This window comes from Microbacterium sp. LMI13-1-1.1 (assembly GCF_040815625.1).
Lineage (GTDB): Bacteria > Actinomycetota > Actinomycetes > Actinomycetales > Microbacteriaceae > Microbacterium > Microbacterium forte.
In genome coordinates this window covers 223,175-335,730 of record NZ_JBFPNL010000006.1, presented here as the reverse complement: position 1 = coordinate 335,730, position 112,556 = coordinate 223,175, and the positions used below count along the sequence as shown (strand labels likewise).

At 68.5% G+C, this 112,556-nt stretch carries 111 protein-coding genes, 5 tRNA genes and 1 other RNA gene (2 of these 117 running past the window's edge); 44 read left to right on the top strand and 73 right to left on the bottom strand.

Annotation, left to right across the window (positions count from 1 at the left end; genetic code table 11):
* On the top strand, positions 1-2,006 hold the 3' portion of the coding sequence (locus tag MRBLMI13_RS15025) for an MMPL family transporter (protein WP_367823466.1). The gene continues 181 nt to the left of window position 1, outside the view; the window shows 2,006 of its 2,187 coding nt (coding positions 182-2,187); its start codon lies beyond the left edge, outside the window; it ends in the stop codon at positions 2,004-2,006.
* 4 nt (positions 2,007-2,010) lie between these two features.
* Here MRBLMI13_RS15025 and MRBLMI13_RS15020 read toward each other — a convergent pair.
* From MRBLMI13_RS15020 to MRBLMI13_RS15005, 4 genes are all read right to left on the bottom strand, one after another.
* A tRNA-Arg gene (locus MRBLMI13_RS15020) sits at positions 2,011-2,084 on the bottom strand.
* Positions 2,085-2,125: 41 nt separating this feature from the next.
* Positions 2,126-2,623 carry an HNH endonuclease gene (locus tag MRBLMI13_RS15015; protein WP_042539885.1) on the bottom strand — a complete coding sequence of 166 codons (498 nt, stop codon included), beginning with the start codon at positions 2,621-2,623 and terminating at the stop codon, positions 2,126-2,128.
* Between the two features lie 328 nt (positions 2,624-2,951).
* On the bottom strand, positions 2,952-3,746 hold the full coding sequence (locus tag MRBLMI13_RS15010; RefSeq protein WP_367823468.1) for a M23 family metallopeptidase: 795 nt from the start codon (positions 3,744-3,746) through the stop codon (positions 2,952-2,954).
* A 290-nt stretch (positions 3,747-4,036) separates the two neighbouring features.
* Positions 4,037-4,738 (bottom strand): metal-dependent transcriptional regulator, encoded by a 702-nt coding sequence (locus MRBLMI13_RS15005; RefSeq protein ID WP_042539828.1) that lies wholly within the window; start codon positions 4,736-4,738, stop codon positions 4,037-4,039.
* Positions 4,739-4,837: 99 nt separating this feature from the next.
* On the opposite strand from MRBLMI13_RS15005, the gene serC reads away from it, so the two are divergent.
* Positions 4,838-5,950, top strand: coding sequence for a phosphoserine transaminase (gene serC, locus MRBLMI13_RS15000; RefSeq protein WP_042539826.1), 1,113 nt, complete (start codon positions 4,838-4,840; stop codon positions 5,948-5,950).
* A 70-nt stretch (positions 5,951-6,020) separates the two neighbouring features.
* Here the strand turns inward: serC and MRBLMI13_RS14995 are convergent, their stop codons facing one another.
* On the bottom strand, positions 6,021-6,704 hold the full coding sequence (locus tag MRBLMI13_RS14995) for a DUF3027 domain-containing protein (protein WP_367823470.1): 684 nt from the start codon (positions 6,702-6,704) through the stop codon (positions 6,021-6,023).
* Complete coding sequence (locus tag MRBLMI13_RS14990; protein WP_042539821.1) at positions 6,688-7,068, bottom strand: cold-shock protein; 381 nt, start codon at positions 7,066-7,068, stop codon at positions 6,688-6,690. The genes MRBLMI13_RS14995 and MRBLMI13_RS14990 overlap by 17 nt, the downstream gene beginning before the upstream one ends.
* 139 nt (positions 7,069-7,207) lie before the next feature.
* Between MRBLMI13_RS14990 and MRBLMI13_RS14985 the strand changes: the two genes are divergently transcribed.
* The 6 genes from MRBLMI13_RS14985 to MRBLMI13_RS14960 all read left to right on the top strand — a co-directional run bounded on the left by MRBLMI13_RS14985 (position 7,208) and on the right by MRBLMI13_RS14960 (position 13,869).
* Positions 7,208-7,483: a hypothetical protein gene (locus MRBLMI13_RS14985; protein ID WP_056373582.1), complete on the top strand. Its 276-nt coding sequence runs from the start codon at positions 7,208-7,210 to the stop codon at positions 7,481-7,483.
* Positions 7,484-7,493: 10 nt separating this feature from the next.
* Complete coding sequence (locus MRBLMI13_RS14980) at positions 7,494-9,203, top strand: helicase-associated domain-containing protein (protein WP_367823472.1); 1,710 nt, start codon at positions 7,494-7,496, stop codon at positions 9,201-9,203.
* Between the two features lie 11 nt (positions 9,204-9,214).
* Positions 9,215-10,855, top strand: a complete 1,641-nt coding sequence (locus MRBLMI13_RS14975) for a DNA repair helicase XPB (protein WP_056373586.1) — start codon at positions 9,215-9,217, stop codon at positions 10,853-10,855.
* 101 nt (positions 10,856-10,956) lie between these two features.
* Complete coding sequence (locus MRBLMI13_RS14970; protein ID WP_042539813.1) at positions 10,957-11,643, top strand: response regulator transcription factor; 687 nt, start codon at positions 10,957-10,959, stop codon at positions 11,641-11,643.
* 56 nt (positions 11,644-11,699) lie between these two features.
* A complete protein-coding gene (locus tag MRBLMI13_RS14965; protein ID WP_042539810.1) occupies positions 11,700-13,397 on the top strand; it encodes a sensor histidine kinase in 1,698 nt (565 codons plus the stop codon).
* 184 nt (positions 13,398-13,581) lie between these two features.
* Complete coding sequence (locus MRBLMI13_RS14960; protein WP_042539808.1) at positions 13,582-13,869, top strand: WXG100 family type VII secretion target; 288 nt, start codon at positions 13,582-13,584, stop codon at positions 13,867-13,869.
* Positions 13,870-13,942: 73 nt separating this feature from the next.
* On the opposite strand, the gene groL is transcribed toward MRBLMI13_RS14960, so the two are convergent.
* The 4 genes from groL to MRBLMI13_RS14940 form a co-directional block, all read right to left on the bottom strand.
* Positions 13,943-15,562 (bottom strand): chaperonin GroEL, encoded by a 1,620-nt coding sequence (gene groL / locus MRBLMI13_RS14955; RefSeq protein ID WP_042539806.1) that lies wholly within the window; start codon positions 15,560-15,562, stop codon positions 13,943-13,945.
* Positions 15,563-15,684: 122 nt separating this feature from the next.
* Complete coding sequence (locus MRBLMI13_RS14950) at positions 15,685-16,263, bottom strand: LytR C-terminal domain-containing protein (protein ID WP_367823476.1); 579 nt, start codon at positions 16,261-16,263, stop codon at positions 15,685-15,687.
* A 68-nt stretch (positions 16,264-16,331) separates the two neighbouring features.
* Positions 16,332-16,589, bottom strand: coding sequence for a DUF3263 domain-containing protein (locus MRBLMI13_RS14945; RefSeq protein WP_056373590.1), 258 nt, complete (start codon positions 16,587-16,589; stop codon positions 16,332-16,334).
* 9 nt (positions 16,590-16,598) lie between these two features.
* On the bottom strand, positions 16,599-17,594 hold the full coding sequence (locus MRBLMI13_RS14940) for a DUF2332 family protein (protein WP_367823478.1): 996 nt from the start codon (positions 17,592-17,594) through the stop codon (positions 16,599-16,601).
* A gap of 68 nt (positions 17,595-17,662) precedes the next feature.
* Between MRBLMI13_RS14940 and msrB the strand changes: the two genes are divergently transcribed.
* Both msrB and MRBLMI13_RS14930 read left to right on the top strand, forming a co-directional pair.
* Complete coding sequence (gene msrB / locus MRBLMI13_RS14935) at positions 17,663-18,067, top strand: peptide-methionine (R)-S-oxide reductase MsrB (RefSeq protein ID WP_042539800.1); 405 nt, start codon at positions 17,663-17,665, stop codon at positions 18,065-18,067.
* Positions 18,064-18,663 carry a nitroreductase family protein gene (locus MRBLMI13_RS14930; protein WP_367823480.1) on the top strand — a complete coding sequence of 200 codons (600 nt, stop codon included), beginning with the start codon at positions 18,064-18,066 and terminating at the stop codon, positions 18,661-18,663. The genes msrB and MRBLMI13_RS14930 overlap by 4 nt, the downstream gene beginning before the upstream one ends.
* A gap of 1 nt (position 18,664) precedes the next feature.
* On the opposite strand, the gene MRBLMI13_RS14925 is transcribed toward MRBLMI13_RS14930, so the two are convergent.
* Positions 18,665-19,606: a DMT family transporter gene (locus MRBLMI13_RS14925; protein WP_367823482.1), complete on the bottom strand. Its 942-nt coding sequence runs from the start codon at positions 19,604-19,606 to the stop codon at positions 18,665-18,667.
* Positions 19,607-19,681: 75 nt separating this feature from the next.
* Here MRBLMI13_RS14925 and MRBLMI13_RS14920 point away from each other — a divergent pair, with 75 nt between their 5' ends.
* The 6 genes from MRBLMI13_RS14920 (at position 19,682) to MRBLMI13_RS14895 (ending at position 24,543) form a co-directional block, all read left to right on the top strand.
* Positions 19,682-20,335, top strand: coding sequence for an SOS response-associated peptidase family protein (locus tag MRBLMI13_RS14920; RefSeq protein ID WP_042539796.1), 654 nt, complete (start codon positions 19,682-19,684; stop codon positions 20,333-20,335).
* 2 nt (positions 20,336-20,337) lie between these two features.
* Entirely contained in the window at positions 20,338-20,721 is a 384-nt protein-coding gene (locus tag MRBLMI13_RS14915; protein ID WP_367823484.1) for an MmcQ/YjbR family DNA-binding protein, read from the top strand.
* A 104-nt stretch (positions 20,722-20,825) separates the two neighbouring features.
* Complete coding sequence (locus MRBLMI13_RS14910) at positions 20,826-21,737, top strand: ABC transporter ATP-binding protein (protein WP_042539792.1); 912 nt, start codon at positions 20,826-20,828, stop codon at positions 21,735-21,737.
* Positions 21,734-22,543, top strand: a complete 810-nt coding sequence (locus tag MRBLMI13_RS14905; protein WP_367823486.1) for an ABC transporter permease subunit — start codon at positions 21,734-21,736, stop codon at positions 22,541-22,543. Before MRBLMI13_RS14910 ends, MRBLMI13_RS14905 begins: the two co-directional genes overlap by 4 nt.
* A gap of 42 nt (positions 22,544-22,585) precedes the next feature.
* Positions 22,586-23,851, top strand: coding sequence for a sensor histidine kinase (locus MRBLMI13_RS14900; RefSeq protein WP_367823488.1), 1,266 nt, complete (start codon positions 22,586-22,588; stop codon positions 23,849-23,851).
* Positions 23,848-24,543: a response regulator gene (locus MRBLMI13_RS14895; protein WP_367823490.1), complete on the top strand. Its 696-nt coding sequence runs from the start codon at positions 23,848-23,850 to the stop codon at positions 24,541-24,543. The genes MRBLMI13_RS14900 and MRBLMI13_RS14895 overlap by 4 nt, the downstream gene beginning before the upstream one ends.
* Positions 24,544-24,571: 28 nt before the next feature.
* On the opposite strand, the gene MRBLMI13_RS14890 is transcribed toward MRBLMI13_RS14895, so the two are convergent.
* On the bottom strand, positions 24,572-25,525 hold the full coding sequence (locus MRBLMI13_RS14890; RefSeq protein WP_367823492.1) for an aldo/keto reductase: 954 nt from the start codon (positions 25,523-25,525) through the stop codon (positions 24,572-24,574).
* A 283-nt stretch (positions 25,526-25,808) separates the two neighbouring features.
* On the opposite strand from MRBLMI13_RS14890, the gene MRBLMI13_RS14885 reads away from it, so the two are divergent.
* Positions 25,809-26,273, top strand: coding sequence for a hypothetical protein (locus tag MRBLMI13_RS14885; RefSeq protein ID WP_367823494.1), 465 nt, complete (start codon positions 25,809-25,811; stop codon positions 26,271-26,273).
* Positions 26,274-26,373: 100 nt separating this feature from the next.
* On the opposite strand, the gene MRBLMI13_RS14880 is transcribed toward MRBLMI13_RS14885, so the two are convergent.
* Both MRBLMI13_RS14880 and MRBLMI13_RS14875 read right to left on the bottom strand, forming a co-directional pair.
* Positions 26,374-26,449: transfer RNA gene (locus MRBLMI13_RS14880), tRNA-Thr, on the bottom strand.
* Positions 26,450-26,491: 42 nt separating this feature from the next.
* Positions 26,492-27,466: a DsbA family protein gene (locus MRBLMI13_RS14875; RefSeq protein WP_367823496.1), complete on the bottom strand. Its 975-nt coding sequence runs from the start codon at positions 27,464-27,466 to the stop codon at positions 26,492-26,494.
* Positions 27,467-27,695: 229 nt separating this feature from the next.
* Here MRBLMI13_RS14875 and MRBLMI13_RS14870 point away from each other — a divergent pair, with 229 nt between their 5' ends.
* On the top strand, positions 27,696-28,799 hold the full coding sequence (locus tag MRBLMI13_RS14870; RefSeq protein WP_042539779.1) for an ABC transporter ATP-binding protein: 1,104 nt from the start codon (positions 27,696-27,698) through the stop codon (positions 28,797-28,799).
* Positions 28,800-28,876: 77 nt separating this feature from the next.
* A complete protein-coding gene (locus tag MRBLMI13_RS14865) occupies positions 28,877-30,181 on the top strand; it encodes a DUF4032 domain-containing protein (protein ID WP_042539777.1) in 1,305 nt (434 codons plus the stop codon).
* A 10-nt stretch (positions 30,182-30,191) separates the two neighbouring features.
* Here the strand turns inward: MRBLMI13_RS14865 and MRBLMI13_RS14860 are convergent, their stop codons facing one another.
* The 6 genes from MRBLMI13_RS14860 to MRBLMI13_RS14835 all read right to left on the bottom strand — a co-directional run bounded on the left by MRBLMI13_RS14860 (position 30,192) and on the right by MRBLMI13_RS14835 (position 35,772).
* Complete coding sequence (locus MRBLMI13_RS14860; protein ID WP_367823499.1) at positions 30,192-30,833, bottom strand: NAD(P)-dependent oxidoreductase; 642 nt, start codon at positions 30,831-30,833, stop codon at positions 30,192-30,194.
* Between the two features lie 11 nt (positions 30,834-30,844).
* A complete protein-coding gene (gene rlmB, locus MRBLMI13_RS14855; protein WP_079113284.1) occupies positions 30,845-31,852 on the bottom strand; it encodes a 23S rRNA (guanosine(2251)-2'-O)-methyltransferase RlmB in 1,008 nt (335 codons plus the stop codon).
* Positions 31,845-33,251, bottom strand: coding sequence for a cysteine--tRNA ligase (gene cysS, locus MRBLMI13_RS14850; RefSeq protein WP_367823501.1), 1,407 nt, complete (start codon positions 33,249-33,251; stop codon positions 31,845-31,847). Before cysS ends, rlmB begins: the two co-directional genes overlap by 8 nt.
* Before the next feature lie 73 nt (positions 33,252-33,324).
* A complete protein-coding gene (locus MRBLMI13_RS14845; RefSeq protein WP_042539768.1) occupies positions 33,325-33,915 on the bottom strand; it encodes a short chain dehydrogenase in 591 nt (196 codons plus the stop codon).
* Positions 33,916-34,004: 89 nt separating this feature from the next.
* Positions 34,005-35,216 (bottom strand): 2-C-methyl-D-erythritol 4-phosphate cytidylyltransferase, encoded by a 1,212-nt coding sequence (gene ispD, locus MRBLMI13_RS14840; RefSeq protein ID WP_376708842.1) that lies wholly within the window; start codon positions 35,214-35,216, stop codon positions 34,005-34,007.
* A 73-nt stretch (positions 35,217-35,289) separates the two neighbouring features.
* Positions 35,290-35,772, bottom strand: coding sequence for a CarD family transcriptional regulator (locus MRBLMI13_RS14835; protein WP_042539766.1), 483 nt, complete (start codon positions 35,770-35,772; stop codon positions 35,290-35,292).
* A gap of 135 nt (positions 35,773-35,907) precedes the next feature.
* On the opposite strand from MRBLMI13_RS14835, the gene MRBLMI13_RS14830 reads away from it, so the two are divergent.
* Positions 35,908-36,441, top strand: a complete 534-nt coding sequence (locus tag MRBLMI13_RS14830; protein ID WP_056373619.1) for a hypothetical protein — start codon at positions 35,908-35,910, stop codon at positions 36,439-36,441.
* 80 nt (positions 36,442-36,521) lie between these two features.
* On the opposite strand, the gene MRBLMI13_RS14825 is transcribed toward MRBLMI13_RS14830, so the two are convergent.
* Together MRBLMI13_RS14825 and MRBLMI13_RS14820 are read right to left on the bottom strand one after the other, a co-directional pair.
* On the bottom strand, positions 36,522-37,205 hold the full coding sequence (locus MRBLMI13_RS14825; RefSeq protein ID WP_042539762.1) for a response regulator transcription factor: 684 nt from the start codon (positions 37,203-37,205) through the stop codon (positions 36,522-36,524).
* Positions 37,202-38,419 carry a sensor histidine kinase gene (locus MRBLMI13_RS14820; RefSeq protein WP_056373621.1) on the bottom strand — a complete coding sequence of 406 codons (1,218 nt, stop codon included), beginning with the start codon at positions 38,417-38,419 and terminating at the stop codon, positions 37,202-37,204. The genes MRBLMI13_RS14825 and MRBLMI13_RS14820 overlap by 4 nt, the downstream gene beginning before the upstream one ends.
* Positions 38,420-38,640: 221 nt before the next feature.
* Between MRBLMI13_RS14820 and phoU the strand changes: the two genes are divergently transcribed.
* Positions 38,641-39,339, top strand: coding sequence for a phosphate signaling complex protein PhoU (phoU, locus tag MRBLMI13_RS14815; protein WP_042539758.1), 699 nt, complete (start codon positions 38,641-38,643; stop codon positions 39,337-39,339).
* Positions 39,340-39,402: 63 nt separating this feature from the next.
* Here the strand turns inward: phoU and MRBLMI13_RS14810 are convergent, their stop codons facing one another.
* The gene (locus MRBLMI13_RS14810; RefSeq protein ID WP_042539756.1) at positions 39,403-40,152 is read right to left on the bottom strand and encodes a phosphoglyceromutase; all 750 of its coding nucleotides are present in this window, start codon (positions 40,150-40,152) and stop codon (positions 39,403-39,405) included.
* Between the two features lie 60 nt (positions 40,153-40,212).
* On the opposite strand from MRBLMI13_RS14810, the gene MRBLMI13_RS14805 reads away from it, so the two are divergent.
* A complete protein-coding gene (locus MRBLMI13_RS14805) occupies positions 40,213-41,037 on the top strand; it encodes a class I SAM-dependent methyltransferase (protein WP_367823506.1) in 825 nt (274 codons plus the stop codon).
* 38 nt (positions 41,038-41,075) lie between these two features.
* Here the strand turns inward: MRBLMI13_RS14805 and MRBLMI13_RS14800 are convergent, their stop codons facing one another.
* The 3 genes from MRBLMI13_RS14800 to MRBLMI13_RS14790 form a co-directional block, all read right to left on the bottom strand.
* Positions 41,076-42,197 (bottom strand): YgfZ/GcvT domain-containing protein, encoded by a 1,122-nt coding sequence (locus tag MRBLMI13_RS14800; protein ID WP_367823508.1) that lies wholly within the window; start codon positions 42,195-42,197, stop codon positions 41,076-41,078.
* A 1-nt stretch (position 42,198) separates the two neighbouring features.
* The gene (locus MRBLMI13_RS14795; RefSeq protein WP_079113289.1) at positions 42,199-42,801 is read right to left on the bottom strand and encodes an FABP family protein; all 603 of its coding nucleotides are present in this window, start codon (positions 42,799-42,801) and stop codon (positions 42,199-42,201) included.
* 164 nt (positions 42,802-42,965) lie between these two features.
* A complete protein-coding gene (locus MRBLMI13_RS14790) occupies positions 42,966-43,253 on the bottom strand; it encodes a hypothetical protein (RefSeq protein WP_042539747.1) in 288 nt (95 codons plus the stop codon).
* Between the two features lie 72 nt (positions 43,254-43,325).
* Between MRBLMI13_RS14790 and MRBLMI13_RS14785 the strand changes: the two genes are divergently transcribed.
* The 7 genes from MRBLMI13_RS14785 (at position 43,326) to pstB (ending at position 51,508) form a co-directional block, all read left to right on the top strand.
* Positions 43,326-44,009 carry a winged helix-turn-helix transcriptional regulator gene (locus MRBLMI13_RS14785; protein WP_042539745.1) on the top strand — a complete coding sequence of 228 codons (684 nt, stop codon included), beginning with the start codon at positions 43,326-43,328 and terminating at the stop codon, positions 44,007-44,009.
* 54 nt (positions 44,010-44,063) lie between these two features.
* Positions 44,064-46,229, top strand: a complete 2,166-nt coding sequence (locus tag MRBLMI13_RS14780; protein ID WP_367823511.1) for an RNA degradosome polyphosphate kinase — start codon at positions 44,064-44,066, stop codon at positions 46,227-46,229.
* The gene (locus MRBLMI13_RS14775) at positions 46,226-47,203 is read left to right on the top strand and encodes an NUDIX hydrolase (RefSeq protein ID WP_079113290.1); all 978 of its coding nucleotides are present in this window, start codon (positions 46,226-46,228) and stop codon (positions 47,201-47,203) included. Before MRBLMI13_RS14780 ends, MRBLMI13_RS14775 begins: the two co-directional genes overlap by 4 nt.
* 185 nt (positions 47,204-47,388) lie before the next feature.
* Entirely contained in the window at positions 47,389-48,492 is a 1,104-nt protein-coding gene (pstS, locus tag MRBLMI13_RS14770; RefSeq protein WP_042539739.1) for a phosphate ABC transporter substrate-binding protein PstS, read from the top strand.
* Positions 48,493-48,620: 128 nt separating this feature from the next.
* The gene (gene pstC / locus MRBLMI13_RS14765; RefSeq protein ID WP_042539737.1) at positions 48,621-49,589 is read left to right on the top strand and encodes a phosphate ABC transporter permease subunit PstC; all 969 of its coding nucleotides are present in this window, start codon (positions 48,621-48,623) and stop codon (positions 49,587-49,589) included.
* A gap of 1 nt (position 49,590) precedes the next feature.
* A complete protein-coding gene (gene pstA / locus MRBLMI13_RS14760) occupies positions 49,591-50,694 on the top strand; it encodes a phosphate ABC transporter permease PstA (protein ID WP_042539734.1) in 1,104 nt (367 codons plus the stop codon).
* Positions 50,695-50,728: 34 nt separating this feature from the next.
* Positions 50,729-51,508 carry a phosphate ABC transporter ATP-binding protein PstB gene (gene pstB, locus MRBLMI13_RS14755; protein WP_042539732.1) on the top strand — a complete coding sequence of 260 codons (780 nt, stop codon included), beginning with the start codon at positions 50,729-50,731 and terminating at the stop codon, positions 51,506-51,508.
* 76 nt (positions 51,509-51,584) lie between these two features.
* Here the strand turns inward: pstB and MRBLMI13_RS14750 are convergent, their stop codons facing one another.
* The 4 genes from MRBLMI13_RS14750 to sigK all read right to left on the bottom strand — a co-directional run bounded on the left by MRBLMI13_RS14750 (position 51,585) and on the right by sigK (position 54,724).
* On the bottom strand, positions 51,585-52,469 hold the full coding sequence (locus MRBLMI13_RS14750; protein ID WP_079113291.1) for an aminodeoxychorismate lyase: 885 nt from the start codon (positions 52,467-52,469) through the stop codon (positions 51,585-51,587).
* 191 nt (positions 52,470-52,660) lie between these two features.
* Positions 52,661-53,290 (bottom strand): hypothetical protein, encoded by a 630-nt coding sequence (locus MRBLMI13_RS14745; protein ID WP_042539728.1) that lies wholly within the window; start codon positions 53,288-53,290, stop codon positions 52,661-52,663.
* Positions 53,291-53,318: 28 nt separating this feature from the next.
* Positions 53,319-54,128 (bottom strand): anti-sigma factor domain-containing protein, encoded by an 810-nt coding sequence (locus MRBLMI13_RS14740; RefSeq protein WP_367823516.1) that lies wholly within the window; start codon positions 54,126-54,128, stop codon positions 53,319-53,321.
* Positions 54,125-54,724, bottom strand: coding sequence for an ECF RNA polymerase sigma factor SigK (gene sigK / locus MRBLMI13_RS14735; RefSeq protein WP_309690383.1), 600 nt, complete (start codon positions 54,722-54,724; stop codon positions 54,125-54,127). Before sigK ends, MRBLMI13_RS14740 begins: the two co-directional genes overlap by 4 nt.
* A 223-nt stretch (positions 54,725-54,947) precedes the next feature.
* Here sigK and MRBLMI13_RS14730 point away from each other — a divergent pair, with 223 nt between their 5' ends.
* From MRBLMI13_RS14730 to MRBLMI13_RS14720, 3 genes are all read left to right on the top strand, one after another.
* Positions 54,948-55,610, top strand: a complete 663-nt coding sequence (locus MRBLMI13_RS14730; protein ID WP_042539725.1) for a fasciclin domain-containing protein — start codon at positions 54,948-54,950, stop codon at positions 55,608-55,610.
* A 129-nt stretch (positions 55,611-55,739) separates the two neighbouring features.
* Positions 55,740-55,812: transfer RNA gene (locus MRBLMI13_RS14725), tRNA-Lys, on the top strand.
* 109 nt (positions 55,813-55,921) lie between these two features.
* Entirely contained in the window at positions 55,922-56,470 is a 549-nt protein-coding gene (locus MRBLMI13_RS14720; protein WP_042539723.1) for a type 1 glutamine amidotransferase domain-containing protein, read from the top strand.
* 23 nt (positions 56,471-56,493) lie between these two features.
* Here the strand turns inward: MRBLMI13_RS14720 and MRBLMI13_RS14715 are convergent, their stop codons facing one another.
* Positions 56,494-57,015, bottom strand: coding sequence for a CGNR zinc finger domain-containing protein (locus tag MRBLMI13_RS14715; RefSeq protein WP_042539721.1), 522 nt, complete (start codon positions 57,013-57,015; stop codon positions 56,494-56,496).
* Positions 57,016-57,040: 25 nt separating this feature from the next.
* Here MRBLMI13_RS14715 and MRBLMI13_RS14710 point away from each other — a divergent pair, with 25 nt between their 5' ends.
* Complete coding sequence (locus tag MRBLMI13_RS14710; protein WP_367823519.1) at positions 57,041-57,241, top strand: hypothetical protein; 201 nt, start codon at positions 57,041-57,043, stop codon at positions 57,239-57,241.
* 8 nt (positions 57,242-57,249) lie between these two features.
* On the opposite strand, the gene MRBLMI13_RS14705 is transcribed toward MRBLMI13_RS14710, so the two are convergent.
* The 13 genes from MRBLMI13_RS14705 to MRBLMI13_RS14645 all read right to left on the bottom strand — a co-directional run bounded on the left by MRBLMI13_RS14705 (position 57,250) and on the right by MRBLMI13_RS14645 (position 68,030).
* A complete protein-coding gene (locus tag MRBLMI13_RS14705; protein ID WP_367823521.1) occupies positions 57,250-57,462 on the bottom strand; it encodes a hypothetical protein in 213 nt (70 codons plus the stop codon).
* Positions 57,459-57,986 carry a DUF1697 domain-containing protein gene (locus MRBLMI13_RS14700; RefSeq protein ID WP_367823523.1) on the bottom strand — a complete coding sequence of 176 codons (528 nt, stop codon included), beginning with the start codon at positions 57,984-57,986 and terminating at the stop codon, positions 57,459-57,461. The genes MRBLMI13_RS14705 and MRBLMI13_RS14700 overlap by 4 nt, the downstream gene beginning before the upstream one ends.
* A complete protein-coding gene (locus MRBLMI13_RS14695; protein WP_367823525.1) occupies positions 57,983-58,564 on the bottom strand; it encodes an isochorismatase family protein in 582 nt (193 codons plus the stop codon). The genes MRBLMI13_RS14700 and MRBLMI13_RS14695 overlap by 4 nt, the downstream gene beginning before the upstream one ends.
* Before the next feature lie 85 nt (positions 58,565-58,649).
* Positions 58,650-58,725 (bottom strand) — tRNA-Thr (locus MRBLMI13_RS14690).
* A gap of 51 nt (positions 58,726-58,776) precedes the next feature.
* Positions 58,777-60,333, bottom strand: coding sequence for an alpha/beta hydrolase (locus MRBLMI13_RS14685; RefSeq protein WP_042539711.1), 1,557 nt, complete (start codon positions 60,331-60,333; stop codon positions 58,777-58,779).
* Positions 60,330-61,487, bottom strand: a complete 1,158-nt coding sequence (locus tag MRBLMI13_RS14680) for a DNA polymerase III subunit delta' (RefSeq protein WP_367823527.1) — start codon at positions 61,485-61,487, stop codon at positions 60,330-60,332. The genes MRBLMI13_RS14685 and MRBLMI13_RS14680 overlap by 4 nt, the downstream gene beginning before the upstream one ends.
* A 90-nt stretch (positions 61,488-61,577) precedes the next feature.
* Positions 61,578-62,207 carry a dTMP kinase gene (tmk, locus tag MRBLMI13_RS14675; protein ID WP_367823529.1) on the bottom strand — a complete coding sequence of 210 codons (630 nt, stop codon included), beginning with the start codon at positions 62,205-62,207 and terminating at the stop codon, positions 61,578-61,580.
* Positions 62,204-65,077, bottom strand: a complete 2,874-nt coding sequence (gene topA / locus MRBLMI13_RS14670; protein WP_367823531.1) for a type I DNA topoisomerase — start codon at positions 65,075-65,077, stop codon at positions 62,204-62,206. The genes tmk and topA overlap by 4 nt, the downstream gene beginning before the upstream one ends.
* A 97-nt stretch (positions 65,078-65,174) precedes the next feature.
* Complete coding sequence (locus tag MRBLMI13_RS14665; protein ID WP_056373669.1) at positions 65,175-65,504, bottom strand: hypothetical protein; 330 nt, start codon at positions 65,502-65,504, stop codon at positions 65,175-65,177.
* A gap of 28 nt (positions 65,505-65,532) precedes the next feature.
* Positions 65,533-65,877, bottom strand: a complete 345-nt coding sequence (locus MRBLMI13_RS14660) for a TadE family type IV pilus minor pilin (RefSeq protein ID WP_367823533.1) — start codon at positions 65,875-65,877, stop codon at positions 65,533-65,535.
* Positions 65,877-66,074: a DUF4244 domain-containing protein gene (locus tag MRBLMI13_RS14655; RefSeq protein ID WP_042539672.1), complete on the bottom strand. Its 198-nt coding sequence runs from the start codon at positions 66,072-66,074 to the stop codon at positions 65,877-65,879. The genes MRBLMI13_RS14660 and MRBLMI13_RS14655 overlap by 1 nt, the downstream gene beginning before the upstream one ends.
* 52 nt (positions 66,075-66,126) lie before the next feature.
* Positions 66,127-67,023 (bottom strand): type II secretion system F family protein, encoded by an 897-nt coding sequence (locus MRBLMI13_RS14650; protein WP_367825042.1) that lies wholly within the window; start codon positions 67,021-67,023, stop codon positions 66,127-66,129.
* Complete coding sequence (locus tag MRBLMI13_RS14645; protein ID WP_367823537.1) at positions 67,017-68,030, bottom strand: TadA family conjugal transfer-associated ATPase; 1,014 nt, start codon at positions 68,028-68,030, stop codon at positions 67,017-67,019. The genes MRBLMI13_RS14650 and MRBLMI13_RS14645 overlap by 7 nt, the downstream gene beginning before the upstream one ends.
* Positions 68,031-68,442: 412 nt before the next feature.
* Here MRBLMI13_RS14645 and acs point away from each other — a divergent pair, with 412 nt between their 5' ends.
* Positions 68,443-70,410: an acetate--CoA ligase gene (gene acs, locus MRBLMI13_RS14640; RefSeq protein ID WP_367823539.1), complete on the top strand. Its 1,968-nt coding sequence runs from the start codon at positions 68,443-68,445 to the stop codon at positions 70,408-70,410.
* Positions 70,411-70,466: 56 nt separating this feature from the next.
* Here the strand turns inward: acs and MRBLMI13_RS14635 are convergent, their stop codons facing one another.
* Both MRBLMI13_RS14635 and MRBLMI13_RS14630 read right to left on the bottom strand, forming a co-directional pair.
* On the bottom strand, positions 70,467-70,925 hold the full coding sequence (locus MRBLMI13_RS14635) for a RidA family protein (protein WP_042539666.1): 459 nt from the start codon (positions 70,923-70,925) through the stop codon (positions 70,467-70,469).
* Complete coding sequence (locus MRBLMI13_RS14630; RefSeq protein WP_042539664.1) at positions 70,922-71,146, bottom strand: hypothetical protein; 225 nt, start codon at positions 71,144-71,146, stop codon at positions 70,922-70,924. Before MRBLMI13_RS14630 ends, MRBLMI13_RS14635 begins: the two co-directional genes overlap by 4 nt.
* Positions 71,147-71,224: 78 nt before the next feature.
* On the opposite strand from MRBLMI13_RS14630, the gene MRBLMI13_RS14625 reads away from it, so the two are divergent.
* From MRBLMI13_RS14625 to MRBLMI13_RS14600, 6 genes are all read left to right on the top strand, one after another.
* Positions 71,225-73,813: a transglycosylase domain-containing protein gene (locus MRBLMI13_RS14625; protein WP_367823542.1), complete on the top strand. Its 2,589-nt coding sequence runs from the start codon at positions 71,225-71,227 to the stop codon at positions 73,811-73,813.
* Entirely contained in the window at positions 73,810-74,745 is a 936-nt protein-coding gene (locus tag MRBLMI13_RS14620; protein WP_367823544.1) for a metallophosphoesterase, read from the top strand. Before MRBLMI13_RS14625 ends, MRBLMI13_RS14620 begins: the two co-directional genes overlap by 4 nt.
* A gap of 53 nt (positions 74,746-74,798) precedes the next feature.
* Positions 74,799-74,875, top strand: a tRNA-Pro gene (locus tag MRBLMI13_RS14615).
* 66 nt (positions 74,876-74,941) lie between these two features.
* A complete protein-coding gene (locus MRBLMI13_RS14610) occupies positions 74,942-75,418 on the top strand; it encodes a VanZ family protein (RefSeq protein WP_367823546.1) in 477 nt (158 codons plus the stop codon).
* Positions 75,415-76,170: an HAD-IIB family hydrolase gene (locus MRBLMI13_RS14605; RefSeq protein WP_042539658.1), complete on the top strand. Its 756-nt coding sequence runs from the start codon at positions 75,415-75,417 to the stop codon at positions 76,168-76,170. Before MRBLMI13_RS14610 ends, MRBLMI13_RS14605 begins: the two co-directional genes overlap by 4 nt.
* Before the next feature lie 53 nt (positions 76,171-76,223).
* Positions 76,224-77,069, top strand: coding sequence for a DUF1295 domain-containing protein (locus MRBLMI13_RS14600; protein WP_367823548.1), 846 nt, complete (start codon positions 76,224-76,226; stop codon positions 77,067-77,069).
* 12 nt (positions 77,070-77,081) lie between these two features.
* On the opposite strand, the gene MRBLMI13_RS14595 is transcribed toward MRBLMI13_RS14600, so the two are convergent.
* The 17 genes from MRBLMI13_RS14595 to ffs all read right to left on the bottom strand — a co-directional run bounded on the left by MRBLMI13_RS14595 (position 77,082) and on the right by ffs (position 97,826).
* Positions 77,082-78,341, bottom strand: a complete 1,260-nt coding sequence (locus tag MRBLMI13_RS14595; protein WP_367823550.1) for an alpha-hydroxy acid oxidase — start codon at positions 78,339-78,341, stop codon at positions 77,082-77,084.
* Positions 78,342-78,351: 10 nt separating this feature from the next.
* A complete protein-coding gene (locus tag MRBLMI13_RS14590; protein ID WP_367823552.1) occupies positions 78,352-79,074 on the bottom strand; it encodes a FadR/GntR family transcriptional regulator in 723 nt (240 codons plus the stop codon).
* A gap of 257 nt (positions 79,075-79,331) precedes the next feature.
* Complete coding sequence (locus MRBLMI13_RS14585) at positions 79,332-79,985, bottom strand: thymidine kinase (protein WP_042539650.1); 654 nt, start codon at positions 79,983-79,985, stop codon at positions 79,332-79,334.
* Positions 79,986-79,992: 7 nt separating this feature from the next.
* Complete coding sequence (locus tag MRBLMI13_RS14580; RefSeq protein ID WP_309690419.1) at positions 79,993-81,465, bottom strand: malate:quinone oxidoreductase; 1,473 nt, start codon at positions 81,463-81,465, stop codon at positions 79,993-79,995.
* 83 nt (positions 81,466-81,548) lie between these two features.
* Positions 81,549-82,619: an aspartate-semialdehyde dehydrogenase gene (locus tag MRBLMI13_RS14575; protein ID WP_042539645.1), complete on the bottom strand. Its 1,071-nt coding sequence runs from the start codon at positions 82,617-82,619 to the stop codon at positions 81,549-81,551.
* A 268-nt stretch (positions 82,620-82,887) separates the two neighbouring features.
* Positions 82,888-84,171: an aspartate kinase gene (locus MRBLMI13_RS14570; RefSeq protein WP_367823555.1), complete on the bottom strand. Its 1,284-nt coding sequence runs from the start codon at positions 84,169-84,171 to the stop codon at positions 82,888-82,890.
* Positions 84,172-84,373: 202 nt separating this feature from the next.
* Complete coding sequence (locus tag MRBLMI13_RS14565) at positions 84,374-85,312, bottom strand: DMT family transporter (protein ID WP_367823557.1); 939 nt, start codon at positions 85,310-85,312, stop codon at positions 84,374-84,376.
* The gene (gene recR, locus MRBLMI13_RS14560; protein WP_056373698.1) at positions 85,309-85,902 is read right to left on the bottom strand and encodes a recombination mediator RecR; all 594 of its coding nucleotides are present in this window, start codon (positions 85,900-85,902) and stop codon (positions 85,309-85,311) included. The genes MRBLMI13_RS14565 and recR overlap by 4 nt, the downstream gene beginning before the upstream one ends.
* Positions 85,902-88,316, bottom strand: coding sequence for a DNA polymerase III subunit gamma and tau (locus MRBLMI13_RS14555; protein ID WP_367823560.1), 2,415 nt, complete (start codon positions 88,314-88,316; stop codon positions 85,902-85,904). Before MRBLMI13_RS14555 ends, recR begins: the two co-directional genes overlap by 1 nt.
* 104 nt (positions 88,317-88,420) lie before the next feature.
* Positions 88,421-89,500: a DUF2207 family protein gene (locus MRBLMI13_RS14550; RefSeq protein ID WP_367823562.1), complete on the bottom strand. Its 1,080-nt coding sequence runs from the start codon at positions 89,498-89,500 to the stop codon at positions 88,421-88,423.
* A gap of 2 nt (positions 89,501-89,502) precedes the next feature.
* Positions 89,503-92,007: a glycoside hydrolase family 65 protein gene (locus MRBLMI13_RS14545; RefSeq protein ID WP_367823564.1), complete on the bottom strand. Its 2,505-nt coding sequence runs from the start codon at positions 92,005-92,007 to the stop codon at positions 89,503-89,505.
* A complete protein-coding gene (locus MRBLMI13_RS14540; protein ID WP_309690433.1) occupies positions 92,004-92,810 on the bottom strand; it encodes an HAD family hydrolase in 807 nt (268 codons plus the stop codon). The genes MRBLMI13_RS14545 and MRBLMI13_RS14540 overlap by 4 nt, the downstream gene beginning before the upstream one ends.
* 105 nt (positions 92,811-92,915) lie before the next feature.
* Positions 92,916-94,136, bottom strand: a complete 1,221-nt coding sequence (locus tag MRBLMI13_RS14535) for an acetate/propionate family kinase (RefSeq protein ID WP_367823566.1) — start codon at positions 94,134-94,136, stop codon at positions 92,916-92,918.
* Positions 94,133-96,256 carry a phosphate acetyltransferase gene (gene pta, locus MRBLMI13_RS14530; protein ID WP_367823568.1) on the bottom strand — a complete coding sequence of 708 codons (2,124 nt, stop codon included), beginning with the start codon at positions 96,254-96,256 and terminating at the stop codon, positions 94,133-94,135. Before pta ends, MRBLMI13_RS14535 begins: the two co-directional genes overlap by 4 nt.
* A gap of 60 nt (positions 96,257-96,316) precedes the next feature.
* Positions 96,317-97,072 carry a hypothetical protein gene (locus MRBLMI13_RS14525; RefSeq protein WP_367823570.1) on the bottom strand — a complete coding sequence of 252 codons (756 nt, stop codon included), beginning with the start codon at positions 97,070-97,072 and terminating at the stop codon, positions 96,317-96,319.
* The gene (locus MRBLMI13_RS14520; protein WP_367823572.1) at positions 97,069-97,686 is read right to left on the bottom strand and encodes a rhomboid family intramembrane serine protease; all 618 of its coding nucleotides are present in this window, start codon (positions 97,684-97,686) and stop codon (positions 97,069-97,071) included. Before MRBLMI13_RS14520 ends, MRBLMI13_RS14525 begins: the two co-directional genes overlap by 4 nt.
* Before the next feature lie 43 nt (positions 97,687-97,729).
* An RNA gene (gene ffs, locus MRBLMI13_RS14515) (signal recognition particle sRNA small type) lies at positions 97,730-97,826 on the bottom strand.
* A 50-nt stretch (positions 97,827-97,876) separates the two neighbouring features.
* On the opposite strand from ffs, the gene MRBLMI13_RS14510 reads away from it, so the two are divergent.
* The 4 genes from MRBLMI13_RS14510 to MRBLMI13_RS14495 all read left to right on the top strand — a co-directional run bounded on the left by MRBLMI13_RS14510 (position 97,877) and on the right by MRBLMI13_RS14495 (position 105,360).
* The gene (locus tag MRBLMI13_RS14510; protein ID WP_367823574.1) at positions 97,877-100,780 is read left to right on the top strand and encodes a hypothetical protein; all 2,904 of its coding nucleotides are present in this window, start codon (positions 97,877-97,879) and stop codon (positions 100,778-100,780) included.
* A gap of 123 nt (positions 100,781-100,903) precedes the next feature.
* Positions 100,904-101,893 carry an AAA family ATPase gene (locus tag MRBLMI13_RS14505; protein WP_042539622.1) on the top strand — a complete coding sequence of 330 codons (990 nt, stop codon included), beginning with the start codon at positions 100,904-100,906 and terminating at the stop codon, positions 101,891-101,893.
* A 13-nt stretch (positions 101,894-101,906) separates the two neighbouring features.
* Entirely contained in the window at positions 101,907-103,118 is a 1,212-nt protein-coding gene (locus MRBLMI13_RS14500; RefSeq protein ID WP_367823576.1) for a DUF58 domain-containing protein, read from the top strand.
* Complete coding sequence (locus tag MRBLMI13_RS14495) at positions 103,105-105,360, top strand: transglutaminaseTgpA domain-containing protein (protein ID WP_367823578.1); 2,256 nt, start codon at positions 103,105-103,107, stop codon at positions 105,358-105,360. Before MRBLMI13_RS14500 ends, MRBLMI13_RS14495 begins: the two co-directional genes overlap by 14 nt.
* A gap of 40 nt (positions 105,361-105,400) precedes the next feature.
* On the opposite strand, the gene MRBLMI13_RS14490 is transcribed toward MRBLMI13_RS14495, so the two are convergent.
* The 10 genes from MRBLMI13_RS14490 to mpaC all read right to left on the bottom strand — a co-directional run.
* Positions 105,401-106,291, bottom strand: coding sequence for a rhodanese-related sulfurtransferase (locus MRBLMI13_RS14490; RefSeq protein ID WP_042539616.1), 891 nt, complete (start codon positions 106,289-106,291; stop codon positions 105,401-105,403).
* 57 nt (positions 106,292-106,348) lie between these two features.
* Positions 106,349-107,083 carry a hypothetical protein gene (locus tag MRBLMI13_RS14485; protein ID WP_367823580.1) on the bottom strand — a complete coding sequence of 245 codons (735 nt, stop codon included), beginning with the start codon at positions 107,081-107,083 and terminating at the stop codon, positions 106,349-106,351.
* Positions 107,080-107,808, bottom strand: a complete 729-nt coding sequence (locus MRBLMI13_RS14480; RefSeq protein WP_042539611.1) for a hypothetical protein — start codon at positions 107,806-107,808, stop codon at positions 107,080-107,082. The genes MRBLMI13_RS14485 and MRBLMI13_RS14480 overlap by 4 nt, the downstream gene beginning before the upstream one ends.
* Positions 107,805-108,521, bottom strand: coding sequence for an ATP-binding cassette domain-containing protein (locus MRBLMI13_RS14475; RefSeq protein ID WP_309690452.1), 717 nt, complete (start codon positions 108,519-108,521; stop codon positions 107,805-107,807). Before MRBLMI13_RS14475 ends, MRBLMI13_RS14480 begins: the two co-directional genes overlap by 4 nt.
* Before the next feature lie 2 nt (positions 108,522-108,523).
* Entirely contained in the window at positions 108,524-110,179 is a 1,656-nt protein-coding gene (mpaP, locus tag MRBLMI13_RS14470) for a daptide biosynthesis intramembrane metalloprotease (protein ID WP_367823583.1), read from the bottom strand.
* 28 nt (positions 110,180-110,207) lie between these two features.
* The gene (mpaM, locus tag MRBLMI13_RS14465; protein ID WP_367825040.1) at positions 110,208-111,035 is read right to left on the bottom strand and encodes a daptide-type RiPP biosynthesis methyltransferase; all 828 of its coding nucleotides are present in this window, start codon (positions 111,033-111,035) and stop codon (positions 110,208-110,210) included.
* Between the two features lie 66 nt (positions 111,036-111,101).
* On the bottom strand, positions 111,102-111,221 hold the full coding sequence (gene mpaA3 / locus MRBLMI13_RS14460) for an MpaA3 family daptide-type RiPP (protein WP_309690458.1): 120 nt from the start codon (positions 111,219-111,221) through the stop codon (positions 111,102-111,104).
* Between the two features lie 36 nt (positions 111,222-111,257).
* A complete protein-coding gene (gene mpaA2, locus MRBLMI13_RS14455) occupies positions 111,258-111,383 on the bottom strand; it encodes an MpaA2 family daptide-type RiPP (RefSeq protein WP_258184265.1) in 126 nt (41 codons plus the stop codon).
* Between the two features lie 40 nt (positions 111,384-111,423).
* Complete coding sequence (gene mpaA1 / locus MRBLMI13_RS14450) at positions 111,424-111,558, bottom strand: MpaA1 family daptide-type RiPP (protein ID WP_367823587.1); 135 nt, start codon at positions 111,556-111,558, stop codon at positions 111,424-111,426.
* A gap of 1 nt (position 111,559) precedes the next feature.
* Positions 111,560-112,556: the 3' portion of a daptide-type RiPP biosynthesis dehydogenase gene (gene mpaC / locus MRBLMI13_RS14445; RefSeq protein ID WP_367823589.1), read on the bottom strand. Its footprint extends 146 nt past the window's final position; only the last 997 of its 1,143 coding nucleotides appear in the window; the start codon falls outside the window, past its right edge; its stop codon occupies positions 111,560-111,562.

Sequence of the window (112,556 nt, the reverse complement as noted above, 5' to 3'; positions counted from 1 at the left end):
CCGAATCCGCTGATGCCACCCAGGTGCAGAAGCTGCTCGGCGAATTCAACGACAGCGACGCCATTCCTGCGATCGCCGTCTTCGTGTCCGATGACGAGCTCTCGGAGTCGGATCTGCAGACCATCTCGGATGCCGTCGCCGACGCCCCCTCGGTGGAGGGTGTGAGCGAGGATGTCTCCCCCGCTCTGACGTCCGAAGACGGCAAGGCGGTGCAGGCGTTCATCCCCATCGAGGGCGACGCGGAGCTCGCCGATGCGATCGACGCGCTCGGCGCTCAGCTGCGGGAAGCCGCTCCTGGCGGCGTCACCGTCTACATCACGGGTCCCGCGGGCTTCAGCGCAGACCTCGTCGCCGGGTTCGCCGGCATCGACGGACTGCTGTTGGGCGTCGCCCTTCTCGCGGTGCTCGTCATCCTGGTGCTGGTCTACCGCTCGTTCCTGCTGCCGATCGTCGTGCTCTCGACCAGCCTGTTCGCGCTCTGCGTGGCATTGCTCGTCGTCTGGTGGCTGGCCAAGTTCGAGGTGCTGCTGCTCAGCGGACAGACCCAGGGAATCCTGTTCATCCTGGTGATCGGAGCGGCGACCGACTACGCCCTGCTCTTCGTGGCGCGGTTCCGTGAAGAGCTCCGCGTCGTTCAGGACAAGGGAACAGCCGTGCTGGCTGCGTGGAAGGGCTCGTTCGAGCCGATCGTCGCCTCCGGCGGCACCGTGATCGCCGGCCTTCTGTGCCTGCTGCTCAGCGACCTCAAGTCCAACAGCACTCTCGGGCCGGTGGCCGCGATCGGCATCGTGTTCGCGATGCTCGCAGCACTCACTCTGCTTCCTGCACTGCTGCTGCTGTTCGGCCGCGCGGTGTTCTGGCCCCGGCGTCCGAAGTTCGAGCCCGAGGTCGTCGCCGAAGAGCACGGCATGCGCAAGACCGGGCTGTGGGCGCGCCTGGCCGGCATGATCACCAAGAGCCCCCGCGCGATCTGGATCGTCACGACTCTCGTGCTGCTCGCCGGCGCCTCCGGCGTGCTGCAGCTCAACGCCGTCGGCGTGCCGGCATCCGACCTCGTGCTCGGCGCCTCGGAGGCCCGCGACGGACAGGTGGCCCTCGGCGAGCACTTCCCCGGCGGCTCCGGCAGCCCGGTCTACGTGGTCGTCGCAGAGGACAGGCTGCAGGATGCCGCCGACGTGCTGCTCGCCGACGAGGGCATCGACGGCGTCTCGGTGACGGCGGCCGATTCGCCGAGCGGTGCGGCGACGGTCACCGAAGACGGACTCGTCGCGTTCGGTCCTCCAGGTGCCCCCGTGCCCGAGCCGACGGTGGTGGATGGCGAGGTGCTGCTGCAGGGCACCTTGACCGACGCGGCGGACTCCGATGCTGCTGCTGCCACGGTGCGCGAGCTCCGCGTCGAGTTGCACGAGCTCGACGCGCTCGTGGGCGGTGTGACGGCGACGGCGATCGACACGAACGACGCGTCGATCCATGACCGCAACCTGATCATCCCCGTGGTCCTCGTCGTCATCATGCTCATCCTCATGCTGCTGCTGCGCTCGATCCTCGCCCCGGTGCTGCTGATCATCACCACCGTGCTGTCGTTCGGCACAGCCATGGGCGTCTCGGCGCTGATGTTCAACGGCGTCTTCGGCTTCCCCGGCGCCGACCCTGCCGTGCCGCTGTACGGGTTCGTGTTCTTGGTCGCACTGGGGATCGACTACAACATCTTCCTGATGACCAGAGTGCGCGAGGAGTCTCTCGAGCACGGCACTCGCGAGGGAGTCCTCCGCGGGCTCTCGATCACGGGAGGCGTGATCACCTCCGCCGGTCTCGTGCTCGCTGCGACCTTCGCCGCACTCTCGGTGATCCCGATCCTGTTCCTGGCACAGCTCGCGTTCATCGTGGCGTTCGGCGTGCTGCTCGACACGTTCGTGGTGCGCTCGCTGCTCGTGCCGGCGCTCGCCTACGACCTGGGTCGAGTGATCTGGTGGCCGTCGAAACTGTGGCGGAGCGGTCGCGACTGAGGAGTGCCCTCGACTGGATTCGAACCAGCGACCTGCCCTTTAGGAGAGGGCTGCTCTATCCTGCTGAGCTACGGGGGCGAGGATTCCATTCTAGAGGAACCCTCGCCCCCGCCTCCCGCTCACGCCGCGAGGGCGAGGTACGGCTCCCACCTCGGGTCGCTCCGCTCGGTGCCACGCACCGTCCACGCGGTGCCGTGAGGAGGACGCGGCGCGAAGCGCAGCTCCCAGCGCATCTCCTGCGGAGTGCGGTCGCTCTTGGTGTTGTTGCAGCGCAGGCAGCAGGCGACGAGGTTCTCCCATGAGTCGGCTCCGCCCCGCGAGCGCGGCATGACGTGGTCGATGGTCGACGCAGCCTTGCCGCAGTAGCCGCAGCGGTGATTGTCGCGGCGTAGGACGCCCCGCCTCGTCACCGGCACCCGTCTGCTGGCGGGAATGCGCACGTAACGCGAGAGGACGATGACGGCGGGGCGGTCGTAGACGCCATGGCTGCCCCAGACGGGGTCGTCTTCCACGCGTTCGATCACGGTGGCCTTGTCATTCATGACCAGGACCAGGGCTCTCTTGAACGACACGATCGCGAGCGGTTCGTATCCTGCGTTCAGTACAAGTGTGCGCATCGTCATCCTCTCGATCCGCCGGGACGGCTTCCCGGCACTCTCGACTCACACGAAGCCGCACGGAGCGGAGGCGTTCGCAGGGATGAAAAAAGGCGCTGTCTACAGACAGCGCCTCATTCGCACGGCAACGCCGTGGTGTCCCTGCGGACGATGCAGAAGGACGTGACGACCGAGGTCATCCATGGTTCGGATGCTCGATATTCGCTCCATCAGCTTCTCCCGCCTGTGCGACAACGGGTTCAGGCTAACCCATCAGGAGAGCACGAGGGCGAAACTGCGGGTGAACTCCCGGAGGCGTGTCCGCGAGCAGGAGAGGTGAGTGGCTCGATCAGCCCGCGTTGGCGGCGAGCCAGGCGATGGGCTCCATGAGCCCACCGTTGACCCAGACCTCGAAGTGCAGGTGGTTGGCCGTCGAACGCCCGGTGCTGCCGACGAAGCCGATCAGCTGACCGGCGGCGACGGTCTGACCGGCCTGGACCTGGCGCGAGCCGTAGATCATGTGGCCGTACGTGGTCTGCACGCGCTGGCCGCCCACGACGCTGTCGAGCATGACGGCGACGCCGTATCCGCCGATGCTCTCCGCCGAGGCGCGCACGACGCCGGCAGCGGCGGCGTAGATCGGCGTTCCGGCCGGAGCCAGCATGTCTGCACCCTGGTGCGCACCGCCGACTGTGCGGCTGACGTGGTACGAACCCTGCGGAAGCGGATAGCGGACCTCGCCGGAACCCGGCGAGACCAGCGCGTAGTTGCCGATGTCGAAGCTCGACGAGGACGAGGCGGTGACGGCCTTGGCGGCGGCCGCAGCACGGGCCGCGGCGGCTTCCTCCGCCTTCTTCTTCTCGATCTCACCCGGAGTCGTGGCGGTGAACGTGCCGCGACTGAGTGGTGCCGCCGTGGCGTCGGAGGCGACGACCAGGGACTGGGCGTCGACGGCAGCCATCTGCTGCACCGTCGTCGCCGCCTCGGCGGGCTTCGTGGCAGCGTAAGCGGGAAGAGCGACAGCAGCGACGAGAGCACCGACGGCCCCGAAGATGGCGATCGAACGCAAGGGCTTGACGACCTTGCGGGCGTCGACGCGGCTGCGGGAGCTGCGAGCGACTGCTCGATCTTCAGTTGTCTTCATGGGCGATTCGATGTCTTTGGCCAAAACTTGATCCTCCAGCGCCTGCGCGCTCGGGTAGCGCTGGCTCGTCGGCACTCTGCTCTCGTGGCACGAATGTAGCTCGGGTACGTTGTGCGGTCTGACCGGGAGGTCGACGAGCCTGGAAGGCGAGTCCTCTCGGGTGTCATCAGCGGGCTTCTTCGACGACCTGTCCGAGGTTACCGGAAGATAACGATTCTGTCACCCCACGAACCTGGCAATCCTCGGAGAGGCGGAATCACGCGGATCTGAGGGCCGATCGGCCTCGTGGATCAGGCAGGTTCGCCGACCAGGAAGATGTGGGAGGCGAGCTCGACGGGGAGCTCAAGACCGTCTTCCTGGCCCTCCATCTGGATGAGGACGTATCCCTCGTTGAAGCGATAGTCCCCCTTCGCGCCGGGCACGACGCCCGCGTCGCGGAGCTGCTCGAGCAGCTCAGGATCGACCTGGGCGGGCTCGGCGAGACGACGCACGGTGCCGTCGATCGGAGCGCCCGCGGCGTTGAGCTTCTGCACCAGTCCGATGACACCCTCGTCGAAGGTGCGTGCCGGGGTGTCGCCCAGCTGGTCGAGCCCGGGGATCGGGTTGCCGTACGGCGATTCGGTCGGGTGACCCAGCAGCTCGACGAGTCGACGCTCGACCTGCTCGCTCATGACGTGCTCCCAGCGGCAGGCCTCTTCATGCACGTACGCCCAGTCGAGACCGATGACGTCCGAGAGCAGACGCTCGGCCAGGCGGTGCTTGCGCATGACATTGACGGCCTTGCGACGGCCAGCGTCGGTCAGTTCGAGGGTGCGGTCCTCGGAGACGACGACGAGACCGTCGCGCTCCATGCGCCCCACCGTCTGGGAGACCGTCGGACCCGAGTGTCCGAGACGCTCGGAGATTCGCGCACGCAGCGGCACGATGTTCTCCTCCTCGAGTTCGAGGATGGTGCGGAGATACATCTCCGTGGTGTCGATCAAGTCCGTCATGTGGCCCTCCGGGTCTTCTTAGGCAAGCCTACATTCCCACGCGGACATCAGGGCGTCATGCGGTGAGGGCACTCGGACCTCACGCCGTAGAATCGACGCATGGCGATCGAGATTCCCCGTGACCTCCTGCCCGCTGACGGCCGCTTCGGCTGCGGTCCCTCGAAGGTGCGCACTGCGCAGCTCGACGCGCTGCTCGCCGCGGCGCCCACCCTGCTGGGCACCTCGCACCGCCAGGCGCCGGTCAAGAACCTGGTCGGCAGCGTCCGTGAGCAGCTGGCGGCTCTGTTCCGGCTCCCCGAGGGATACGAGATCATCGTCGGCAACGGCGGTTCGACGGCGTTCTGGGATGCTGCGGCCTTCGGCCTGATCGAACGACGCAGCCAGAACCTCGTGTTCGGCGAGTTCGGCGGCAAGTTCGCCGCCGCCGCCGCCGCTCCGTGGCTCGAGGCGCCCGATGTGCGCAAGTCCGAGCCCGGTTCGCGCACGGCCGCAGAGGTAGTCGAGGGCATCGACGTCTACGCCTGGCCGCACAACGAGACGTCCACCGGTGTCGCGGCCCCCATCGAGCGCGTGATCGCCGACGGCGCTCTGACCGTCATCGACGCGACCAGCGCTGCCGGCGGCATCGACTTCGACGCCGCCCAGGCGGATGTCTACTACTTCGCGCCGCAGAAGAACCTCGGCTCCGACGGGGGCCTCTGGTTCGCCGCGGTGTCGCCTGCCGCGGTCGACCGGATCGAGCGCATCGCCGCCTCCGACCGGTACATCCCGGAGTTCCTCAGCCTGAAGAACGCCGTCGACAACTCGCGACTCAACCAGACGCTGAACACGCCGGCGCTGACCACCCTGCACCTGCTCGACAGCCAGCTCGGCTGGATCCTCTCGAACGGCGGCCTGTCGTGGGCCGGCGCCCGCACGGCGGAGTCCTCGGCGGTCCTCTACGACTGGGCCTCGGCATCTTCCGTGGCGACCCCGTTCGTCACGGATGCGGCACACCGCTCACCCGTCGTCGTGACCATCGACTTCGCCGACACCGTCGACGCCGCAGCCGTAGCCAAGACCCTGAGGGCCAACGGCATCGTCGACACCGAGCCCTACCGCAAGCTCGGCCGCAACCAGCTGCGGGTCGCGACCTTCGTGTCGATCGAACCCGACGACGTCCGACAGCTCACTCGCTCTCTCGACTACGTGCTCGAGCAGCAGGGCGCCTGACGCCAGGGAGTCGACGAGAAAAGGGGCCGCGTTCACACGCGGCCCCTTTCACGTTCGACTCAGCGGACGGTCATTCCTCGTCGTCGGAGTCGTCGTCGTCGGAGTCTTCGTCGTCGTCATCGTCGTCGGAGTCCTCGTCGTCGTCGTCATCGTCGTCGGAGTCCTCGTCATCGTCGTCCGAGTCATCGTCGTCCGAGTCATCGTCTTCGTCCGCAGCAGCCGAGTCGTCGAGTTCGTCGACGTCGACTCCGTCGAGGTCTCCCGCATGCAGCACACGCGGCTCGGCGGCGAGCTCGTCTTCGTCGATGTCGTCGTCCTCGTCGATGTCGTCGTCCTCGTCGATGTCATCGAGATCGTCGTCGGATTCGTCGTCGTCGACCGAGCTCGCGTCCTCGCCTTCCGCAGCGGCCGCGGCCGCCTGCGCCGCGAGCTCCACCTGGTGGGCGCGGTAATCGGCGAGACGCTCGGCCCACGGCACCCATTCGGGTGCGAGAAGCGCTCCGTCGCCCGGCAGCAGCTCGAGCTCGAGCACCGTGGGCTCCTCATCATCGACGCGCGCGACCGTGACGGTCCAGAACCAGCCCGGATACCCGGGAAGTCGGTTCTCGAAGCGCAGCGACACAGAGCCGCCCTCTTCGGGGATGTAATCGGCTGCGGGTCCGACGGTCGACGGCGGAGTGATCTCGTGCAGTGCGGCGAGCGCGAGATCATGAGCGTCGATCAGACGCTGGTCCACCTCAGGCTTCGAGGTCATCGGCTACCTTGCGCAGAACTGCCGCGATCTTGCGGCCTTGGGCCGACGAGGGGTACCGGCCGCGTCGCAGATCGCCGCCCATCCCGTCGAGGAGCTTGACGAGGTCCTCGACGATGATCGCCATGTCGTCTGCCGGCTTGCGCTTCGCCTTCGCGAGGCTCGGCGGGGCTTCGAGCACCCGCACGGACAGCGCCTGGAGGCCGCGCTTGCCATCGGCGACACCGAACTCCACCCGTGAGCCCGCCTTGACCGCCGCACCCGTGGGCATGGCTGAAGCGTGCAGGAAGACGTCTTGGCCGTCATCGCTGGCGATGAAGCCGAAACCCTTGTCTTCGTCGTAGAACCTGACCTTGCCGGTGGGCATGGGAGAAACCTCGCTGAGTCGGTGTGGAGCTGGATCGGACGCACGCGTGCGACCACCTCCAGCCTACCGGTCGCGGGGCGGGGAATCCGTAGGTCACGATGCGGAACCGTGAGACCCTGCAACGACTAGGCTGAGACGGATGAGCACCAAGAGTCCCGAACCTGAGGTTCCCGTTCGCCGCATCGATCGCATCCTGGCGTTCACGGCACTCGGACTCGCCGCGGCATCCATCATCTGCTTCTTCGCGATCATCATCGGCACCGCCGTCGGCATGGAGCAGCAGGACTTCGGCACCGGTGCCTGGCCGTTCATCGCCGCGATCCCCTACTGGGGGCTTCCGGCAGCGTTCGTCATGATCATCGTGCTCCTCATCATGAGCTTCATCCGCAAGGGGCGCGCGGCATCGCGGCCCTGAGGAATCCGTCATGAGCAGGCACGCCCGACCGCTGGCCGAATGGCTCTCCGAGGCGAGCGATGAGCAGCTCACCACTCTGTTCTCGGTCCGACGCGTGCGCGCGGATGCCGGCTGGCAGGATTTCTTCGATGCCGCCGAGGCGCTCCTCGATCCCACGTCGATCGCGCGGATCCTGCCCCTCCTCACGCACGGCGAGGCCGTTTCTCTTCTCGCGGCCGCGGCCACCTCTGTCACAGAGCACTCCCCTCAGCGGGCGACGCTCGAGAGTCTCGCACTGCTGCGCCCCGACGGCACACCCTTCCCGCCGGTCGCCGCCGCCATCGCCGACCGACCGGAGCCGGCTCCGCTCAGCCTCTCGGCGCCGACGCCCGCGACCGATGCCGAGAGCGCCCATGCGGCCGAGCGGGCGTTCACGACGGTCTCCGCCCTCGCCGATCTGCTGCTGCTCGCGCGAGAGAAGCCCTTCGCACTTCTCGCCGGCGGCAACGTCAGCGCCGGAGAGAAGCGGCAGCTCAGCGAAGCGGGCGTCGCCGCTGAATCGATCGACGGGCTGATCGAGATCGCGATCGACTCGGGGCTCGTCGCACCCGATGCTCGCCGGCTGCGCACCACGCCGCGGACCGAGGAATGGCTGCGATCGCCCGTGGCCGATCGGTGGAGCGCACTCGTGGAGGGCTTCCGCGATGCTCTCCCCCGAGGGGTGCGGGCGTCGGACGGCGGCTGGTCGTCCACGACGGCCTGGGCGCAGGCGCACCCGTGGGACCCCGCGTGGGCCGACCGCAGTGACGCGCTGCTCGAGCGCGCTCGTCTGCTCGGGCTCATCACCGACGGCGGCAGTGAACCCGCATGGGCGGCTTCGATCCGCCGAGGCGAGAACGTCGACGCCGCTGCGCTCGTCGCGCTGCTTCCGAACGAGGTCGATCGCATCTTCCTCCAGAACGACCTGAGCGCGATCTCGCCCGGCCCTCTCGCTCCCGGGCTCGACGTGCGGCTGCGCACGATCGCCGCGCGAGAGTCCGCAGCCCAGGCCTCCACCTACCGCTTCACCCCCGAGTCGATCGCGCACGCGCTCGTCGCCGGCGAGACCGAGCAGTCGATCCTCGAGTTCCTCGAATCTCTCTCGCTCACCGGCATCCCTCAGCCGCTCCGCTACCTCGTCACCCAGACCGCGCAACGACACGGCCTGGTTCGCGTGTCGATCGACCCCGAGACCGGTCGGACGCGCATCGAGAGCAGCGACCAGCACCTGATCGAGGCGATGGCCGTCGACCAGGGGCTGCGACCGCTCGCCCTGACGAAGCACGTCGCCTCTCTGACGACGCGCGTCGGGCGCGACACCGTCTATTGGGCATTGACTGACGCTCGGTACCCGGCGACGCTCGTCGACGACGACGGACGCGCGATCGCCCGCGAGCGGAATCCGATCACCGAGGCGACGCCCGACCCCGCGCCCGACTATTCTGCGCTCATCGCCGCGATGCGCTCGCATCAGGGGCCGGACGCGGACGCCGCCTGGCTCGACCGCGAGCTCGAGGCCGCTGTCCGAGCGAAGGCCGTGCTGCGAGTGAGCGTCGGAATGCCCGACGGCTCGACGAGAGAACTGATCCTCGAAGCCACCGGGCTCGGCGGAGGACGCCTCCGCGGCCGAGATCGCGCGGCAGATGTCGAACGCACGCTGCCGGTGTCGAGCATCCGCGCCGCCGTCGTGATCGCGCAGTAAACTGGACAGCTATGTCTGATGGACCCCTGATCGTCCAGAGCGATCGCACAGTGCTGCTCGAAGTCGCCCACTCCGACGCTGAGAGCGCCCGCCACGAGCTGGCGATCTTCGCCGAGCTCGAGCGCGCGCCAGAGCACATCCACACCTACCGCATCACGCGGCTCGGACTGTGGAACGCGCGCGCCGCCGGGCACACCGCCGAAGACATGCTCGAGACGCTCGACCGCTGGTCCCGCTTCCCCGTGCCGCCGTCGGTCGCCGTCGACCTCCGCGAGACCGTGAACCGGTATGGCCGCCTCGTGATCGAGCGTGACGACGAAGGCACCCTGATCCTGCGCTCGACCGACCCGGCCGTGCTCGCCCAGGTCGCGAACAACAAGCGCATCCAGCCGCTGCTGATCGGGCACCCGGCTCCGGACACCTTCGTGGTCGACGCGTGGGCGCGCGGGCAGATCAAACAGGAGCTGCTGAAGATCGGCTGGCCGGCCGAGGACCTCGCCGGGTACACACCCGGCACACCGCACGAGATCGAGCTCGCCGAGGACGGCTGGCAGATCCGCCCCTACCAGCAGGATGCCGTCGACGCGTTCGCGAAGGACGGCTCGGGCGTCGTGGTGCTGCCGTGTGGCGCGGGCAAGACCATCGTCGGTGCCGCGGCCATGGCGGCGACCAAGACGACGACCCTGATCCTCGTGACGAACACCGTCTCGGCACGGCAGTGGCGCGACGAGCTGCTCAAGCGCACGAGCCTCACACCCGAGGAGATCGGCGAGTACTCCGGCCAGGCCAAGGAGGTCAAGCCGGTCACCATCGCGACCTACCAGATCCTCACGGCGAAGCGGAAAGGCGAGTACGCCCACCTCGCCCTGCTGGATGCCCTCGACTGGGGTCTCATCGTCTACGACGAGGTGCACCTGCTCCCCGCGCCCGTGTTCAAGCTGACCGCCGATCTCCAGGCTCGGCGCCGGATCGGCCTCACCGCCACGCTCGTCCGCGAGGACGGTCGTGAGGGCGACGTGTTCAGCCTGATCGGCCCCAAGCGCTTCGATGCTCCGTGGAAGCAGATCGAGGCCCAGGGGTTCATCTCCCCCGCCGTCTGCTACGAGGTGCGCGTCGACCTGCCGCCGGACGACCGGCTCGAGTACGCCGCCGCGACAGACGACGAACGCTACCGTCTCGCCGCTTCCGCACCGGCGAAGATCGCGGCCGTAAGAGAGCTCATCGAGAAGCACAAGGACGAGCGGATCCTCGTGATCGGTCAGTACCTCGACCAGCTCGACTCGCTCTCGCAGTCGCTGAACGCACCGCAGATCACCGGCGCCACGCCGATCGACGAGCGCGAGGAGCTCTACCGCGCCTTCCGCGAAGGTGAGATCTCACTGCTCGTGGTGTCGAAGGTCGCGAACTTCTCGATCGACCTCCCCGAGGCATCCGTCGCCATCCAGGTGTCGGGTTCGTTCGGCTCGCGACAGGAGGAGGCCCAGCGCCTGGGCAGGCTCCTGCGTCCCAAGCAGTCCGGCCGCACGGCGAGCTTCTACACGCTGGTCGCCCGCGACACGATCGACCAGGACTACGCCCAGAACCGCCAGCGGTTCCTCGCCGAACAGGGCTACAGCTACACCATCATGGACGCCGACGCCCTCGCCGCCTGACCGCCTGCGGTCCCTCCCTGCAGCATCGCTACGCGGAGGGCGAAAGCGCCGCTCCGACGGATAATCAGCATCCGCATGGCCGAAGTCACCATAATGGGGACATGACTGATGCGCGCATCCTGGTCGTCGACGACGAACCCAACATCCGCGACCTGCTCTCGACAGGTCTCAGCTTCGCCGGGTTCCAGGTGAAGACGGTGGCCAACGGCGCCGCCACCATCTCGGCGGTGCTCGAGGAAGAGCCGGACCTCATCATCCTCGACGTCATGCTCCCGGACATGAACGGGTTCAGCGTGACCAAGCGCCTTCGCGGCGCCGGTTTCACCGCTCCGATCCTGTTCCTCACCGCGAAGGACGGCACCGACGACAAGATCGAGGGGCTCAACGCCGGCGGCGACGACTACGTCACCAAGCCGTTCAGCCTCGACGAGATCGTCGCCCGCGCCCAGGCGATCCTGCGCCGCACCATGCAGGCCGACGAGGAGTCGATCATCCGTGCCGGCGAGCTGTCGATGGACCAGGACACCCACGACGTGCATGTCGGCAAGGAATCGATCGAGCTGAGCCCCACCGAGTTCAAGCTGCTGCGCTACCTGATGCTGAACCCCAACCGCGTCCTGTCGAAGGCGCAGATCCTCGACCACGTCTGGGAGTACGACTTCAACGGGGATGCCGGCATCGTGGAGAGCTACATCTCCTACCTCCGTCGCAAGATCGATCCGCACACCGAGGAGTCGGTGATCCAGACGAAGCGCGGCTTCGGATACATGCTCAAGGTCGGCAAGTAGTCCGGCTCACCGCCGCACGCTGACGCCGCACAGCATCCGTCTCCAGGGAGGTCCGCATGGCGCACAAGCCTGACGCGATCACCAAGTGGTGGCGGTCGATCAGCCTGCGCGCCAAGGTGACGGGCGTCACGGTCGCCGTGCTCGCGTTGGGCCTGCTCGCGGCGGGCCTCGGCACCGTGCCGATCCTGCGCAACTCGCTGGTCAGCAACATCGACGCTCAGCTCCCTGCTCTGGTGTCTGCCGATCTCGCGAACCGGTACTTCGAGGTGACGGTCGAAGACGGCAAGACCGTCTACACCCCCACGGACTCGCCCCGTGACTTCTTCGTCGCGATCTACGACGCTGAGGGCGTGCTGCAGACGACCACAGGCAACTCCGACAACGGGGCACCGCTCTTCCCCTCGTCGTACTCCCCCCTCGACGTGCAGGCCAACGAGGACACCCGGTTCACGATCGAGGGCACCAAGGGATCGAGCTTCCGGGCGGCTGTGGCACGGGTGCCAGGAGAGGGCGACGGATCGCTGCGGATCCAGATCGTCGCGATGCCGCTCGAGTACGCGGATCGCATCATCAGCCAGTACTTCGGCATCTACATCACCGTCGCGTTCGTCACCATCTTCCTGGCCGCGCTGCTGACCCGAGGGCTTGTGACGCTGACGTTCCGACGGCTCGGTCAGGTCGAGTCCACGGCCATGTCGATCGCCGCGGGCGACTTCACACAGCGCCTCACCGATCTCGAGCCGACGACCGAGGTCGGCCGCCTGAACAGCGCGATCAACACGATGCTCGATCGAGTCGACGGATCGCTCGCGCAGCGGGACCGCACCGTGCAGCACATGCGTCGCTTCATCGGCGACGCCAGCCACGAGCTGCGCACGCCTCTGGTGAGCGTGCGCGGGTATGCGGAGCTCTACCGGATGGGTGCGATCAAGGGCGAGGAGGACACCGCCCGTGCCATGGAGCGCATCGAGAAGGAGGCGATCCGCATGGGCGTGCTCGTCGAGGATCTGCTTGCGCTCGCGCGTCTCGACGAAGAGCGCGAACCCGAGATCGAGGCACTCGACCTCCGTCCCATCGCCCGCGACGCCGCCCTCGATCTGCGTGCTGCGGCTCCGGCACGCACCGTGACCGTCGTAGACCGCACGGTCGAGGCCCCGCTGATCGACCTCACGACTCGGTCGACGCCTGTCGTCCCCGCCGCACCCGAGACTCCCGCTCCGCGTGGGCTCTCCCGCGGCACGCTCGCCCGTCTGCGGCGTCGCTCGCGAAGCTCCGCGGCGAACGTGCCGGCGATCGACTTCACCGAAGCCGCGGACATCCCCGTGCGCACCCCGCCGATCGTGCTCGGCGAGGAGAACAAGGTGCGCCAGGTGGTCACGAACCTGCTCGGCAACGCGCGTCGCTTCTCGCCTGAGGAGAGTCCGATCGAGATCGTCGTCGACGCGGACCGCGTGCGGGGCACGGCGAGCATCGCGATCGTCGACCACGGCGAGGGAATCCCTCCCCAGATCCGCGAGCAGATCTTTGAGCGCTTCTGGCGCGCCGACACCTCACGAGCACGCGAGACCGGTGGGTCCGGGCTCGGGCTCGCGATCGTGTCATCCATCGTGAAAGCGCTGCACGGAAGCGTCGCGGTGTCCGAGACGCCGGGTGGCGGAGCGACCTTCACCGTCACGCTGCCGCTCGCCCCCTCACGCGCGACGCCCGCCCACCTTCTCGAAGACACTCAGCCCCTCGAGCGACTGGATCTCTGACCGCACCTCGCTTCTCGCGCGGGTGCTCCTGCTCGGCGCTCCTGCTCGGCGCTCCTGCTCGGCTTGCCTGCACGGCGCGGCGCCCATGAGGGTTCTCCACAGCGGGCGTCGGGAGGTGCGCGCGCACCCGCATCCGGGGATCTCCTCTCCCCTATCGTCGGAGCACCAATCGAGAGGAGTTCCCATGTCCGTCATCACCGTCGACACCGAAGCCGTAGGTGCCGCCCAAGGCGCGGCGCTGGCCACGATGGAGCGTCTGCAGACGGAGTCCGCGACGCTCATGTCGCAGCTCACACAGCTGCAGGCGACGTGGGTCGGCACCGCGTCGGCCGCGTTCCAGTCATGTGCCGAGGAGTGGCGTGGAGCGCAGCTGCACGTCGAGCAGGTGCTCGAATCGATCGGGCATTCGCTGGGCAGCGCGGCGACGCAGTATGCAGACGCCGATCAGTACTCGGCGAGCCTGTTCCGCTGATTCACGGTTCGAACACCCGCGAACGCAGAAACGCCCCGACCGAGGTCGGGGCGTTTCTGTCAGTGCTGATGGATCAGAAGTCCATGCCACCCGACGGGTCACCCATCGGAGCAGCAGCCTTCTCAGGCTTGTCAGCGACGACGACCTCGGTGGTGAGGAAGAGAGCCGCGATCGACGCTGCGTTCTGCAGAGCCGAGCGGGTCACCTTCGCCGGGTCGATGATGCCGGCGGCGAACATGTCGACGTACTCGCCCGTTGCCGCGTTGAGGCCCTGGCCCGAGGGGAGCTCGGAGACCTTGTTCGCGACGACGCCAGGCTCGAGGCCCGCGTTGAGGGCGATCTGCTTCAGCGGAGCCTCGATCGCGACGCGAACGATGTTCGCACCGGTCGCCTCGTCGCCCGTGAGCGAGAGAGCGTCGAGAGCCTTGGTGCCCGACTGGATCAGCGCGACGCCACCACCGGGGACGATGCCCTCTTCGACGGCTGCCTTCGCGTTGCGAACGGCGTCCTCGATGCGGTGCTTGCGCTCCTTGAGCTCGACCTCGGTTGCCGCGCCCGCCTTGATGACGGCGACGCCACCTGCAAGCTTGGCGAGGCGCTCCTGCAGCTTCTCGCGGTCGTAGTCGCTGTCCGTGTTCTCGATCTCGCGACGGATCTGCGTGACGCGACCCTCGATCTGGTCTGCCTCACCGGCACCCTCGACGATCGTGGTCTCGTCCTTGGTGACGATGACCTTGCGAGCACGACCCAGCAGGTCGAGCGTGGCGTTCTCGAGCTTCAGGCCGACCTCTTCGGTGATGACCTGACCACCGGTGAGGATCGCGATGTCCTGCAGCTGCGCCTTGCGACGGTCGCCGAAGCCGGGAGCCTTGACGGCGACCGACTTGAAGATGCCCTTGAGCTTGTTGAGCACGAGAGTCGCGAGAGCCTCGCCCTCGACGTCCTCGGCGATGATGACGAGCTCCTTGCCGTCCTGGATCACCTTGTCGACGATGGGCAGAAGGTCCTTGATGTTCGAGATCTTCTGGTTCGCGATGAGGATGTAGGCGTCTTCGAAGACAGCCTCCTGGCGCTCCGGGTCCGTCACGAAGTACGGGTTCAGGTAGCCCTTGTCGAAGCGCATGCCCTCGGTGAGCTCGAGCTCGGTGCCGAAGGTCTGCGACTCCTCGACGGTGACGACGCCCTCCTTGCCGACCTTGTCGATCGCCTCGGCGATGAGCTCGCCGATGGCGGGGTCAGCAGCGGAGATCGACGCGGTGGCGGCGATCTGCTCCTTGGAGTCGATCTCCTTCGCGCTGGCGAGGAGCTCCTCGGTGATGGCCGCGACGGCCTTCTCGATGCCGCGCTTCAGCGAGATCGGGTCTGCGCCGGCTGCGACGTTGCGCAGGCCCTCGCGGACCAGAGCCTGAGCAAGCACCGTGGCGGTGGTGGTTCCGTCGCCGGCGACGTCGTCGGTCTTCTTGGCGACCTCCTTGACGAGCTCAGCGCCGATCTTCTCGTACGGGTCGTCGAGCTCGATCTCCTTGGCGATGGAGACACCGTCGTTCGTGATCGTGGGGGCGCCCCACTTCTTCTCCAGCACGACGTTACGACCGCGCGGGCCGAGGGTCACCTTGACAGCGTCGGCGAGGATGTTGAGGCCGCGCTCGAGGCCGCGTCGGGCCTCCTCATCGAAAGCAATGATCTTTGCCATGAGTTTTTTCGTCCCTCCTGGACGTAGACGTTGGGTTTAGCACTCAGAGTGAGAGAGTGCTAACGCCATTCTGGCACTCGACCCCATCGAGTGCAAGCTGCGCGGACGGACCGCGCGGCGGTCTACGGGGCAGGAGTGTCTGCGGGCGTCTCCGGCGCGGTCGTCGCACGATCGAGTCCGATGACGACCGTGAGCTGCTTCGCACCCGTGTCGTTCAGGTCGGAGTAGAAGTCGCTCTGCTCGACCGCGGCACCGCCGATCAGGTTCGCGAGGCCGAGGGCGGCGAGCTCATCCTCTTCGGCGACGTAGTAGACGGTCGTCGTCGAGAAGTCCTGGCTCGCGCTGTCGCTCGCGAACACGACGTCGGCGGCCCAGCCGTTGTTGATGAGCAGGTCGCGCATCTGCTCGTCCAGACCCTCGTCGGGTGAGGCGTTGAGGATCATCACCGAATAGGTGACGTCGACGACACCGGTCTCGACGGGCGTCGGGCTCGACGTGGGGACGGCCTCCGGGAAGAGGGTGATGCGCCCCATCACCACGAGCGAGCCGAAGATGCCGCCGATGATGAGCACCAGAGCAGCCACGAACGACCACAGGAGCACCACCCAGCCGTTCATCCCCGGGGCTTCGGCGCGGTGCGCTCCGACGCGTCCGGACGATCGGGGGACGTCGTCGAATCGATCTCGGCTGAGCTTTGACACTCCTCGATGCTAATGGCACCGGCCCGTGAATCCGCTTCCGACGACGCCGATGCGTGGCGCGAGCCTCGTCAGCCCACGAAGCCCGGAGTGCGTGCGGCGCGCTGGAACGACCTGGCGTCACGGATGCGGCGCAGCCGTCGCACGAGCATCGGGTCGTACTCCAGGGCTGCCTCCGACTCGATCAGACGGCCGAGGAGCTGGTAGTAGCGGGCTGCGCTCATGCCCAGTTGGGCACGGATGACCTCTTCCTTCGCGCCGCCGTGCCGCGGCCAGGCGGTCTCGAGCGCGAGGATCGCGCGATCCCGCTCGCTCAGATCTCCCAGCATGTGACCAGATTAGGTCGCGGAAGCGGCGATTCCGGTGCGCCACTCCCACCATCTGCCGAGCGGATCGGCCGCCGCGCGCACGTCGCCGTCGAGCGCCACGACGAACCCGGTCCACTCTGCGGCGACCACGGCCGGCTGCCAGACGTCGCCCAGCACTGCCGGAGGATCGATCGTCACCCAGCGGGCATCGAGACCTCTGATGCGCTCGACGAGTGCTGTGCGTGCCTCTCGCGGAATGTGCACGAGCACGCCCGGCGTCGTGATCACGAGAGTGGCACCCGGGGGCGCCTCGGCTGCGAGCGCGTCGATCCTCTCGAGCGCGTCGCCGGCGATGAGGCGGGGCGGATCGGCTGCGGCGATGTCGAGCGCCGCTCTCACCCGCTGTTCCCGCCCTTCCTCCCCCGGCCAGACGAGCCCCTGCAGCCAGCGACGGTCTCGGTCGTCTCGGGCGTCGAGAGGCGCGAGGTCGATGCCGGCGCGCCAGACGACGTCCGGCATCCTCATGGCGGGGAGGCGCCCGTCGACTCTGCTCTGCAGCACGACCGGGCTCGGCCCGTCGTGCGGGTCGAGTGCCGCGCGCACCTGACCGTCGGAGCCGACGAAGCGGTACGAGTAGCGATCGGGGTACAGGCACAGGCCCGCGGAGGCGCCGACCTCGAGCAGGGCGATCGGTCCATCGATCTCGGACAGCACAGGAAGCAGCGGTGCGAGTCGGAGCGGCTCGTTGGTCTGCAGACGCCGGCCACTGCATTCGCTCACGATCTCGTCGGCACGGGAGAGCACGAACGCGCGCCACGCGTCGTAGCGGACGAGGCCGACGCCCAGCATCCGCGTCACGGCGAACACGAGCGGGGGCTGCCTGCGGTTCTCAGCGATCCGAGCGAGCACCCGCTGCACCTCGGGGTCACCGGCCACGCCGGAAGCCCAGTCGACATAGAGATCGCTGCGCCCCGGCGCCTCCTCATCGGCGAAGCGGCGATAGCGCAGCCGCACGGCATCCGTCATCCATCCATTGTCTCGTGACGCCGAGCCCCTCTGAACGCGAGAGAATGGAGCAGACCCCAGGAGGACCTATGTCGTACAGCGTGGACAAGACCGAAGAAGAGTGGCGCGAAGAGCTCGGCGAGGAGCAGTATGCGGTGCTTCGCGAAGCCGCCACCGAGCGCGCCTGGACGGGCGAGCTGCTCGACGAGGGCCGCGCCGGCCTCTACACCTGCGGCGCGTGCAACGCCGAGCTGTTCAAGAGCGGCACCAAGTTCGACTCCGGATGCGGGTGGCCGAGCTTCTACGAGTCGATCCGCCCCGACGCGGTGCAGCTCATCGAGGACACGACCCTGGGCATGGTGCGCACCGAGGTGCGCTGCGCGAACTGCGGATCCCACCTCGGGCATGTCTTCCCCGACGGCTTCGGCACGCCCACCGGCGACCGCTACTGCATGAACTCCATCGCCCTGAACTTCACACCTGAAGAGTCGTGAGCGCCCTCGAGGCCGTTCGCGCACGGCAGTCCTCCTCGAAGGTCACCGACGAGGCGCCGTCGCGGGAAGAACTGCTGAAGCTCGTCGCAGCCGCCGGACGCGTCGCCGACCACTCTTCGCTGCGCCCGTGGCGCCTGATCGAGCTGCGCGGATCCGACCGAGAGCTGCTGGGGGCCGCGATCGCCAAGGCCGAGGGCGACAAGTCCCCCTCCACGAAGCCGCTGCGCGCTCCGCTGCTGATCGCGGTCGTCGCCAGCTACCGCAAGAGCGAGAAGGTCCCGCGCTGGGAGCAGGAGGCCGTCGCCTCGGGTGTGGCCCACATGCTCAGTCTGCTGCTCGACGAGGCCGGCTTCGGCGTGCTGTGGCGCACGGGTCACTACACGCGATCGAAGGCCGTCGCGAAGGCCCATGGCCTCGGCAAGGACGAGGAGCTGCTCGGATGGCTGTACGTCGGCGGCAAGCCCTCGGGCCGCAGGCCCGGTCGCCGCAAGCCCGTCGATGCGCGGGGCCTCGTGACGCGGATGCCCAAGCCCAAGCCCCAGCCGACGCCCGAGCCGAAAGCCAAGAAGAAGGCGAAGAAGCAGAAGAAGCAGTAGGTCAGTTCCGTCTGCTGCGAGGCAGCGCGACGGCGACGGATGCCACGGCGACGACCACCATCCCGATGATCTGCCAGGGCGCGGGGCCCGCCGCGGCCGGCCAGATCAGGTCGATGATCACCGAGGTCGCGAGCTGGCCCAGCACCGATCCGAGTCCCATCAGCAGCACCCCTGTCTGCGCGACGATGAAAGCGCCGAGCAGGATGTACGCGGCGCCGAGGAATCCACCGAGGTACAGCCACGGCTCGGTCGGCGGCGCGTCTGGTGCGCCCCGCACCGCGATGCTGATGCCGGCGGCGACCAGCAGCGCGATGGTGCCGGCGATGAAGCTCATGAACGTCGCCGCGAGGGGCGAGCGCACGCGCTGCGACAGACGGCCGTTGGTCGCAGCCTGCCAGGCGATGCCGACGCCTGCCGCGAACGGCAGGAGGAGCATCCAGAGCGGGGCCGTGGCCAGGACGTCGCCGCTCAGCGAGATGCCGACCGCGGCGAGCGCGAGCGCTCCGCCCAGCACGCGCCCTGGCGTGATCGCGACGACCCCGGCGGGACCGAACCCGATGCGGTCGAGCACGAGCCCGTGCAGGGTCTGTCCCGCGACGACTCCGACCGTGAACAGCGAGACGCCGAGCACCCCGGCCGTGATGCCCTGAGTGGAGACGGTGAGTGCACCGCAGGCACCGCCGAGCAGCATCCAGAACGGGATCGTCCGATCGCGGATGCCGCCGAGCAGACGTCCGACGCCTCGACGCGCGGAGGGAATGCAGACGATCACCACCGCAAGGGCCGCGAGTCCTACGGAGAAGGAGATGAGGCCGGCCACGATGCCGTTGTCGACCTCGACGCCCAGCACGCCGTTGATGCGCGCCTGGATGGCCGTCATGACGCCGATCGCCACTGCTCCGCCGAGCGCGAGGGGCGGAGACAGTCGACGGGCCTGGGTCACCTGTCGACCCTAACCGAGAGTTGATCGCCATCTCGCCGTGCGCACGATGTCGGCGGCCGGGCGTACCCTGACGGCATGTGCGCGAGTTACGGACTTGACCCCCGGTTCACCGACACCGAGCTCCTGGCCGCCGCCGACGAGGCGGTGCTCGAGGGGCTGCGTGGCTGGGCTGAGCAGAACGCGCGTGAGACCGTGCGCCCCACAGGCAAGAATCTGCGCAACCTCAACCCGATCGTGGTGCAGCCCGAGGCCGAGCCCGTGCTCGAACCCGCCTGGTGGGGGTTCCTGATCGGCGGGGAACCCTCGAAGTTCCCGTCGATCAACACCCGATCCGAGCGCCTGCAGGAGCGCCCCGGCGGATTGAAGACCCGTGCTCTCGTGCCGGCGACGAGCTGGTACGAGATGAAGAAGCCCGAGCGCGTCTGGCACGAGTTCGTCGTCGACGACGGTGCGCTCTTCGGAATGGCCGCCGTCACCCAGCGGGGGCGCACCGCCGATGGCGAGTCCTTCACCTGCTACTCGATCGTGATGCGCCCGGCTCCCCCTCACCTCGCCGGCATCCACGATCGGATGCCGCTGCTGATCCCCGCGGCGTTGAGCGACGACTGGCTGACCGCCGAGCCCACGAAGGAGATCATCGACGAGGCCCTGCTCGCCGCGGCCGCGATCGACGAGCGCGTTCAGGCCGCGCCCCGCGCCGACGACAAGGGCGCCGATCGGCTGTTCTGAGCATGGACTCGACCCAGTTGGGCGCCGCCGCCGCTGCGCGCGCCGAAGAGCTTCCCGGTGCGGAGCGCGACAACCCGTTCGGCCCCGAGTGGGACGTGTACAAGGTGCGAGGGCGTGTCTTCCTGCTGATCCCTCTCGACGGCACCGGGCGCGTGACGCTCAAGTCCCACCCCGAGGACTCCGTCGCGTTGCGAGAGACGTTCGCCGACATCGTGCCCGGCTACCACATGAACAAGAAGCACTGGATCACGCTGATGCCAGGGGCATCGCTCGACGAGGAGCTGGTGACCGAACTCGTCACCGAGTCGTACCGACTGGTGGTCGAGAAGCTCCCCCGAGCGCAGCGGCCGATCGACCCTGACCTGTTCGGGCGCCCTGCCGACTGAGGCGCCCGGACCACGGCATCCGCCGAGAGGATGACTCCGAGTATCCGTGGAACGGTACCCAGGGAGGACGCGGGGGCGATGGCGTGGTCGATAGCGTCGTAGACATGATCACAGCAGAAGGCCTCACGAAGAGATTCGGAGACAAGACAGCCGTCCAGGACGTGTCGTTCACGGTGCAGCCGGGCACGGTCACGGGGTTTCTCGGGCCCAACGGCGCGGGCAAGTCCACGACGATGCGCATGATCGTCGGCCTCGACCGGCCGACCTCGGGCATCGCCACCGTCGGCGGACGGGAATACCGCAAGCTCCGCGCCCCGCTCACCGAGGTGGGAGTGCTGCTCGATGCCAAGGCCGTGCACACCGGCCGCACCGCGCGCAATCACCTGCGTGCGATGGCGGCGACCCACGGCATCCCGGCATCCCGCGTCGACGAGGTCATCGACCTCGCGGGCATCGGCCCCGTGGCCCGCAAGCGCGCGGGCAAGTTCTCGCTCGGCATGGGGCAGCGGCTCGGAATCGCCTCCGCCCTGCTCGGCGACCCGCACACTCTGATCCTCGACGAGCCGGTCAACGGCCTCGACCCCGAGGGCGTGCGGTGGGTGCGCCAGTTCGTGCGTCACGCGGCGTCCGAGGGACGCACCGTGCTGCTCTCGAGCCACCTGATGAGCGAGATGGCGCAGACCGCCGATCACGTGATCGTGATGGGCCGGGGAAAGGTGCTCGCCGACGCCCCGCTCGAGGAGCTCGTGCGGGCCTGGACGACAAACACCGTGCGTGTTCGCACGCCTCGAGCCGCCGACCTGGCTGCCGCAGTGGGCGGCCCGTCCGTCGAGATCGTGAGCTCCGCCCCCGATCTGATCGACATCGTCGGCCTCCCCGCGTCGCGCATCGGCGACCTCGCCGCAGAGCGCGGCATCCCCCTGCACGAACTCACCCCGACCACCGGATCGCTCGAAGACGCCTACCTCGCCCTCACCGGCGACTCGGTCGAGTACCGGACGAAGGAGATCTCATGACCGTCCAGGCTCCTCCCCTCCGCCGTCAGCATGTCGACACCGATCGCCGGCTCACGTTCATCCGCGCCGTGCGCGGCGAGTGGATCAAGCTGGCCACGCTCCGTTCGACCTGGTGGTCGATCGGCATCGCGGCGATCCTCACGATCGGCATCGCCGTGCTCATCGCGCAGGCGATCGACGTGCCGGGCTTCGAGCCCATCCAGGCCGTCGTCATGCCGATCCAGTTCACGATGCTGCTCGCCGGCATCCTCGGCGCGATCTCCGTGACGGGCGAGTACTCGACCGGGATGATCCGTTCGACGCTCGCGGCCAACCCGAAGCGCGGATCCGTGCTGGGCGCCAAGGCGGTCGTGGTCGGCCTGTTCATGTTCGTGTCGTCGCTGGTCATCTTCCTGGCGGCGGCCGTGGCGGTCTCCGCGGTCGTCGCCTCGCGGGATCAGGGCATCGACTGGGGCGACCCCGCAGCATCGTTCCTGCCCATCGTGGTCTCGTCGCTCGCCATGGCGGTGTTCGCCCTGATCGGGGTGGCGTTCGGGTTCATCCTGCGCTCGGGTGCCGGAGCGATCGCCGCGACGGTCGGCCTGCTGTTCGTGCTGCCGATCGTCGCGAGCTTCTTCGCCGTCGCCGGCGAGGCCTGGGCCTGGGTCATGGACGCCGCGGCCTACCTCCCGGTGGCCGCAGCCCAGAGCGCGATCCTCCCCGAGGGCGCTGCACTCGAGGCTCCAGTCGCCTACCTCACGCTGGCAGCCTGGGTCGCCGCGGGCATGCTCGGCGCCTGGGCCGTGCTCCGCACGCGCGATGCGTGACCGCGAGATCGCGAGATCGATGAACCCGCGTAGAGTCGCCCGGTGACCCGCACGCGCAGCCGCAGCACCTCAGTCCGCGAGGACGAGGGGCTGCGGCTGCCGCGTCCCCCGGGCATTCTGCGCCGTTTCTGGGCGCGGCATCCGGTGTTCGCCGACGTCCTGATCACCCTCGTGTGCCTGTTGCTCTCGCTCGTGCCGGCCGGCGTCATCACCCGCGACCTTCCGATGCCCCTCGCCATCGGCATCGCGATCCTGGTGCCCGCGTCCGTCGTCGCAGCCTGCGCCACGCTCCTGTGGCGGCGTCGAGGGCCGCTCGTGCCGTTCGTCGCGTCCTTCGCACTCGAGGCCGGATTCCTCTTCGCGCTGCAGCCGATCGGCTCCCCGCTGCTGCTCGTCACCTGTTACTCGCTCGCGGTGTACCGATCGTCGCGGGCCGCATGGACGGGGTTCGGCATCGCCCTCGGGTCGCTCGCCGCGCTCGGCGGACTGCTCACGCTCACCGGCGTCATCATTCTGCAGGTCGCCGCGAACGCCGTCGTGATGTCGCTCGTCCTCGGGCTGATCGGCACACTGATCGGTGTGAACGTGGGTGGGCGCAAGCGCTACCTCGCTGCCGTGATCGACCGCTCCCGTCAGCTGCTCGTCGAACGCGATCAGCAGGCGCAGCTGGCCGCGGCAGGCGAGCGCGCCCGCATCGCCCGTGAGATGCACGACATCGTCTCCCACTCGCTCACCGTGATCGTCGCGCTGTCCGAGGGAGCGGCTGCCACCCCGGATCGAGCGCAGGCACGATCGGCGGCATCCTCGGCCGCGGAGACGGCTCGCAGCGCACTCACCGAGATGCGTGCGATGCTCGGCGTGCTCCGGGCCGACGATTCGCCGCTGCCCCTCGCTCCACTCGAGCCGACGCCCCCGCAGGAGACGGTCGCTGCGGCACAGCGAGCCGGCTTCCCGGTGTCGCTCTCGGTCACCGGGGCCGCCCCGCTCTCCCCCGCTCTGGCTCACGCGGTCGGGCGCATCGTGCAAGAGGGCGTGACTAACGCCATGAGGCATGCACCCGCGGCGACGTCGATCGAGGTCCGACTCGTGCACGCCGCGGATGCGGTGACCATCGAGATCGTGAACGACGGCGTCACCGGCCTTGTCGGCGCATCGGGGTTCGGCCTGCGCGGTCTCGCCGAGCGCGCAGCGCACTCGGGAGGAACCATCGCCTCCGATCCCGTCGACGGCGGGCTGTGGATGCTGCGCGCCGAGCTCCCCACGACGCCGCCTGACCCGACAGACCGCGACCCGGAGGAAAGACCATGACCGAGCCGATCAGGCTGCTGCTCGTCGACGACCAGGCCCTCATCCGCGTCGGATTCCGGATGGTGCTCGACGCCGAGGCCGACATGGTCGTGGTCGGCGAGGCCGCGGACGGGCACGACGCGATCGCCCAGGCGGCCGAGCTGCGCCCCGACCTGGTGCTCATGGACATCCGGATGCCCGGGCTCGACGGGATCGCCGCGACCGCGGCCATCGTCCGCGAGCACCCGCAGACCCGTGTCCTGGTGCTGACGACGTTCGATCTCGACGAGTACGCCTTCGGGGCGATCCGCGCCGGAGCGAGCGGATTCCTGCTGAAGGACGCACAGCGGCACGAGATGATCGCGGCGATCCGCGCCATTCACAGGGGTGATGCCGCGCTCTCGCCTCGGATCACACGGATGCTGTTGGAGCATGTGACGCCGACGCTCGGTGCGATGCCCGCACCACAGGCCCGTGCGATCGACGATGTCACGGCGGACCTCACCGACCGTGAGCGCGACGTCTTCGTCGAGATCGCGCGCGGTCTCACGAACGCAGAGATCGCCCAGGCGCTGTTCGTCAGCGAATCCACCGTCAAGACCCACGTGGGCAGGATCCTCTCGAAGCTCGGATCCCGCGACCGCATCCACCTGGTGATTCTGGCGCACCGGCTCGGTCTCGTCGACGACGACGCTCTGCCCTCCGGCCCCTAGGTCGGGGTGGAGGGCAGAGCGAGCGGTCTCAGGCCTTCGCCGGGGTCCACTCCGAGACGCGGTTCAGAGCGTCGACCTCGTCAGGGGTCAGCTCGAGACGCGCGCCGGCGAGGAGATCGGGAACCTGCTCGACCGTCCGGGCGCTCGCGATGGGGGCGGCGACCGTCGGCTGGGCACGCAGCCAGGCCAGCGAGGTCGCAGCGATCGAGGCTCCGTGCGCGTCACCGATCTCCTCGAGGGTGTCGATGATCCGCAGTCCCGCCTCGGTCGCGTACTTCGCCGCGCCGGAGGCACGCGGAGACGTCTGCCCTTCGACGTCGACCGAGCGGTACTTGCCGGTGAGGAAGCCGCTCGCCAGCGAGTAGTAGGGCACGAGGCTGAGGCCGAACTCCTGGGCCACCGGGATGATCGTCTCCTCGACGTCGTTCCGGTGCACGAGGTTGTAGTGCGGCTGCACGGCGACCGGCAGCGCGACTCCTGTGCGGCGGGCGATCTCGACCCACTCGCGGATGCGCTCTGCCGTGTAGTTCGACACCGCGACGTGGCGCACGAGACCGTCCGAGACGAGCTCGCCGAAGGCCGCGACCGTCTCCTCCAGCGGAACGGTCTCATCGTCGAAGTGCGCGTAGTAGAGGTCGATCGTGTCGACACCCAGGCGAGCGAGCGATGCCTCGGCGGCCCTGCGGACGTTCGACGCCGAGAGGCCCTTGAAGTCCGGGTGCTGGCTCACCTTGGTCGCGACGACGACGCCCTTCGGCTGGCGGGACGCGAGCCACTCGCCGATGATCGTCTCGCTCTCGCCGCCCGAGTTGCCGGGCACCCAGGCGCTGTAGCCGTCTGCCGTGTCGATGAAGTCGCCACCCCCGTCGACGAACGCGTCGAGCACCGCGAACGATGCCTCGCGATCGGCCGTCCAGCCGAATACGTTGCCGCCGAGCGAGAGCGGGAAGACGTCAAGATCACTGTTTCCGATACGAGTCATACTCGGGACAACCCGTCACCCCCGCGCACTATTTCGTGTGTGACGTCGCGTGTCACTCGCCCGCGGAGCACTCCTTCGCCGGCTCCGCCTCGCAGCGCGTCCTCGGCGCGCACCCGCCGCTCGCCGATGAGGCGCGGTAACTTGGTGACATCACGCGGGGTCAGCTCGCTGCAACCTGCGGATGCTGCGCATGCCGCGCAGCTGGACGCCTGCGATGGGAAAGGAACCGCCGGTGACTCGTTCTGATCCGCCGCCTTCCGGACTCTTCCGAAGGCGACGGGGTGTGCGATGGCTGATCGCGCTCACTGCGACCGCCGTGGTCGTCATCGGGGCCCTCGTCGCCGTGATCGTCATAGGCCAGAGGCCGTGGCTCACCACCGACGTGACGATCTCCCTGAGCTATGTCGGCGACGACGGGCGAACCTACTCCTGCACATACGACTACAGCACGTCGGAACGCATGCGGATGCCTGCCGACATCGCCGAGAGCATGAACGAACGTGACTGGTCCGACACCGGTCAGCTCATCTACGACTGGGCGAAGGACCACCCGGCGGAGCACTGGACGACAGAGGATGAACTGCCCGCCGACGACCCCGAATCGACGCGAGCGGACGCGTCGTGGAGCCTGGCCATGGACCGGTACGTCGAGTTCCCTCCATGGTTGATCGACACGGACGACGGTGGCGAGTACGAGCTGTGGTCGAGAGCACGACCGGGGAGCGATTGCGAAGACGGCCTGCGGTGAGCCTCTCGCCGCGAGGCGGAGGCATGGGCAAAGCTCCTCGCCCAGACACGAAGAAGGCCCGCGTCCCCGGTGCTGTCAAGGGTACGCGGGCCTTCGCGTCTGGTGCCGACTACAGGACTCGAACCTGCAACCCCCGTATTACAAGTACGGTGCGCTACCAATTGCGCCAAGTCGGCGGACGCCTCCCAGCTTAGCGATGGGCGGCGGGGGCCGACGAACTACGACGCGGGAGTCTCCGAGGGAGCGGGCTCCGTGGTCTCGGTGGGCGTCGGGGCCGGCGTCGGGGTCTCCGTGGCGTAGTAGGCGTCGCTGGCTACGGTGAGCACGAACTGCGAGAACTCGCTCGGGTCGTCGAGCGCGCCCACATAGGCCTCGCCGTTCACGACGATCATGGGAGCGGCCGTGAGCACGAGATCGTCCGAGCCGACGAGCGGGCCCTCGAGAGCGCGCGAGGTGGCTTCCTTCGCCCACGTGACGTAGTCCTGGTCCTCGATGCACGATCGGACGCTCTTCACGTTGTCCGAGCCGACTGCACCGGCGATGTCGGCCAGCTGCGCATCCGAGAAGCCGTCGGTGTTCACCTCTGGCTGATCGTCGAGCAGGTCGTGGTTGAACGCGTAGAACTGCGCGGGCGAGTGCGTGGCGACGCAGGCCGCGGCTGCCGCGGAACGCAGCGAGTACTTGGTGCCGTTCGAGCTCGCGGTGAGCAGGGCGACCGGGTGGTAGGTGACGGTGGCCGCCCCCTCGGAGATCCAGTTGACGAGCTGACGCGCGTTCGCGCGCTCGAACTCGCCGGCATCCGGCGACAGGTAGTCGACGTAGATGTGGATGTCCACCGTGCTCGACGTGGTGGGCTCGGGGGTCGGCGTGGCCTCGCCACCCGTTTCCGTCTCTTCCGGGCTCGGGGGTGCGACCGTCGAATCCGACATCGCGGACGCACTGATGTCCGAGACGAGGATGCCGTCGTCGTCCATGCCGCCCGGCGTGAGCTGGGGCTTCGACACCTGCGCCGAGACGGCGAGGGTGATGGCGGTGCCGATGGCGCCCACGGCGACGATGGCGATCGCGCCGAGGATGATCCGTCGCATCACGCGCGCCCTCGACTGCTGGGCGTGCACCTTCTGGGCCTTCTCCCGCACGGCCTCACGCGTGTTGCGAGGGCTGGGGACGTTCGGCGTCTCGTCGCTCGACATCGTTCCTCTAGACAGTCTCAGGGGGGCAGGGTGGCCCCGGACGCCACTCGGGCGGCGAACGCCGCGAAAGGCGGCCGAGATCGATGTTAACCAGCCAGGCTGAGAAATACCCAGATGGACGAGCTTCTGCCATACTGATTCCGACCCGATGAGGGGTCACGGTGGATCGCTCCGCCGCTCTATCACTACGGATCGTCCGGCACGTACCTGCCGGTGAAGGAGAAACACAATGGCATCTGTGACTTTCGACGAGGCCACCCGCCTCTACCCCGGCGGAACCCGCCCGGCTGTCGACAAGCTCAACCTCGAGGTCGCCGACGGCGAGTTCCTCGTCCTCGTCGGCCCGTCCGGCTGCGGAAAGTCCACATCGCTTCGCATGCTCGCCGGCCTCGAAGAGGTCAACGCAGGGCGCATCCTGATCGGTGACCGCGACGTCACCGACGTGCCGCCGAAGGACCGCGACATCGCGATGGTGTTCCAGAACTACGCGCTGTACCCGCACATGACCGTCGCCGAGAACATGGGCTTCGCGCTCAAGATCGCCGGCGTCGGCAAGGAAGAGCGTGCGACCCGCGTTCTGGAGGCCGCGAAGCTGCTCGACCTCGAGGAGTACCTGACCCGCAAGCCGAAGGCCCTCTCGGGTGGTCAGCGTCAGCGTGTCGCCATGGGCCGTGCGATCGTCCGTCAGCCCCAGGTCTTCCTCATGGACGAGCCGCTGTCGAACCTCGACGCCAAGCTCCGCGTCCAGACCCGCACGCAGATCGCGTCGCTGCAGCGTCGTCTCGGCGTCACCACGGTCTACGTCACGCACGACCAGACCGAGGCGCTCACCATGGGCGACCGCATCGCCGTGCTCAAGGACGGCCTGCTCCAGCAGGTCGGAACGCCGCGCGACCTGTACGAGAAGCCCGAGAACGTGTTCGTCGCCGGCTTCATCGGCTCGCCTGCCATGAACCTGTTCAGCGCAGACCTGGCTGAGGGCGGCGTGCGCTTCGGCACCGAGGTCGTCCCGCTCGACCGCGACACGGTCGGCCGCGCCAACGGCTCGCAGGTCACGGTCGGTGTGCGCCCCGAGGACATCACCGTCGGCCCGGCCGACGGCAAGGGCCTGTCGGTCGTCGTCGACCTCGTCGAGGAGCTCGGCGCAGACGGCTACCTCTACGGTCACACCGAGATCAACGGCAAGCGCGCCGACCTGGTCGCTCGTGTCGACGGCCGCAGCCACCCCAACGCCGGCGAGACCGTCACCCTCGCGGCGAACGCGGGCCACGTGCACGCGTTCGACATCGAGTCGGGTGTGCGCCTGAACGACAAGCCGATCGTCTCCGCCTGATCGGATCCACGGACGCGGCGCGGGCTGACTTCGGTCGCCCGCGCCGCTTCTTCTTTTCCCCCACCGACTGGAGAGACATGCAGGATGCGCTGCGGATCACCGCGAGCTCGATCGATCCGGGGCTGCTCGCGCTGCCCTGGTCGACACCGCTCGCCAAGTGGCCGTCCGAGTTGATCGTGTCGCTCCCGAAGGGACTCTCGCGGCATCTCGTGCGGTTCGCCGATCTGTCGGGCAAGGTCGTCGCCGTCAAGGAGACGACCGATGAGATGGCGAGGCGCGAGTACGAGATGCTCGGCAACCTCGCCAGGCTCGACGTGCCCTGCGTCGACCGCGTCGCAGTGATCGCCGGGCGCTCGGATGCCGACGGCGAGCCGCTCGCTGCCGCCCTCGTCACATCGCACCTGCGGTTCTCCATGCCCTACCGTGCCCTCTTCACCCGCGTGCTGCGCCCCGACACCGCCACGCGTCTCGTCGACGCCCTGGCCGTGCTGCTCGTGCGCCTCCACAACGTCGGCTTCTACTGGGGCGACGTGTCGCTGTCGAACACGCTCTTTCGGCGCGACGCCGGTGCGTACGCGGCCTACCTCGTCGATGCCGAGACCGGCGAGCTGCACGAGGAGGGACTGACCGACGGCCAGCGCGCCTACGATCTCGATCTCGCCCGCACCAACATCGCCGGCGAGATCATGGACCTCGCCGCCGGCGGGCGCCTGGAGCACGGCGTCGATGCGGTCGCGATCGCCGACGGCATCGTCTCGTCATATCGATCGCTGTGGGCCGAGTTGACCGCGCAGGAGTCTTTCGCCTCTGCCGAGACCTGGCGCATCACCGAACGTGTCGAGCGTCTCAACGCCCTCGGGTTCGACATCGATGAGATGTCGATGTCGACGACCTCCGACGGCACCGTCGTCGAGATCCAGCCCAAGGTCGTGGACGCGGGACACCACCAGCGTCGCCTGATCCGTCTGACCGGCCTCGACGTCGAAGAGAACCAGGCTCGACGCCTGCTCAACGACCTCGATGAGTTCCGCGCGCGCTCGACCAAGCAGTGGGCCGACGAGGAGATGTACGCGCACGAGTGGCTGACCCGCGTCTTCGAACCGGTCGTCCGTGCGATCCCCTGGGAGCTGCGGGCCAAGCTCGAACCCGCCGAGGTGTTCCACCAGGTCCTCGAGCACCGGTGGTACCTGTCACAGGCCCAGGGACGCTCCGTTCCGCTCGCCGAGGTGCTGACGAGCTACATCAACGAGGTGCTGCGGCACCGCCGCGACGAGGCGACCATCATGGGCCCGCCCACCGAGACGATGAGCCTGCCCGTCGTCACCGGCACGAATCCGGTCGCCGATGACGACGACGAGGTCGACTGGCGCGACCTGGTCTGACCGTGCAGCCTCAGTAACCGACCGTGAAGCGCTCGCGGTGGTGGTTGCCCTGCTCGATCTCGTCGACCACGGCGACGGCGAAGTCGCCACCGGAGATGAACGACTTGCCGTCGGCGTCGCGCACGATGACGTCGCCGCCATCGCGGTAGTGACCGGTGCGCTCGCCCTCCGCCCAGGGTCCGAAGACCTCGGCGGGGTGGATGAAGAACCAGTCGAGCGAGTCGTCGGTCTGCTCCAGCAGCGCGAGCGAGTCGATGCCGACCTGCGCCTCGTGCTTGTACTCCTCCGGGAAGCCCTGGTCGAAGAGTCGGGGCCCTCCGGGGGCGATCAGGCTTCCGCCCGCGCCGCCGACCACGCCGACGCGCGTCTCGGTGCCGCTCAGCTTCTCGACGAGGCCGCCGAGCGCATCGAGCACCGAGTTCTCCATGTCGCCGCGAGGAGACAATGCCGACACGACGGCGTCAGCACCGTCGAAGACGTCGCCCAGGCTCGCGAGGTCGAGCACGGACCCCTGGACGTTCTGCGCACCCTCGACCGGGTTCGACGGTGCGGAGCGAGAGACCGAGACGACCTCGTGCCCGCGGCTGACCGCTTCCGAGACGATGTGGCGGCCGGCATAGCCGGTTCCCCCGAGCACGACGATGCGAGCCATGAGCTTCTCCCCTACTTCTTCGCGTTGCGGATGGTCGACACCTGGTACAGCGCGACCGAGGTCGCGATACCGGCGTTGAGCGACTCGGTCACAGCAGAGATCGGGATCGACACGATCTGGTCGCAGGTCTCGGCGACGAGGCGCGACAGGCCCTTGCCCTCGGAACCGGTGACGATCACGACAGGACGGTCTGCGAGCTGCAGCTCGGGCAGCATCACGTCGCCGTCGCCGTCGAGGCCGAGCACGAACACACCCTGCTTCTTGAACTCCTTGAGCTGCGTCGTGAGGTTCGTCGCGAGAGCGACCGGCACACGCGCTGCCGCGCCGGCGCTGGTCTTCCAGGCCGCGGAGTTCACACCGGCCGAGCGACGCTGCGGCAGGATGATGCCGTGGCCGCCGAAAGCACCGGTCGAGCGGATGATCGCGCCGAGGTTGCGCGGGTCGGTGATGCCGTCGAGGGCGACGAACAGCGGAACCTCGCCCTTGTCGATCACTGCCTCGAGCAGATCCTGCGGGTGGGCGTACTCGTAGGGCGGAACCTTGACGGCGACGCCCTGGTGCACCCCGTCGTACCCGGCCATGCGGTCGAGCTCCTGGCGCGTGACCTCGAGCACCGGGATGCCGCGGTTGGTGGCGAGCGACAGCATCTCCTTCACGCGGTCGTCCATCTCGACGCGCTGCGCGATGTAGAACGCCGACGCGGGGATCTTCGCACGCAGAGCCTCGAGCACCGAGTTGCGGCCGGTGACGACCTCGACCTCGGTGGTGTTGTCCTTCGCGCGCGCCGAGCGGTTGGGGTTGCCGCCGGCGGTCTGACGCTGCCCCGGCTTTCCCTTTCCGCCGGACGCCGCATAGCGCTCGGCCGCGGCCTTGCGCTTGCCGGCAGGGTGCCATGCGCGGTCCTCGGCCTTGGGGGTCGGTCCGCGGCCCTCGAGCGCCTTGCGCCCGAGTCCGCCTGTGCCCTTGCTCGGGCCCTTCTTCTTGCCCTTGCCCGCTGAGGGGTTGCCTGGCTTAGCCATCGATACTCCAATGAGTTCCGGCCGGAGAGTCCTCCAGCGTGATTCCTGCGGCGGCGATCGCATCACGAATGCGATCGGCCGCCGCCCAGTCCTTGTCAGCGCGCGCCTGCGCACGCTGCGTGATCATCGTCTGCACGAGCGCGTCGAGAGCGGACGCCTGCGCGTCGCCGCGTCCCGACGCCTCACCGACACGATCGAATCCGAGCACGTCGAGCATCGCGGTGACCTCGTGCCTCGCCGAGGCCGCACCGTCGATGTCGCCCGCGTCGAGCGCCGCGTTGCCTGCGCGCACCGTGTCGTGCAGCACCCCGAGCGCCTGGGGAATGCCGAGGTCGTCATCCATCGCGGTCGCGAAGGCGTCGGGCATCGGGGTGGGCTCCGCCAAGCCGATCGTCTGAGGGAGCATGCGCTCCGCGCGTTCGACGAACGTGCGGATCCGCCCCAGCGCCGCCTCGGCCTCGGCCCACGACGACTCCGAGAGGTCGAGGCTCGACCGGTAGTGCGCGGCGGCGAGCGCGTAGCGCACGACCTGCGGGTCGCGCTCGGCGAGCACGTCGCGAGCGAGCGTGAAGTTGCCGAGGGACTTCGACATCTTCTGCCCGCCCACCGTCACGAGGCCGTTGTGCACCCAGTACCTCGCGAACCGGTCTCCGGCAGCGGTCGACTGCGCGAGCTCGTTCTCGTGGTGCGGGAAGCGCAGATCGAGTCCGCCGCCGTGGATGTCGAACTCGGGGCCGAGGTAGCGCTTCGACATCGCCGAGCACTCGATGTGCCAGCCGGGGCGGCCCGCGCCCCAGGGAGACTGCCACGTGGCATCCGCCTGCTCATCGGCCTTCGCGCCCTTCCAGAGCGCGAAGTCCTGAGGGGTGCGCTTGCCTCGGGGGTCGGCGTCCTCCGCTGCCTCCATGGCGTCGATCGACTGATTCGTCAGTGATCCGTATTCCGACCACGAGCGCACGTCGAAATAGACATCTCCCGAGCCGTCCGGCGCAGGGTACGCATGACCGCGCTCGATGAGGGTCGCGATGATCTCCTGCATCTGGGGCACGGAGGCGGTCGCGCGGGGCTCGTAGGTCGGCGGAAGGATGCCGACTCCGGCATACGCCGCGGTGAACTCCTGCTCCATCCGGTACGCCAGCGCCCACCAGGGCTCGGTGTCGGTCGCGTTCGCGAGCACCTTGTCGTCGATGTCCGTGACGTTGCGCACGAACGTGACCCGGCCGTAGCGGTGCGTCAGCCAGCGTCGCAGCAGATCGAAGCTCAGAGCTGCGCGGACGTGCCCGATGTGGGGGCCTGACTGCACAGTGGGTCCGCAGACATACATCGTGACGTTCTCGGGATCGAGCGGCACGAAGTCGCGCAGCTGCTGTGCGCGGGTGTCGTAGAGGCGGAGAGTCACCGCACAAGCTTACCGGGCCGCCGATCCCGTTGACTGGGTGTGACCCCGGGCCCTCGAACCGCCTCGCCGACCCTCAGTCGACCGGGAACACCTGCCCGGTCTGCACTCCGAGCACGCTCTTCGCGTACGCCTGTCCGACGCGGTGCGACGACACGGGCACGAAGCCGGGGAACGACGAGTGATACGACGGCGCATCCTCGAGCACCGACGGGCTCACGGCGTTGATGCGGATGCCGCGGGGCAGTTCGGTGGCCGCCGCGAGCACGAAGGACTCGACGGCCCCGTTCGCGAACGACGCGGCGGCGCCCGCAGCGATGGGCTCACGCGCGAGGATGCCGGAGGTCAGGGTGAACGACCCGCGGTCGCGCACGAACGACGTGCCGATGCGCACGACGTCGAGCTGCGACAGCACCTTGCCGCGGAAAGCGGATTCGTAGTCTCCACGGGTCAACCCGTCGAGGGGCCGGAACGGCACCTCCCCCACCGCGACGATCACGGCATCGACCTGGCCGACTGTCGCGAACAGGCGTTCGACGGAAGCCGGATCCGTGACGTCCACCGAGGGCTCACTGCTGCGCGACGCGGCGATGATCTCATGACCGTCCAGTGCGTGGACGGCGGTTCGTCCGACCTGACCGCCGGCTCCGATGACGAGAATCCTCATGACGCCTCCTTCTCCGCATGCGACTGCCGCACGACGATGTCCGACAACGACGGCGGATGCCGACGCATTCCCCGATGCCGTCCGCAGCGTCAGGTCGGGTGGACCATGGCGACCGCCGTCACCGCGATGCCCTCACCGCGCCCGGGGAACCCCAAGCCGTCGGTGGTGGTGGCCGTGACTGAGACCGGCGCGCCGCCGAGTGCCGCCGAGAGCACCCGCTCAGCCTCGGCACGGCGGCCGCTGAAGCGCGGTCGATTGCCCTGGAACTGCACCGACACGTTGCCGATCGCATAGCCCGCTTCGTGGAGGAGCTCGCGGGTGCGGGCGAGGAAGACCTCTGCGTGAGCACCGGCGTACTCGGGGTGCGCGGTGCCGAAGTGCTCGCCGATGTCGCCGAGCCCCGCGGCGCCCAGCAGGGCGTCGACCATCGCGTGGGCCACGGCGTCGCCGTCGGAGTGACCCGAGAGCGCTCGCTCACCCGGCCACTCGATGCCGGCCAGCCACAGGTTGCCGTCTCCGCCGAACGCGTGCACATCCGTGCCGAGCCCGACCCGGGGTCCGGTCCATGTGGAGTCCGGTGCGGAGTCCGGCACGGACGTCGGCGTCTGCACGTCCGCCAGCAGATGACGGGCGCGCTCGAGGTCGGCCGGCGTGGTGATCTTGAATCCGCGAGGCGACCCGGCGATCTGTCGCACGAGATGCCCGGCCGCCGCGAACAGCGCCGCATCGTCGGTGTACTCGATGCCCGACGCGGCCGCCGCTTCGTATGCGGCCTCGAGCAGAGCCCGCGGGAACCCCTGAGGAGTCTGTGCCGCGGCGAGCTCGGAGCGATCGACCGGCGCGATGACGGCATCCCCCTCGACCCGCTTCAGCGTGTCGACGACCGGGAGCGTCGGGATCACCCCGCTCTCGCCGTCGATGGCCGCCGCCACCGCATCGATGATCTCGGGGGGCGTCAGAGCGCGCGCCGCGTCATGGACGAGCACTCGCGTGACATCGCCCCACAGCGCTCCGAGTCCGGCGGAGACGGACTCCTGCCGCGTAGCCCCGCCCGTCACGACCCTGCCGAGATCGATGCGGTCGCCCGCGGCTGCGCGGACCTCGGTCTCGGCGTCGCCCTCGAACCCGGCAGGCGCGACGACGATGACCTGGGCGGGGGCGGCGGCGAAGACGCCGTCGAGCGCGTGGCGGAGGATCGAATGCGTGTCGATGCCGACGAACGCCTTGGGCGCCCCGGCATCCAGTCGGGTGCCGGAGCCGGCGGCGACGACGATGATCGCGGTGTCAGGAACGGGAAGCATGCTCACCAGGTTCACGTTACCGGCGCGCACGAAAAAAGGCGGATGCCGAAGCACCCGCCTTCTCTCAGTCCACTCAGGACGCGAGGACCTCGTCGAGCAGTGCGCTCGCCTTGTCCTCGTCGGTCTTCTCAGCGAGCGCGAGCTCGGAGATGAGGATCTGACGCGCCTTGGCCAGCATCCGCTTCTCACCCGCAGACAGCCCGCGGTCCTGGTCACGACGCCACAGGTCGCGCACGACCTCGCTCACCTTGATGACATCGCCGGAGGCGAGCTTCTCGAGGTTCGCCTTGTAACGACGCGACCAGTTGGTCGGCTCTTCGGTGAACGGCGCGCGAAGCACCTCGAACACAGCGTCGAGGCCCTCTCGGCCGATGACATCGCGGACCCCGACGAGATCGACGTTCTCAGCGGGCACCTCGATGATGAGGTCCCCCTGGGTGACGTTGAGCTTCAGGTATTTCTTCGCCTCACCCTTGATGATGCGCTCCTTGACCTCGATGATGGTCGCAGCGCCATGGTGCGGATAGACGACAGTTTCGCCAACCTCAAAAAGCATAAAAACTTGTCCTTTCGGCAACCTCAAGGATACCACAGGGGGAATGCGCTAAGGTTCGCGCCTCCACGTCCTCAGGGGGCACCCCGCATGCGCATAGAATGGATGCGGATATCCCGTCGGACCTCAGGAGGACCCGTGAAATCGCGCCTTGTTGCGTCTGCCGCCATCAGCGCCCTCGTTCTTCTCGGCGCGACCGGCTGCACGTTCATTACGCCGCAGTCGACGGAGGTCCAGTACTCGGCCTCGGACGGCGTCAACGTCTCGGACTCGGACGGCCCGATCGACGTGCGCAACGCGTTCATCGTCGCGAACGAAGACGGCTCCGTCGGCAACTTCGTCGCCGCCGTCGTGAACCCGACCACCGAGAAGGCCACGCTCACGATGACGATCGACGGGCTCGACCCGTTCACCGTGTCGGTGCCCGCAGGCAAGACCGTCAGTTTCGGCGCCGACGAGGAGCCGCTGCGCATCGAAGACCTCGACACGATGCCCGGTGCGACGATCGAGATCCACTTCCAGTCGGGTGACGGCGCCGGCACCAAGACCGAGGTCCCGGTTCTCGACGGCGCGCTGCCGTACTACGCCGACCTGGTGCCCAGCGCCACGAAGTCGACCCCCACGCCTGAGCCGGTCCCGTCCGACACGGCCGCCCCCGCTCCCTCGGAGTGATCCGGCGCACACGCTGAAGAAGAGGCCGTCACCCCCGGGGTGACGGCCTCTTCTGTACGGCGCTGGGGCTCAGCCCTCGCTCAGCCCTCGAAGCGGTAGCCGAGGCCCCGGACGGTGACGAGCATGACCGGCTCGCCCGGGTTCTCCTCGATCCGCGAGCGGATGCGCTTGATGTGCACGTCGAGGGTCTTGGTGTCGCCGAAGTAGTCGCTGCCCCACACCCGGTCGATCAGCTGGCCGCGCGTGAGCACGCGACCCGAGTTGCGCATGAGCACCTCGAGAAGCTCGAACTCCTTCAGCGGCATGTTGATCTGCTGACCGGCGACCGTCACCGTGTGGCGGTCGATGTCGAGTGAGACGCGGCCGCCGTCGAGCACGCGCTCGTCGAGCTCGCTGTCGGCCTGGACCACGCGGCGCAGCACAGCACGCATCCGAGCCAGCAGCTCACGCGACGAGTACGGCTTGGTGACGTAGTCGTCGGCGCCGAGCTCGAGCCCGACGACGATGTCCACCTCCGAGTCCTTGGCCGTGACCATGATGATCGGCACGGCAGAGGTCGAGCGGATCTGCCGGCACACCTCGGTGCCCGGCATGCCGGGCAGCATCAGGTCGAGGAGCACCACATCGGCGCCGCGCTCGCGGAACGCGGTCAGCGCCCCCGGGCCGTCCTCGGCGATCTCGACCTCGTACCCCTCTCGGCGCAGCAGATAGGCGAGCGGGTCGGCGAGGTCGGGCTCGTCTTCGACGAGAAGGATGCGGGTCATGCGTTCTCTCCGTTTCGGACGCGAGCTGCGGCCTTCGCCGCCTTGCGCTCGCGCTTCTTCTTGTTCTTCTTGTCCCTGTCGATGCTCGGGGGAGCATCGATCGTGGGAAGCCTGATGGTGAAGGTCGAGCCTCGTCCGGGGCGCGACCAGAGGCGCACCTCGCCACCGTGGCGCTGTGTGGCGTGCTTGACGATCGAGAGTCCGAGTCCGGTTCCGCCGGTGCGGCGCGACCTCGCCTCGTCTGCACGGTAGAAGCGCTCGAAGATCCGCTCTCGATCCGCCTCCGCGATGCCGATGCCCTGGTCGGACACCGCGATCTCGACGACACCGTCGTCGGCCTTCACTCCGATGCCGACGCGGGACCCCCTCGGGGAGTAGACGATCGCGTTGGCGATGAGGTTGCCGAACGCCTCGATCAGGATCTGCGAGTCACCGCGCACCCAGACTCCCCGGTCGCCGCCGCGAGCGAGCTCGACCCCGGCCGAGTCGGCCTGCACGACATGCGCCTCGAGGGCGGTCGCCAGCACCTCGTCGATCGAGACGGGGCGCACGTCCGACAGCGCGTCATCGGTCTGGAGCCTCGACAGACTCATGATGCGGCCGGTCAGCTGACCGAGACGAGCGGCCTCGGCCGAGATCCGGGTGGCGAAATGGCGCACCTGCGCAGGATCGTCCGCCGCGGACTCGATGGCCTCGGCCAGCAGGGTCACCGCACCGACCGGGGTCTTGAGCTCGTGGCTGGTGTTGGCGACGAAATCGCGGCGCATCTGATCCAGGCGCTCCTGCTCGGTGACATCGCGGATGATCAGCAGGGTCATGCGGGGGCTGATCACACTCGCGCGTGCCGAGACGAGTCGGGGATCGAGGCTGAGCCCGCCCCGTGTGATGCGCAGGGATTCGGTCGCCGAGCCGCCGTCGTTGCGGCCGCCGCGCACGAGCTGACGCAGCTCGGGATTCTCCAGCGGTGCTCCCACCTCTATGCCGAATCGCGTGGCTGCTTTGGAGACGGCGAGCACGAGCCCCGAGGAATCGACCACGCAGGCTGCGTCGTCCATGCTGCCCAGCACCGCGGTGACGCCCGCCGGAACGGCGAGTGACGTCTCGTCGGCGACCCGTGCCCTGGCGCGGTACGCCCAGGCGATGAGAAGCGATAGGCCGATGCCGATCACGAGGCCGACGGCCAACGCGAGCAGCGCGATCTGCGGCAAGGTCATAACCACAGCGTAGAGTGCGTTCACCGCCGGATCGGCGGGTTCTCCTGTGCTGGCAACAACGCGAGAAGTACTATTCACGTGCTGGGCACCGTTCGTTAACCTTCGAAGCAGACAATCGCTTTCGGGCCTGTGCGGGAGCGCGGACCTCTCCTCCCGCGCGGACGACCCAGCCGTCTCGCGCTGTCACCACAGTCGAGACCCGAATGAAAGGTTGCGCCCACATGCGCGAAGTCTTCCACCAGTCCCTCGAGGACCTGCAGTCCCGTCTCGTGGAGATCGCCGACCTCGTCACGGTCTCGATCGACAAGGCGACGCGTGCGTTCGCCACCAGCGACGTCGAGCTCGCCGAAGAGGTCATCGCCGACGACGCGAAGATCGACGAGCTGGCGGTCAAGCTCGACGAGCAGGCCATCGAGATCCTCGCCCGTCAGCAGCCCGTCGCCCGCGACCTGCGCATCGTGGTGATCGCGCTGCGTGTCAGCGCCTCGCTCGAGCGCATGGGTGACATGTCAGAGCACATCGCCCAGCTCGCTCGCCTCCGCTTCCCGGAGCGCGCGATCCCGAAGGGCCTCAAGGGCACCTTCACCAAGATGGGCGAGCTCGACGTCGAGATCTCGCGCACTCTCTCGGAGCTGCTGCGCACCCAGGACCTGCGCCTGGCCGACACCATCCGCAACACCGACGATGACATCGACGAGCTGCACGCCAGCGTGTTCGAGAAGGTGCTCAGCGACAACTGGAAGGGCGAGGCGACCGCGACGGTCGACGCCACGCTCGCCAGCCGCTACCACGAGCGCTTCGCCGACCACGCCGTCGCCGTCGCCAAGAAGGTCGTGTACCTCGCGACCGGTGACTGGCGCGTCGAAGAGGAGGACATCCCCCTGGCAGCCGAGCAGCAGCGCGAGTTCGGTCACGCCTGAGGCGTCACGACAGAGAAGAAGGGGGCGGATGCTGACAGCATCCGCCCCCTTCGTCGTCCGGTGCTACTTCTTGCCCTGCGCAGCCACGGCGGCGGCGCCTGCGGCAGCGGCCTCGGGGTCGAGGTAACGACCGGGGCCGGTCGGGACGTTGTTCTCGTCGAGCTCGTAGACCAGCGGAATGCCGGTGGGGATGTTGAGTTCGGCGATGTCGTCGTCGCTGATGCCCTCGAGGTGCTTCACCAGGCCGCGCAGCGAGTTGCCGTGGGCGGTGACGAGAACCGTCTTGCCGGCCTCGAGGTCGGGGACGATCGCGTCGTTCCAGTACGGCAGCAGGCGGTCGATCACGAGCTTCAGCGACTCGGTGCGGGGCACCTCGCCGTCGATGTCGGCGTATCGCACATCGCCGACCTGGCTGAACTCGCTCTCATCGTCGAGCAGGGGCGGCGGCACGTCGAACGAGCGACGCCAGAGCTGGAACTGTTCAGGGCCGAACTCCTCGAGGGTCTGCGCCTTGTCCTTGCCCTGCAGGGCGCCGTAGTGACGCTCGTTGAGGCGCCACGAGCGCGTCACGGGAATCCACAGGCGGTCGGCTGCGTCGAGCGCGATGTTCGCGGTCTGGATCGCACGGCTGAGCAGAGAGGTGTGCAGCACGTCGGGCAGGATGCCGGCCTCGGCAAGCAGCTCGCCACCGCGCTGAGCCTCCTTCTTTCCCTGCTCGTTGAGGCGGACGTCCACCCAGCCGGTGAACAGGTTCAGTTCGTTCCACTCGCTCCGGCCGTGACGGAGCAGGATCAGGGTGCGCTTCGAAGTCATGACGTCAGTTTATCGGCGCAGCTCGACGCGTCCACGCCCGTGCCCTGCGAGGATTGACGTATGGCGTCATCTCCTCTCGGTCGGCCGACCCGCGGCACAACCGGGACGAACCGGCTGCGCCGCAACGATCGATGGATCGCGGCGAGCCCCGCGTTCCGCCGAGCCGAAGACCCGCTGGTGATCGACCTCGGCTACGGAGCCAGCGGCGTGACGGCGTTCGAGCTCGCGACCCGTCTGCAGCGCGTCCGCTCGGATGCCGAGGTGCGTGGCCTCGAGATCGATCCGGAGCGAGTGGCCACTGCGAACCGCCAGCTCGCCGAGGTGCAGGCTGCGCGCACGCCCTTCTCCCCCGACCTCCGAGTCTCGTTCGCCCGTGGAGGGTTCGAGGTGCCGCTGCCGGCCGGACGCCGACCCGCGGTCATCCGGGCCATGAACGTGCTGCGGCAGTACGACGAGGGCGACGTCGCGAGCGCCTGGCGCACCATGTCGACTCGGCTGTCTCGTGACGGGCTTCTCGTCGAGGGCACCTGCGATGAGATCGGGCGCGTGTCGAGCTGGATCGACGTGGGCCCGACGGGGGTGCCGCTGCGATTCACGATCTCGCTCCGACTCGCCGACCTCGAACATCCGAGCATCGTCGCAGAGCGCCTGCCGAAGGCTCTCATCCACCGCAACGTGCCTGGCGAGCGGATCCACTCCCTGCTCGTCGACCTCGACCGCGAATGGGACCGTGCAGCACCGCTGTCGACTTTCGGCGCGACGCAGCGGTTCCTGGCCGCGGTCGCGGCGCTCCGGGATCAGGGGTGGCCGGTGCTGGGCGGCAAGACCAGGTGGCGACTGGGCGAGCTCACGCTCCCCTGGGATGCGGTGGCTCCGCTCCCCTGACTGGTGCTCCCCTGACGGGTGGGCCCTGCACGCCTCGCTCAGCCCGCCTGACGGGGATCCGGGGCGGTGGGGCGACGGGACAGCCGGGTGAGGCGCGGGATGTCGGCCATGGCACCCGCATCCGCCGGCACGATGACCTGCTGGGTCGCGGCGATGTCGACGCCCTCGGCTCGGACGACGAGATCGCCCACCGGTGTGCGACGAGACAGGATCGCGAGCGCGATCGGGCCGTCTTCATGGTGTCTGGCGACGGAGGTGATGTGCCCCACCTCGTCGTCGCCGGCGAAGACCGCATCGCCGACTGCCGGCAGCACCGCCTCGCTGCCGTCGAGGTGCAGCGCCGCGAGCCTGCGAGGCGGGTGTCCGAGGTTGTGCACCTTGGCCACCGTCTCCTGGCCGCGGTAGCACCCCTTGTTCAGGTGCACCGCGGTGCGGATCCAGTCCGATTCGTGGGGCAGCGAGCGCTCGTCGACCTCGGCCGACCACCGCGGACGCCAGGCGGCGACGCGCAGTGCCTCGGCGGCGAGGAGCCCTGCCACCTCTTCGGACGACAGGGTCGCGGCGAGCGCGTCGGCGGCGTCGGTCGTCGCGATCGCCACCCTCCACGCGAGCTCTGCGCCCGGATGATCGATGACCTCGGCGTACTGATGACCACCCGCGCTCACGCGCTGCCAGGGGTCGGCCCAGATCAGCGGAGCGCCGGACGGAGCGGATGCGGCAGCAGTCGCCCGCTCAGCCGCCGCGCCACCGTCGACGAAGCCGAGCAACGCCAGATCGGGGCGCACAGCCACGGTCGCCTGGGTGCGGAACTTCATGCGCGTCAGCCAGGTCGCGAGCGCCTCCGCGTCGTCGGTGTCGGCGATCAGCCAGGTCGACGAGCCGTCGTCGACGACCCCTGCCGCGTGCTCGACGCGCCCCTGAGGGTCGAGCACCAGCAGTTCCGTGCTCTCGCCGGCAGCGAGTCGGCCCACGGACTGAGAGGTGATCGAGTCCAGCCACCCCAGCCGTTCGGGACCGGCGACTTCGATGACCGTCCGGTCGCCGAGCGGAACCAGGGCCGCTCCGTCTGCGAGACGACGCTGCTCGCGGAAGGCGTCGCCGAAGTGCGCGATCCCGTGCTCGGCGATCACAGCTCCCGGGAAGTCGGTGAATCCGGTCATGTCAGACCTTCGCGAGTCGAGCGGAAGCGTGAGACCGCATCGGCGTGCCGAGAGCCGCGATGTCCCAGGCCCAGAGAAGGTGGTTGTCGACCAGGCCGTACATCCGCGTGGCTGCGCCGTACTCCTTGGCCCCGGCTCCGCGCACGATGGCGTCGGAGGCGATGTCGATACGCGGACCGTTGATCTCGCCGAGGTAGAGCTCGAGCGTCCCGTCGGCGTGGGCGATCGAGACCTCGATCGGGAAGCCGCCTGAGGGAGCGCGCAGTTCCTCCACGTCGTCGACGCTGCGCACGACCTGCTCGGCGCGCGGCGGCAGCAGTGCGGGGCCGGCGTCGGAGTCGGAGGCCGGCCGGGAGAGACGCCAGTAGCCGCTCTCGGCGACGAGCGGGATCGAGACGGCACCGTCTTCGCCCGCCAGGATCGCCGTCGCGGAGTAGTTCAGGAAGGGGCCGCCGTCATGGCTGAAGCTCACCCGGTGGGTGAACTCGCCCTGCAGACGGTCGTCGCCGACCGGATAGTCGATGACCCCGGTGCCCTCCCAGACGCCGATCAGCCACGAGAGCGGCGCGAGGTCGGCCGGGAGATCGGTGGGCAGCTCGAGCACGATGCTCAGCGCTGGCCGCGGAAGAGGTTCCGCAGCACGACGACCGAGACGAAGGCGATCGCGAGGCTCGCCAGGCCCAGAAGACCGATGAAGAAGAGTTCGAGCGCCATGAGGTCCATGGCCTCCACTTTACCCTCCAGCAGGCCGGGTGTCTCGTCCGCTGATCAGGTGACGAGAGCGGCGAGACCGAAGCCGACCGAGATCACGCCCATCAGCAGCAGTGCGCCGATGGTGCTGGCGCCCACGCGGAAGATGAAGCCCTGGGTGCGCCCGTACTGCAGCTGCACGGCGAAGGAGAGGAGCACGATCGCGCCGAAGACCACGAGCAGCCACGGCACTCGCCACTCCTCGGCGACGAAGATGCCCACGCCGATCGAGGCGACGAAGGCGACCGCCCAGACGATGAGCACGCCGACGAAAGCATTACGCGGTGCGAGCGCTGGATCCGTCATGACTCCATTGTGACCCATCGGCGCCCGGTATCATTGCGGCACGGCGTACCCCGCCGTCCGGAAGGAGTGCGTGTGGCCCAGGTCCTGGTGTTGACCAATGCTCCGGTCTCGGAGCAGGTCCTGCCCGCACTCGAGCTCCTCAGCCATCGAGTGCGCCAGATCCCGGCCGAGCCCGCCCAACTCGTGAGCGCCCCCGAATACGACATCGTGATCGTCGACGGGCGTCTCGACCTCGTCGGCGCGAAGTCGCTCTGCCGCCTGCTGCGAGCCACCGGTCAGGATGCGCCGCTGCTGCTCGTCGTGACGGAGGGCGGGATGAGCGCGCTGTCCGGGGACTGGGGCATCGACGACGTGCTCCTCGCCACCGCCGGCCCGGCCGAGACCGATGCCCGCGTGCGGCTCGCCCTCGCCCGCCGGGACGAGGTCGCAGAGCCGACGCGCGTGCAGGCCTCCGGCGTCACGATCGACGAGCAGTCGTATTCGGCGAAGCTCAGAGGGCGCCCGCTGGACCTCACGTACAAGGAGTTCCAGCTCCTGCACTTCCTCGCCACGCACCCGTCGCGGGTGTTCACGCGCGAGCAGCTGCTCAGCGAGGTGTGGGGCTACGACTACTTCGGCGGCACCAGAACCGTCGATGTGCACGTGCGACGCCTGCGGGCGAAGCTGGGCGACCAGGAGCAGATCATCGGCACGGTCCGCAACGTCGGCTACCGATTCAACGTCTACGACGAGGAGACGGTCGCCGCATCGCGGTGACGCACGCACCGTCAGTTCACACGCGCGTCACCTCACGGTGCTTAGATGTACCCCATGATCGATCCCGCACTCGCCGACGCAGGTCTCGGTGACGCTGAAGATGACGACTTCGATGCCGTCGAGTCCCCCGACTCGCTTCTCCCCGACCACCGCTACCACGATCGCGAGCTGAGCTGGCTCGCTTTCAACCAGCGCGTGCTCGAACTCGCGGAGGATCCGTCGCTCCCCGAACTCGAGCGTGCGAACTTCCTCGCCATCTTCGCGAGCAACCTCGACGAGTTCTTCATGGTGCGCGTCGCCGGACTCAAGCGCCGCATCCTGACCGGTCTGGCGGTGCCCACCAACATCGGCCGCTCCCCCGCCGACGCCCTCGCCGACATCGCCCGTGAGGCGCACGCGCTGCAGCTGCGTCACGCCGACGCCTGGAAGTCGCTCGTGCGTCCGGCGCTGGCCGAGTCCGGCATCGAGATCACCGAGTGGGCCGAGCTCACCGACGAGGAGCGAGCCAAGCTCTCCGAGTACTTCGGTGCCCAGGTGTTCCCCGTCCTGATGCCGCTCGCGGTCGACCCGGCGCACCCGTTCCCGTACATCTCCGGGCTGTCGCTGAACCTCGCCATCCGCATCCGCAACGCCCGCACCGGGCGTCAGGAATTCGCGCGCCTCAAGGTGCCGCCCATGCTTCCCCGATTCGTCGAGGTTCCGGGCTCCGGCGAGATCAAGCGTTTCCTCACGCTCGAAGAGCTCATCGCGAACCACCTCGGCGATCTCTTCCCGGGCATGGAGGTCCTCGACCACCACGCCTTCCGCCTCACCCGCAACGAGGATGTGGAGATCGAGGAGGACGAGAGCGAGAACCTCATCCAGGCGCTCGAGGCCGAGCTGCTCCGCCGCCGCTTCGGTCCGCCGATCCGCCTCGAGATCACCGACGACATGGACGAGGTCACGATGGACCTCCTGGTGCGCGAGCTCGAGATCACCGACCAGGAGATCTACCGACTCCCCGGACCGCTCGACCTCCGAGGTCTCTTCGACCTGTCGCGCATCGATCGCCCGGATCTCCGCTACCCGCCGCATCTTCCGACCACGGCAGTCGCCTTCCAGCCGACCGGGAGCAACACCCGAGCCGACATCTTCAAGGCGATCCGCAAGTCGGACGTGCTCGTGCACCACCCGTACGAGTCGTTCACCACGAGCGTCGTCTCGTTCCTCGAGCAGGCGGCGCGCGACCCGCACGTGCTCGCGATCAAGCAGACTCTCTACCGCACCTCGGGCGACAGCCCGATCGTCGAGGCGCTGATCGACGCCGCCGAAGCGGGAAAGCAGGTGCTGGCGCTGGTCGAGGTCAAGGCCCGCTTCGACGAGGCGAACAACATCGTCTGGGCGCGCAAGCTCGAGAAGGCGGGCGTCCACGTCGTCTACGGCCTCGTCGGACTCAAGACCCACTGCAAGCTCGCGCTCGTCATCCGTGAGGAAGACGGGGTGCTGCGTCACTACTCGCACATCGGCACGGGCAACTACAACCCGAAGACCAGCCGCATCTATGAGGACTTCGGGCTGTTCACCACCGACGCTCAGGTCGGCAAGGACCTCACTCGCCTGTTCAACGAGCTCAGCGGATACGCGATCGAGAAGAAGTTCAAGCGCTTGCTCGTCGCGCCGCTGCACCTGCGCAAGGGCCTCGTGCGCCAGATCGACCACGAGCGCCGCAATGCCGAGAACGGCAAGCCGGCGAGCATCCGCATCAAGGTGAACTCGATGGTCGACGAAGAGGTCATCGACGCCCTGTACCGCGCGAGCGCCGCCGGCGTGAAGGTCGACGTGTGGGTGCGAGGCATCTGCAGTCTGCGCACCGACCTCGAGGGGATCAGCGACAACATCACCGTCCGCAGCATCCTCGGTCGTTACCTCGAGCACTCGCGCATCTTCGCGTTCCACAACGACGGCGACGCGCAGGTGCACATCGGCAGCGCCGACATGATGCACCGCAACCTCGACCGCCGCGTCGAGGCGCTGGTGCGCGTCACCGACCCCGGTCACATGAAGGACCTGCTCGACTTCTTCGACCTCGCCATGGACCCAGGAACCACCTCGTGGCACCTCGGCGCCGACGGCGTCTGGACCCGGCACGCCACGGATGCCGCAGGCAAGCCCCTCATCGACCTGCAGGACAAGACCATGGGGTTGGTCCAGCGACGCCGTCGCGCACGGGCGGTTCGATGAACGACGATTCGAGCACCAGGGCAGCACGGTCGAAGTGGACGGACAAGGCCGTGTACGCGGCCGGCGCGGTCGTCTGGCGACTCATCGACGGCAAGCTGCGGATCCTTCTGATCCATCGCACCAAGTACCGCGACGTCACGCTTCCCAAGGGCAAGGTCGACCCCGGTGAGATGCTCGCCGAGACGGCTGTGCGGGAGGTGCACGAAGAGACCGGCATCCGAGTCTCGCTCGGAGTCCCCGTCGGCGTGAGCCGCTACCATCTGCCCTCCAGCAAGCAGAAGGTCGTGCACTACTGGGCGGCCGAGGCCACGTCCGACGCGATCCGCGCCTCGACGTTCGTGCCGAATCGCGAGATCGCCGCGCTCGAATGGGTCAGCGTCAAGAAGGCGCGCGACCGGCTGAGCTACCCGGTCGACATCGAGATCCTCGACTTCTTCGCTCAGCTCGTCGATGACGGCGTGCTGCGCACGTTCCCGATCATCGCCCTGCGCCACGCGAAGGCGCTCTCGCGCGGCGACTGGGACGGCCCGGATGCCGAACGTCCTCTGACCGATCGAGGCCTGCATCAGGCGAAGTCGATCGTCGGCCCGCTGCGGGCCTTCGGCGTGCGCAAGATCATCACGAGTGATGCCGTGCGCTGCATGCAGACCGTGACCCCGCTCGCGAAGGCCCTCGATCGGAAGACCGTCACCACGCCGAAGATCAGTCAGGACGCGTGGGAGGACGGCGAAGACGATCTGCGTTCGATCGTCGGTCGCCGCGTGCGATCGGGCAAGCCGGCAGTGCTGTGCAGCCATGGCCCTGTGCTCCCGGGAATCCTGACCGAGATCGCCCTGGCCACCGGAACGGTCCGCGGCTCCTATGTCAGCAGCGCGGCCGACCTCGAACCGGCCGCCTTCTCGGTCGCGCACCTCTCGGCCTCCAACCCGGGGTCGGGGATCATCGCGATCGAGACGCACATCCCCAAGGTCTAGCGCGCTGCGAAAGACGAGACGAAAGGCCGCATCCGTCAACGGATGCGGCCTTTCGCATGCCCCAGAGAGACGCGCGCCGTTCACCTGCCGTTCACCTGCGCGGGAGAGTCTCGTTAACCGCCGCACATAGCGTCACTGTGTGCCCTGCACCGGGCCCCACCACATCAAAGATCGAAGGATCCACAGTGAAGATCTCCCGAATCGCACGTATCGGCGCCGTCGGCGCCGTGGCCGCTCTCGCCCTCGCCGGCTGTGCCGCGAACGAAGGCGGAACCGGCGGAACCACCGACGCGCCGAGCGAATCCACTCTCTCCGGCACCATCGAGGCCACCGGAGCCTCCTCACAGGAGGCCGCCCAGCAGTCCTGGGTCGCCGCATTCCAGACCGCCAACCCTGACACCACGGTGAACTACACCGCGACGGGTTCGGGCACCGGCCGCGAGAACTTCATCGCCGGTTCGTCGAACTTCATCGGCTCGGACCGCGCGTTCAACGCCGACGAGCTCGCCGCGGGCGGCTTCGGCTCGTGCGCATCCGACGAGATCGTCGAGATCCCCGTCTACATCTCCCCCGTCGCCGTCGCGTTCAACCTCGAGGGCGTCGACGAGCTGAACCTCGACGGCGAGACCATCGCCAAGATCTTCGCGGGCACCATCACGAAGTGGAACGACGACGCGATCGCCTCGCAGAACGAGGGCGTCGAACTGCCCGACCAGGCCATCGTGACCGTGCACCGCTCCGACCCCTCGGGCACGCAGGAGACGTTCACCAAGTACCTCAGCGCCGTCGCCCCCGACGTGTGGACCTACGAGCCCAGCGACGAGTGGCCGCTGCAGACCGGCGAGGCCGGCGACGGCACCTCGGGCGTCGTCGACGCGATCACCAACGGCTCCGGCTACATCGGCTTCGCCGACGCGTCGCGCACCTCCGAGCTCGGACAGGTCGCCGTCGAGGTCGAGGGCGAGTACGTCCCCTACTCGGCAGACGCCGCAGCCGCGCTCGTCGAGGCGTCGCCGCTCGAGGAGGGCCGCTCGGACCACGACCTCGCGTTCGCCGTCGACCCGGCCGCCGCACCCGCCGGCTCGTACCCGATCGCACTCGTGTCCTACCTCATCGGCTGCGTCGAGTACGACGACGCCGAGACCGCCGGCCTCGTGAAGGCGTACTTCCAGTACGTCGCATCGGCCGAGGGTCAGGATGCCGCAGCAGAGGCCGCGGGCAGCGCGCCGATCTCGGACAGCCTGCGCGACCAGATCAGCACCGCGATCGACGCGATCGTCACGGAGTGACCGAAGGCTCAGCCCACCGCTGAGCCCCGGTCCGACGCCCCCGGGTGTCGGTCGAGAGGACTCGACCGACACCCGGGGGCACCCGCATGAAAACCCCCGAAAGTCCCTCAGAGCCTGGAGTCGCTCCGATGTCCACAACCACAACGGGTCCCGATACCACCCGTTCAGCCGGGACACCCCCCAAGCTGCGTCGACGGGGAGACCTCGTCTTCTCGGGCACCGCGCTGGCCGCGGGAATCATCATCCTCGTCACGCTCGCCGCCGTGGCCCTGTTCCTCATCGTGCAGTCGATCCCCGCGCTCTCGGGAGACACGAGCGGCAACCACATCCTCGAGGGTCAGTCGTTCCTGTCCTGGGTCTGGCCGTTCGTCTTCGGAACACTGTGGTCGAGCTTCATCGCCCTCGTGATCGCCGCTCCCATCGCGATCGGCATCGCGCTGTTCATCTCGCACTACGCTCCGCGGCGCCTCGCCGGGTTCCTCGGCTACATCATCGACCTGCTCGCGGCGGTCCCGTCGGTCGTCTTCGGCCTCTGGGGAGCCCTCACCTTCGCCCCGATGCTCGTGCCCTTCTACAAGTGGCTCAACGAGAACCTCGGCTGGATCCCGATCTTCAGCGGCACGCCCTCGGGCACGGGAAAGACGATCCTCACCGCATCCCTCGTGCTCGCCGTCATGATCCTGCCGATCATGACCGCGATCTGCCGCGAGGTGTTCCTGCAGACGCCGAAGCTCCATGAGGAGGCGGCGCTCGCGCTCGGGGCCACCCGCTGGGAGATGGTCCGCATGGCCGTCCTGCCCTTCGCACGCAGCGGAATGGTGTCGGGCGCCATGCTCGGCCTCGGACGCGCGCTCGGCGAGACCATGGCAGTGACCCTCGTGCTCTCGCCTCTCGGCATCGTCACGTTCAACCTGATCAACCCGGAGAACCCGACGACGATCCCCGCGATCATCGCGCTGCGGTTCCCCGAGGCCCACGACGAGGGCGTCAACACGCTCATCGCGGCGGGTCTGATCCTCTTCATCGTCACCTTCGCGGTCAACTTCGTGGCCCGCTGGATCGTCTCGCGCCGTGCTGAGTTCTCGGGAGCCAACTGACATGACCGCCACCCTCACGCCCTCGCCGTCATCCGTCGCCGCTCCGGTGCACAGCACGTCGGCAGGTCATCTTCCCCGGTGGGCGCCCTGGGCGCTGCTGCTGGCCGCCTTCGTGGTGTCGGCCACGATCTTCGCCTTCGTCAACGCGGGCAACGACCCCGCCGACTTCAACATCGCACTCACCCTCGTCGTCGGCCTCATCTTCTACATGGTTCTGATCTTCGTGATCTCCACCGTGGTCGAGAGCCGTCGCCACGCGATCGACCGCCTCATGACGGCGCTGGTGTCCGGCGCCTTCGTCGTCGCGCTGCTCCCGCTCATCTCGCTGCTGTACACCGTGGTCGTCAACGGCCTCATGCGGTTCGACGGCGAGTTCTTCAGCTTCTCGATGCGCAACATCGTCGGCGAAGGCGGCGGCGCGGTGCACGCCATCTGGGGCACGCTCCTCATCACCCTGGGCGCCACGATCATCTCGGTGCCGATCGGTCTGATGACCTCGATCTACCTCGTCGAGTACGGAGAGGGACGCAAGCTCGCCCGCGGCATCACGTTCCTCGTCGACGTCATGACGGGCATCCCGTCGATCGTCGCCGGTCTGTTCATCTACTCCGTGTTCTCGCTGATCGTCGGCCCCGGCACCCGCATGGGCATCATGGGCTCGCTCGCCCTCTCGGTGCTGATGATCCCCGTGGTCGTGCGCGGTTCCGAGGAACTCCTGCGGATCGTCCCGAACGAGCTCCGAGAGGCCGCCTACGCGCTCGGTGTGCCGAAGTGGCTGACGATCATCAAGGTCGTCCTTCCGACCGCCATCGCCGGAATCCTGACCAGCATCATGCTCGCCATCTCACGCGTGATCGGCGAGACCGCACCGCTGCTGCTCACGGTCGGCATCGTGCAGGGCATGAACCTGAACATGTTCAGCGGGCAGATGGCGACGCTACCCGTGTTCTCGTACATGCAGGCCAAGTACCCCGGCATCCCCGTCGATGCCTACCTCGACAGGGCCTGGGCCGCCGCCCTCACCCTGATCGTCATCGTGATGGTGCTGAACCTGCTGGCCAGGATCATCGCCAAGGTGTTCGCCCCCAAGATCAACGGCCGCTGAGCCGTCTTTCCCGACTGAAGAAGAAGGATCACACGTGTCCAAGAGCATCGAAGTCAACGACCTCAACGTCTACTACAGCGACTTCCTCGCCGTCGAAGGCGTCAGCATCGAGATCAAGCCCAACACCGTCACGGCGTTCATCGGCCCGTCCGGCTGCGGCAAGTCCACGTTCCTGCGCACCCTCAACCGCATGCACGAGGTCATCCCCGGCGCGCGTGTCGAGGGAGAAGTGCTGATCGACGGCAAGAACCTCTACGGCGCCGGCGTCGACCCCGTGCTGGTGCGCCGTCAGGTCGGCATGGTCTTCCAGCGTCCCAACCCGTTCCCCACCATGTCGATCAAGGAGAACGTGCTCGCGGGGGTCAAGCTCAACAACACGCGCATGGCGAAGAGCGATCAGGATGCTCTCGTCGAGAAGTCCCTGCGTGGCGCGAACCTCTGGAACGAGGTCAAAGACCGCCTCGACCGCCCCGGTTCGGGTCTCTCGGGCGGCCAGCAGCAGCGTCTGTGCATCGCGCGTGCCATCGCCGTCTCCCCCGACGTGATCCTGATGGACGAGCCCTGCTCGGCGCTCGACCCGATCTCGACCTTCGCGATCGAGGAGCTCATCGCCGAGATCAAGTCGGAGTACACCGTCGTCATCGTGACGCACAACATGCAGCAGGCGAGCCGCGTGTCCGACCGGACCGCCTTCTTCAACATCGCCGGCACCGGCAAGCCCGGCAAGCTCATCGAGTACGACGACACCCGCACGATGTTCACCACCCCGTCGGTGCAGGCGACCGAGGACTACGTCTCGGGACGCTTCGGATAAGCATCCGGTCTCAGACCGAGAGAGGGCCCGGCGCTTCGGCGTCGGGCCCTCTCTCGTTCCTGCGACCGGGCGCTCCTCAGTCTCGGGGCGAGAGGAGGTACTCGTTGAGCTCGGCCGTGAGCGCGCGATCGACGGGCAACTCGACTCCGTCTACGGCGGTGATCGGGGCGGCGAGGCGGACGCTGGAGACGAGCCAGGCGGCGTCAGCACGCGACAGATCGGATGCCGGCACCTGCGCATACTCGGCGACGAATCCGCGCGCGGTGAGGTGCTCGTAGACGCTGAGCTGCGTCGTACCGTGCAGGATGCCGCCGTTGGGCGCCGGCGTCACGAAACGCTCGCCGAAGCGCAGGATCAGCGACGCGGTCGGTGCCTCGAGCACGAAGCCGTCACGCGAGAGGAAGATCGCGTCGTCAGCTCCACGTCGGTGCGCTTCGCGAAGCGCCGCCATGTTCACCGCATACGAGAGGGTCTTGGCCCCGAGCAGCAGCCACGGTGCCTTCTCAGCCACGTCGAGGTCGTACCCGCGGTCGAGGGTGACCACGCGGATCCCCTGCTCGCGCACCGCCGAGAAGTCGGATGCCGGTGCGGCCGTGACCCAGGCGGTCGGTGTGGGGCCGTGCTCGACGCCACGGCTGAGGATGAGTTTGATGACGTACTCGCCCTGTTCGCAGTGGGCGGCCGCTCGCTCGATGGCCTGGTGCCACTGCGCCTGATTGGGGAGCGGCAGGTCGCACAGCTGCGCCGAGTGCGCGAGCCTCTCGAGGTGCGGCACGACCTCCTGCGCATGCCCGTCGATCACGCCGATCGACTCGAACACTCCGTCGCCGCGCTGCGTGCTCAGCTCCCCCACGCTCAGCGCCGGTGCGGCCGCATCGACGAGGGTGAACGTGTCTGCGAAGTCGGAGCGGGCGACGTCGGCCGCCGCAGGATCGATCATCAGAGCAAAGCGCCGTGTCATGATCCGAGCCTAGAGCCCCGGGAATAGCTTCAGCGCGAACTTGTTACACTGGAGTGGCCGGGCCGCATAACCCCGGGCTCCAATTTTTGCCGCTGCGAGCGGCCTTCCGCCGAGAGGCGTTTTTGCGGCCCGGTCTTTTCATGCCCGGGCACGGACCCGGATCCGGACGAGAACCCGGCCGCCGCGTCGATTCAGGCCAATGCGCCCGAGCGCCACAGCACGGCAGCGGCAGACAGGTCCTGCGCATAGCTGCTCAGGCGCAGGGCGCGGGTGGTGAGCTCGCTCGCGCGCGACGGTTCGGTCGGCTCGTAGTCGTCCGCCGCGTGGGTCGCGCCAGAGGCCTGGACCCGGCAGAACGCCGCGGCCCGATCGAGGGCGACCGCGAAGTCCCCGCGGAACGCCCCGCGGAGGATCGTGTCGATCAGGGCGACGAGCTCGTCGGGGTTCGCCGGCACCGGTGCTCCGGCGATCACGGCATCCACGGATGCGAGCTCCACTCTGCCCCGCTCGTACAGCAGGGCCGCGGTGTGCGGATCGCCGTGGATGGCCAGCTGCAGGAGGTACAGCCGCCACAGCGCGCCCGGCAGAGTGCGAGACGGAGCCTTCGACCAGAGCTCGGCGATCTCGTCGATGCCGTGCTCGTCGGTGAAGGCGACGAGCCGGTCGGCGCTCACGCCGCTCTCATCGGCGCGCACGCGGGTCAGCAGAGCGGATGCGGTCGCATGCGCGACGCGCGTCTCCTCGGCGGGATCGTGACTGCCCACGATGTTGTCGAAGGCACTGGTGGGCCGGCGCACCGGACGGGAGAACTGCTCAGGCATCAGTCCAGGGTACGCGCGATCCGAGACATCAGGCCGTCGGGATCACGACGACGGGATCGGATGTCGGCAGGCCCGAGGGCGAGCCTCCGTCCTGCTCCACCGTGACGGCGATCACATCACCCGCGTGCATCTCGCCCGCGAGCACCGCTGTCGCTTCGCCGTCGTCGGCCGCGAACACGCCTGCCGACACCGGAGTGTCACCGCGCACATACCAGAGCTCGTAGGTCTTGCCCTCGGCGAGCGACGGGATGCCGTCGGTCACGAGCACGGACTTGCCGAGCGACGCCGACCAGTGCGCGGTCGCAGTGCCGCCGCTCTCGAGCGACACGCTGGCCTGCTGAGCGTCACCGGCCGCCTGGATGTCCTCGAGTGCGACGACACTCGCCGGTCGGTTGATGTAGGTGTTGATCGCGACGGCGCCTGCCCCCACACCGACGAGCAGCGCGAGGCATGCCGCGAGCGCGAAGAGGAAGCGGAGGCGGTGTGCCGGAGCCTTCGGGGCGTCGTCGCCATCGCGTGCGGCGGTCGCTGAGTCCGCCACGGGCGCGGCATCTGCCGTCTCGCCGGGCATCGAGTCGGGCGCCGAGTCCGAGAGAACGACATCGCCGCTCTGCGGCGTGACGGCGATACGTGCGAGCAGAGCGGCACGAATGTCGGGCGAAGGAACGGCCTGTGCCACTCCGTCGGCGAGGAAGCCGGCACTGTCGGCATCGGCATCCACGATGCTCTGCCATTCCGGGTGCGCTGCGAGTGCGGCGTGATACCGCTGCTGGTCATCGGGCGACAGCGCGTCGAGCGCTGCTCCTGCCGCGAGTTCTGCGAAGTCCTTCTCGTTCATGCCGTCACCCCCATAGCTGTCCTCAGTCGCGAGAGCCCATCTCGCATCCGTGTCTTGATCGTCCCCAGCGGCGCCCCGACGAGAGCTGCCACTTCGTTCTGACTGTAACCGCCGTAATAGGCCAGGACGAGAGCTTCGCGCTGCACCTCGGGAAGGCCTGAGAGCGCGTGAACCACTTTCTCGCTCTCGATGCCCAGCTCCACCGTCTCCGCCACACTGTCGTGCGCGACCCCGATGTCTCTGAACCCGGCTCGTACGTCTCGGTCCGCGCTGGACTGGGACGCCCGAACCCGGTCGACCGCACGACGGTGCGCGATCGTCATCACCCAGGTTCTTCCCTGACCCTTGTTCGGAGCGAACTTCGTAGCGGATTGCCAGATCTCCAAGAAGACCTCTTGGAGCACCTCTTCGCTCTGCGAGCGATTCACGAGGACCCTGAGGATGAGGCCGAAGACGCGTGACGACAGAGTGTCGTAGAGCTCCGCGAATGCGCGCTGATCACCGTCGCCGATGCGAAGGAGCAGGTCAGCGACAGCATCCCGAGCCGTACCGTCTTCGGGTACGTCCATTCCATCGATGACCATCTCTAACAGCATGCCGCATTCACCCCGCTTTCCCGTGCAGCCGCCACCTGAAAGTGACGGAAACGAGTCCTCTTAAGTGCTCCTCGTCGAAACCTGTTCGCTGCAGACCCTCGAAACGGATTGGATTCGGCGGCTCGGAAAAAACATTGACGTTTCTCCCATCCGATCCCGGTGGGGCTCCGAACGACTGTCAACGCCACGGAGAGGCCGTGGCAGTGTTCTGAAGGAGCTTGAGATGTTCAGCACCAAGAAGAAGGTCACCGCAGCCATCACCCTCGGCCTTGCGAGCGCATTCCTGCTCTCCGCATGTTCCATGGGCGGCACCACCGAAGAGCCGGCAGAGTCGACGGCCCCCGAGTCGTCCGAGACGATGGCTCCCGAGACCGAGACGATGGACCCGGCCGCGAACCTGGTCGGCCCCGGCTGCGCCGCATACGCAGAGGCTGTTCCGGACGGCGCAGGATCCGTCGAGGGCATGTCGCTCGACCCGGTCGCCACCGCAGCATCCAACAACCCGCTGCTCACCACGCTCGTGGCCGCAGTCAGCGGACAGCTGAACCCCGACGTCAACCTCGTCGACACGCTGAACGGCGACGAGTTCACCGTCTTCGCACCCGTCGATGACGCTTTCGCGAAGATCGACCCGGCCACCATCGAGGCACTCAAGACCGACAGCGCCACGCTGAGCTCGATCCTGACCTACCACGTGGTCCCCGGCCAGGTCGCACCTGACGAGATCGCCGGCATGCACACCACCGTCCAGGGTGCTGACCTCGAGGTCACCGGCAGCGGCGACGACCTGATGGTCAACGACGCCACCGTCATCTGCGGTGGAGTCCAGACCGCCAACGCGACCGTGTACCTCATCGACACGGTCCTGATGCCCCCGGCCGAGTAAGGCCCGGGAACGCCGAGGCGGACACTCGGTAAGCCGTCCCACCTCTCGGGGGAGGTCGGTGGGATGGAGAAGGAGCCGCTGACGACACGTCGTCAGCGGCTCCTTCTTTGCGCCCTAGACTGGAGGGGCGGGCCTCTAGCTCAGTTGGCAGAGCATCGGACTTTTAATCCGCGGGTCGTGGGTTCGAGCCCCACGGGGCCCACCGTTTATCACCACCGGCCGGATCCGGCCACCCCCTTCACTCCGTCGGCACCCTGCGAGAGAGTCGTGGCGTCCCCATCCGGGACATTCACCCCACGAAAGGACGCATCATGGCGACTCTCACCGACAGCCGAGTGGCATTCCTCGCGACAGACGGATTCGAGGACAGCGAGCTGACCAGTCCGTGGGAAGCGGTGCAGGGCGAAGGCGCGAGCGCCACGCTCATCGCACCGGACGGACAGCAGATCACCGGCAAGAACGGTCACGTGCAGCACGTCGACCTCACGTCCGAGACGGCGAAGGCCGACGAGTTCGACGCGCTCGTGCTCCCGGGCGGCGTCGTGAACGCCGACCACCTGCGGCTCGACAAGGCATCGATCGACCTCGCCCGCTCGTTCTTCGAGCAGCACAAGCCGGTCGCGGTCATCTGCCACGGCGCGTGGATCCTGATCGAAGCCGGCGTGGTCGACGGACGCACGCTGACCAGCTACCCGAGCCTCGCGACCGACCTCCGCAACGCCGGAGCCACCTGGGTCGACGAGGAAGTGGTGGTCGACGAAGGTCTCGTGTCCAGCCGCACTCCCGACGACCTCCCTGCTTTCAACGCGAAGCTGATCGAAGAGGTCGCCGAGGGGAAGCACGCAGGCCAGACCGCGTGATCTGAATTCCCGGCGGTCCGGTGTCAGGCGCCAGCGCGCGCCCTGTGACGCCGGACCGCCGCTCTGTTCGCACAGCGCACCGAGCAGAATCGCTGCCGCCCGTTGCGGGTCACGTCGACGACCACGTTCGTGCAGGGTGAGGCCTCGCAGCGACCCAGTCGGTCCATGCCGCGGGTGACGAGGTGCAGCGACGTGCCGACCGCGAAGACGGCCCGGAGCACATACGGCAGAGATCGCACGTCGTCGCGGTAGTGCAGGTGCCAGCCTTCGCCGTCGTGGTTCGTCAGGCGCGGGTATGCCGCAGCTTCCGCCATCTGCGCGTTGAGGATCTCCGCGCGAGAGTCCGGGTCCGCCGCGTCGACGATCCGCAGCCAGTCGTCGACCACCTCACGGACCCGTTCATGGTCGTCGGCGGCGGGAGGGAACGTCATCGTCATCCCCATCTCGAGGGTGCGCTCCTCGATTCCCGCTCGATCGACGGGGAAGTCATCGGCGAGGGACGCGGCCAGGAGAACCGCATATTCGCCGTAAGGGTTGAGATGCATAAGGCCATTACATCACGCTGGATCCATGACCACCTTGCACACTCTGCCGATCCCTCGTCAGACCACCACCGCACACGAGCACGCCTGGGTCGCCAGCTCGCGGCATCCGACCAGCGAAGGCGTCGTCGTGTACGTCCGCTGCGCCGACTGCGGCACGCATCGCGTCGACCTGCAGGCGCACCCGCTGACGCCTCCCTCGGCGATCAGCCGCGAGACCTCGGACTGAACCACTGATCAGACAGCGACGATCTCGCCGTTCCGCGGCACCCAGTCCTGCTCTCCTTCGCGGAGAAAGGCGAGCGGGATCCCCCGGCCGTCCTGCTCGATCGCGTGCGAGTTGCCGAACAGCTCTGTGCCGTGGCTGGGGACGCGCGACGCCGGGCTGTTCTGCACGATCCACCGCCCCGTGAAGGGCAGGGCCAACGTGAACGGCTCCCTCTCGCTCATGCGGTCAGCTCGGCGAGCTTCCGGACCGTGCGGAGGTTGCGCGCCGTGCCTGCGACGCCGAGCGCACGATCGAGGACGGCCTTGGTGAGCCTCGTGCTGTGCACACCGCCCTCGGCGTAGTCGATCCACAGATCGTCGCCGACCAGCGCGATCCGCTCCCCCGGCACGAGCCGCTCCTGCAGTGCCTCGACGGCCCCGGGCGCGGCCGGCGCCTCGAGGAACATCGCATGCAGCAGCTTCTCCGACGCTCCGCCGAACGGGTGCGCATCCAGGGCGTGCACGAGGTCGTCGTGAGTCCTCAGGATGACCGGGGTGTCGACGTCGAACTCGTCGGCGATCAGCTCCCGGACCCGAGCCCTCACCGACGTCGGATCATCCGGATGCTCGCACACGATGTTCCCACTCGCGATGTAGGTCGAGACCTCACCCAGCACCGGAGCGAGCACCTCGCGCAGCTGTGCCATCGGCACTCGATTGCGGCCTGAGACGTTGACCGCTCGCAGCAGCAGGACGCTGCGTGTCACGCAGAGTCGCTCTCGACGAGCACGGCACCCGCATGGGCGAGTTCTGCGAGAGCCGCCGCACTCGGCCCCGGTGCGACACCCGCGATCAGGTCGGTGAGGATGCGCACTCGGACGCCGTGCGCCACCGCGTCGAGCGCAGAGGCCCGCACGCAATGGTCCGTGGCGATGCCGACGACGTCGGCCTCGAGGACACCCGCGGCGGTGAGGATCGAGCCGACGGTGTCTCCCGTTTCGGTCGCGCCCTCGAACATCGAGTAGGCGGGGCGACCCTGCCCTTTGTGCACATGGTGCGTGACGGCATCGGTCACCAGCAGCGGGTCGTAGTCGGCGCCGGGCGTGCCTGCGACGCAGTGCACGGGCCACGTGTCGACGTAGTCCGGCGCCTCTCCGAAGTGGCCGCCGTTGTCGCCTTCGGCGTCGTGCCAGTCGCGCGAGGCGATGATGACGTCGTACTCCGTCGCGTGTGCGGCGAGGAACGCTGAGACAGCGGATGCCACGGCATCGCCGCCGTCGACGGCCAAAGCGCCGCCCTCGGTGAAGTCGTTCTGCACATCGACGATCAGAAGCGCTCTGCTCATGGTCTGAGCGTACGCCGCCCTCGCGGGTCTCCCCAAGGCAGGAAACCAAAAGGCCCCGAGATGTTGTTCACATCACGGGGCCCGCTGGAGCCGCTTGTCAGAATCGAACTGACGACCTTTTCATTACGAGTGAAATGCTCTGCCGACTGAGCTAAAGCGGCGCGATCATCGATATTACCCGTTCCGGAGCCGCACCGCGAATCGAGCCGCGATCACTCGCAGCGGACGTCGCTCTCGGGCACGACATCGTCGAGGAGGAACGCCTCGACGGCGCTGTCGACGCACGTGTTGCCCTTGTTGTATCCGGTGTGGCCTTCGCCCACGCGGGTGATCAGCACGCCCTCGTCGAGCTGCTCGGCGAGCGACTCGGACCACTCGTACGGGGTCGCCGGATCGTTGGTCGTGCCGACCACGAGGATCGGGCCCGCACCCTCGGCGTTGATCTCGCCTCGCGTCCCGGTCGGCGGGTAGGGCCACACCGAGCAGGAGTCGGGACCGTTCCAGTACGGAGCGATGGTCGGTGCGCCGTCGGCGATCCTCTTCTCGGTCGCCGCCTCGGCCGCCGGGTCGTCCTCGACGGGATAGTCCATGCAGTTGTATGCCCGGAAGGCTTCGCTCGAGTTGTCGAGATAGGTGCCGTTCTCACGTCCGTTGTAGAAGTCGGCGAGGAAGAACGCCGTCGTCGGATCGCCCTGCAGGGCCTCGTCGAGCGCCTGCGTGAGGTACTGCCAGCTGTCCGCCGAATACAGGGCGGCGATGATCGCGGTCATCAGCGAGTCCGCGCCGAGCATGCGCCCGTCGCCGTTCTCGAGCGGGGACGCGTCGACGCTCGCGAGCAGTGCGCCGAGATCGGCCATGGCCTCGTCGACCGTGCCGTTGAACGGGCACTCGCCCGAGTCGAGGCAGTTCTGCATGTACGCGCGGAGGGCCGATTCGAATCCGAGCGCCTGGGTGGCACCGACATCGAGCCCCGAGACGGCCGGGTCGATCGCACCGTCGAGCACGAGTCGGCCCGCTTTCTCGGGGTACAGGTCGGCGTAGGTCGCACCGAGGAAAGTGCCGTAGGAGTAGCCGAGGTAGTTCAGCTGCTTGTCGCCGAGCACCGCGCGGATCAGATCCATGTCGCGTGCGGCGTTGATCGTGGTGACGTAGGGCAGGATGCCGCCGCTGTTCGCCTCGCACGCGTCGGCGAACTCCTTGTGGGCCTCGAGCAGCTCGGCTTCCCACTCCGCACTCCCCCGCTTGCCTGCGGGGATCGTGTAGAGGTAGTCGTCCATGCCTGCAGCGTCGAAGCACGTCACTGCGGTCGATTCTCCGACGCCGCGGGGGTCGAATCCGATCACGTCGTAGTTCTCGATGAGATCGGCACCGACCGCGAAGTCGAGACTGTCGCGGATGAGCTCGACGCCGCTGGCGCCAGGACCACCGGGGTTCGTCAGCAGTGAGCCCTGAGCCGTTCCCGTCGCCTGGTGGCGCACGACGGAGAGGGTGATCTCGCCCTCGCCCGGGTTCTCCCAGTCGAGCGGAGCGGTCACCTCGGTGCAGTCGAACCCCGTGCCGCACTCGCTCCAGGTGAGCGTCTGGCCGTAGAACGGCAGCAGGTCTTCTGCCACGCCTTCGGTGTCTGGCGCGTTCGTGGTGGACGGCTTCGGCTCGGCCTGCTCGGGGATCATCGAGTACAGGCACCCGGAGAGGGCGACCGAGGCCGCGGCGAGGCCGGCGATCACGGCGACGGCACGTCGGATGCGGGAAGTCGGTCGATTGTTCACGGTGTCCTCCCGCTCGTGACAGTCACGAGCAAGCTCTCGAGGGCGAGCAGCGGTGCGACGTTGCGCTCCAGCGACTGGCGTGTGTCGGCAAGGTGGTCGAGTACGACAAGAGTACGGGTCTCCGGCCAGGCCGCAGCCAGCGCGACCAGGTCTTCGCGAAGCTCGCGATTGATCAGCTCGTCGTCTCGGCCGAACTGCAGCATGACGACATCACGGAAGAGAGACTGCAGATCGGTGAGGACTCTGTCGATCCCGTCACGCAGACTTCGGGTCGCACGCTTCTTCTGGTCGTCCTCCAGCGCGGAGATCTGCGTGCGCAGGGCCGGCGGAACGGCCTGCCCCTCGGCGATCCCGACCATACGCAGCAGGGATGCGCGCTCGGCCGCGTCGCGCTCGGCCGTGAGCGCCTTGGCGTCGTCAGTGGCCGCCTGGATGATGCGGCCGGCGACCTCGACGGCGTCGCTGACACCGCGAACCCCCAGCACAGACCGCAGGGTCTCGTCACGGCGGCGGCGGGCAGCCTCATCGGTGGCGAGTCGCTGGGCCATGCCGATGTGCCGTTGTGCATGACGCGCGGCCTGCTCGGCGATGCCCTCATCGACCCCTGTGCGCAGCGTGATCAGACGTGCCACGTCTGCGACATCGGGCTCGCGCAGTCGCAGCGAGCGCACGCGCGAACGGATGGTCGGCAGCAGGTCGGCTTCGCTCGGGGCGCAGAGTATCCAGACCGTCTGCTCTGGCGGCTCTTCGAGAGCCTTCAGCAGCACGTTGGAGGTGCGCTCGACCATGCGGTCGGCGTCTTCGACCACGATCACGCGATAGCGGCCGGCCGACGGGGCGAAGTACGAGCGCTCGACGAGCGCACGAGCCTCCGCGATCGTGATGATGACCTTGTCGGTGCGCAATGCCGTCACATCCGGATGCGTTCCCGCGAGAACCTGACGCATCGACGCCTCGTCATCGGGGTGGTCCGCCACGAGCGCTGCGGCGAAGGCGTGCGCGAGCGTGGAGCGCCCCGACCCGGGCGGACCCGTGATGAGCCAGGCGTGCGACAGCGCGGAGGGATCGGATGCGGCGTTGCGAAGCGTGTCGACCGCGGCATCCTGTCCCCACACATCGGCCCACGGGAAAGGTGCGGCGACAGTCTGGGGCATGCCCTCAGCCTAATCGGGAGCACCGACGTGCGCGGCAACCGTCCCCGTCTGCGAGGGGCGCACAGGCGGACGGCGTGCTGTGCGGAAGGCTCAGCCGATCAGCTTGGCGACCCGCTCGCGGATCTGCTCGGCGATGACCTCGGGCGTCGCTGCGGCGTCGAGAACCAGGAAACGATCCGGCTCGGCCTGCGCCAGAGCGAGGTACGCGTCGCGGACTCGCGCGTGGAACTCGTTCTTCTCGGCTTCGAGTCTGTCGAAGGGCTTGTCAGCCGAGTCGAGTCGCACACGCGCCGATTCGGGATCGAGGTCGAGCAGCACGGTGAGGTCGGGCAGCGCGCCCTCGGCGGCCCACAGCGACAGGCCGCGGATCTCGTCGCTGTCGAGCACTCGCCCTGCGCCCTGGTAGGCGACGGATGAGTCGAGATAGCGATCCTGCAGCACGACCTCACCGCGGGCGAGAGCAGGCCGGACGACCGTCGCGACGTGATGCGCGCGGTCGGCGGCGTAGAGAAGAGCCTCAGCACGCGGCGCGATGTCCCCACGATGGTGGAGCACGATGTCTCGGATCAGCTGGCCGACCTCCGAACCGCCGGGCTCGCGGGTGCGCACGACGGTTCGCCCTTCATCCGTCATCCACTGGGCGAGGAGGTTCGACTGCGTGGTCTTCCCCGATCCGTCTCCGCCCTCGAGGGTGATCCAGATTCCGGGACCTGATGTCACGAACCGGCCTTCTTCGCGGCGTTCGCGGCACGCGTCGTCGCGGCCTTCTTGGCTGCTGCAGACCGTGCGGCGGCCTTCTCGGCATCCGTCCCGGTCGACTTGGCCGGCGCCTTCTTCGCCGCGGGCTTCTTCGCGGCAGGCTTCTTGGCCGCAGGCTTCTTGGCCGCAGGCTTCTTCGCGGCCGGCTTCTTGGCTGGCGCCTTCTTCGCGGCTGCGCCGCGCTTCGGGGCCGGCCCCTTGGCGCGCTTGTCGGCGAGCATCTGCACGGCGATCTCGAAGGTGATGTCTTCGACCTTCTGGCCGCGAGGGATCGTCACGTTCGTCTCTCCGTCTGTGACGTAGGCACCGAAGCGACCGTCGCGGATGCGGATCGGCTTGTTGCTGACGGGGTCGGCCTCGAACTCGGCGAGCGCGCTGGACGCACGTCGGGACCCTGCGCCGTATTTCGGCTGCGCGTAGATCTCGAGCGCCTTCTCGAGCGTCACGTCGAAGATCTCCGACTCGCTCTCGAGCGATCGGGAGTCCGTGCCCTTCTTCAGGTACGGACCGAATCGGCCGTTCTGTGCGGTGATCTCCTCGCCGCTCTCGGGGTCGGCGCCGACGACCCGCGGCAGGCTGAGCAGCTGCAGGGCAGTGTCGAGGTCGATCGTGTCGACTGACATCGAGCGGAAGAGTGAGGCGGTGCGCTGCTTGGGCGCGGCCGCCTTCTTGGCTCCCCGCTTCGGCTTGGGAGCGTCGACGACCTCACCGGTCGCCTCGTCGACGGCGGCATCTTCGGACACCGGGTCGTTCTCCTGCACATAGGGACCGAAGCGTCCGTCCTTGACGACGACGATCTTGCCGTTGTCCGGGTTGGTGCCCAGCACCCGGTCGCCGGCGACCGGCGCGTCGATGAGCTCCTGCGCCTTCGCAGCGGTCAGCTCGTCGGGCGCGAGATCCTCGGGCACGTTCACGATGCGAGGCTTCTCGTCGGGCGCCTCGGGGTTCGCGACCTCGAGGTAGGGACCATATTTGCCGAAGCGCAGCGTGGCGGTGTCGGTGATGGGCGTGGAGTTGAGCGCCCGCGCATCGATCTCGCCGAGGTTGTCGACGGTCTGCCGCAGGCCGACGTGCGAATCGGAGCCGTAATAGAAGGAACGCAGCCACTCGACGCGCTTCTGCTCGCCGCGCGCGATCGCGTCGAGGTCGTCTTCGAGCGCCGCGGTGAAGTCGTAGTCGATCAGGTCGGCGAAATGCTCTTCGAGCAGACGGACCACGCTGAACGCGAGCCAGGTCGGCACGAGGGCCTGGCCGCGCTTGGTCGCGTAGCCTCGGTCGATCACCGTGCCGATGATGCTGGCGAACGTCGAGGGGCGGCCGATGCCGTGCTCCTCGAGTGCCTTGACCAGCGATGCCTCGGTGTAGCGCGGCTTGGGGGTCGTGCGGTGCCCCTTGGCCTCGGACTCCGACATGCGCAGCTCGTCGCCGACGGCGACGACCGGGAGCGACTGGTTCTCGTCGGTGTCCCTGTCGTTGCGCTTCTCGTCGCGTCCTTCTTCATAGGCCTCGAGGAAGCCCTTGAAGGTGTACACGGTGCCCGACGCGGTGAACTCGGCGTTGCGCCCCGCGGCGTCGACCGCGATGGTGACGGTGGTGGTCTCGTACTTCGCATCGGCCATCTGACTGGCGACGGTGCGCTTCCAGATCAGGTCGTAGAGACGGTGCTCCTCGCGGTCCAGTTCCGACGAGACGGACTTCGGGGTGCGGAAGTTCTCGCCCGAGGGACGGATCGCCTCGTGCGCCTCCTGCGCGTTCTTGCTCTTCGACTTGTAGGCCCGCGGCTTCAGCGGCACCGCGGTGTCGCCGTAGAGCGCGACGGCCTGGCTGCGCGCGGCTTGCACGGCCTGGGTGCTCAGCGCGACGGAGTCGGTTCGCATATAGGTGATGTAACCCTTTTCGTACAGCCGCTGCGCGACGCTCATCGCCTGCTTGGCGCTCATCGAGAGCTTGCGGCCTGCCTCCTGCTGCATGGTGGAGGTGGTGAACGGCGCGTAGGGGCTGCGGGTTCCCGGCTTCGCCTCGACCTTCGTGACCGAGCCTGTGCCGGCGGCGTCGACGGCGAGTGCGAGCTCAGCGGCCTGCTTCTCGTCGAGGATGACGACGGCCTTCTTGAGCTTTCCGTTGTCGTCGAAGTCGGTGCCTCGGGCGAGCTGGCCGCCGTCGACACGCACAAGACGAACCTTGAATGCTGACGACGACGACGCGAGCGCCTCGACGTCCCAGTACTCGGCGGAGACGAACGCCATGCGCTCGCGCTCTCGTTCGACGATCATGCGGGTGGCGGCGGACTGCACGCGTCCGGCAGACAGCCCCGTCTTGACCTTGTACCAGAGCACGGGCGAGACGTCCCAGCCGTACAGCCGGTCGAGGATACGGCGGGTCTCCTGCGCGTCGACGAGGTCGGTGTCGAGCTCACGGGTGTTGCCGATGGCCGCCTGGATCGCGTCCTTCGTGATCTCGTGGAAGACCATGCGCTTGACGGGGACCTTCGGCTTCAGAGTCTCGAGCAGGTGCCAGGCGATGGCCTCGCCTTCGCGGTCCTCATCAGTGGCGAGCAGGAGCTCGTCGGCGGTCTTGAGCGCACGCTTGAGTTCAGCGACGGTCTTCGTCTTGCGATCGGAGACGACGTAGTAGGGATCGAAGTCGTTGTCGACGTCGATCGAGTACTTCCCGTACGCCTGCTTGTCGGCGGCGGGGATGTCCTTCTTGTCTGCGAGGTCGCGGATGTGGCCGACGGAGCTGAGCACCTCGTAGCCATCGCCGAGGTATCCCTGAATCGACCGCATCTTCGTCGGGGACTCGACAATGACGAGCTTCTTGCCTTCAGCCAAGGGAGCGTCCTTTCTTCGAAGCACACCATACACACCGCCGTGATGGGTTGGTCACAGTGGTCGCCTGCATTTTCGCCGGAAAGTGCTCGTGCCGCCGTCAGGATCCCTCGGGTGGCCCAGCACGGGCTCGGGAGACGGCAGCGAGTCCAGCGTACGCCGCGTTCACCTGCACAGTCGCCACGAAGCCCTCGACGGCACACTCGGTGAGGGCCGCGCCTGAGGCAGCCGCGACCCGCGCGGCGAGGGCGCACGGGTCGTCGGCCGTGACGATCGCACCGCTGGCCGCGTCGGCCGCGGCGAGCGCCGCGGCGTCGGCGGCCCCCGCAGCCCGCTGCGCCGTGACGGCGGCTCCCCCGACCGCGGCGAGCCCCAGCGAGAGCACCGCTGCGACCGAGAGAACACCGGCCGCGAGAGCAGAGCCCGCCATCAGCCGCCCTCCGCTGCGATGGTCGACATCAGAGTCCTCCGGAGAGTGCACAGCTGGACGCCTGCAGCGGGATCCGGACGAAGCCGCCGATCGCGACGTCGGCGTGCGCCTTCACGCAGACGAGGTCTCCGGATGAGCTGCTCGACATTCCGGCGCCAGGAACCGCGGTCGACACCGCGTGTGAGGCCCGGCCCGCGTCCTCCCCTCGGCCGAGGAGGCGCGCGGCGTCGGCCGACGCGTCCTGGAGTGCGACCTGACGAGCGGCCGCGCCCAGCGCACCGGCCCCGAGCAGAAGAGTGAGGACCACCGCGGGCAGCGCGAGTGCGAGCTCGGCGGCCACCGACCCCCGCTCGCCGTCACGATCGGCGCTCATCACGACACCGTGAGAGCCCGACGCACCAGGTCGGTGAGGATGCCGCGCACCTCATCCGACCTCATGATGACGACGAGCAGCCCGGCGAAGGCCACAGCGGCCATCGTCGTGATCGCGTACTCGGCGGTGGCGGCGCCGCTGTCGTCTCCGAACAGCGTCGCGGAACGGCGCCGAGTGAGCGGAGGGAGTGTGTTCATGGGTTCCTTCTTTCTGTGTGCGGATGCGCGTGCATCCTGTGGTCGGCGGCCGTCAGAGCGGCAGCGGAGTCGAGAGGAGCACGCTCAGCAGCAGCGGGGCGACTCCCAGCAGAAGAAATGCCGGCAGCGTGCAGACTCCGAGCGGGATCAGCAGCGTCGTCGTGAGCTTCGCCGCGCGGAGGCGGCCGTCGATGCGGGATGCGTGCCGCTCCTGCCCGGCGGAGGCGCGGAGGAGTTCGCCGGCCGGCACCCCCGCGGCGTGCGACAGCTCGAGCACCGCGCGGACTCGCGCGTCATCTCCGCGATGAGACGCGGGACTCTCCGCGACGAGGCGCAGGGCCCGATCGATGGAGGCGCCGCCGGAGAGAGCGACGGCGATGAGCTCCGCCTGCATCCCCGGAGTGCCCGGCTCGGGTCGCGCGTTCCGAAGCAGTCGGTTCGTCCAGCCTCGGGCAGCGAGCACGAGGAGAAGCCCGGCCACGACGCAGGCCGCTCCCGCAGGCGTCCCGAAGATGACACCGAGAGTGTCGAAGCCGAGGGCGAAACCGAGCAGCAGACCGGCGAACGGCATCCACAGGAGCAGCCGCGCGGTTCCCGCCGGTTCAGCGAGAGCGATGCGCACATCATCGGCGGCGGACGCGGCGTCGCGAAGCGTCTCCGCGATCATGCGCAGCACATCGGCCAGAGGCGCCCCGACGGTGGTCGCCACCTCCCACGCCGCAGCGAGGTCTCGCCACGGGCCGCCCTCGGCCTCGATCGCGGCGATGAGCGAGACGCCGCCGTCGACTCGCTCCACAACCGATGCGGCGTGCGCGTCGCCGATCGAGGCGAGGTGCCTCCAGGCGACCAACGGCACCGCTCCGGCCTGCAGCAGCACGGCGAGCGTCTGCACCGCGGTCGCCGCGTCTGTTCCGGCGTCGGGGGCGCTTCTCCGGCGAGCGCTCACCACGGTCGCACCTCCTCGATGCCCAGCCGGTCTCCGGTGAGCGCGAGCACCCCCGCCTGCGCGATGCGTCGCCGCCCTCCGGGCGCCCTGTCGAGGTGCAGAACGATCGTGAACGCGCTCACCGCCTGGCGCGCGAGCGCCGTGGCGTCCATGGATGCGAGCGCGCCGAGTGCCTCGAGCCGGGCCGGCACATCGCTGAGACCGCTCGCGTGGAGGGTTCCGGCGCCGCCATCGTGTCCGGTGTTCAGAGCTGTCAGCAGCTCCCTCACCTCCTCGCCTCGGCACTCACCGACCACGAGACGGTCGGGGCGCATGCGCAGCGACTCGCGGACCAGCCGTGCGAGGCTGATGCCGCCGGCGCCCTCGAGGTTCGACTGTCGCGCCTCGAGAGCGACATGGTGGGGGTGCTGCGGGCGCAGCTCGGCCACATCCTCGATCGTGACGATGCGCTCGGAGGTCGGCGCGGCCGACAGCAGCGCCGACAGCAGAGTCGTCTTGCCCGTGCCGGTGCCGCCGGTGATGAGGATGTTGGCGCGCTCAGCCACCAGACCGAGGAGCCAGCTGTGCTGCCTGGCGTCGAAGGCGCCGAGCGCCGCCAACGCATCGAGATCCGCGGCGCGCACTCTGGGCACACGGATCGATAGAGCCGTCCCCGAGGTCGAGATGGGCGCGAGGATGGCATGCACCCGGATGCCGGACTCGAGCCTCACATCGACGCACGGTGCCTGGTCGTCGAGATGGCGACCGCCGAGACCGACGAGCGCGACCGCGAGATCGCGAACCTCCCGCTCGGACGCACTCCACCCGTGCACCGCCTCGGCGCCGCGCCCCCGGTCGATGAACAGCCCTGAGGCGCCGTTGACGAAGATGTCGGTGACCTCGTCGTCGGCGCAGTGCTCTGCGAGCGGACCGAAGACGGGATCGACCTGCAGCGGCGTGCGACCACCCCGTTCGGCGCCGTCGACGAGAGGCGACGTGCCGCGCGGCTGGATGACGAAGGGATCGGGCATCCCCCGAAGCTAGGCGCCGCGCTCAGCGCGCGACCCCCGCGTCGAGCGGCTCGGACGGCGTCTGTGGGCAACCCCGCCCGGGCGTTCAGCGTGCAGAGCAGGTCGCGAAGACGGACATGAGGAGTGAGCCCGATGTGGGAGCGCTCCCGAAAAAGAGAGGGCGGCATCTCACGGGGGGAATGAGATGCCGCCCACGGCGTCCCTCATGGGGGAATCGGGCACGCCAAGGCCAGAATGATAATTCGGCTGTCGTCGAGTGTACGCAAGGCGACCGTCCTGACAAAACCGGCCGGACTACCTACTTTCGGCAGTATGCGATGTCCCTGCCCGAGGCTAGATTCGCCCTGACCTGATCGCGTGCAGACGCGTTCATGCCCGCACGACCTGCCACGCCGCAAAGGAGCGCCTGCCGATGAGCAGCCAGATCGATCATCTTCTCGATGAGACCCGCCAGTTCCCGCCCTCCGAGGAGTTCGTCGCGCAGTCGGTCTCGTCCCCTGCGCTGTACGAGAGCGCTGCTGCAGACCGCGAGGCCTTCTGGGCCGCGCAGTCCGCCGAACTGCTCGAATGGCACAAGCCGTTCACCCGTGTGCTCGACTGGTCGACCCCTCCGTTCGCTAAGTGGTTCGACGACGGCGAGCTGAACGTGGCCTACAACTGCCTCGACCGCCATGTCGAAGCGGGCAACGGCGATCGCGTCGCCCTGCACTGGGAAGGCGAACCGGGCGACTCACGCTCCATCACCTACGCGGAGCTCACCGACGAGGTCAAGCGCGTCGCCAACGTGCTCGAGGGCCTCGGCGTCGGCCACGGAGACCGCGTCGCGATCTACCTGCCGATGATCCCCGAGGCGGTCGCGTCGATGCTCGCCGTCGCTCGCGTCGGAGCCATCCACTCGGTCGTGTTCGGCGGTTTCAGCGCCGACAGCCTGCGGTCGCGCATCGACGACGCGGGCGCCAAGCTCGTCATCACCGCCGACGGCGGATACCGCAAGGGCCGCGTCTCGGCGCTGAAGCCGGCCGTCGACCAGGCCCTCGCGGACCGCGGTGACGGCGAGCAGCAGACCGTCGAGCACGTGCTCGTCGTCAAGCGCGGCGAGAACGAGGTCGACTGGCAGGACGGCCGCGACCTCTGGTGGCACGAGGTTGTTCCTGCCGCGTCGCCCGAGCACACCGCCGAGGCCTTCCCCGCCGAGAACCCGCTGTTCATCCTCTACACCTCGGGTACGACGGGAAAGCCCAAGGGCATCCTGCACACCTCGGGCGGGTACCTCACCCAGGCCGCGTACTCTCACAAATACGTGTTCGACCTGCACCCCGAGACCGACGTCTACTGGTGCACGGCCGACATCGGATGGATCACCGGGCACAGCTACGTCACCTACGGCCCGCTCGCGAACGGCGCGACCCAGGTGATCTACGAGGGCACACCCGACGCCCCGCACCCCGGCCGCTGGTGGGAGATCATCGAGAAGTACAAGGTCTCGATCTTCTACACGGCGCCGACCGCGATCCGCTCGTTCATGAAGATCGGCCGCAGCGTCCCCGCGAAGTTCGACCTGTCGTCGCTGCGTCTGCTCGGCTCGGTCGGCGAGCCCATCAACCCCGAGGCCTGGATCTGGTACCGCGACGTGATCGGTGCGGGCAAGACCCCCATCGTCGACACCTGGTGGCAGACCGAGACGGGCGCGATCATGGTCTCGGCGCTCCCCGGTGTCACCGCGACCAAGCCGGGCTCCGCGCAGGTTCCGCTCCCCGGCATCTCGATCGACGTCGTCGATGAGACCGGCGCCGAGGTGGGCAACGGCAACGGCGGCCTCCTGGTGGTCACCGAGCCGTGGCCGAGCATGCTGCGTGGCATCTGGGGCGACCCTGAGCGCTACAAAGAGACGTATTGGGAGAAGTTCGAGGAGCAGGGCTACTACTTCGCGGGCGACGGCGCTCGCCTCGACGACGACGGCGACCTGTGGCTGCTCGGGCGGGTGGACGACGTGATGAACGTCTCGGGCCACCGCCTCTCGACCGCCGAGATCGAGTCGTCGCTCGTCGCTCACGAGGCGACGGCAGAGGCCGCCGTCGTGGGCGCCGCCGACGAGACCACGGGCCAGGCGGTCGTCGCATTCGTGATCATCAAGGAGAGCTACCTCTCGGCCCATGACCCTGCCGGTCTCGCTCAGCAGCTGCGCCTCTGGGTCGGCGAGCAGATCGGTGCGATCGCACGCCCCCGCGACGTGTACATCGTCGGCGAGCTGCCGAAGACCCGCTCGGGCAAGATCATGCGGCGCCTGCTGCGCGACGTCGCTGAGGGCCGCGAAGTCGGCGACACCACGACCCTCGCAGACACCGCCGTGATGAGCATCATCTCGGCTCAGGTCAAATAGGGCGGATGCAGAAACGCCCCCTCCCGATCCGGGAGGGGGCGTTCTTCATGTTCGGGTCAGGCGAGGATGAACGTGACCTCGACCTCGACCGGGCTGTCGAGCGGCAGCACCGGCACGCCGACAGCCGCGCGCGCATGACGACCGGCGTCGCCGAAGATCTCGCCGAGCACGAGGCTCGCACCGTTGATGACGCCGGGCTGGCCGGTGAAGTCGGGCGTGGATGCCACGAACCCGCCGAGCCGCAGCACTCCGCCGATCCTGTCGACCCCGCCGGCGGCGTCGGCGGCCGCAGCGAGGGCGTTCAGCGCGCAGGTGCGGGCGTAGTCGTTCGCGTCCTCGGCGCTGACCTCGGCGCCGACCTTGCCCGTCGCAGGAAGCTGACCTGCGGTGAACGGCAGCTGACCGGAGGTGTAGACGAGCCCGGCGTGGACGACCGCCGGAACGTAGGCGGCGACGGGTGCCGCCACCGCCGGAAGCTCGATGCCGAGCTCGGTCAGACGCTGAGAGAGGCTCACGCGGCGCCCCCTTCGAACTGGCGCGACGCTTCGGCAGCGGCCGCGAGACCGGCGTTACCTGCGGCATCCGCCGACACCGGACGCTTGAAGTAGGCCACGAGCCCGCCCTCGGGCCCCTGGATGACCTGCACGAGCTCCCAGCCCTGCTTGCCCCAGTTGTTGAGGATCGCAGCGGTGTTGTGGATCAGCAGCGGGGTGGTGAGGTACTCCCACGTGGTCATGGCTCTCCTGTCTGGCGGCATCCGCGATGGCGGCTGCGTCAAAGGCGGTATTCAGGGAACTCCCCTACGATCTAGCGTATGCCTCAAAAGAATCGCACGGTGAAAGGTGCGCTCGGCGGAGTCCTCGGACTCGTCGGGCTGAGCACCGTCGCCGGTCTCCTCGTCGCGGCCAGCGTCACCCCTGTGCTCGCCATGACCGGTATCGCCGGGTCACAGGCCCTCACCATCTTCGAGGACCTCCCCGAGAACCTCCAGGTCGGCGCTCCGATGCAGCAGTCCACCATCTACGCGACCGGTCTCGACGGCAACCCCGTCGCTCTGGCGTCGTTCTACGAGCAGAAGCGCATCCCGGTCGCCTACGACCAGGTGGCACCCGTGATGTACGACGCGATCCTCTCGAGCGAGGACAAGAACTTCTACACGCACGGCGGGATCAACCTCGGCGCGACGATCAAGGCCGCAGTCGGGAACGTCGCGGGCACGACCGATCGAGGCGCCTCCACGATCACCCAGCAGTACGTGAAGAACGTCCAGGTTCAGGAGTGCGAACAGGACGTCGACCCCGGAGCCGAGGACTACTCGACGCAGATCGAGCAGTGCTTCCTCGATGCGGCAGTCGCGAAGGGCGGCGAGGGCGTCGAGCGCAAGCTGCAGGAGATGCGCTACGCGTTGAAGATCGAGAAGGAGTACTCGAAGAACGAGATCCTTCTCGGCTACCTCAACATCGCCAACTTCGGCGGCACCATCTACGGCATCGAAGCCGCAGCGAACCGCTACTTCTCGACCACCGCGGCGAACCTCACCCTCGCTCAGGCGGCCACGATCGCCGGCATGGTCCAGGAGCCCAACAGGTTCCGCATCGACCGCCCGGGCGGGATCTGGACCGATGACGCCGGAGTGGCGCACAACGGAGATGCCGACGGCTACAAGGACACGAAGGACCGCAGGGACTACGTCCTCGACCGGATGCTGCTCGACGCCAAGATCACGCAGGCCGCGCATGACGAGGCCGTGGCCACGCCGATCACCCCGGCGCTCAGCGAGCCCCAGCAGGGTTGCGGGGCCGCAGGCGACAACGCCTACTTCTGCCAGTACGTCAAGGCCGTCATCGAGAACGACGAGGCCTTCGGCGCCACCGCGGAGGAGCGTCGTGCGAACCTGCGTCGCGGAGGCATGGAGATCTACACCTCGCTCGACATGCGGGTGCAGCAGACCGCGATCGACGCGGTGAGGTCGCAGGTCCCGCAGGCGATGCCCGGGATCCTGGTCGGCGGCACCGGAGTGTCGGTCGAAGCATCCACCGGTCGCATCCTCGCCATGGCCCAGAACACCGTCTTCAACGAGACGACCGAAGCCAACCTCGCCGCCGGCGAGACCTCACAGGTCTTCGCCGCCGACAAGGCGCACGGCGGCTCGACCTACGGGTTCGAGACCGGATCGACGTACAAGCTGTTCACCCTTCTGAGCTGGCTCGAGTCAGGACACTCGGTGAACCAGGTGCTCGACGGCCGCCTCAAGACCTTCAGCCCCTTCACGAAGTGCGGTGACAGGGTCACCAACAGCGCCAAGATCAACAACTTCGGGAACTCAGGCGGGTCAGTGGGCAGCGTGCGGCAGTTCACTGCGCAGTCGCTGAACACCGGCTTCCTCGCGATGGCCCAGCAGCTCGACCTCTGCGACATCAACGAGGTCGCCAAGAGGCTCGGCGTCCACTACGGCAACGGCGATGACATCACGGTCGGTGGAACCACCTCGAACACCGCCCCGAACGATCCGTTCCCGACGGTCCTCGGCTCGAAGAGCGTGGCCCCGCTGCAGATGGCAGGCGCCTACGCGACTGTCGCCAACAACGGCGTCTACTGCGAGCCGCGCGTGATCGACCGGGTCATCGGTGAGAACGGAGCGGAGATCACGCCTCCTGCGCAGAACTGCTCCCAGCAGCTCACTCCCGAGGTGGCAGCCACCGCGGCGTTCGCGCTGCGCGGCGTGATGGAGGGCAACGGCACGGGAACGCGGGCGAACCCGTTCGACGGCACCCAGCTGATCGGAAAGACCGGTACCGCCGAGAAGGAGCACACGATGCTCGTCGAGTCGAGCACCAAGGTCACCACTGCGGTGTGGGTGGGAAACATCGACGGCCGCGTGCCGCTGAACGACTTCCGCAACGGCGATGGCACCCGACTCGGCGACATCCGCTACGGTCTCGCCAGGGCGATCCAGGGAGCCGCGAATGCCGTCTACCCCGCTGACCAGTTCCCCCGGCCCGACGACAAGCTCGTTCGTCAGGTGCTGACGGACGTTCCCGATGTCGTGGGCAAGTCGGTCGGCGAGGCGAGCTCGCTCATCGAGGCAGCGGGCTTCACCGCAGCCGTCGGCCCGGCCGTCGACGGCCCCGCAGGTGACGTGATCATGGCTCAGGACCCGTCCGGACAGGCCCCGAGCGGCGCGACCATCACGATCTCGCCCAGCAATGGCCAGGGTGCGACCGTGCCGGACATCACCGGGCAGTCGAAGTCCGAAGCGCAGAGCGCGCTGTTCGGCGCAGGGTTCTCGTCGATCGATTTCGACGGATCGTGCAACGGACAGAACGCCTCCGTGACCTCGACCGACCCGGCAGCGAACACCGCGACCACCAAGAGCACCTCCATCAAGGTCAGCTGCAAGTGACGTCACGCCATGCGGCACACCCGGCCCTCATCGCGCTCGGCGCGGTGGGGGCCGCTGGTGCTGCGGCCGCCGTCTGGGGCATCGGCATCGAGCGCTACCTGTTCACGGTGCGCGAGGCGACGGCATCCGCTCTCGCGCCCGGCTCAGCCCCGCTGCGGGTGCTGCACATCTCGGATGCACACATGGCTCCGTGGCAGCATCGCAAGCAGGACTGGCTCGCCTCGCTCGCGCAGCTGAAGCCCGATCTCATCATCAACACGGGCGACAACCTGGGGCATCGCGATGGCCTCACGGGCATCCGCCGAGCCTTCGAGCCCCTCGCCGGCATCCCCGGCGTCTTCGTGCACGGCTCGAACGACGCGATCGGCCCGTCGCCGCGCAATCCGATCCGGTACTTCGCGGGCCCGTCGGAGCGACCGCGAGAGCTGAACTTCCTCGACACCGATGCGATGGACGCCTACTTCACCGACGAGCTCGGATGGACCAGTCTGAACAACGCCGCTGCGCGCCTCACGGTCGCCGGCAACCCGCTCGACCTCTTCGGCGTGAGCGACGCGCACTGCGACTGGGATCGCCTCGAGGATCTGCCGGGGGCGATCGATTCCCTCGGACCGCGACCCTCCGACACGACCGTGCTCGGGGTCACCCACGCGCCGTATCAGCGCGTACTGAACGGCTTCGTCGACCTCGGCGCCGACGCGGTCTTCGGCGGTCACACGCACGGCGGCCAGGTCTGTCTGCCGGGATTCGGTGCTCTCGTCGCGAACTGCGACATCCCTCTGAAGCAGGCGAAGGGCCTCAGCACGTGGACGCAGGGCGGCCGCACGGTTCCACTCAACGTCAGCGCCGGCTGCGGGCACTCGATCTACGCACCGGTGCGATTCGCATGCCGCCCGGAGGCGACGCTGCTCACGCTGACGGCGCGCGGTTGACGCCTCGATTCGGTGCTGAGAGCTTTTCGCTGTAGACTCGGAGGGTTGCAAAACGGGGTGTGGCGCAGCTTGGTAGCGCGCTTCGTTCGGGACGAAGAGGTCGCAGGTTCAAATCCTGTCACCCCGACCAGTAACACCGGAAGGCCGTCCTCACGGGCGGCCTTCTCTGTATCCGTCCCGAGGTGAAAGGCACCGTGTGAGTCGTCTGCTCCCTCCCCCGCGCCGGCTCACCCGCGGTATCGCGCTCGCTCTCGGCATCCCGTTCTTCGTCGGTCTGGCGCTGCTCACACTCACGCCCGAGCGCGTCGAGAAGTCGATGCCGAACCTGCTCGATCTCGTGCTGTCGGCCGCGCACCGCCTCGGGTGGGAGTCTCTCGATTTCGCGCGCCTGGAGATCGTCGCCAACGTGCTGGTATTCGTGCCCATCGGCATCCTCGCGTTCCTCCTCATGCCGCGCCGCTTCTGGCCACTGGCGATCGTGCTCGGACCGGCGCTGTCGCTCTCGATCGAAGTTCTCCAGCGGCTCGTGCTGCCCCACCGTGCGGCCACCCTCACCGACGTGGTCGCGAACTCCGGCGGCGCCCTGATCGGAGTCGCCCTCGCGATCATCGGCACGCTGCTCTTCGCACCGCGTCTCTCTCAGCATCGCCCGTCTACGCTGGAGGCATCATGACCTCGCCTGCACTCGTCGCCTTCGACCTCGACGACACCCTCGCCCCGTCGAAAGAGCCCATCGACGCGCGGATGGTCTCGCTGCTGCTCGCGCTGCTGCAGAAGGTCGATGTCGCGATCATCTCGGGCGGCAACGAGGCGCAGTTCCGCGCACAGGTGGTCGCTCGGCTGGGAGCCATCGATGACGAGTCCGCCGCACGTCTGCATCTGCTGCCGACCTGCGGCACCCGCTACCTGCGGCACGACGGCTCGGACTTCTCACCTCTCTACGCCCACGACCTCACTGCCGAGCAGAAGTCCGACGCCTTCACCGCACTGCGCGAAGAGGCGGAGCGCCTCGGGCTCTGGGAGGCGCAGCCCTGGGGTGAGATCGTCGAAGACCGCGGATCTCAGATCACCTTCTCGGCGCTCGGGCAGAAGGCTCCCCGCGAGGCGAAGCACGACTGGGACCCATCGGGTGCGAAACGAGAGGCGCTTCGAGACGCCGTGGCCGCTCGACTCCCCGACCTCGAGGTGCGATCCGGCGGCTCGACCTCGATCGACATCACCCTCGCCGGCATCGACAAGGCGTTCGGCATGAAGCAGCTCGCCGAGCACACGAGCATCCCGCTCGGCTCGATGCTCTTCTACGGCGACCGGCTCGACGAGGGCGGCAACGACTACCCCGTGCTGGCGATCGGAGTGCCCTCCGTGGCCGTGGAGGGCTGGGAGGACACCGCCGACAAGCTCGACGAGCTTCTGCGGACTCTCTGACCCTCGACGTCAGCATCCGCGCACCCCGCGCGGAGGAGTTCTAGCATGTCGGTATGGAACCGCTGCTGATCGTCGTCTGGACCGCGGGCGTCGCGAGCGCGGCGTGCTGGCTGCTCTCGCTCGTCACCCGTGACACCTCCTGGGTGGACCGTGCGTGGTCGATCGTGCCCGTGGTCTACCTCTGGATCTTCGCGGGATCGGCCATCGCGAGCGGCGAGGATGCCGGTCGCCTGGTGCTGATGGCATCCCTCGTGACCGCGTGGGGTGTGCGGCTGACGTTCAACTTCGCCCGCAAGGGCGGGTACACCGGCATGGAGGACTACCGATGGGCGATCCTGCGGCGCCGGATGAAGCCCTGGCAGTTCCAGATCTTCAATCTGCTGTTCATCGTCGTCTACCAGATGACGCTGCTCGTGCTGATCACTCTTCCCGCCGAGATCGCGCTGCAGAACCCCGCCCCGCTGAACGCGTGGGACCTCGTCTTCGGCGCCCTCTTCCTCGCGCTGCTGGTCGGCGAGACGCTCGCCGACCGCGAGCAGTGGGAGTTCCACCGGCGAAAGAAGCAGGCCGGTGGCACACTGGCCCCTGGCTTCGCCACGGAGGGCCTGTTCCGCTACAGCCGCCACCCCAACTTCTTCTTCGAGCAGAGCCAGTGGTGGGTGCTCTACGCGATCGGGGCGAGCGCCGCCGTGGCATCGGGTGCAGGCTTTCTCGGCGGCGCGATCAACTGGACGATCATCGGCCCGATCCTGCTCAGCGTCCTGTTCGTCGGGTCGACGATCTTCACCGAGTCCATCACTGCAGGAAAGTACCCGGCGTACGCCGACTATCGCCGCAGCACGTCGATGCTCATCCCCTGGCCGCCGCGGGCGCGGCCGGTCACCGAGCCCGCGGCCTGACTCAGAAGGACGTCAGCGCACCACCGCGTCGGAGGCCGTGCGCGTCACCGGCACGAGGCGGGTGAGCTGCGTGACGTGCGAGGGCTCGAGCTCGGCGAGCGAAGCGACGCCAAGAAGCCGCATGGTGCGCTCGATCTCGGTGCGCAGGATCTCGATCGTCCGATCGACACCCGCACGCCCACCCGCCATGAGGCCGTAGAGATAGGCGCGACCGATCAGGGTGAAGTCCGCGCCGAGCGCCACCGCCGCCACGATGTCCGCGCCGTTCATGATCCCGGTGTCGACCATGACGGTGAAGTCGTCGCCCACCGCCCTGCGGACCTCGGGAAGGAGGTGGAACGGGATGGGCGCGCGGTCGAGCTGGCGCCCGCCGTGGTTGGAGAGCACGATGCCGTCGACGCCGGCGTCACGCAGCCGCATCGAGTCCTCGACGTTCTGCACTCCCTTGATCACGATCTTGCCGGGCCAGATGTCGCGGATCACGGCGAGGTCGTCGTAGCTGATGGTCGGGTCCATGGCGGCGTCGAGCAGCTCGCCGACCGTGCCGCCCGTGGTGCTCAGCGAGGCGAACTCGAGCTTGGGCGTCGTGAGGAAGTCGTACCACCACCATGGCCGAGGGATCGCGTTGATGATCGTGCCGAGAGTCAGCTGCGGCGGGATGCTGAAGCCGTTGCGCTTGTCACGCAGCCGCGCGCCGGCGACAGGCGTGTCGACCGTGAACTGCAGGGTGTCGAAGCCCGCTGCCGCTGCACGACGGGTGAGCTCGTACGAGATCTCACGATCGCGCATGACGTACAGCTGGAACCAGTTGCGGCCGTGCGGGTTGGCGGCCTTCACGCCCTCGATCGACGTCGTGCCGAGCGTCGACAGCGTGAACGGGATGCCGGCCGCCGCTGCGGCCCCCGCACCGGCGACCTCGCCCTCGGTCTGCATGAGGCGCGTGAACCCGGTCGGGGCGATGCCGAACGGCAGCGCCGACGGGCCGCCGAGGATGTCGACCGAGGTATCCACCGACGGAGCCGGACGAAGGATGCCGGGGTGGAACTCCACGTCCTGGAATGCCTGCCGAGCACGCGTGAGCGACAGCTCGCCCTCGGCCGCGCCGTCGGTGTAGTCGAACGCCGCCTTCGGGGTGCGACGCTTCGCGATCGTGCGCAGGTCGTCGATCGTGAGCGCCGAGTCGAGACGGCGCTTCCTGCCGTTGAACTCGGGCTTCTTGAACTTCATCAGGTCGAGAAGCTCTGCGGGGTTGGGAACCTGGCGCTGGACCATGGCTTTCCTCTCAGTCAGTGGGTCGGGTGCTGCGGGTCAGCCCCGCCGCGGTGTAGTAGCCGGTGATGTGTGCGCGCACGAGGGACCGGGCCGTCGGGGCGTCGCCCGCTTCGATGGCGTCGATGATGGCCCGGTGCTCGGCGCGGAGGACATCAGCCATGGCGCCCCAGTCGTCGATCGCGGCGGCGCCCTGCTGCACGTACGACTCGATGGCCGTGCGCAGCCCCGCCATGATCGCCGCGACCACGCTGTTACCGCTGGACTCGGCGAGTGCGAGGTGCAGCTGTGCGTCGAGCGCGAGGAACTCGGCGGGCGTGAGCGCGTGGGCGTCCATCGCCTCGAGCACTCGGTGCGCGCCGACGAGATCGGGGGCATCCTGGCCTGCCAGCGCGGCGGCCACGGCGTCTTCGAGCAGCAGACGGGTCTGCACCACATCCGCGAGCGGGAATCCCTGTGCGGCGACCTGGAGACGCAGCAGCGTCGACATGCCGCCGGTCGGCGTGGCGATCACGATCGCTCCGGACTGCGGCCCTGAGCCGGTGGACGTGCGGATCAGGCCCATCACCTCGAGCACGCGCAGAGCCTCGCGAACGCTGGAGCGGCCGACCCCGAGGTCGGCGGCGAGGTCGCGTTCGGAGGCGAGTCGGTCGCCGGGACCGATTCGCCCGTCGAGGAGATCTCGCTCGACGCGCTCGAGCACGAGGCGCCAGGCGCGTGCAGGCTGCTCCGGCATCCGCTCTCCTCGTCGTTCGCGTTCGGTGGCGTCAGCAAGGCGCCTTGTGTGGTCTGACCACAGTAGCGCGTGTGGTCAGACCACGCAATCGCCGTCCACAATTCAGCAGGAACACCGCGATCAGGGCCGCATCGGGCCGCGGCACGTGATTCCGCGAGAGCTCATGCTGAACTGTGGACGGCAGCCCGTCGTCACGGCACACAGAACCAGCGCACAGCGTCCGCCGAACGCGCTGCGCCGAGTTGTCGAGCGGGGTCTCAGCCCAGGCGCCCGCCGGACTCCTCGAGGTAGCACGCACCGCACAGCGACTCGTACGTGGTGATCTCCGGCGCCGCCGAACCGTCGGCGCCCTCGTCGATGGCGACCTGATCGCCGTCGAAGACGAAGCGCCCGCCGACCACCCGGCCGTTGAAGACGGCCTTGCGCCCGCAGCGGCAGATGGTCTTCAGCTCTTCGAGAGAGTGCGCGATGGCGAGCAGCCGCGCGGAGCCGGGGAACGCGTGGGTGAGGAAGTCGTTGCGGATCCCGTAGGCGATCACCGGGATGCCGTCTTCGATCGCGATGCGGAAGAGATCATCGACCTGCTCAGAGGTGAGGAACTGCGCCTCATCGATCAGAAGGCACGCGACGTCGAGCGCTCCACCCGTGAGGTGCTCACCTGCAGCCGCGCTGCGCACCGCCGTCCGATGCTCGGCGAACAGCGCACGGGCGTCGACATCGGGGGCGATGAGGAAGTCGACCTCTCGGGTGACGCCCAGACGGCTCGCGATCTCGGATGCGCCCTTGGTGTCGATCGCGGGCTTGGCGAGCAGCACGTGCTGACCGCGTTCCTCGTAGTTGTACGCGGCCTGGAGCAGCGAGGTGGACTTGCCCGAGTTCATCGCCCCGTAGCGGAAGTAGAGCTTCGCCACCGGGGAGCTACTCGTTGATGCCGAGAGTGGCCGCTGTCGCCGCGGTGGACTTCGCCGCCAGCTCTGGATCCTTGTTCAGCTGCTCGCCGAACGTGGGGATGAGCTCACGCAGCTCGGACTCCCACCCGGGGTACTCGTCGGGGAAGCACTTCTTGAGCAGATCGAGCATGATCGGCACGGCAGTGGAGGCACCGGGCGACGCACCGAGCAGACCGGCGATCGAGCCGTCGGCAGCCGAGACGACCTCGGTGCCGAACTGCAGGATGCCGCCCTTCTTGGGATCCTTCTTCATGACCTGCGCGCGCTGACCCGCGTCGATGAGGGTCCAGTCCTCGTCCTTCGCGGTCGGCATGAACGTGCGCAGGCTGTCGACCTTCTTCGCATGGTTCTTGAGCAGCTCGCCGACCAGGTAGGTGATGAGGTCGGGGTTCGCGAAGGCGACCCGCAGCATCGGCCACAGGTTGTGCGTGCGCACCTGCGACACGATGTCGAGCATCGAGCCGTTCTTGAGGAACTTGGGGCTGAACGTCGCGAACGGCCCGAACATCAGCGAGGCCTCGCCGTCGACCACGCGCGTGTCGAGGTGCGGCACCGACATGGGCGGTGCTCCGACGGACGCCTGCGAGTAGACCTTGGCCTTGTGCTGGGCGACGATCTTCGGGTTCGAGGTCTTGAGGAACTGCCCGCCGATCGGGAACACGCCGTACCCCTTGATCTCGGGGATGCCCGACCGCTGCAGCAGCTTGAGAGCCCAGCCGCCCGCGCCGACGAACACGAAGCGCGCCTTGATCTGGTTCGGCGTGCGCCCGATGGTCGTGCGGTAGTTGATGAGCCAGGTGCCGTCCTTCTGCTTCTTCAGGCTCTTGACCTCGTGGTTGGTGCGCAGCGTCACACCCGATTCGGTGAGGTGATCGAACAGCTGGTGCGTCAGCGCACCGAAGTCGACGTCGGTTCCCGCGGGCACCCGCGTGGCGGCGAACGGCTCGCCCTTGCGGCGCTGCTGCATCAGCAGCGGTGCCCACTTGTTGATGACGCGCGAATCCTCGCTGTACTCGATGCCGTCGAACAGCGGCTGCTTCTTGAGGACCTCGTAGCGGTCCTTGAGGTACTTGACGTCCTTCTCACCGCGGACAAACGTCATGTGCGGGGTCGCGTTGATGAAGGTCGACGGCGCGTCGAGCACTCCCCTGTCGACCAGCGACGACCAGAACTGGCGGCTCTGCTGGAACTGCTCGTTGATCGAGACGGCCTTGGCCGGGTCGAGCGGAGCACCCTTCTGCTGCGGCATGTAGTTCAGCTCGCAGAGGGCCGCGTGGCCTGTGCCCGCGTTGTTCCAGGGGTTGGACGACTCCTGAGCCACATCGGAGAGTCGCTCGAAGGCGACGATCTTCCAATCCGGCTGCAATTCGTGCAGCAGGGTACCCAGGGTGGCGCTCATGATGCCACCACCGATCAAGACGACATCGACGGTTTCGGTCACCGGAACAGTCTAGTTCGAGGTCACGGCACTGCTGACCACGCGGGCCGGCCTGACCAGACCGGTTCCGCATGACGGAGATGCGGTCAGGCTATGACGGCCAGGCGCTCGGCGAGGATCTCGGCGATCTGCACGGCGTTCAGCGCCGCGCCCTTGCGCAGGTTGTCGTTGCTGATGAACAGCACGAGACCCTTGTTCTCGGGTGCGGACTGGTCGGCGCGGATGCGGCCCACGAAGCTCGGGTCCTTGCCCGCGGCCTGCAGCGGGGTGGGCACTTCTTCGAGGACGACGCCGGGCGCTGCGGACAGCACTTCGGTGGCGCGCTCGGGGGTGATGTCTCTCGCGAACTCGACGTTGATCGAGAGGGAGTGGCCCGTGAAGACCGGCACACGCACGCAGGTGCCGGCGACGCGCAGATCGGGAAGCTCGAGGATCTTGCGGCTCTCGTTGCGCAGCTTCTTCTCTTCGTCGGTCTCGTTCTGACCGTCGTCGACGAGGTTGCCCGCGAACGGGATGACGTCGAAGGCGATCGGGGCGATGTACTTCTCGGGCTCGGGGAAGTCGATGGACGAGCCGTCGTGCACGAGACGCAGTGTGTCGCCCTGGGCGAGCACGCCCTCGACCTGGCCGAGGAGCTCCTGGGCACCGGCGAGACCGGAGCCGGAGACGGCCTGGTAGGTCGAGACGATGAGCCGCTCGAGGCCGGCTTCGGCATCCAAAGCCTTCAGCGCCGGCATCGCGGCCATCGTGGTGCAGTTCGGGTTCGCGATGATGCCGCGAGGGCGGTCGTCGATCGCATGCGGGTTGACCTCGCTGACGACGAGCGGAACCTCGGGGTCGTTGCGCCAGGCGCTGGAGTTGTCGACGACGACGGCTCCGGCCTCGGCGAATCGCGGAGCGTACGCGCGGCTGGCGGTCGCACCGGCCGAGAAGAGGGCGATGTCGATGCCCCCGGCATCCGCGGTCTCGACGTCTTCGACGATGACCGTCGCTCCGCCGAACTCGATGGCCGTGCCCGCAGAGCGCGACGACGAGAACAGGCGCAGCTCGCGGATCGGGAAGGATCGCTCGATGAGAATCTCGCGCATCACGGTGCCCACCTGGCCGGTGGCGCCCACGATGGCGACGGAGAGTCCTGAGTCGGAGATGCGGGTCATGATGTTCCTTGGCGTCGTGCAGTGCTGCATGCGAGGCTTCGGGCGCGACGTCGGGGTGCGGATGCCGCGCCTGGCGCCGATGTCAGGGTTTCGGTGAGTCTATCGTGCCGTGCGCCGGTCGAGGACCGTCGCGGCCGCCGACCCGCTGGCCGGCGGCCGTACGACCGGCTGGCTGGCGCGGCACGACCGGCTGGACGATTCCCGCCCGGCGGTCAGTACCCGGGCGGAGCGTCAGCCCAGCGGGGATATCCCCGCCGTCCGTGCTCGATCAGCGGCCGGTGCCGGCGTGGACGGTCGCCTCGGAGTCGCCGTCGAGTCCGTACGCGGTGTGCACGGTGCGGGCGGCCTCGGCCAGGTCTGTGTCTCGGAGCACGACCGAGATGCGGATCTCGGAGGTCGAGATCATCTCGATGTTGATGCCACCGGCCGACAGCGCTTCGAACAGCACCGCCGAGACACCGGAGTGCGTGCGCATGCCGGCGCCGACGACCGACAGCTTGCCGATCTGGTCGTCGTGCACGAGGTTCTGGAAGCCGACCTCGGTCTGCTCTCCCGCGAGCGCCTTGAGCGCCGCGGCCGAGTCGGCCTTGGGAACCGTGAACGAGATGTCGGTGCGGCCGGTGGCCGACACGTTCTGCACGATCATGTCGACGTTCGCACCCGATCTGGCGACGATCTTGAAGATCTCCGCGGCCTTGCCCGGAACGTCGGGGACGCCCGCGACAGTGATCTTGGCCTGGCCGAAATCGGTGGCGACACCGGCGACGATCGGTTCTTCCATGGCTGCTGCTCCCTCGGCTTCGCGAGGGTTCTTCATGCCCTCGCCCAGAACGTATGTGCCCTCGGACGACGAGAACGTCGAACGGGCGTGAATCAGGACGCCGTGACGGCGTGCGTACTCGACGGCGCGGATGTAGAGCACCTTGGCTCCGTTGGCGGCGAGTTCGAGCATCTCCTCGCTGCCGATGTGGTCGAGCTTCTGCGCCTTCGGGATGACGCGCGGGTCAGCCGTGAAGATTCCGTCGACGTCGCTGTAGATCTCGCAGACATCCGCATCGAGGGCCGCGGCCAAGGCGACGGCCGTCGTGTCGGAGCCGCCACGACCGAGCGTGGTGATGTCGCGGGTGTCGCGGTTGAAGCCCTGGAACCCGGCGACGATGACGATCGCCCCCTCGTCGAGGGCTTCGCGCAGGCGGACGGGCGTGACGTCGACGATGCGCGCCGCGCCGTGCTGCGAGTCGGTGATCATTCCGGCCTGGCTGCCGGTGAACGAACGCGCCTCGAAGCCCATCGAGTGGATGGCCATGGCGAGCAGCGCCATCGAGATGCGCTCACCGCTCGAGAGCAGCATGTCGAGCTCGCGCGGGGCGGGGATCGGCGCGACCTCGTTGGCGAGATCGAGCAGCTCGTCGGTCGTGTCGCCCATCGCGCTCACGGCGACGACGACGTCGTGCCCCGCTCGTCGCGTGTCCACGATGCGCTTGGCGACGCGCTTGATGCTCTCTGCGTCGGCGACTGAGGAGCCGCCGTACTTCTGCACGATGAGGGCCACGTTCACTCCCTGGGATGTCGGGCGGATCCGCCCACCCTCATTCTACGATCGGCGCATATGCGCTTCGTCGCATGTGACGCTGCGGGCGAAGTCAGGGGTGGGCCGGCACAGCTTCGGACCTCGTGACGTAGAGGTCGGCCTCCGGAGTCACGCCGCGGCGCGTCGGCCACGGCATCCGAAGTCGTGCTCGGCGGCGAAGAGGTCAGGGAGCCGGCGGAAGTGGTGTGACGGCCAGGGCGGGGCCGGCGGATGCCTGCGGGCGGAGGCGTCCGCCCGTGGCGGCGAACCAGCAGCCCACGATGATGAGCGGGAATCCGAGGAGCAGTCCCGGGGTCAGGGGCTCGGCGAGGACGATCGCACCGAGGACGATCGCCACGACCGGGTTGACGTAGGTGAACAGCGGCGCACGAACAGGGCCGACCTCACGAATGAGCGCGAAGAAGGCCAGGAAGGCGACAGCGGTGCAGATGACGGCCAGCGCCAGGAGCGCGAAGATCGAGGGAAGCGTGGGCACCTCGTGCTGCGTGAGCAGACCGATGGGCAGATAGATCACGCCGATCATGAGCAGGGACAGCGTGATGGTGCCGAGCGAGGGGACGTCGTTCAGCTTGCGCGCGACGATGAAGGGCGCGATCGCATAGAGGATGGCGACCAGCAGCACCTCGCCGGCCGCGAGCAGACTGACCTCGCCGCCGAAGAGTCCTGGGCCGGCGACGACGATCGCGACGCCGATGAAGCCCACGAGAAGACCGATCCCGCGTGCCGGGCGCAGCACGCCCCGGTCTCCTCCGCCCAGGGCGATGAGGGCGGCGAACAGCGGCACGGTGGCGACGAGCAGACCGGTCATGCCGGAGGGCAGGGTCATCTCGGCGTGACCGAGCAGCACGAACGGGCCGGCCATCTCGACGAGCCCGAAGGCGAGGACCCAGGGCCAGTGCTTCCACGCCGCTCTCAGCGCACCGCCTCGGAGAGCGAACGGCAGCAGCAGCAGGGCCGCGATGAGAGTGCGCCCAGCGACGATGGCGGGAGGCGAGAGCGATTCGACCGCGATGCTGATGAACAGGTAGGGCACACCCCACAGCAGCGCCATGGCCCCGAAGAGCAGCCAGCCGCGTCGTGTGAAGCCGCCCTGGGTGCTCACAGCACGCGCCGGCCCTCGAATGCGCGGCCGAGGGTGACCTCGTCGGCGTACTCGAGGTCGCCGCCGACCGGAAGGCCGGAGGCGAGGCGGGACACCGTGATCTGCATGGTGGTGAGCAGGCGGCTGAGATAGCTGGCCGTCGCCTCACCCTCGAGGTTGGGGTTCGTCGCGAGGATGACCTCTTGCACCGTGGCATCGGCGAGGCGAGTCATCAGCTGCGCGATGCGCAGGTCGTCCGGTCCGATGCCGGCGATCGGGCTGATCGCACCACCGAGCACGTGGTAGAGGCCACGGAACTCGCGGGTGCGTTCGATCGCGGCGACGTCCTTCGCGTCTTCGACCACGCAGATGAGGGCGGTATTGCGTCGGGGATCGCGGCAGATCGCACAGCGATCCTGCTCTGAGACGTTGCCGCAGATCTCGCAGAAACGCACCCGCACCCGCACCTCGACGAGAAGCTCGGCGAGCCGCGCGACGTCGAACGTCGGCGTCTGCAGGATGTGGAATGCGATGCGCTGCGCGGACTTGGGGCCGATTCCGGGGAGCCGGCCGAACTCGTCGATCAGCTCCTGGACGATTCCGTCATACATCAGGAGAACCTCGTCGGGGGCTCGTAGGGCTCTTCGCGAACGAACGTCGCGCCGAGCACCTGGCGGATCACGGCCTCACCGTAGCGCTGCACTCCCCCGGCGGGGGTGCGCTCGGTGATCACCGGGGCTGCTGCGGCCGAAGCCACTCTGCGCGCCGGGGCTGCCTGCACGGGCGTCGGCCCCGCGGATGCGGAGGGAGACGCCGACTGCCCGCGGGCGGCCGCCGGTGCGGCCTGCGATGTGGGCGCAGGCTCGTAAGACGGGTCGTAGGGCGGCTCGTCGTCGAAATAGGGCGGCTCGTCGTCGAGGGGAGGCGGCGGCTCGTCTCCTTCGGAGGGCCGATCGTCGCCGGGGGTCGTCGGTGTCGCCATCGGCGTTGAGGCAGGAGCGGCCTGCACGGTCGTCGCCGCGGCGGGTGCCGGAACTGCCACCGGCACGGGCACTGCGACCTCGGATGCCGGGATCGACGCGACCGCCCATTCGGTCACCGGAGCGGCGGACGCACCGTGCGCCTGAGGTGGCGACGTCCGAACAGCGGGCGTCTCAGCGCGCTGTCCGTCAGCAGAAGAAGTCTGCGGAGGCGAGGGCTGAGCGCGCTGTGAACCCGCTGACGCAGGCTCCGATGCGGGCGCGTCATCTGTCGGGCGCGCCGCCGAGGGCGACGAGGGCTGGCGAGGCGCACCACCCGCGGGCATCGGCGCAGGCAGATACTTGACGCGCACACCGAGCTCCTGCTCGATGGCTCCACGCAGATGGTCGGACGGACCGGAACCCGGCGTCGTCCCCTTGAACTTCGCCACGTCGTGCTGGCTGGCGAAGCCGAGGGTGAGCACCTCGGTCTCTGTGACGAACGCGAGTGGCTGCACGGCGGTGGCCAGCAGCCACGACGTGCGGCTGACGCTCTCGAGTCGCTTGAGCACGACCGGCCAGGCGGCGGTGATCTGCTCGAACGCGACCGGCCCCGACGGCGGGGCGGTGTCGCCGTTCGGTGTGGCCGGCGGCGTCGATGTCGCGTCACCCGATGCCGCGGGCTCGGCGTCCGCGTTCTCGACCACCGCGGTCTCGGCCACCGCGGTCTCGGCCACCGCGTCCGACCTGACGTCAGCAGACCCGACGTCGGCCGACTCGGCGGCGCGCTGGGTCCCGGCAGAGGGCGCACCGGCCGCAGCGGGCTGGACCGCCGCAGCACGGGGAGCGGCAGCGGGCTGAGTCCCCGCAGCAGGAGGAACCGTCGCGCGTGCCGGTGCCGCGGAGGCACTCTGCGCGGACGGGACGGCGGCGGTCGTCTCCACTCCCCCTCCTGAGGCGAGGACACGAGCGACCATCAGCTCGAGGTGCAGTCGGGGCGACGTCGCGCCCGACATGTCGTCGAGAGCGGCGCTGACGATGTCGGCTGTGCGCGACAGCCGCGCCGATCCGAAGGAGTCCGCCTGGGTGCGCATGCGAGCGAGCTCGTCGTCGGCGATGCCGCGAAGCACGGAGGATGCCCCGGCACCGACCGCGGCGATCACGATGAGGTCGCGCAGGCGTTCGAGCAGGTCGTCGACGAAACGACGGGGGTCCTGGCCGGTCTGCACCACACGGTCGATGGCGGGGAACGCCGCGGCCGCGTCGGCGGCGGCGAGCGCGTCGACGATCTCGTCGAGCAGCGCCGCGTGCGTGTAGCCCAGGAGAGCGACCGCGCGCTCGTAGGCGACGGTCACCGTCTCGGAGCCCGCGGGCGAATCGGACCCGGCGATCAGCTGGTCGAGAAGCGACAGCGTGTCTCGCGGCGAGCCTCCTCCTGCACGAACCACCAGGGGCAGCACGCCGCGCTCAGCGACCACGCCCTCTTCACCGCACAGCTTCTCGACGTACTCGAGCATCGCGGCCGGCGGCACCAGACGGAACGGATAGTGGTGCGTGCGCGAGCGGATGGTGCCGAGAACCTTCTCGGGCTCGGTCGTCGCGAAGATGAACTTGACGTGCTCCGGCGGCTCTTCGACGAGCTTCAGGAGAGCGTTGAACCCCTGCGGCGTCACCATGTGCGCCTCGTCGAGGATGAAGATCTTGTAACGGTCGCGGCTGGGAGCGAACGTCGCCCGCTCGCGCAGGTCGCGGGCATCGTCGACGCCGTTGTGGCTGGCCGCATCGATCTCTACGACATCGAGTGATCCGCCGCCGGCGCGCGACAGCTCGACGCAGCTCGGGCAGGTGCCGCAGGGCACATCGGTCGGACCCTCCGCGCAGTTGAGGCAGCGGGCGAGGATGCGCGCAGACGTCGTCTTTCCGCATCCACGGGGTCCGGAGAACAGGTACGCGTGGCCGACACGGTCGCCGCGGAGGGCGGTCATCAGAGGTTCGGTCACCTGGGACTGCCCGATCATCTCGCCGAACGACTCGGGGCGGTAGCGGCGGTAGAGGGCTGTGGTCACCAGAACAGCCTACGGCGTGCCACGGACGTTCCGGCAGCCGGGCGCCGACGATCGTGCGGGTGATCCCCGACGCACCGCTCAGGCCGCCGACGTGCGGCGAGGAATCAGGAAGACACGGCCTCGAAGACGCCGCCGACGACTTCGACGACCCCACCTGTCGCGTCGACGAGCTCGCCGACCGCGCTCACGAGATGCACGACGCCGCCCACCAGCTCGATCACGTCGATCACGGCCCCCGCCACCTCCATGGCACCATCGATCCCCTCGGCGACACGCAGCTCCCGCGACTCGGTCTGCAGCACAGCCGTCCACGATCGTTCGAGGCCGAAGAGCACCGCATAGGGCAGCAGTCGCTCGTTGAGCAGGAACCTCTGGAGTCGTGCGCTCGAGGCCTCAGCAGAGACATCCGCCCTCAGCTCTGCTCCCCCGGCGGATTGCGAGAACCGCAGCGGCTCCGCCTCGGCGAGGGCGATGTACTCGCGCATCCCGGCGAGATGCGCGCGCATCGGCTGCGCGGCCGGGCGGAATCGGCGCCACGGCCGCGGTGCGACCGCGATGGCGGCGATCGCGACGACCAGACCGGCGATCAGCACCACGTAGAGCGCGGCTCCCGGTTCGCTCACCGCCCAGGCGGCGACGAGCAGGAGCAGGCAGACCCCGATCACCAGCACGGCAGCGACGCGGATCAGGAACGTGGCCCACCCGCGTCGTCCCCGGGCGATGAGCCCCGCGGACGCGAGTCGCTTCTCCGTCTCGTCGAGGACTCCGCGCACTCGGCGGTGCAGCGCCCGAGCATCCGAGCTGAACCGTCGCACTCGCCCCGGAGTGTGATCCGGACCGAACAGCGCCTCGAGGACGCTGAGCTCCTCGGGCGTGAACGTCGCGCCGTCGACGATCTCCATGCCGACAGGCGCACGCTTTCGCGACCCGCCCGACTCCGCCGCATCTGCATCGACCAGCAGCCGCACCTTGCGGCGTACGGCCAGGTCGATCAGAGCGGCGGCGACCGCCTTCCGATCCGCATTCAGCAGCAGTGCGTCGTACAGCACGGTTGCGCCCTCTGCGGGCGTGAACCGCGCCCCGGGCGACGCCACGCGCTGCGCGGAGCGCGCACGCTCGACCACGGCGAGCACCAGCAGGAGCAGCGCGGGCGCCAGCCCGAACAGCACTGCAGTGATCAGCACCCTCAGTCGATCGATTCGATGATGGGGATCGCGGTCGTGATCACCGGGACGGATGCCGACAGGCGCGTGCCGTCTTCACGAAGAGCGTCCGCGAACTGCCGCAGCGACGGGCGGCCGGGGATCAGCGGTCCCTGGTCCGCGAGCGGCACGACGACCTCGCGATCGGTCGTGGCGATGTACGCGACGTCGCGCACCGTGAACGGCACCGGGTCTCCGCTGTCCACGCGGACGCGCAGCTCGCCCGTGGTGAGCGTGATCTGCAACGCGGATCCCTGCCACTGCAGCGGGTACGACAGCGACGGCCAGTCGGCGGGTAGCCGCGGGTCGAAGCTGAGCTCGCCGGCGTAGTCGCGCATGCCGCCGAAGCCGCACACGAGAGCCGTCCACACGCCACCGGCGGAGGCGACGTGCACGCCGTCTGCCGCATTGTGGTGCAGGTCGTGCAGGTCGACGAACAGCGACTGGCGGAAGTACTGCAGAGCGAGATCCTGGTAGCCGACCTCGGCGGCGAGGATCGACTGCACGACCGCCGACAGCGTCGAGTCACCGGTGGTCAGCGGGTCGTAGTAGTCGAAGTCCGCCTTCTTCTCCTCCGGCGTGAAGTGGTTGCCCTGCAGGAACAGTGCGAGCACGACATCCGCCTGCTTCAGCACCTGGAACCGGTAGATGACGAGCGGGTGGAAGTGCAGCAGCAGCGGGCGCTGCTCCTTCGGCGTGTGGGCCAGATCCCATACCTCGCGCTCGAGGAACAGCGAGTCCTGCGGGTGGATGCCGAGGCGCTCGCTGAACGGGATGAACATCGCGTCGGCGGCGCGCTCCCATCCCTCCGCCTCGCCCTCGGCGAGCCCGGTGCGCTCGACGACCCTGGCGAACTCCTCGCCGTCGACCTCCTGCGCCTCTCGCACGACCCTCGCCGCGTAGCGCAGGTTGTAGCGCGCCATGACGTTCGTGTAGAGGTTGTCGTTGACCACGGTCGTGTACTCGTCGGGCCCCGTCACACCGTGGATGTGGAAGGTCTCGATGCCGTCGTCGTCCTTCGTGTCGGCGACGAGCCGCGAGGTGCGCCAGAAGCCGAGCGTGGCCCACAGGCGAGCCGTCTCGATGGCGATGTCGATGCCCTCACGGCGCAGGAAGTCCTCGTCGCCGGTCGCACGCACGTACTTGCCGAGCGCGAAGCTGACGTCGGCGTTGATGTGGTACTGAGCGGTGCCGGCCGCGTAGTAGGCCGATGCCTCTTCGCCGTTGATCGTGCGCCAGGGGAACAGCGCGCCCGCCTCATTGAGCTGCGCGGCCCTTCGGCGGGCTGCAGGCAGCATGAGCACTCGCGCCCGAAGCGCGTTGCGCGCCCACTGCGGCGACGTGTAGGTGAGGAACGGGAGCACATAGATCTCGGTGTCCCAGAAGTAGTGGCCGCTGTATCCGGATCCCGAGACGCCCTTCGCCGGCACACCCGTTCCGTCGGCGCGCGCCGACGCCTGAGCGAGCTGCAGGAGGCACCAGCGGGTCGCCTGCTGGATGTCGTCGTGCCCGCCGATCTGCACGTCGCTGCGACCCCAGAAGGCGGCGAGCCACTCGACCTGCCGGTCGAACTGCGCCTGGACGCCCTCGAAGGCGACGCGGTCGAGCGACCGACGGCAGCGATCGACGAGCTCGCGAGCCGGCACGCCCCGGGAGGTGTGGTAGCTGACGAGCTTGGTGACCGTGATGGGCACTCCGGCCTTCGCCTGCACGCGGAACACGTTCTTCGAGATGTCGGCCTCGATCAGCGTGCGCGACGTGTAGTCGTTCTCGGTCTCGATGATGTGATCGGCGACGACGGCGACCGTCATTCCGGAGTCGGCGACGCTGTACGACAGCGCCGAGCGCAATCCGTCCTGCCAGTACTCGCCGGGCTCGAGCACGCGCTCGGCGATCTTCTCGGCCTTGCGCGGATCGAATCCGCCCTTCGCCTGGTTGGGTGTGCCCGCGTAGACGCCGGCACCGTCCTGGCGGTTGATCATCTGGCAGCTGACGGTGACGGGGGCGTCGGCGTTCTCGACGACGACCTCGAGACGGAGCACGGCGAGGTGACGCTCCTCGAAGCTGACGATGCGCTCGTCGCGCATGCGCACGCGCTTGCCCGACGGCGTCTCCCACACCACGACGCGCTCGAGCACTCCGGTGCGCATGTCGAGCGTGCGGCGGTACTCGCGCACGTCGGCCTCGTCGAACGAGATCGGCTCGTCGTCGACGTACACGCGCATGACCTTGGCATCGGGTGCGTTGACGATCGTCTGCCCGACCTCGGCGAAGCCGTATGCCTGCTCGGCGTGCCGGATCGGCCAGGTCTCGTGCAGACCGTTGATGAAGGTGCCGTGCTCGTGGGCACCACGACCCTCGATGTGGTTGCCCCTGAGCCCGAGGTAGCCGTTGCCGACGGCGAACAGGGTCTCGGCCACTCCGTCTTCGGAGTATCGCGTCTCGATGAGTCGCCAGGGGTCGACGGGGAAGCGGTCGCGGTCGATCATGCGGGGTCCTCGTTGTCGGAGCGGGTGTCCTGGTCGGCGGAGTCTGAATCGGAGCGCGCACCCTCGTCGGCGGCGGCGTCGACGAACACGTCGAGATCGCTGACGACGACGGTGGCACCGGCGGCGCGCAGCGCGTCGGCTCCGGTGCCGCGGTCGACGCCGACGACGACCCCGAACCCGGCGGCGGCCGCGGAGGCCGCTCCCGAGGTGGCATCCTCGACGGCGATGCTGCGGGCCGGATCGACGCCCAGCGCCGCGGCACCGGCGCTGAACATGTCGGCGGCGGGCTTCGAGGCGAGGTTGTCGCGTTCTGCGACGACACCGTCGACCACGACGCGGAAGAACGAGCGGAGGCCGGCCGCGGCGAGCACCTCTTCGGCGTTCTTGGAGCTGGAGACGACGCCGATCGGGATGCCGGCCGCGTGCAGCTTCTCGACGAGCGCCAGCGAGCCGGGGAACGGTGCGATGCCCTCGCCCCGCAGGGACTCGGCGAATGCGGCGTTCTTGCGATTGCCTATGCCGCAGATCGTCTCGGCCTCGGGCGGGTCGTCGACCGCTCCCCAGGGGATCTCGACGTTGCGGCTGCGCAGCAGGCTCGCCACTCCGTCATAGCGCTTCTTGCCGTCGACGTAGTCGAAGTAGTCGGCATCCGAGTACGCCGGCGTGATCCCCCAGCGTTCGAACACGTCGTCGAACACGACCTTCCAGGCGCGCATGTGCACCTCGGCGGTCGGCGTCAGCACCCCGTCGAGGTCGAACAGGACGCCTTCGGCGCGGAGCGGATCGGGCAGAGCTTCGGGCACAGGAGCCTCCAGGAGAAGGACGAGGGGTTGTTCCGGCACCTCTCCGTGCCACTGTGCAAGCGTAGTGCGGCCCGGCGCCGGGCGGTAACCCCCGAGGCGTGTCGATCAGAGCAGGCGAGAGGTCTGTCTCGCGATCTCGAGCTCCTCGTCGGTGGGCACGACGAGCACGGTGACCCGCGAGTCGTCGGTGGAGATCCGTCGGATGCCGCGCTGCCGCGCGGTGTTGCGCCCCTGATCGATCTCGACGCCGGCGAATCCGAGCGTGGCCATCGCCTCTGCGCGCACGACGGCCGCGTTCTCGCCGACCCCCGCGGTGAAGGAGATCACGTCGACACCGCCGAGCTGGGCGATGTACGACCCCGCGTAGGCGCGCAGGCGGTGGATGTAGACGTCGAACGCGAGCGTCGCCGCCGCGTCTCCGGCATCCCTGCCGGCGAGGATGTCGCGCATGTCGCTGTGCCCTGCGAGCCCCTTCAGGCCGCTGCGCGAGTTCAGGAGCACGTCGAGATCGTCGATCGAATATCCGGCTCTCCGCGACAGATGCACCAGCGCCGCGGGGTCGAGGTCTCCCGAGCGGGTTCCCATCACGAGTCCTTCGAGCGGCGTCAGCCCCATCGACGTCTCGACCGATCGTCCACCGTCGATCGCGGTCACCGATGCGCCGTTGCCGAGGTGGAAGACGATCTGCCGCAGTGTGCCGAGGTCGCGTCGGAGGAACGCGGCGGCCGATTCGCTCACGAACTGGTGGCTCGTGCCGTGGAATCCGTATCGACGCACCCGGTGCTCGGCGGCGAGCTCGGCGTCGATCGCGTACGTGTAGGCGGCCGGAGGGAGGGTCTGGTGGAAGGCCGTGTCGAACACGGCGACGTGCGGGACGCCGGAGAACACCGCCTTCGCCGCGACGATGCCGGCCAGGTTCGCCGGGTTGTGCAGCGGGGCGAGCACCGAGAGCTCCTCGATCTGCTCCTCGACGTTCCGAGTCACGAGCGTCGGCGCATAGAACCGCGCCCCGCCGTGCACCACGCGGTGCCCGACCGCGACCGGAGGATGCTCGTCGAGCAACGGACCGTGCTCGGCGAACTGCTCGAGCATCACCGTGAAGGCCGCGCCGTGATCGGCGACGGGGCGCTCGGAGTCGTATGAGGCGTCGAGCATCGCCACGACCGCATCCGCAGTGGTGTCCGGACGGATCGTGTGCCGGACCGCGCTGAGGTCCTGACCGATCCGCTCGATGAGCCCCGCGGCGAGCTCGTTCTCGTTCTCGATGTCGATCAGGCTGTACTTGAGCGACGAGGACCCGCTGTTGATGACGAGGATCGCGCTCACGCCGCCGCTCCTTCGGACTGCGCCTGGATGGCGGTGATCGCCACGGTGTTGACGATGTCGTCGACCAGCGCACCGCGCGACAGATCGTTGATCGGCTTGTTGAGTCCCTGCAGCACCGGGCCGATCGCGACGGCGCCCGCCGAGCGCTGCACGGCCTTGTAGGTGTTGTTGCCGGTGTTGAGGTCGGGGAAGACGAAGACGGTCGCGCGGCCGGCCACCGCGGAGTCGGGGAGCTTCGCCTTCGCCACCGCGGCGTCTGCGGCGGCGTCGTACTGGATCGGTCCCTCGACGAGCAGCTCCGGGGCGCGCTCGTGCACGAGGGCGGTGGCCGCGCGGACCTTGTCGACGTCGGCGCCCGACCCCGATTCGCCGGTCGAGTACGACAGCATCGCGATGCGGGGCTCGATGCCGAACTGCTGCGCGGTCGCCGCAGACGAGATCGCGATGTCGGCCAGCTGCTCGCTGGTCGGATCCGGGATCACCGCGCAGTCGCCGTACACGAGCACGCGGTCGGCGAGCGCCATGAGGAAGACGCTCGAGACGACGGTGACTCCCGGCTTCGTCTTGATGATCTCGAACGACGGACGGATGGTGTGTGCTGTCGTGTGGGCGGCGCCCGAGACCATGCCGTCGGCGAGCCCGAGGTGCACCATCATCGTTCCGAAGTACGAGACGTCGGTGACGGTGTCGGCCGCCTGTGCCAGCGTGATGCCCTTGTGCGCCCGCAGCCGCGCATACTCCGTCGCGAAGCGCTCGACCATCTCGGGATCGGTCGGGCTGATCACCTGTGCCGCCGAGATGTCGACGCCGAGCTCGACGGCGCGCGCCCGGATCGCCGACTCGTCGCCGAGGATCGTGAGGTCCGCGACCTCGCGCGCCAGCAGAGTGGCGGCCGCGCGGAGGATGCGATCGTCATCGCCCTCCGGCAGCACGATGCGCCGACGGTCGGAGCGTGCGCGCTCGATGAGTCCGTACTCGAACATCAGCGGAGTCACGACGCGCGACTCGGCGAGCCCCAGCTGGGTGGTGAGCTCGGCGATGTCGACGTGGGTCTGGAAGAGCCCCAGCGCGCGATCGTAGCGGCCGCGGGACTCGGGAGAGATGCGACCCCGCGCTCCCATCACGCGCACCGCGGTGTCGTAGGTGCCGAGGTCCGTCGCGATGATCGGCACGGTCGAGGTGAAGCCGTCGAGCAGCTGCACGATCGGCTCGGGAAGAGGGAAAGGGCCGTTGAGGATGATGCCCGCGACCCGCGGGAACGTGCCGGAGGCATCGGCGAGAAGCGTCGCCAGCAGCACCTCGGTGCGGTCGGCGGGGATCACCACCACCGACTCCTCCGTGAGCCGGGGAAGCACATTGACCATCGACATGCCCGCGACCACGATCGTCAGGGCCTCGCGGCCGAGACGATCAGGGTCGCCCTTGATGAGCCGGCCGTCGACGGCCGCGAGGATGCCGTCGATCGACGGCGCCACCAGCGTGCGGTCCTCGGGGATCGCCCAGACGGGCGTGGTCTTCTGCGGACGCACCGCTGCGACCGCCTCCTCGATCCCGTCGAGCTGCTCGGGGTCGGCTCGATTCACGATCACCGCGAACAGCTCGGCGCGCTCGACCTCGAGTTCGGAGAGCGCGAGCGCCCCGATCTGCCCGACCGCGGCGGGAGTGCGGGCGGTGGTGGTTCCCAGCTGCTCGGCCTGACGCTGCTGATCGCGACCGCTCAGCACGAGCAGCACGGGCGCTGCCAGGTTCGCGGCGATCCGGGCGTTGTACCCGAGCTCTGCGGGGCTGGCGACATCGGTGTAGTCGCTGCCGATGATGACCACGGCGTCGCACTGCGCCTCGACGGCCTTGAACCGAGCGACGATCGTCGAGAGCGCCCGGTCGGGGTCGTCACGCACATCGTCATAGGTCACGCCGATGCAGTCCTCGTAGTCGAGGTGCACTCCGTCGTGCGCGAGCAGCAGCTCGAGCACGTCGTCGCGCTCGGTGACCGACCGCGCTATCGGACGGAAGACGCCCACCCGGGGCGTGACGCGCATGAGCGCATCGAGCACACCGAGGGCGATGGTCGACTTGCCTGTATGGCCTTCGGCCGAGGTGATGTATATGCTCTGCGCCACAGCTCCACCCTAGGTGCACGACCTCATGATCTCGCTGGGTTGACAGCCGTGCGAAATCGCTCAGCAGGGCGCGGAGAGAGCGTCGACCACGGCCGCGGCATCCGACGCGTAGCGCGTGTAGTAGGTGGGGTCGACGTTGATCTGCACCCGGTGGATCGCGAGCGAGGGGTCCATCGACTGCCAGTCGGGCACCCTCGCGAGACGCTCGTAGAACAGCGTCGCGGCGGTCGCCGGGTCCATGCGCTGCTCGGCCGACCCCCACCAGTGCTGCTGCTGGAAGAGTCCGATGCTCGTCGTCCGGCTGCCGTCGGGGTTGGTGAACCCGATCGTCTCCCAGTCTCCGTAGTCGATGTTGTTCAGGCTGCTCTCGCCCATCGCCGTCATCACTCCGAGGATCTGGCCGTCGCGACCGAAGCCGAGCGCGGTCGCCGTCTGCATGATGGTCGCGGCATTCTCGAGCTGCTCGCCCTGCCACCCCGCGACGCCAGACTCGGGGAAAGTGGTCGGATCGGTGATGCAGATCGCCAGCGGCTTCTCGTGAGCGAGCCCCAGCGGGATCAGCACCACGGCGAGCGCGACGACGATCACGGCCGCGACGGACAACGCGATGCGACGCAGCAGCTTCGCTCGGCGCATCCGCTGCTGCGCTCGACGACGCGGCGACGCACGGCGCGTGCGCGAGCTCAGACGGGTCGGCGCCTTCCCTCTCGCCGACTTCCTGGCTGTCGGCTTTCTGCCGGCCGGCTTCTTTCCGGGCTTCTTTCCGACCGGTTTCTTGCGAGTCGCGGCGCCTCGGGTGCTCCTGGTCGTGCTCATGAGCCTCGGGTCGTGGTGCTGCCTCTGCCGACGAACGCGGCGAGGCCGCCGCCGATCGCGCCGAACAGATGCGCCTGCCACGAGATGCCCTCGCGCACGCCGACGACGCCCGCGAGCATGGATCCGCCGTAGAGGCCGATGACGATGAGCGCGACGATCGCGTAGAGAACGCGGTGTGCCACTCTTCCCGGCGCGAAGACCCGCATCACGGTGTATCCGAAGTATCCGAAGACGAGGCCCGACGCCCCGACCGTCAACGCCCCCGGGGAGTTCACGAGCCACGTGCCGAGGCCGCCGATCACGGCGGCGAACGCGGTGACGGTCCAGAACCGGCGTGCGCCCTCGACCGCGACGAGGCAGCCGAGCACGAGAAGCGGCACGGTGTTGCCGATCAGGTGCGCCCAATCCGCATGCAGAAGAGGACCGACGACGATGCCGCCGAGGCCCGAGAGATCCCACGACCGGAGCCCGAAGCCCGTGAAAGAGCCGGGGAGGACCGCGTCGACGAGCTGCACAGCCCACATCAGGGCGACGAGCAGAAGCGGCGCTGCGAAACGACCGAGAGCACTGGAGCGCGGGGAATCGGCGGTGCTGATCACATCTGGCCCTGTCACGTCACGATCCTGTCAGGACTGGCCCGGAGGACGCTGACAAAAAGAAAGTGACCCTCCGCGCACCCAGCAGAGCCCGGTTACCCTTGCTGCGTTTCCGCCCTGGGGGAATTGGCCTGGATGCCGCCACGCGGAGAGCCGTCGACAAGTCTAGCCGATGTCGGCACCCGCTCTTTGACAGACTGGGCAGGTCATGGATCCCGTCACCGCCGCTCCCCTGTCGACGTGGCGCTTTCCGGGCACACTTCGCACCTACCAGGCCGAGGTCCTCGAGCGTCTCGCACCGGGAGGAGCGGGTCCGCTGCACATCGTCGCCCCGCCCGGCGCCGGGAAGACCCTGCTCGGCCTGCTGCTCGCCGCACGCGAAGGCCATCGCACCCTCGTGCTCTCGCCGACGGTGACGATCCGCCAGCAGTGGGTGCGCACCGCTGGGGCGCTGGCGCCGCAGGCCGCGGCCGTCTCGGACGACCCTGAGCGGATCGGCGACCTCACGGCGCTGACCTATCAGCTGCTCAGCGTGACCGGAGACGGGTCGCCGTTCGACGATCTCGCCCGCTCGGTGTGGCTGGAGGAGCTCACGGCGAGCGGGCGCGTGGAGGCGGATGCGGCGACGTGGCTCGCCGAACTCGCGATCGACAACCCGGGGAGGTACCGCTCCGGCATCCGCACCCGCTCCCGGCGCCTGCGCTCGCACTTCGCGAGGCGACGGCCCTCCGAACTCGCCCGCGTGCTGCATCCGAACGCCGTCGCCCTCATCGATCGTCTCGTGGCCGCGGGTGTGCGCACGGTCGTGCTCGACGAATGCCATCACCTCCTCGATCACTGGGCCATCGTGGTCGCGTACCTCGTCGGTCGCATCCGCGAAAGTGGCGTCGAGCCGCTGCTGATCGGCCTGACCGCGACCCTTCCGTCTCCCGACGACGAGACCGAGTTCGAGAACTACAGCCAGCTGCTCGGCGAGGTCGACTACGAGGTGCCGACCCCCGCCGTGGTGAAGGAGGGCCATCTGGCCCCCTATCGCGACCACGTGATGTTCACCGAGCCCACGCCCGCAGAGGCCGGATTCATCCGTCGTCGCGAGGCCCTGCTCCACGACATGATCACCCGGGTGCTGTCGACTCCCGACGCGGTGTCGTACCTCGAACATCAGCTGCAACCGACAGATGACCCCGACGATGAGGCAACTCCGCTCACACGCGTCGACCGCGCGTTCTCGACAGACTTCCCTCTCACGCGATCATGCGCTGTCGTGCTGCGCGAGGTCGCACCACGGCATCCGCTCGTCGCCGCGATCCCGCCGATGCTGCTCGAGCGCTGCACCACCGACGACCTGCTCACGGTGCTCTCGCGCTTCGCCCAGGTGCGACTGCTGTCGGACCCCGCCGCCGCACGGCAGTGGGAGTACGTCCGACGCTCTCTCGCCGACTTCGGCTACTCCCTCACCGACCGAGGCATCCGTCGGGGCCGCAACCCGGTCGAGAGCACCCTGGCATTCTCGGCGGCGAAGGATCATGCGGCCGTCGAGATCCTCCGCCGAGAGCTCGACGGCGGCGACGGCGACCGCATCCGCGCCGTCGTCGTCACCGACTTCGTCGAGCACGGCAACAACCGGGGCCTGTCCGGCGACGCGCCGGCCGGGGCCTTGCGCGCGTTCGATCTGCTCGCCGTCGACGACGCCACCGCGGCGCTCCGGCCCGTGCTGCTCACCTCCGGGCACCTGCGCGTCCGCGCCGACGATGCGGTCGACCTCGCCGGGGCGCTGGCCGAGCTGATCGGCGAACCCGTCGAGGTCGCCGCGGGCATCGGGCCCGTGCGCGATCTCGAGGTGCGGGGCGTCGGAAGCGGACGTCTCGTCGGCGCGGTGTCGGAACTGATCCGCCGAGGCGACGTGCGGCTGCTCGTCGGCACCCGCGGCCTTCTGGGCGAAGGCTGGGACTGCCCGGCCGTCAACACCCTGATCGACCTCACCACCGTGGCCACCTCATCGGGCACACAGCAGCTTCGGGGCCGCACCCTGCGGCTGGATCCGGACTGGCCGGAGAAGGTCGCGCACAACTGGTCGGTCGTCTGCCTGATCCCCTCGGATGTCGACCTCGACGACTCGTCTGAACCGGCTCGACTGCGCCGCCGTCATTCGCACCTGTGGGGTCTGAGCGCCGACGGCGACGGTCGGATCGTGAGCGGACTCGGCCACGCGCTCCCCACCGCGGTCGCCGAGGCATGGGAGCGAGTACTCGACAAGGACACGTCCACCTCCATCGGCGATCTCGACGCACTGCTGCGCGAACAGTGGCCGACCCGGAGCAGCACCAGGAGCGAGTGGCGGATCGGCGAGCGATATGAACCGCGCGAACGTGAGGTCGTGGCGGTGCGTCGCGCCCCGCGCGCACCGCTGCTGCGCACTGCGCAGGCAGCGGGTGCCGGCGCGGTGGGATCCTTCGTCGCCGGAACGGCCGGAGTCGGCGGCCTCGTCGGCGTGCTCATCGCGTGGGGAGCCGATGTCACGCCGCTGCTGTGGACCGCGCTCGCGCTCGGCGGTGGCGTCGCCGCTGCCGCGGTCTCATCACTGCGGATGCTCGCGCGGCTGCTGCGCGACAGCCGGCGACCCGCCGGGATCTACCGGGCGGCGGCGATCGCCGTCGCCCGAACCCTGCACGACGCGAACCGGATCGGCCCCGTCGACGACACCATGATCGTGGCACGACCGGACGATGCGGATCCGACCCGGATCCGCATCGAGATGGGAGGCTCAGCCCACGACGCGCGGATGATCGCAGACGCCGTCGAGGAGCTCTTCGCGCCGGTGCGCACTCCGCGTTTCCTGCTGCGCATCGACTCCGCCGGCCTGCCACGTCTGCGACTGCTCGAGCGGCTCGCCGATCGCCTCTCGCCCGGACGCACTCTGCTCGCGGTGCCTCGGCTGATCGCTCGCCGTCGCGGTGACGCCGAACGCTTCCGCGAGCACTGGCAGGCGCTGATCGGCACCTGCACGCTGCACGAGCTCACCGGAGTCGAGGGGCTCGCGCTGCTGCGGATCGCCCGCAGCGCCGACTATCGACTCGACGCCGCGGAGCCCCGCGCCCGTGTCTGGGGCTGACGGTCGCGTCGCGGACCGCACCGCGCCCCGGACCCGGATCGGAGCACGGTTCCCACCCCATCCGTAGACAGCCGGGTTACGATCAGATCACGCGCACCGCAGCGCTCACGCGAGAGGGAACGCATGCCAGAGAACCCGCCCCTGACCCCGGCCGTCGTCGATGCCGAGCAGTTCGCCGCGCAGACGTCTGCCATCGTCGAGTCTGTCGGACGGGTCATCGACGGAAAGCCGGATGCCGTGCGGAGCGCTCTCGTGTGCCTGCTCGCCGAGGGCCACCTGCTGATCGAAGACGTACCGGGAGTCGGCAAGACGGTGCTGGCGCGCGCGCTGGCCGCGAGCGTGGATGCCACTGTGCGCCGCATCCAGTTCACCCCCGACCTCCTCCCCGGTGATGTGACGGGCGTGAGCGTCTACAACCCCGTCGACCGGGAGTTCGAGTTCAAGCGCGGCGCGGTGTTCGCGCACATCGTGATCGCCGACGAGATCAACCGCTCTTCTCCGAAGACGCAGTCCGCGCTGCTCGAAGCCATGGAAGAGGGGCAGGTGACCGTCGACGGATCGACGCACATGCTTCCCAACCCCTTCCTGGTCGTGGCGACCCAGAATCCTCTCGAGATGGAGGGCACCTACGCGCTGCCCGAAGCTCAGCGCGACCGCTTCATGATGCGCATCTCGATGGGCTACCCCGACGCGGCGGCCGAAGCCCTCATGCTCCGCCAGCGCGACACGGTGAACCCGCTCGCCGCGGTGCGAGCCGTCGCGAACGCGGGGTCGGTCTCGGGGCTGATCGCCTGGGCTCGCTCGGTGCACGTCGCCCCGGCGCTCGAGGAGTACACGGTCGCTCTCGCCCAGGCGACCCGCGCCGACCCCAACCTGCACCTCGGCGCGAGTCCGAGGGCGACCCTGCAGCTGATCCGGGCCGCGAAGGTCTGGGCGGCGCTCGATGGACGCGACTTCGTGATCCCCGACGACGTGACGGCGCTGATCGTCCCTGTTCTTGCGCACCGTCTTCTTCCGGCCCGTGGGGCGCACCGTGCGGGCGCCCAGCCCGTAGAAGCGGCCCTGCGACAGATCGTCGAGCGCGTGCGGGTGCCCGTGACGGCGCGCTCCTGACCCTCAGCTCGCCATGCCACACCGTCGAACCCTCACCCTTCGGGGCACGGGTGCGCTCCTCTCCGGTCTCGGCTGCCTGGTAGCGGCGAACATGGTCGGCGCGCCGATCCTGCTCTACATCGGCGTCCTCCTGCTCGCGCTCACCGCCTTCTCGGTGCTCGTCGTGCGGGTGCCGCGCCGTGCGGGTACGGTCACTCGTCAGATCTCGACCGACCTGCTGACGGTCTCGGAGACCTCTCGCGTCACGCTGCGCTTCACGCTGCGCGCCCTGCGCGTGCCGCGAGGTCTCTGGCGCGATGTGCTCCCGCCCGCGGTCACCGGCGATTCGGCCGGCGAGTACCCGTCGGAGACCGGCCAGCTGAGCTACCTGATCACCGGTGTGCGGCGCGGTGTATGGCCGATCGGTCCACTGGTGCTGCGAACGGTCGATCCGTTCGGCCTCGCCCAGCGCGAGCAGGCATTCGGCGAGACCCGCTCCGTGACGGTCGTGCCCGAGGTGTTCACACTCGCGCCGCTGACCGTCAAGGTCGGCGCCGCCGGCGGCACAGCGCACACCTCGTCGAGCCGACTCGGGCAGGGCAGCGACAATCTGTCGCCGCGCCGCTACATTCCCGGCGACTCGATGCGTCGCATCCATTGGAGGGCGACCGCGCACCGCGGGCAGCTGATGGTGCGCCAGGAAGAGGAGGAGTCGAGCCCCGACGCGCTCGTGATCCTCGACCGAAGCGCGGCGCGCTGGGCGCGCCCGGGCGACGACGAGGATCGAGCGTTCGAGACCGCCGTGTCGATGTGCGCCTCCGTCGCCGTGCACCTCGTGCAGGAGGGATACGGCGTCGACGTGATCGACAGCAGCGGCGCGCTCCTGGGCACCCTGCGCGGTCATGAAGACGACCGCGACGGTCTGCTCGTCGCCCTCGCGCTGGTCGGCCCGCGCGGGGACGCACGCGACATCATGACCCTGGTCGGCGGCACCCCGCCCGGCCCGCTCGTCTACATCACGGGCGAGATCGACGAAGAGGATGCCGCCCTGCTGCGTCCCTCCGGTGCCGCGGCCCCGATGCTGTTCGCGACCGCGCCGCAGCGCGGTGCCGCAGCGGCAGCCGAGCAGCACGGCTGGCGTTTCGCGCGACTGGGCGACGATGTCGCAGAGGCGTGGGAAGACGTGCTGCCCGACCGCATCGGCGGCCCCGCCGAGCAGCGGGGAGCGACCGATGTCACGAGCTGAGCGAAAGGCCGAGCGCGGATCCCGCCTCTCGTGGCACCGCGAACACGAGCTGCCGGCCGGCACGGTCGTGCCGTCGGTGCTGGCCGCGGCCGCCGGGCTCGTCGCGATGTGGCCGTTCACGTCGGTCATCGAGCCCGGCACGTGGTCGTTCGCGGTCCTGGCGGTGGTCGTCGTCACCGCGCTCACCGGCATGGCGTCGCGCACTCTGATGCGCGGCCGTCCGACCTGGGCGCGCGACCTCGTCACCATCGCCGTGCAGATCGTGGCGGTGATGGGCACCGTGACCCTGCTCGTCGCCGGCGACACCGCGGTGTTCGGCCTCATCCCCACCGACGCGACCTTGTTCACATTCCAGGCGCTCGCGGCCGCGGCGTGGGAGGAGATCACGTTCGGCTCTGCGCCGATCGCCGCCTCCCCCGGACTCGAAGCCGTGATGGGCGTGGGCTTCGGCATCGTCGCCATCCTGCTCGACCAGCTGGTCGCACAGCGCGGAGCGATCCTCGCCAGCCTTCTCACGGCCGTCGTCGGATCCGTGCCGATGATCGTCACCCTCGGCGGAGTCAACGTCGTCTGGTTCGTGATTCTCGGCATCCTGATCCTCGCCCTGCTGGGGTACACGGCGGCTCAGAACCCCGAATCGCCCCGACGCACATCGGTGGCGGTGGCTGCGGGCGTCGGCGTCGCGGCGCTCGCGGCGACCGTGATCGTCGCACCGGTCCTGCCGGTGTCGGCGAGCCTCGCGGGCACGGGCACGGGCGTCACGGTCGATGCGTCACTGCGGCTCGGCGATGACCTGCGCCAGCCGAACCCGGTCGAGGTGCTCACGTTGGCGACGACGGCGGACACGGCGCCCTACCTGCGACTCACGACACTGTCGACGTTCAACGGACGTGTGTGGGAGCCGGATCGCGGCGACCTGCAGGCGCAGAGCGAGGGATTCGGCCCCGCCGAGTGGACGGACGACATCGCGACCACCGACCAGAACACCTCCATCAGGGTGATCCGGATGTCGAGTTCCTGGCTTCCGGTGCCCTACCCCGCCACGAGCGTGCAGGGTCTCCCCTCGACCTGGAGGGTGAGCCCGGAGAACCGCACTCTGGCATCTCGCAGCGCGGATGCCGTCGGCAACGACTACACGGTGCGGTCGCTCGAGGTGTCACCGACCCTCGAGCAGATTCGCGCGCTGCCCGCCGCTGCACCGATCGTCGATCCCGGCACGGAGCCCGTCGAGCTGCCTGAGGTCATCGGCGAGACGGCGGCAGGCGTCACCGCTGACGCCACGAACGACTACGACCGGCTGATCGCGCTGCAGTCGTGGTTCCGCAGTCAGTTCTCCTACTCCCTGGAGACGCCGGTCGATGAGGGTTTCGACGGCACCGGCGCGGACGCGGTCGCGCGGTTTCTCGATGTGAAGTCGGGGTACTGCATCCACTTCGCCGGCGCGTTCGCGCTCATGGCGGAGAGCCTCGACATGGAGGTGCGCATCGTCGTCGGCTACCTGCCCGGCGCCCTGACGGAGACCACGCGCGGCGACGAAGCCGTGTACTCGGTTTCCAGCGACCAGCTGCACTCGTGGCCCGAGGTCCTCTTCCCCGGTGTCGGATGGGTGCCCTTCGAGCCGACCGCCTCGCTCGGGGTGCCCACGTCCTTCTCCGCGGCGGCGACCGCAGGCGGCGGTTCGGGCGGTGCTGCCACACCGGCTCCGACCGCCGCCCCCAGCACCGAGCAGACGTCGGGGCCCGAGCTCGAGCGTGAAGACGCGGGCGACAACGCCGGGGCGACCGGAGAGCTCCGGCGACTGGACCCGACCCCTGTCGTGCTGACGACGCTCGGCGTGCTGGTGGTGCTGCTGCTGCCCGCATTCGCTCGTCTCGCACTGCGCATCGCCCGGCGCGGACGCGCACGAGGCGGTGACGCAGGGGCGGCCTGGACCGAACTCCGGGCGACCATGCAGGATCTCCGCCTGCCGCTGTCGGATGCCGAGACGCCGCGCATGCGCGGCGACGATCTCATCAGGGACAGCCGGGTGGATGCCGACGCCATGCGGGTGCTCGTCGAAGCGGTCGAGCACGCCAGCTACGCGCGCCCCTCGGCCAGCGCGACGCGAGATCTCGACGCGGCTCTCGTCGAGGTGACGGCTCAGCTGCGCCGCAGTGTCGACAGGTGGACGAGACTGCACGCGTTCCTGCTTCCGCGATCGCTCTTCGCGAGCCGACGCACCGACGTGCCGCTGCTCACCTGAGCTCGCGCGTCGCGGCCCGGCGAGGGCGCACGCGATGAGATCAGGCCGCGTGCAGGTCGCAGCGCACGGTGTCGCACGATTCGCAGACCACGAACTGGGTGCGGCACGCGAGATCGGGGCAGTTCGCCGTGCGCTTGGTCGCCGTGCCGCAGCCGGCGCACTCGCCGATGACGGCCGCGTGATCCGTGAAGTCGACGGATCCGCGCTTGTCGAACACGTAGAGCGAGCCCTCCCACAGGCCGTCGTCGCCGTACTGCTCGCCGTAGCGGACGATGCCGCCTTCGAGCTGGTACACCTCGCCGAATCCGCGCGCGGTCATCAGGCTGGAGAGCACCTCACAGCGGATGCCGCCTGTGCAGTAGGTGACGACCGGCTTGCCCTTGAGGTCGTCGAAAGCGCCGGAGTCGAGCAGCTGCACGAAGTCGCGTGTGGTCTCCGTGTCGGGAACGACGGCTCCCCGGAAGCGGCCGATCTGCGCTTCGAGCGCGTTGCGGCCATCGAAGAAGACGACGTCGTCGCCCCGCTCGCCCACGAGGTCGTGCAGTTCCTCAGGGGTGAGTCGGGTGCCGCCGCCGACGACGCCCTGCTCATCGACGCGCAGCTCGCCCGGCGCTCCGAACGACACGATCTCGTCGCGCACTTTGACGCTCAGCTTGGGAAAGTCGAGACTGCGACCATCGGCGTCGACGCCGGTGCCCTCGCTCCACTTGATGTCCGCGTCCGAGAACGGAGCATAGGACCGGAATGAACGCGCCCATTTCTTGAGCGCCGGCAGGTCACCGCCGAGAGTGCCGTTGACTCCGTCCTTCGAGATCAGGAGCCGTCCACGCAGCCCGAGCGCTTCGCCGAGGTCGCGCTGCCACACCCGGATCGCGTCCGGATCGGCGAGCGGGGTGAAGACATAGAAGAGAACGATCTTGGGTGTTGCCACCCGGCGATTTTACGTCGGCCACCTGACCGCCCGCCCTCGCAGGGCGGCTCGAGACTGCTACTTCACATCTCGGTTCATGAACGACAGCCCCGCAGCGACCAGCGCCCCCAGCACCCAGGCGGCCGTCACCAGCCCAGCCGTCTGGCTGTCGATCCCCTCGTCCGGCAGGATGCCGAGCGCGGAGACATCGAACCGCAAGGCTTCGAGCATCGCGAGGAGAGGGAGGTAGACAGCGCCGGATCTCCAGAAGATCACCACGAGAACCGCCACGCTCATGGACATCGGAGCAACGAACAGCGCGACGAGATGGGCCTGCACGACGATTCCCACCCCCAGCCCCCAGAGTCCGGCCAGTGCGCCGAGACTCAGGGTCGATCCGAGCGAGGACCACTCCAGCGGAAGACCCCCCATGGCCACCGACAGCGCTGCGTGTCCGCCGACGGCTCCACCGAGAGCCACGATCGCTCCGCCGACGGCGGAGGCAGGCACCCTGACGAGAAGAGTCGCCCACCGAGGCTGCAGCATCAGACGCTGAGCGACGACGCCGTCTCGCCTGTCGACGGTGTATCGGAAAGAACCGTAGGCGGCCGCGAGAACTGCTCCATAGGTCGCGAGCACCGCTTCGTACGGCGCCGCGAAAGCGGCTCGGACGTCAGGCGGTGCATCCGCGAGTTCCGGCGGGATGTTCGTCGCCACCGAAAGCGACAGCACGAGCCCTGCCACCGTCACCCAGAACAGCACGACATCGCGCGCGAAGCCGCGGGCGTGAGCTCGGAGGGCCCGGCCGATCACGCGACCTTCCTTCGCCCCATGCCCCATGCTGCGGCGACCAGCACGACAGCCCACGCGAGCGCGAGGCAGAGGGCGGGACCGAACTCGAGCAGTCGGTCCTGGTATCCGGGAACGCCCAGCGCGGCCAGAACCAGCCCGGGCGAGAACTTCGCCAGCTCCGGCGCAGTGCGCAGCAGGGCGAACTCCACGACCATGGGAAGGACGAGGATGATCGCTGCGGTCACGTAGTAGTTCCTGGTGATCCAGCCGATGGCCCCACCGATGGATGCGCCGAGAACCACCCCGACGAGCGCACCCGCGTAGATGCGCCACGCGCTGCCGGTGAGCGCGAGCGTCGATCCGTTCCGAGCCAGGAAGACGGAGACGCCCACCGTCCAGACCACGAAGATGCAGAGCGACAGCGCGACCGCGACGACGGCACCGGCGACGATCTTCCCCGAGAAGGCACGAGCGAACCCGACCCCGGTGAGCGTTCTGTCCATCGAGCCGTAGTAGCACTCGCGGGTGACGCCGTAGGCGCCGACGAACGCCGCGGAGATGGCCGACCAGGCGAGCGGCTCCAGAAGCAGGGCGGTGGCCGTCGCAGGAGCGAGGCCGGCGAGGTCGAAGCGCGAACCGTCCGAGAACAGCACGAAGACGGGCATCAGGACGGCCACCAGGTAGACCGCCAGGATGGACGACCCGCTCACCGAGCGCAGGGCTTCGCTTCGGACGGTGTCCTTCATGCGGATGCTCCTTCAACGAGATCGAAGTACTTGCTCTCGAGCGAGTCGGCGTCGCTCGTCACGAGGTCGCCGAGCCTCCCGGCGAAGAGCGCGCGCCGCTTGATGACGACGACCTCGTCGACGACCTGCTCGAGCTCAGCGAGCTGGTGGCTGGCGATCAGGACGGTGCCGCCGCGTTCCGAATAGCCGCGCAGGAATCTGCGGAGCCAGCGGATGCCGTCGGGATCGAGCCCGTTGGCCGGCTCGTCCAGGATGAGTGTCCGTGGCGAGCCGATGAGGGCAGCAGCCAGCCCGAGTCGCTGGGTCATCCCGGTCGAGAAGGTCTTCACGCGGCGACGGGCATCTGCCGCGAGACCGACCTCCTCGAGCACCTCGTCGACTCGGCCACGAGGCGCCCCGGCCGCGAGCCGGCAGATCTCCAGATGCCGCCTGGCCGTGATGCCGCCCTCGAATCCGAAGCCGTCCATGTGGACGCCGACGTGAGACGCGGGGTTGTCGAGCTCCGAGAACGGCCTGCCGTCGATGAGGCTGTCGCCCATCGTCGGCTTCAGCAGGCCGACGATCGTTCGCAGCGTCGTCGATTTGCCTGCGCCGTTCGGCCCCAGAAGACCCACGATCGACCCGTACGGCACGGCGAACGACAGCTCTTCGACTGCGGCCCGATCTCCGTACTTCTTCGTGAGTCCTCGAACCTCGATCGCGTGGTCGTTCATGCTCATTCCTTTCCCACCTCTCCGCTCTGAAGAGATGACAGTGGCATCTCCACACCGGTCACCCAGAGCGTCTGCCACAGACTTCTCACACCGAGTTCGACTCGCGCCTGCCCGGTCGCAGGCAGGGAGCGGCTCTCCCCGATCACGTCCACCCCGGCGATGATCACTGCGGCGACCGTCGCACCGTCCGCCGTGATCGGGAACAGGGCCTCGAGCGGCACCCTCGTCGGTTCCGGCTCCCGCGACATGACAGTTCCTTCGCCGACCTGCTCATTCGCGAGGATGCCGTTGCTCATCAGGACCACACGCGCACCCTCAGGCACGTCTGTCTCGACTGCCGCTGCTGTATCGCCGGCATGCAGAAGGATCACACGGTCGCCGTGTGCGACGAATCCGAACGTGGCGGTCACCGGCACCGGAATCACGGCCCCGGCGATCACGATGCCCGTTACCAGTGCGGTGACGACGGAACAGAAACGGAGCCGCGCGACACCCGACCGCAGCACGCGACGAAGGGCCTTGCTGAGAAGCACGACGCCGGCGAGCGCGACGACGGCCTCGAGCGCGACGACGAGCACGCCGAGGACCGGTCCACCGCCGGCAAGCGCTCGAGCTATGCGTGCGACGGCGAAGACCACCAGCACGACCGGGGTGACGAGACTCGCGAGACCGAACGGCACACTCCACCACGTGTTCAGGGTCTTGGTCATCCGCTGAGCTCCGAACAGCAGACCGGTCAGGAAGTTCGAGCCGTCGAGGATCGCGCGACCCCGGAGGTTCGGCTCGTCCAGAGCGCTCATGAGCGCGATGTACCCGTCGAACCGCACGAAGGGGATCAGATTCAGGAGAACGATGGCGCCGCAGGAGACGGCGACGAGCAGCACGGCCTGGTGGATCAAGGGGTGGCGAAGCATGAGAGCCGCGAGAAGCGCGATCGCGCCGACGACAGCGTGCACCGCAGGCCCTGCCAGCGCGATCGCGACGCGCTGGCGGCGTTCGGGGAGCCGCCATCCGTCCGTCACGTCCACGAAGAACGCGGGACTCAGGTAGAAGAGCATGAAGCCCGCCCGGCGCGGTCTGCCTCCGAACCTCGTGAGCGAGAGTCCGTGGGCGCCCTCGTGGAGCAAGGTCATGAGCGAGAGCGCTCCGACGAGATACACCAGTGCGATGAGCGGCACCGGCGAGGTGAGGGCGTCCCACAGCTCCTTCGCCTGAGCAGCTGCGGCGAGAAGTCCCAGACAGATCAGCACCGCAGCGGACACCTGCATCGCTCGGCGTGGGAGCGGGACGATCAGTCGGTCCAGACGACCGAAGATGGCGGGTGCGCGAAGCGTCGCGATCTGCAGAGTGAATGGGGGCCGATAGACCAGGCGGCCGGGTGGGAGCTTCTCGCCGCCCTCGAGGAGCCCACAGGTGTCGAAGCGCTGAGCCAGTTGCAGAAAGTGCTCCCACGACTCGGAAGGGGCGAAGCGCCGGTGCAGATCCTGCAGCGGCGTTTCGCCGTTCATCGCTCGCATCAGGTCGACGACCGCTCGAGATACCCTCGATGACGGCACACCGTGGATCATCGCGATCCACGTCCCGTCTTCGGCCGCCTGTTCGAAGTCGACGCCGGAGGCGAGGCGAGGGCGCGCGTCGGCACTGAGCGCGTCTTCCACCGAGTGAGACTGTCGGCGTCGAGGGAGGCTACCGGGAGGCATCGTCATCCCTCGCCCCCGAGTGCCCCGCGAATGTCGTGGTGAGCAGAACGATGTCCTCTCCACCGAGCGTCCGAACGGGAGAGACGGCCGGAACGGCGAACCCCGCGTGAACGAGCTCTCGCGAGAGGATCTCGTGGTCGAGCACTCTCAGGCGGCTCGTGAGAACTGTCACGTCGCCGCCCTCCACCAGGTCGGCGACGCGAACCCAGTTGACGATGCGCGCCGCGCCATCCTCTTCCACCTGCTGAGAGAACACATAGGTCTCCGCGCCGTCAGGACCGGGGACCTCGATCTCGCAGTCTGTCGACACCGAGAAGCTCTCCGCGGAGGCGTTTCCGGCAACCGTGAAGGCGAAGACGCCGTGAGCTGTGAGGTGGCGTCGCACGGTGGCGTAGAGGAGGGACCTCCCCACACGATCGAGCAACGTGATGGAGGTCGCTCCGATGATCACGAGCCCGAACTGCTGCGGCAGCGAGAAGTCGCGCATGTCCGCGACGACGCACTCGAGCATCGCGTGGTCCGGCAGCGTTCGACGCAGACGGGAGAGCATGTCGTCGGAAAGATCGATCGCGGTCACCCGCTTGCCCGATCTGACCAGCGGGACGGTCAACCTTCCGCTCCCCGCCGCCACATCGAGGATCGGTCCTTCGGTTTCTCTCGCGAGCGCGAGCATCTCTCTGATCTCCGCACGGTCGGACCCGACCAGCCGGTCGTAGAAATCAGTACCGGCACCCGAATACAGATCCTGCTCCTTGGGCACCGCTCCGACCGTGCGGAGCCTCGCCACTACGGCTTCAGTAAGAGAACTGGACATTCACGCATCACCTCTCAGCGGGGAAAACGGGGTGCGGGCGCGTCGAACCCACCCGCACCCCTTCGGTCAGGTCGCGATCGCTGCCGCACCGCCGATGATGGCGATGATGTAGCTCGCGTGCTCCCACCATTCGAGTGGTGCATCGATGTGGTCGAGCTCCACGAACTCGAGCGACTCCGTCTGCATCTACTACCTCCTCGGTATGCCTTGCGAAGGCGGTTTCTATGTCAGCGCGATGATCCCGATGATCACGCCGACGGCGAATCCGCGGGTCCAATCAAGGGCGTCATCCGGCGCCTCCATGGCCTCCAGTTCGGTGAACTCGAGGGTCGGCATTGCTGCGTGCATACTCACCTCCCTCCCCTTTCGTCTTGTCTGCTCGACAGGATCACGTCGCTGCGGCAGCGCCGATCCCGATCAGCACGAGCGCACTGATCGCGCCCTGATAGAAGCTCTCCCAACTGGGGGCATCCATTGCCTCCAGCTCTTGGAACTGGACACTCGTGTGCACGCTTTCGTTCATCTCATTCACCTCCTTCGCTCCAGTAGGAATCACGGAGCAGATCGCAGAAGTCGTCCGCGAAGAGCCCCGCGAGCATCGGGTAGCGGTTTCCCCACGCCGTTTCCGCGGCAGCGGAAATGCGATGGATCGTCTGGGCGGTGGGCCGTGGCGGAGTCGGGATCCCCCAGCGGTCGATGAGCGCGGCGATACCCCCTGGCGGGTCGAGGGGCAGTGCCACCCGCCCGGCTACACCCGTCCAGAACTCTTCGAGGCTCTCGCGATCTCCCCACCGGGGGTCTCCCGAGCACACTCGACGCCAGACCGCCGCGATGACCGCAACCGTGGCGACCATCTTGCGAACCTCCAGAGCGAAGGCGACTTCGTTGGCCACATACCAGTGGCGGGCGCTGTAGGGATCCTGCCCTCTCAGCGCCCCGCTGCGCTGGGTCGCCGCGCTCAGACGGGCGAGACGCAGGCGTGAGGCGGCGGCATTCACCTCGCCGGAGGCCGTTTCGAGAAGGGCGCCTCCGATCACGACCGCGTCGCGTCGCCCTCTGGCGCTTCGCCGTGAGCTCGTGGATGCGCCTGCGAGACGGAGGAACGCCTCGAGTGCGCCCTCCCTGACCGAGGCCGGCGTGAGGGTCATCAGATTGCAGGGATCGATGATGGCGTGTCGGGGTCTCAGGGAGCGCCCGACGATGAGCCGATAACCGCTTTCGTGCTTGAGGATGCCGACGCTGTTCGTCTCCGACGAGGTACCGAGCGTCGTGGGCACGGCCACGACGTCCACGGCCGGCGGGGCATCCGGCAGAAAGGTCAACGCCGACCTCGACGCGCGTTCGATGGCGAAGTCGAAGATTCGCCCCGGGGCGAGCGAGAGCGATGCGATCTTGGTGGCATCGAGAATGCTCCCGCCGCCGACGGCCACGATCACGCTCGGGGGCCGACGAGCGATCTCCTCCGCTATCCCGACGACAACTGCGACGGTCATGGAGTGAGCGTCCACCTCGATGGTTCTG

Bases quoted from the DNA above. Each gene is read 5' to 3' on its own strand.
- MRBLMI13_RS15015 (WP_042539885.1), bottom strand. From the start codon at position 2,623: ATGCGCACACTTGTACTGAACGCAGGATACGAACCGCTCGCGATCGTG.
- MRBLMI13_RS15010 (WP_367823468.1), bottom strand. From the start codon at position 3,746: ATGAAGACAACTGAAGATCGAGCAGTCGCTCGCAGCTCCCGCAGCCGC.
- MRBLMI13_RS15005 (WP_042539828.1), bottom strand. From the start codon at position 4,738: ATGACGGACTTGATCGACACCACGGAGATGTATCTCCGCACCATCCTC.
- serC (WP_042539826.1), top strand. From the start codon at position 4,838: ATGGCGATCGAGATTCCCCGTGACCTCCTGCCCGCTGACGGCCGCTTC.
- MRBLMI13_RS14995 (WP_367823470.1), bottom strand. From the start codon at position 6,704: ATGACCTCGAAGCCTGAGGTGGACCAGCGTCTGATCGACGCTCATGAT.
- MRBLMI13_RS14990 (WP_042539821.1), bottom strand. From the start codon at position 7,068: ATGCCCACCGGCAAGGTCAGGTTCTACGACGAAGACAAGGGTTTCGGC.
- MRBLMI13_RS14985 (WP_056373582.1), top strand. From the start codon at position 7,208: ATGAGCACCAAGAGTCCCGAACCTGAGGTTCCCGTTCGCCGCATCGAT.
- MRBLMI13_RS14980 (WP_367823472.1), top strand. From the start codon at position 7,494: ATGAGCAGGCACGCCCGACCGCTGGCCGAATGGCTCTCCGAGGCGAGC.
- MRBLMI13_RS14975 (WP_056373586.1), top strand. From the start codon at position 9,215: ATGTCTGATGGACCCCTGATCGTCCAGAGCGATCGCACAGTGCTGCTC.
- MRBLMI13_RS14970 (WP_042539813.1), top strand. From the start codon at position 10,957: ATGACTGATGCGCGCATCCTGGTCGTCGACGACGAACCCAACATCCGC.
- MRBLMI13_RS14965 (WP_042539810.1), top strand. From the start codon at position 11,700: ATGGCGCACAAGCCTGACGCGATCACCAAGTGGTGGCGGTCGATCAGC.
- MRBLMI13_RS14960 (WP_042539808.1), top strand. From the start codon at position 13,582: ATGTCCGTCATCACCGTCGACACCGAAGCCGTAGGTGCCGCCCAAGGC.
- groL (WP_042539806.1), bottom strand. From the start codon at position 15,562: ATGGCAAAGATCATTGCTTTCGATGAGGAGGCCCGACGCGGCCTCGAG.
- MRBLMI13_RS14945 (WP_056373590.1), bottom strand. From the start codon at position 16,589: ATGCTGGGAGATCTGAGCGAGCGGGATCGCGCGATCCTCGCGCTCGAG.
- MRBLMI13_RS14940 (WP_367823478.1), bottom strand. From the start codon at position 17,594: ATGACGGATGCCGTGCGGCTGCGCTATCGCCGCTTCGCCGATGAGGAG.
- msrB (WP_042539800.1), top strand. From the start codon at position 17,663: ATGTCGTACAGCGTGGACAAGACCGAAGAAGAGTGGCGCGAAGAGCTC.
- MRBLMI13_RS14920 (WP_042539796.1), top strand. From the start codon at position 19,682: ATGTGCGCGAGTTACGGACTTGACCCCCGGTTCACCGACACCGAGCTC.
- MRBLMI13_RS14915 (WP_367823484.1), top strand. From the start codon at position 20,338: ATGGACTCGACCCAGTTGGGCGCCGCCGCCGCTGCGCGCGCCGAAGAG.
- MRBLMI13_RS14910 (WP_042539792.1), top strand. From the start codon at position 20,826: ATGATCACAGCAGAAGGCCTCACGAAGAGATTCGGAGACAAGACAGCC.
- MRBLMI13_RS14905 (WP_367823486.1), top strand. From the start codon at position 21,734: ATGACCGTCCAGGCTCCTCCCCTCCGCCGTCAGCATGTCGACACCGAT.
- MRBLMI13_RS14895 (WP_367823490.1), top strand. From the start codon at position 23,848: ATGACCGAGCCGATCAGGCTGCTGCTCGTCGACGACCAGGCCCTCATC.
- MRBLMI13_RS14890 (WP_367823492.1), bottom strand. From the start codon at position 25,525: ATGACTCGTATCGGAAACAGTGATCTTGACGTCTTCCCGCTCTCGCTC.
- MRBLMI13_RS14875 (WP_367823496.1), bottom strand. From the start codon at position 27,466: ATGTCGAGCGACGAGACGCCGAACGTCCCCAGCCCTCGCAACACGCGT.
- MRBLMI13_RS14870 (WP_042539779.1), top strand. From the start codon at position 27,696: ATGGCATCTGTGACTTTCGACGAGGCCACCCGCCTCTACCCCGGCGGA.
- MRBLMI13_RS14865 (WP_042539777.1), top strand. From the start codon at position 28,877: ATGCAGGATGCGCTGCGGATCACCGCGAGCTCGATCGATCCGGGGCTG.
- MRBLMI13_RS14860 (WP_367823499.1), bottom strand. From the start codon at position 30,833: ATGGCTCGCATCGTCGTGCTCGGGGGAACCGGCTATGCCGGCCGCCAC.
- rlmB (WP_079113284.1), bottom strand. From the start codon at position 31,852: ATGGCTAAGCCAGGCAACCCCTCAGCGGGCAAGGGCAAGAAGAAGGGC.
- MRBLMI13_RS14845 (WP_042539768.1), bottom strand. From the start codon at position 33,915: ATGAGGATTCTCGTCATCGGAGCCGGCGGTCAGGTCGGACGAACCGCC.
- ispD (WP_376708842.1), bottom strand. From the start codon at position 35,216: ATGCTTCCCGTTCCTGACACCGCGATCATCGTCGTCGCCGCCGGCTCC.
- MRBLMI13_RS14835 (WP_042539766.1), bottom strand. From the start codon at position 35,772: ATGCTTTTTGAGGTTGGCGAAACTGTCGTCTATCCGCACCATGGCGCT.
- MRBLMI13_RS14825 (WP_042539762.1), bottom strand. From the start codon at position 37,205: ATGACCCGCATCCTTCTCGTCGAAGACGAGCCCGACCTCGCCGACCCG.
- MRBLMI13_RS14820 (WP_056373621.1), bottom strand. From the start codon at position 38,419: ATGACCTTGCCGCAGATCGCGCTGCTCGCGTTGGCCGTCGGCCTCGTG.
- phoU (WP_042539758.1), top strand. From the start codon at position 38,641: ATGCGCGAAGTCTTCCACCAGTCCCTCGAGGACCTGCAGTCCCGTCTC.
- MRBLMI13_RS14810 (WP_042539756.1), bottom strand. From the start codon at position 40,152: ATGACTTCGAAGCGCACCCTGATCCTGCTCCGTCACGGCCGGAGCGAG.
- MRBLMI13_RS14805 (WP_367823506.1), top strand. From the start codon at position 40,213: ATGGCGTCATCTCCTCTCGGTCGGCCGACCCGCGGCACAACCGGGACG.
- MRBLMI13_RS14800 (WP_367823508.1), bottom strand. From the start codon at position 42,197: ATGACCGGATTCACCGACTTCCCGGGAGCTGTGATCGCCGAGCACGGG.
- MRBLMI13_RS14790 (WP_042539747.1), bottom strand. From the start codon at position 43,253: ATGACGGATCCAGCGCTCGCACCGCGTAATGCTTTCGTCGGCGTGCTC.
- MRBLMI13_RS14780 (WP_367823511.1), top strand. From the start codon at position 44,064: ATGATCGATCCCGCACTCGCCGACGCAGGTCTCGGTGACGCTGAAGAT.
- MRBLMI13_RS14775 (WP_079113290.1), top strand. From the start codon at position 46,226: ATGAACGACGATTCGAGCACCAGGGCAGCACGGTCGAAGTGGACGGAC.
- pstC (WP_042539737.1), top strand. From the start codon at position 48,621: ATGTCCACAACCACAACGGGTCCCGATACCACCCGTTCAGCCGGGACA.
- pstA (WP_042539734.1), top strand. From the start codon at position 49,591: ATGACCGCCACCCTCACGCCCTCGCCGTCATCCGTCGCCGCTCCGGTG.
- MRBLMI13_RS14750 (WP_079113291.1), bottom strand. From the start codon at position 52,469: ATGACACGGCGCTTTGCTCTGATGATCGATCCTGCGGCGGCCGACGTC.
- MRBLMI13_RS14745 (WP_042539728.1), bottom strand. From the start codon at position 53,290: ATGCCTGAGCAGTTCTCCCGTCCGGTGCGCCGGCCCACCAGTGCCTTC.
- MRBLMI13_RS14740 (WP_367823516.1), bottom strand. From the start codon at position 54,128: ATGAACGAGAAGGACTTCGCAGAACTCGCGGCAGGAGCAGCGCTCGAC.
- sigK (WP_309690383.1), bottom strand. From the start codon at position 54,724: ATGCTGTTAGAGATGGTCATCGATGGAATGGACGTACCCGAAGACGGT.
- MRBLMI13_RS14730 (WP_042539725.1), top strand. From the start codon at position 54,948: ATGTTCAGCACCAAGAAGAAGGTCACCGCAGCCATCACCCTCGGCCTT.
- MRBLMI13_RS14720 (WP_042539723.1), top strand. From the start codon at position 55,922: ATGGCGACTCTCACCGACAGCCGAGTGGCATTCCTCGCGACAGACGGA.
- MRBLMI13_RS14715 (WP_042539721.1), bottom strand. From the start codon at position 57,015: ATGCATCTCAACCCTTACGGCGAATATGCGGTTCTCCTGGCCGCGTCC.
- MRBLMI13_RS14710 (WP_367823519.1), top strand. From the start codon at position 57,041: ATGACCACCTTGCACACTCTGCCGATCCCTCGTCAGACCACCACCGCA.
- MRBLMI13_RS14705 (WP_367823521.1), bottom strand. From the start codon at position 57,462: ATGAGCGAGAGGGAGCCGTTCACGTTGGCCCTGCCCTTCACGGGGCGG.
- MRBLMI13_RS14695 (WP_367823525.1), bottom strand. From the start codon at position 58,564: ATGAGCAGAGCGCTTCTGATCGTCGATGTGCAGAACGACTTCACCGAG.
- MRBLMI13_RS14680 (WP_367823527.1), bottom strand. From the start codon at position 61,487: ATGCCCCAGACTGTCGCCGCACCTTTCCCGTGGGCCGATGTGTGGGGA.
- MRBLMI13_RS14665 (WP_056373669.1), bottom strand. From the start codon at position 65,504: ATGGCGGGCTCTGCTCTCGCGGCCGGTGTTCTCTCGGTCGCAGCGGTG.
- MRBLMI13_RS14660 (WP_367823533.1), bottom strand. From the start codon at position 65,877: ATGAGCGCCGATCGTGACGGCGAGCGGGGGTCGGTGGCCGCCGAGCTC.
- MRBLMI13_RS14655 (WP_042539672.1), bottom strand. From the start codon at position 66,074: ATGAACACACTCCCTCCGCTCACTCGGCGCCGTTCCGCGACGCTGTTC.
- MRBLMI13_RS14645 (WP_367823537.1), bottom strand. From the start codon at position 68,030: ATGCCCGATCCCTTCGTCATCCAGCCGCGCGGCACGTCGCCTCTCGTC.
- acs (WP_367823539.1), top strand. From the start codon at position 68,443: ATGAGCAGCCAGATCGATCATCTTCTCGATGAGACCCGCCAGTTCCCG.
- MRBLMI13_RS14630 (WP_042539664.1), bottom strand. From the start codon at position 71,146: ATGACCACGTGGGAGTACCTCACCACCCCGCTGCTGATCCACAACACC.
- MRBLMI13_RS14625 (WP_367823542.1), top strand. From the start codon at position 71,225: ATGCCTCAAAAGAATCGCACGGTGAAAGGTGCGCTCGGCGGAGTCCTC.
- MRBLMI13_RS14605 (WP_042539658.1), top strand. From the start codon at position 75,415: ATGACCTCGCCTGCACTCGTCGCCTTCGACCTCGACGACACCCTCGCC.
- MRBLMI13_RS14600 (WP_367823548.1), top strand. From the start codon at position 76,224: ATGGAACCGCTGCTGATCGTCGTCTGGACCGCGGGCGTCGCGAGCGCG.
- MRBLMI13_RS14595 (WP_367823550.1), bottom strand. From the start codon at position 78,341: ATGGTCCAGCGCCAGGTTCCCAACCCCGCAGAGCTTCTCGACCTGATG.
- MRBLMI13_RS14590 (WP_367823552.1), bottom strand. From the start codon at position 79,074: ATGCCGGAGCAGCCTGCACGCGCCTGGCGCCTCGTGCTCGAGCGCGTC.
- MRBLMI13_RS14575 (WP_042539645.1), bottom strand. From the start codon at position 82,619: ATGACCCGCATCTCCGACTCAGGACTCTCCGTCGCCATCGTGGGCGCC.
- recR (WP_056373698.1), bottom strand. From the start codon at position 85,902: ATGTATGACGGAATCGTCCAGGAGCTGATCGACGAGTTCGGCCGGCTC.
- MRBLMI13_RS14545 (WP_367823564.1), bottom strand. From the start codon at position 92,007: ATGATCGACCGCGACCGCTTCCCCGTCGACCCCTGGCGACTCATCGAG.
- MRBLMI13_RS14525 (WP_367823570.1), bottom strand. From the start codon at position 97,072: ATGAGCACGACCAGGAGCACCCGAGGCGCCGCGACTCGCAAGAAACCG.
- MRBLMI13_RS14510 (WP_367823574.1), top strand. From the start codon at position 97,877: ATGGATCCCGTCACCGCCGCTCCCCTGTCGACGTGGCGCTTTCCGGGC.
- MRBLMI13_RS14505 (WP_042539622.1), top strand. From the start codon at position 100,904: ATGCCAGAGAACCCGCCCCTGACCCCGGCCGTCGTCGATGCCGAGCAG.
- MRBLMI13_RS14500 (WP_367823576.1), top strand. From the start codon at position 101,907: ATGCCACACCGTCGAACCCTCACCCTTCGGGGCACGGGTGCGCTCCTC.
- MRBLMI13_RS14495 (WP_367823578.1), top strand. From the start codon at position 103,105: ATGTCACGAGCTGAGCGAAAGGCCGAGCGCGGATCCCGCCTCTCGTGG.
- MRBLMI13_RS14480 (WP_042539611.1), bottom strand. From the start codon at position 107,808: ATGAAGGACACCGTCCGAAGCGAAGCCCTGCGCTCGGTGAGCGGGTCG.
- MRBLMI13_RS14475 (WP_309690452.1), bottom strand. From the start codon at position 108,521: ATGAACGACCACGCGATCGAGGTTCGAGGACTCACGAAGAAGTACGGA.
- mpaM (WP_367825040.1), bottom strand. From the start codon at position 111,035: ATGTCCAGTTCTCTTACTGAAGCCGTAGTGGCGAGGCTCCGCACGGTC.
- mpaA3 (WP_309690458.1), bottom strand. From the start codon at position 111,221: ATGCAGACGGAGTCGCTCGAGTTCGTGGAGCTCGACCACATCGATGCA.
- mpaA2 (WP_258184265.1), bottom strand. From the start codon at position 111,383: ATGCACGCAGCAATGCCGACCCTCGAGTTCACCGAACTGGAGGCCATG.
- mpaA1 (WP_367823587.1), bottom strand. From the start codon at position 111,558: ATGAACGAAAGCGTGCACACGAGTGTCCAGTTCCAAGAGCTGGAGGCA.